100 protein-coding genes and 1 other RNA gene (2 of these 101 cut by a window edge) are annotated in these 114933 nt (G+C 69.2%); 46 read left to right on the forward strand and 55 right to left on the reverse strand.

Annotated elements, in window-relative coordinates; genetic code table 11:
* On the forward strand, positions 1-131 hold the 3' end of the coding sequence (locus tag QTI17_RS14155) for a Cj0069 family protein (protein ID WP_286533884.1). 913 nt of this gene lie to the left of the window's left edge; the window shows 131 of its 1044 coding nt (coding positions 914-1044); the start codon falls outside the window, past its left edge; it ends in the stop codon at positions 129-131.
* A gap of 47 nt (positions 132-178) precedes the next feature.
* Here the strand turns inward: QTI17_RS14155 and QTI17_RS14160 are convergent, their stop codons facing one another.
* Positions 179-490 carry a hypothetical protein gene (locus QTI17_RS14160; protein ID WP_286533885.1) on the reverse strand — a complete coding sequence of 104 codons (312 nt, stop codon included), beginning with the start codon at positions 488-490 and terminating at the stop codon, positions 179-181.
* Positions 491-653: 163 nt separating this feature from the next.
* Between QTI17_RS14160 and QTI17_RS14165 the strand changes: the two genes are divergently transcribed.
* From QTI17_RS14165 to cydB, 5 genes are read left to right on the forward strand one after another with little or no spacing between them, the layout of a single operon-like run.
* Positions 654-2390: a GMC oxidoreductase gene (locus tag QTI17_RS14165; protein WP_286533886.1), complete on the forward strand. Its 1737-nt coding sequence runs from the start codon at positions 654-656 to the stop codon at positions 2388-2390.
* Positions 2391-2418: 28 nt separating this feature from the next.
* A complete protein-coding gene (locus QTI17_RS14170) occupies positions 2419-2745 on the forward strand; it encodes a Rieske (2Fe-2S) protein (RefSeq protein WP_286533887.1) in 327 nt (108 codons plus the stop codon).
* 18 nt (positions 2746-2763) lie between these two features.
* Positions 2764-4149 carry an aldehyde dehydrogenase family protein gene (locus tag QTI17_RS14175; protein WP_286533888.1) on the forward strand — a complete coding sequence of 462 codons (1386 nt, stop codon included), beginning with the start codon at positions 2764-2766 and terminating at the stop codon, positions 4147-4149.
* 13 nt (positions 4150-4162) lie between these two features.
* A complete protein-coding gene (locus tag QTI17_RS14180) occupies positions 4163-5572 on the forward strand; it encodes a cytochrome ubiquinol oxidase subunit I (protein WP_286533889.1) in 1410 nt (469 codons plus the stop codon).
* Positions 5569-6576, forward strand: coding sequence for a cytochrome d ubiquinol oxidase subunit II (gene cydB, locus QTI17_RS14185; protein WP_286533890.1), 1008 nt, complete (start codon positions 5569-5571; stop codon positions 6574-6576). The genes QTI17_RS14180 and cydB overlap by 4 nt, the downstream gene beginning before the upstream one ends.
* A gap of 20 nt (positions 6577-6596) precedes the next feature.
* On the opposite strand, the gene QTI17_RS14190 is transcribed toward cydB, so the two are convergent.
* The 4 genes from QTI17_RS14190 to QTI17_RS14205 form a co-directional block, all read right to left on the reverse strand.
* Complete coding sequence (locus QTI17_RS14190) at positions 6597-7523, reverse strand: ROK family protein (RefSeq protein ID WP_286533891.1); 927 nt, start codon at positions 7521-7523, stop codon at positions 6597-6599.
* 174 nt (positions 7524-7697) lie between these two features.
* Positions 7698-7892 carry a DUF2905 domain-containing protein gene (locus QTI17_RS14195; RefSeq protein ID WP_286504649.1) on the reverse strand — a complete coding sequence of 65 codons (195 nt, stop codon included), beginning with the start codon at positions 7890-7892 and terminating at the stop codon, positions 7698-7700.
* 9 nt (positions 7893-7901) lie between these two features.
* Positions 7902-8684: a histidinol-phosphatase gene (gene hisN, locus QTI17_RS14200; RefSeq protein ID WP_286533892.1), complete on the reverse strand. Its 783-nt coding sequence runs from the start codon at positions 8682-8684 to the stop codon at positions 7902-7904.
* A 40-nt stretch (positions 8685-8724) separates the two neighbouring features.
* Entirely contained in the window at positions 8725-9822 is a 1098-nt protein-coding gene (locus tag QTI17_RS14205; RefSeq protein WP_286533893.1) for a class I SAM-dependent methyltransferase, read from the reverse strand.
* 21 nt (positions 9823-9843) lie between these two features.
* Between QTI17_RS14205 and QTI17_RS14210 the strand changes: the two genes are divergently transcribed.
* The 10 genes from QTI17_RS14210 to QTI17_RS14255 all read left to right on the forward strand — a co-directional run bounded on the left by QTI17_RS14210 (position 9844) and on the right by QTI17_RS14255 (position 27765).
* Complete coding sequence (locus QTI17_RS14210) at positions 9844-10638, forward strand: SDR family oxidoreductase (RefSeq protein ID WP_286533894.1); 795 nt, start codon at positions 9844-9846, stop codon at positions 10636-10638.
* On the forward strand, positions 10635-11024 hold the full coding sequence (locus QTI17_RS14215) for a dihydroneopterin aldolase (RefSeq protein WP_286504645.1): 390 nt from the start codon (positions 10635-10637) through the stop codon (positions 11022-11024). Before QTI17_RS14210 ends, QTI17_RS14215 begins: the two co-directional genes overlap by 4 nt.
* 1 nt (position 11025) lies before the next feature.
* Entirely contained in the window at positions 11026-11934 is a 909-nt protein-coding gene (ttcA, locus tag QTI17_RS14220; RefSeq protein ID WP_286533895.1) for a tRNA 2-thiocytidine(32) synthetase TtcA, read from the forward strand.
* 2 nt (positions 11935-11936) lie between these two features.
* Entirely contained in the window at positions 11937-12584 is a 648-nt protein-coding gene (locus QTI17_RS14225) for a DUF4136 domain-containing protein (RefSeq protein ID WP_286533896.1), read from the forward strand.
* Between the two features lie 5 nt (positions 12585-12589).
* Complete coding sequence (locus QTI17_RS14230) at positions 12590-13228, forward strand: histidine phosphatase family protein (protein WP_286533897.1); 639 nt, start codon at positions 12590-12592, stop codon at positions 13226-13228.
* Positions 13229-13578: 350 nt separating this feature from the next.
* A complete protein-coding gene (locus tag QTI17_RS14235) occupies positions 13579-20265 on the forward strand; it encodes a polyketide synthase (RefSeq protein WP_286533899.1) in 6687 nt (2228 codons plus the stop codon).
* Between the two features lie 11 nt (positions 20266-20276).
* A complete protein-coding gene (locus QTI17_RS14240) occupies positions 20277-25283 on the forward strand; it encodes a non-ribosomal peptide synthetase (RefSeq protein WP_286533901.1) in 5007 nt (1668 codons plus the stop codon).
* A 10-nt stretch (positions 25284-25293) separates the two neighbouring features.
* The gene (locus tag QTI17_RS14245; protein WP_286533902.1) at positions 25294-26019 is read left to right on the forward strand and encodes a 4'-phosphopantetheinyl transferase family protein; all 726 of its coding nucleotides are present in this window, start codon (positions 25294-25296) and stop codon (positions 26017-26019) included.
* Entirely contained in the window at positions 26016-26822 is an 807-nt protein-coding gene (locus tag QTI17_RS14250; protein ID WP_286533903.1) for an alpha/beta fold hydrolase, read from the forward strand. Before QTI17_RS14245 ends, QTI17_RS14250 begins: the two co-directional genes overlap by 4 nt.
* Complete coding sequence (locus QTI17_RS14255) at positions 26815-27765, forward strand: alpha/beta fold hydrolase (protein ID WP_286533904.1); 951 nt, start codon at positions 26815-26817, stop codon at positions 27763-27765. The genes QTI17_RS14250 and QTI17_RS14255 overlap by 8 nt, the downstream gene beginning before the upstream one ends.
* A gap of 16 nt (positions 27766-27781) precedes the next feature.
* On the opposite strand, the gene QTI17_RS14260 is transcribed toward QTI17_RS14255, so the two are convergent.
* Both QTI17_RS14260 and QTI17_RS14265 read right to left on the reverse strand, forming a co-directional pair.
* Positions 27782-30916, reverse strand: coding sequence for an efflux RND transporter permease subunit (locus QTI17_RS14260; protein ID WP_286523799.1), 3135 nt, complete (start codon positions 30914-30916; stop codon positions 27782-27784).
* Positions 30913-32154, reverse strand: coding sequence for an efflux RND transporter periplasmic adaptor subunit (locus QTI17_RS14265; protein WP_286533905.1), 1242 nt, complete (start codon positions 32152-32154; stop codon positions 30913-30915). Before QTI17_RS14265 ends, QTI17_RS14260 begins: the two co-directional genes overlap by 4 nt.
* A gap of 205 nt (positions 32155-32359) precedes the next feature.
* Here QTI17_RS14265 and QTI17_RS14270 point away from each other — a divergent pair, with 205 nt between their 5' ends.
* The 8 genes from QTI17_RS14270 (at position 32360) to QTI17_RS14305 (ending at position 40770) form a co-directional block, all read left to right on the forward strand.
* The gene (locus QTI17_RS14270; RefSeq protein ID WP_286533906.1) at positions 32360-32857 is read left to right on the forward strand and encodes a hypothetical protein; all 498 of its coding nucleotides are present in this window, start codon (positions 32360-32362) and stop codon (positions 32855-32857) included.
* Positions 32858-32958: 101 nt separating this feature from the next.
* Positions 32959-34326, forward strand: a complete 1368-nt coding sequence (miaB, locus tag QTI17_RS14275; RefSeq protein ID WP_286533907.1) for a tRNA (N6-isopentenyl adenosine(37)-C2)-methylthiotransferase MiaB — start codon at positions 32959-32961, stop codon at positions 34324-34326.
* The gene (locus QTI17_RS14280; RefSeq protein ID WP_286523804.1) at positions 34326-35753 is read left to right on the forward strand and encodes a sensor histidine kinase; all 1428 of its coding nucleotides are present in this window, start codon (positions 34326-34328) and stop codon (positions 35751-35753) included. Before miaB ends, QTI17_RS14280 begins: the two co-directional genes overlap by 1 nt.
* A 32-nt stretch (positions 35754-35785) precedes the next feature.
* Entirely contained in the window at positions 35786-36418 is a 633-nt protein-coding gene (locus QTI17_RS14285) for a hypothetical protein (protein WP_286533908.1), read from the forward strand.
* 28 nt (positions 36419-36446) lie between these two features.
* Positions 36447-37883, forward strand: a complete 1437-nt coding sequence (locus QTI17_RS14290; protein WP_478140065.1) for a sigma 54-interacting transcriptional regulator — start codon at positions 36447-36449, stop codon at positions 37881-37883.
* A 195-nt stretch (positions 37884-38078) separates the two neighbouring features.
* Positions 38079-38282, forward strand: coding sequence for a hypothetical protein (locus tag QTI17_RS14295; protein ID WP_286533911.1), 204 nt, complete (start codon positions 38079-38081; stop codon positions 38280-38282).
* Positions 38283-38287: 5 nt separating this feature from the next.
* Positions 38288-40285, forward strand: a complete 1998-nt coding sequence (gene mdoH / locus QTI17_RS14300) for a glucans biosynthesis glucosyltransferase MdoH (RefSeq protein ID WP_286533912.1) — start codon at positions 38288-38290, stop codon at positions 40283-40285.
* Positions 40286-40431: 146 nt separating this feature from the next.
* Positions 40432-40770: a DMT family transporter gene (locus QTI17_RS14305; protein ID WP_286533914.1), complete on the forward strand. Its 339-nt coding sequence runs from the start codon at positions 40432-40434 to the stop codon at positions 40768-40770.
* Between the two features lie 338 nt (positions 40771-41108).
* Here QTI17_RS14305 and ffh read toward each other — a convergent pair whose 3' ends face one another.
* Positions 41109-42494, reverse strand: a complete 1386-nt coding sequence (gene ffh / locus QTI17_RS14310; protein WP_286533916.1) for a signal recognition particle protein — start codon at positions 42492-42494, stop codon at positions 41109-41111.
* 80 nt (positions 42495-42574) lie between these two features.
* On the opposite strand from ffh, the gene QTI17_RS14315 reads away from it, so the two are divergent.
* The 8 genes from QTI17_RS14315 to QTI17_RS14350 all read left to right on the forward strand — a co-directional run bounded on the left by QTI17_RS14315 (position 42575) and on the right by QTI17_RS14350 (position 52906).
* The gene (locus QTI17_RS14315; protein WP_286533917.1) at positions 42575-43384 is read left to right on the forward strand and encodes a cytochrome C assembly family protein; all 810 of its coding nucleotides are present in this window, start codon (positions 42575-42577) and stop codon (positions 43382-43384) included.
* Positions 43381-43617 carry a PP0621 family protein gene (locus QTI17_RS14320; RefSeq protein WP_286523811.1) on the forward strand — a complete coding sequence of 79 codons (237 nt, stop codon included), beginning with the start codon at positions 43381-43383 and terminating at the stop codon, positions 43615-43617. Before QTI17_RS14315 ends, QTI17_RS14320 begins: the two co-directional genes overlap by 4 nt.
* A 22-nt stretch (positions 43618-43639) precedes the next feature.
* Positions 43640-45328 (forward strand): two-component system sensor histidine kinase NtrB, encoded by a 1689-nt coding sequence (locus QTI17_RS14325; RefSeq protein ID WP_286533918.1) that lies wholly within the window; start codon positions 43640-43642, stop codon positions 45326-45328.
* A 4-nt stretch (positions 45329-45332) separates the two neighbouring features.
* On the forward strand, positions 45333-46832 hold the full coding sequence (locus QTI17_RS14330; RefSeq protein ID WP_286533920.1) for a sigma-54-dependent transcriptional regulator: 1500 nt from the start codon (positions 45333-45335) through the stop codon (positions 46830-46832).
* 118 nt (positions 46833-46950) lie between these two features.
* Positions 46951-47595, forward strand: a complete 645-nt coding sequence (ampD, locus tag QTI17_RS14335) for a 1,6-anhydro-N-acetylmuramyl-L-alanine amidase AmpD (protein ID WP_503011059.1) — start codon at positions 46951-46953, stop codon at positions 47593-47595.
* Positions 47596-47934: 339 nt separating this feature from the next.
* Positions 47935-50850 carry a ribonucleoside-diphosphate reductase subunit alpha gene (locus QTI17_RS14340; RefSeq protein ID WP_286533921.1) on the forward strand — a complete coding sequence of 972 codons (2916 nt, stop codon included), beginning with the start codon at positions 47935-47937 and terminating at the stop codon, positions 50848-50850.
* A gap of 149 nt (positions 50851-50999) precedes the next feature.
* Complete coding sequence (locus QTI17_RS14345; RefSeq protein WP_286533923.1) at positions 51000-52229, forward strand: ribonucleotide-diphosphate reductase subunit beta; 1230 nt, start codon at positions 51000-51002, stop codon at positions 52227-52229.
* Positions 52230-52426: 197 nt separating this feature from the next.
* On the forward strand, positions 52427-52906 hold the full coding sequence (locus QTI17_RS14350) for a histone H1-like DNA-binding protein (RefSeq protein WP_286523818.1): 480 nt from the start codon (positions 52427-52429) through the stop codon (positions 52904-52906).
* A gap of 63 nt (positions 52907-52969) precedes the next feature.
* Here the strand turns inward: QTI17_RS14350 and QTI17_RS14355 are convergent, their stop codons facing one another.
* The 7 genes from QTI17_RS14355 to QTI17_RS14385 all read right to left on the reverse strand — a co-directional run bounded on the left by QTI17_RS14355 (position 52970) and on the right by QTI17_RS14385 (position 59156).
* Positions 52970-53872 (reverse strand): carbohydrate kinase family protein, encoded by a 903-nt coding sequence (locus QTI17_RS14355; RefSeq protein WP_286533924.1) that lies wholly within the window; start codon positions 53870-53872, stop codon positions 52970-52972.
* Positions 53873-53917: 45 nt separating this feature from the next.
* The gene (locus QTI17_RS14360) at positions 53918-55150 is read right to left on the reverse strand and encodes a zinc-ribbon and DUF3426 domain-containing protein (protein WP_286533926.1); all 1233 of its coding nucleotides are present in this window, start codon (positions 55148-55150) and stop codon (positions 53918-53920) included.
* Between the two features lie 44 nt (positions 55151-55194).
* Positions 55195-56079, reverse strand: a complete 885-nt coding sequence (gene prmA, locus QTI17_RS14365) for a 50S ribosomal protein L11 methyltransferase (protein WP_286533928.1) — start codon at positions 56077-56079, stop codon at positions 55195-55197.
* A 15-nt stretch (positions 56080-56094) separates the two neighbouring features.
* Positions 56095-57444 (reverse strand): acetyl-CoA carboxylase biotin carboxylase subunit, encoded by a 1350-nt coding sequence (gene accC / locus QTI17_RS14370; RefSeq protein WP_286523824.1) that lies wholly within the window; start codon positions 57442-57444, stop codon positions 56095-56097.
* A gap of 2 nt (positions 57445-57446) precedes the next feature.
* The gene (gene accB, locus QTI17_RS14375; protein ID WP_286533930.1) at positions 57447-57911 is read right to left on the reverse strand and encodes an acetyl-CoA carboxylase biotin carboxyl carrier protein; all 465 of its coding nucleotides are present in this window, start codon (positions 57909-57911) and stop codon (positions 57447-57449) included.
* A 115-nt stretch (positions 57912-58026) separates the two neighbouring features.
* The gene (locus QTI17_RS14380) at positions 58027-58560 is read right to left on the reverse strand and encodes a TlpA family protein disulfide reductase (protein WP_286533932.1); all 534 of its coding nucleotides are present in this window, start codon (positions 58558-58560) and stop codon (positions 58027-58029) included.
* Entirely contained in the window at positions 58557-59156 is a 600-nt protein-coding gene (locus tag QTI17_RS14385) for a hypothetical protein (RefSeq protein WP_286533933.1), read from the reverse strand. The genes QTI17_RS14380 and QTI17_RS14385 overlap by 4 nt, the downstream gene beginning before the upstream one ends.
* Positions 59157-59308: 152 nt before the next feature.
* On the opposite strand from QTI17_RS14385, the gene mpl reads away from it, so the two are divergent.
* Together mpl and QTI17_RS14395 are read left to right on the forward strand one after the other, a co-directional pair.
* A complete protein-coding gene (mpl, locus tag QTI17_RS14390) occupies positions 59309-60796 on the forward strand; it encodes a UDP-N-acetylmuramate:L-alanyl-gamma-D-glutamyl-meso-diaminopimelate ligase (protein ID WP_286533934.1) in 1488 nt (495 codons plus the stop codon).
* Positions 60797-60803: 7 nt separating this feature from the next.
* Positions 60804-61304, forward strand: coding sequence for a cupin domain-containing protein (locus tag QTI17_RS14395; RefSeq protein ID WP_286533935.1), 501 nt, complete (start codon positions 60804-60806; stop codon positions 61302-61304).
* A 24-nt stretch (positions 61305-61328) separates the two neighbouring features.
* On the opposite strand, the gene QTI17_RS14400 is transcribed toward QTI17_RS14395, so the two are convergent.
* The 3 genes from QTI17_RS14400 to rodA form a co-directional block, all read right to left on the reverse strand.
* The gene (locus QTI17_RS14400) at positions 61329-62447 is read right to left on the reverse strand and encodes a 3-deoxy-7-phosphoheptulonate synthase (RefSeq protein ID WP_286533936.1); all 1119 of its coding nucleotides are present in this window, start codon (positions 62445-62447) and stop codon (positions 61329-61331) included.
* Positions 62448-62744: 297 nt separating this feature from the next.
* The gene (gene tldD / locus QTI17_RS14405) at positions 62745-64205 is read right to left on the reverse strand and encodes a metalloprotease TldD (protein WP_286533938.1); all 1461 of its coding nucleotides are present in this window, start codon (positions 64203-64205) and stop codon (positions 62745-62747) included.
* Positions 64206-64239: 34 nt separating this feature from the next.
* A complete protein-coding gene (rodA, locus tag QTI17_RS14410) occupies positions 64240-65394 on the reverse strand; it encodes a rod shape-determining protein RodA (RefSeq protein ID WP_286533939.1) in 1155 nt (384 codons plus the stop codon).
* 80 nt (positions 65395-65474) lie between these two features.
* Here rodA and QTI17_RS14415 point away from each other — a divergent pair, with 80 nt between their 5' ends.
* Genes QTI17_RS14415 through ruvC form a run of 8 tightly spaced genes read left to right on the forward strand, consistent with a single transcriptional unit; the run spans position 65475 to position 73053 of the window.
* Entirely contained in the window at positions 65475-66065 is a 591-nt protein-coding gene (locus QTI17_RS14415; RefSeq protein WP_286533941.1) for a YqiA/YcfP family alpha/beta fold hydrolase, read from the forward strand.
* Positions 66066-66101: 36 nt separating this feature from the next.
* On the forward strand, positions 66102-68159 hold the full coding sequence (locus QTI17_RS14420) for a ribonuclease catalytic domain-containing protein (RefSeq protein ID WP_286533942.1): 2058 nt from the start codon (positions 66102-66104) through the stop codon (positions 68157-68159).
* On the forward strand, positions 68156-69013 hold the full coding sequence (locus QTI17_RS14425; RefSeq protein ID WP_286533943.1) for an energy transducer TonB: 858 nt from the start codon (positions 68156-68158) through the stop codon (positions 69011-69013). The genes QTI17_RS14420 and QTI17_RS14425 overlap by 4 nt, the downstream gene beginning before the upstream one ends.
* Before the next feature lie 10 nt (positions 69014-69023).
* Positions 69024-69869 (forward strand): shikimate dehydrogenase, encoded by an 846-nt coding sequence (gene aroE, locus QTI17_RS14430; protein ID WP_286533944.1) that lies wholly within the window; start codon positions 69024-69026, stop codon positions 69867-69869.
* Positions 69866-70615 (forward strand): transglycosylase domain-containing protein, encoded by a 750-nt coding sequence (locus QTI17_RS14435; protein ID WP_286533946.1) that lies wholly within the window; start codon positions 69866-69868, stop codon positions 70613-70615. Before aroE ends, QTI17_RS14435 begins: the two co-directional genes overlap by 4 nt.
* Positions 70616-70642: 27 nt before the next feature.
* Complete coding sequence (locus QTI17_RS14440) at positions 70643-71434, forward strand: lysophospholipid acyltransferase family protein (protein ID WP_286534397.1); 792 nt, start codon at positions 70643-70645, stop codon at positions 71432-71434.
* Positions 71435-72499, forward strand: coding sequence for a phosphatidate cytidylyltransferase (locus tag QTI17_RS14445; RefSeq protein ID WP_286533948.1), 1065 nt, complete (start codon positions 71435-71437; stop codon positions 72497-72499).
* A 5-nt stretch (positions 72500-72504) separates the two neighbouring features.
* Positions 72505-73053, forward strand: a complete 549-nt coding sequence (ruvC, locus tag QTI17_RS14450) for a crossover junction endodeoxyribonuclease RuvC (protein WP_286533949.1) — start codon at positions 72505-72507, stop codon at positions 73051-73053.
* A 125-nt stretch (positions 73054-73178) separates the two neighbouring features.
* Here the strand turns inward: ruvC and QTI17_RS14455 are convergent, their stop codons facing one another.
* The 33 genes from QTI17_RS14455 to QTI17_RS14615 all read right to left on the reverse strand — a co-directional run bounded on the left by QTI17_RS14455 (position 73179) and on the right by QTI17_RS14615 (position 107921).
* Positions 73179-73355, reverse strand: coding sequence for a hypothetical protein (locus QTI17_RS14455; RefSeq protein ID WP_286504600.1), 177 nt, complete (start codon positions 73353-73355; stop codon positions 73179-73181).
* Positions 73356-73368: 13 nt separating this feature from the next.
* Entirely contained in the window at positions 73369-74292 is a 924-nt protein-coding gene (gene lpxC / locus QTI17_RS14460) for a UDP-3-O-acyl-N-acetylglucosamine deacetylase (protein WP_286533950.1), read from the reverse strand.
* 205 nt (positions 74293-74497) lie between these two features.
* Positions 74498-75703, reverse strand: coding sequence for a cell division protein FtsZ (gene ftsZ, locus QTI17_RS14465; protein WP_286523849.1), 1206 nt, complete (start codon positions 75701-75703; stop codon positions 74498-74500).
* 163 nt (positions 75704-75866) lie between these two features.
* On the reverse strand, positions 75867-77096 hold the full coding sequence (gene ftsA / locus QTI17_RS14470; RefSeq protein ID WP_286368870.1) for a cell division protein FtsA: 1230 nt from the start codon (positions 77094-77096) through the stop codon (positions 75867-75869).
* A gap of 22 nt (positions 77097-77118) precedes the next feature.
* Positions 77119-77901 carry a cell division protein FtsQ/DivIB gene (locus QTI17_RS14475; protein ID WP_286533951.1) on the reverse strand — a complete coding sequence of 261 codons (783 nt, stop codon included), beginning with the start codon at positions 77899-77901 and terminating at the stop codon, positions 77119-77121.
* The gene (locus QTI17_RS14480) at positions 77901-78875 is read right to left on the reverse strand and encodes a D-alanine--D-alanine ligase (RefSeq protein ID WP_503011060.1); all 975 of its coding nucleotides are present in this window, start codon (positions 78873-78875) and stop codon (positions 77901-77903) included. Before QTI17_RS14480 ends, QTI17_RS14475 begins: the two co-directional genes overlap by 1 nt.
* 5 nt (positions 78876-78880) lie before the next feature.
* The gene (gene murC / locus QTI17_RS14485) at positions 78881-80332 is read right to left on the reverse strand and encodes a UDP-N-acetylmuramate--L-alanine ligase (protein ID WP_286523855.1); all 1452 of its coding nucleotides are present in this window, start codon (positions 80330-80332) and stop codon (positions 78881-78883) included.
* The gene (gene murG / locus QTI17_RS14490) at positions 80329-81390 is read right to left on the reverse strand and encodes an undecaprenyldiphospho-muramoylpentapeptide beta-N-acetylglucosaminyltransferase (RefSeq protein WP_286533954.1); all 1062 of its coding nucleotides are present in this window, start codon (positions 81388-81390) and stop codon (positions 80329-80331) included. The genes murC and murG overlap by 4 nt, the downstream gene beginning before the upstream one ends.
* On the reverse strand, positions 81387-82679 hold the full coding sequence (gene ftsW, locus QTI17_RS14495) for a putative lipid II flippase FtsW (protein ID WP_286533955.1): 1293 nt from the start codon (positions 82677-82679) through the stop codon (positions 81387-81389). Before ftsW ends, murG begins: the two co-directional genes overlap by 4 nt.
* The gene (murD, locus tag QTI17_RS14500; protein WP_286533956.1) at positions 82676-84397 is read right to left on the reverse strand and encodes a UDP-N-acetylmuramoyl-L-alanine--D-glutamate ligase; all 1722 of its coding nucleotides are present in this window, start codon (positions 84395-84397) and stop codon (positions 82676-82678) included. The genes ftsW and murD overlap by 4 nt, the downstream gene beginning before the upstream one ends.
* 4 nt (positions 84398-84401) lie before the next feature.
* Entirely contained in the window at positions 84402-85580 is a 1179-nt protein-coding gene (gene mraY, locus QTI17_RS14505) for a phospho-N-acetylmuramoyl-pentapeptide-transferase (RefSeq protein WP_286523864.1), read from the reverse strand.
* Between the two features lie 54 nt (positions 85581-85634).
* Positions 85635-87086 carry a UDP-N-acetylmuramoyl-tripeptide--D-alanyl-D-alanine ligase gene (locus tag QTI17_RS14510; protein ID WP_286533957.1) on the reverse strand — a complete coding sequence of 484 codons (1452 nt, stop codon included), beginning with the start codon at positions 87084-87086 and terminating at the stop codon, positions 85635-85637.
* Positions 87083-88591, reverse strand: a complete 1509-nt coding sequence (locus QTI17_RS14515; RefSeq protein ID WP_503011052.1) for a UDP-N-acetylmuramoyl-L-alanyl-D-glutamate--2,6-diaminopimelate ligase — start codon at positions 88589-88591, stop codon at positions 87083-87085. Before QTI17_RS14515 ends, QTI17_RS14510 begins: the two co-directional genes overlap by 4 nt.
* Positions 88591-90339 carry a peptidoglycan D,D-transpeptidase FtsI family protein gene (locus tag QTI17_RS14520; RefSeq protein ID WP_286533958.1) on the reverse strand — a complete coding sequence of 583 codons (1749 nt, stop codon included), beginning with the start codon at positions 90337-90339 and terminating at the stop codon, positions 88591-88593. Before QTI17_RS14520 ends, QTI17_RS14515 begins: the two co-directional genes overlap by 1 nt.
* The gene (gene ftsL / locus QTI17_RS14525) at positions 90339-90680 is read right to left on the reverse strand and encodes a cell division protein FtsL (protein WP_286533960.1); all 342 of its coding nucleotides are present in this window, start codon (positions 90678-90680) and stop codon (positions 90339-90341) included. Before ftsL ends, QTI17_RS14520 begins: the two co-directional genes overlap by 1 nt.
* 1 nt (position 90681) lies before the next feature.
* The gene (gene rsmH / locus QTI17_RS14530; protein WP_286533961.1) at positions 90682-91608 is read right to left on the reverse strand and encodes a 16S rRNA (cytosine(1402)-N(4))-methyltransferase RsmH; all 927 of its coding nucleotides are present in this window, start codon (positions 91606-91608) and stop codon (positions 90682-90684) included.
* A gap of 8 nt (positions 91609-91616) precedes the next feature.
* Positions 91617-92045: a division/cell wall cluster transcriptional repressor MraZ gene (gene mraZ / locus QTI17_RS14535; RefSeq protein WP_286523971.1), complete on the reverse strand. Its 429-nt coding sequence runs from the start codon at positions 92043-92045 to the stop codon at positions 91617-91619.
* A gap of 260 nt (positions 92046-92305) precedes the next feature.
* On the reverse strand, positions 92306-93628 hold the full coding sequence (gene hslU / locus QTI17_RS14540; RefSeq protein ID WP_286533962.1) for an ATP-dependent protease ATPase subunit HslU: 1323 nt from the start codon (positions 93626-93628) through the stop codon (positions 92306-92308).
* Positions 93629-93645: 17 nt separating this feature from the next.
* Complete coding sequence (hslV, locus tag QTI17_RS14545; RefSeq protein WP_286533963.1) at positions 93646-94194, reverse strand: ATP-dependent protease subunit HslV; 549 nt, start codon at positions 94192-94194, stop codon at positions 93646-93648.
* 53 nt (positions 94195-94247) lie between these two features.
* Positions 94248-95816 (reverse strand): Rossmann-fold NAD(P)-binding domain-containing protein, encoded by a 1569-nt coding sequence (locus QTI17_RS14550; protein WP_286533964.1) that lies wholly within the window; start codon positions 95814-95816, stop codon positions 94248-94250.
* Between the two features lie 31 nt (positions 95817-95847).
* Complete coding sequence (gene dksA / locus QTI17_RS14555; protein ID WP_286533966.1) at positions 95848-96735, reverse strand: RNA polymerase-binding protein DksA; 888 nt, start codon at positions 96733-96735, stop codon at positions 95848-95850.
* A 205-nt stretch (positions 96736-96940) separates the two neighbouring features.
* The gene (locus QTI17_RS14560; RefSeq protein WP_286533968.1) at positions 96941-97999 is read right to left on the reverse strand and encodes a CobW family GTP-binding protein; all 1059 of its coding nucleotides are present in this window, start codon (positions 97997-97999) and stop codon (positions 96941-96943) included.
* Between the two features lie 88 nt (positions 98000-98087).
* Complete coding sequence (locus QTI17_RS14565) at positions 98088-99290, reverse strand: class I SAM-dependent rRNA methyltransferase (RefSeq protein WP_286533969.1); 1203 nt, start codon at positions 99288-99290, stop codon at positions 98088-98090.
* Positions 99287-100318, reverse strand: a complete 1032-nt coding sequence (locus QTI17_RS14570) for a tyrosine recombinase XerC (RefSeq protein ID WP_286533970.1) — start codon at positions 100316-100318, stop codon at positions 99287-99289. The genes QTI17_RS14565 and QTI17_RS14570 overlap by 4 nt, the downstream gene beginning before the upstream one ends.
* Positions 100302-100919: a YdcF family protein gene (locus QTI17_RS14575; protein ID WP_286533971.1), complete on the reverse strand. Its 618-nt coding sequence runs from the start codon at positions 100917-100919 to the stop codon at positions 100302-100304. Before QTI17_RS14575 ends, QTI17_RS14570 begins: the two co-directional genes overlap by 17 nt.
* Complete coding sequence (locus QTI17_RS14580) at positions 100916-101605, reverse strand: DUF484 family protein (protein WP_286533972.1); 690 nt, start codon at positions 101603-101605, stop codon at positions 100916-100918. Before QTI17_RS14580 ends, QTI17_RS14575 begins: the two co-directional genes overlap by 4 nt.
* Positions 101602-102477: a diaminopimelate epimerase gene (dapF, locus tag QTI17_RS14585; RefSeq protein WP_286533973.1), complete on the reverse strand. Its 876-nt coding sequence runs from the start codon at positions 102475-102477 to the stop codon at positions 101602-101604. Before dapF ends, QTI17_RS14580 begins: the two co-directional genes overlap by 4 nt.
* Positions 102478-102521: 44 nt before the next feature.
* Positions 102522-103025, reverse strand: coding sequence for an ABC transporter ATP-binding protein (locus QTI17_RS14590; RefSeq protein WP_286533974.1), 504 nt, complete (start codon positions 103023-103025; stop codon positions 102522-102524).
* A gap of 24 nt (positions 103026-103049) precedes the next feature.
* The gene (locus tag QTI17_RS14595; protein WP_286533975.1) at positions 103050-103550 is read right to left on the reverse strand and encodes a nucleoside deaminase; all 501 of its coding nucleotides are present in this window, start codon (positions 103548-103550) and stop codon (positions 103050-103052) included.
* A 21-nt stretch (positions 103551-103571) separates the two neighbouring features.
* Positions 103572-104768 carry an amidohydrolase family protein gene (locus QTI17_RS14600; protein ID WP_286533976.1) on the reverse strand — a complete coding sequence of 399 codons (1197 nt, stop codon included), beginning with the start codon at positions 104766-104768 and terminating at the stop codon, positions 103572-103574.
* A 5-nt stretch (positions 104769-104773) separates the two neighbouring features.
* On the reverse strand, positions 104774-105748 hold the full coding sequence (locus QTI17_RS14605) for a magnesium and cobalt transport protein CorA (protein WP_286533977.1): 975 nt from the start codon (positions 105746-105748) through the stop codon (positions 104774-104776).
* Positions 105749-105812: 64 nt separating this feature from the next.
* Positions 105813-106592, reverse strand: a complete 780-nt coding sequence (locus tag QTI17_RS14610) for a slipin family protein (RefSeq protein WP_286533978.1) — start codon at positions 106590-106592, stop codon at positions 105813-105815.
* A 6-nt stretch (positions 106593-106598) separates the two neighbouring features.
* Positions 106599-107921: an NfeD family protein gene (locus QTI17_RS14615; protein ID WP_286533979.1), complete on the reverse strand. Its 1323-nt coding sequence runs from the start codon at positions 107919-107921 to the stop codon at positions 106599-106601.
* Between the two features lie 106 nt (positions 107922-108027).
* Between QTI17_RS14615 and QTI17_RS14620 the strand changes: the two genes are divergently transcribed.
* Positions 108028-109713, forward strand: coding sequence for an MBL fold metallo-hydrolase (locus tag QTI17_RS14620; RefSeq protein ID WP_286533981.1), 1686 nt, complete (start codon positions 108028-108030; stop codon positions 109711-109713).
* Positions 109710-110420, forward strand: coding sequence for an RNA pseudouridine synthase (locus QTI17_RS14625; protein WP_286533982.1), 711 nt, complete (start codon positions 109710-109712; stop codon positions 110418-110420). Before QTI17_RS14620 ends, QTI17_RS14625 begins: the two co-directional genes overlap by 4 nt.
* Before the next feature lie 66 nt (positions 110421-110486).
* On the opposite strand, the gene rnpB is transcribed toward QTI17_RS14625, so the two are convergent.
* Positions 110487-110823: RNase P RNA component class A (rnpB, locus tag QTI17_RS14630), an RNA gene on the reverse strand.
* Positions 110824-110895: 72 nt separating this feature from the next.
* Here rnpB and cysK point away from each other — a divergent pair.
* Complete coding sequence (gene cysK / locus QTI17_RS14635) at positions 110896-111816, forward strand: cysteine synthase A (protein ID WP_286533983.1); 921 nt, start codon at positions 110896-110898, stop codon at positions 111814-111816.
* A gap of 108 nt (positions 111817-111924) precedes the next feature.
* Here cysK and QTI17_RS14640 read toward each other — a convergent pair whose 3' ends face one another.
* Together QTI17_RS14640 and QTI17_RS14645 are read right to left on the reverse strand one after the other, a co-directional pair.
* Positions 111925-112347 (reverse strand): type II toxin-antitoxin system VapC family toxin, encoded by a 423-nt coding sequence (locus QTI17_RS14640; protein ID WP_286533984.1) that lies wholly within the window; start codon positions 112345-112347, stop codon positions 111925-111927.
* The gene (locus QTI17_RS14645) at positions 112322-112588 is read right to left on the reverse strand and encodes a ribbon-helix-helix protein, CopG family (RefSeq protein WP_286368833.1); all 267 of its coding nucleotides are present in this window, start codon (positions 112586-112588) and stop codon (positions 112322-112324) included. The genes QTI17_RS14640 and QTI17_RS14645 overlap by 26 nt, the downstream gene beginning before the upstream one ends.
* Positions 112589-112665: 77 nt before the next feature.
* Here QTI17_RS14645 and QTI17_RS14650 point away from each other — a divergent pair, with 77 nt between their 5' ends.
* Positions 112666-114330 carry an NAD(P)/FAD-dependent oxidoreductase gene (locus QTI17_RS14650; RefSeq protein ID WP_286533986.1) on the forward strand — a complete coding sequence of 555 codons (1665 nt, stop codon included), beginning with the start codon at positions 112666-112668 and terminating at the stop codon, positions 114328-114330.
* Here QTI17_RS14650 and htpX read toward each other — a convergent pair whose 3' ends face one another.
* On the reverse strand, positions 114331-114933 hold the 3' portion of the coding sequence (gene htpX / locus QTI17_RS14655; protein WP_286533987.1) for a protease HtpX. 273 nt of this gene lie beyond the right edge of the window; only the last 603 of its 876 coding nucleotides appear in the window; its start codon lies off the right edge, out of view — the gene reads right to left on this strand; the stop codon is at positions 114331-114333.

The raw sequence follows: 114933 nt of genomic DNA on the forward strand, positions 1-114933 counted from the left end.
CGACCGACGACCAACCCGAGCGCTTCGTGCTCTGCGAGATCAACGTCAGCAGCGTCTCGCCTTTCCCGCCCTCGTCGATCGAGCCGCTGGTGGAGGCCGTGAAGGCACGCATCATGTTGCGGACCGGCTGAGCAGATCGCGCGGTCCACATCGGGCCTGGAGCCGTCCTCGGGCTGCGTCAGTCCCACGCCTTGAGCTGCTTCGCCGCCGTGCCGAACTGACCCAGGTGGTAGATCGCAGCGCCCTTGAACGAGAAGCCGAAGGGCTCGAACGGTTCGGCAAGCATCGTGTCGAGGTACTTGCGCGCCGCCACCCCGGTCGTGACGTGCGGATTGAAGTGATCCCCGGAGGCCTTCGGCACGAACATCGAAACGTACTGGATGAGCGCCGGGTCGCGCAATCGAGCGTTGTTGGCCTCGGCATGCTCCTGCATCGTCGAGTCCGGCTCGAGCAGGATGTCGATGGCCACGGTGTCTGAGGGATGCTTCATCTCCGAACCCCCTGTGCTCATGATTGAGACACCGTCGAGCTTAAACGCCGCCATGGCGCGCGTCGCTGTCAGATGCCACGTACGTGGTCTAGGTGGCCACCGGGATGTTCAAGTTCCGTGCCCGAGTACAGACTGCCCCATTCGAAAAATACGCGAGGTCATGATGGCCGATTTCGACTATGACGTGATCGTGATCGGCTCCGGATTCGGCGGCAGCGTCGCGGCGCTGCGCGCGACCGAGAAGGGCTACCGGGTGGGCGTCATGGAAGCCGGACGCCGCTGGCCCGACAGCGCGATCCCCAAGACCAACTGGGACATCCGGAAATACCTGTGGCAGCCCGAGGCCGAGATGTACGGCCTGCAGCGCCTCAGCTTCCTCGACGACGTGCTGGTGCTGCATGGCGCCGGCGTGGGCGGCGGCTCGCATGTCTACGGCAGCACGCTCTATGTTCCGCCGAAGAAGTTCTTCGCCGCCCCCGAGTGGTCCTATATCACCGACTGGTACGACGAGATGCCCGCGTACTTCGACCAGGCCCAACGCATGATGGGCGTCAACCGCGTGCCCTACATGGACAGCGACAAGGACCGGCTGATGCGCGAGATCGCCGTCGAGATGGGGCATGGCGACACGTACAACAAGGCGCCCGTGGCCACCTTCTTCGGGTCCCCGGGCGTCGAGGTCGACGATCCGTTCTTCGGCGGCGCAGGCCCGCGCCGAACCGGCTGCGTGAATTGCGGCAACTGCATGATCGGCTGCGGCCGCGGAGCCAAGAACAAGCTGACGGAGAACTATCTCTATCTGGCCGAAAAGAACGGCTGCGTGATCCACGACCTGCACGAGGTCATCGAACTCGCACCACTCGACGGCGGCGGCTATGAGGTGATCGCCAGCCACCCCGGCTGGGTGCAGCGCGCGGCCCATGTCGATCGCCATCGCTACACGGCCAGGCAGGTCGTCGTCTCCGCGCACGCCTACGGGTCGGCGCGGCTGCTGCACCACATGCGGCATGTCGACAAGCTCACCGGGCTGTCCGATCAGCTGGGCAAGCTGGCCCGCACCAATTCCGAGGCGCTGATCCTGGTCACGCGACCCTATGCAGCCTGGAAGAAGGACCCGGACCGATTCATCATCACGCCCGGCAGCGTCGCCATCACTTCGGGTGTCTGGCCTGACCCGGACACCAGCATCGAGCCGGTGTCCTATGGCGTGGGCAGCGACTTCTTCGCGCTGGCCACGACCTACTACGCGTCCGGCCCGCAGAAGCACCCCACGGAGACCTGGCTCAAGCACCTGATGGAGCATCCGGTCCAGACCCTCGGCCAGACCTTCGACGCACGGCACTGGTCGGAGCGCGCGATCACCCTGTTGTGCATGCAGACCACCGACACCTCGATCGACCTCTACTTCAAGGACGGCATCCTGCGCAGCCGGCATGGCTCCGGCGATCCGCCGCCCACCCACATCCCCGCCGCCGACGAGTTCGCGAAGCGGCTCGCGGCCAGGATGGGCGGGCTCGAAGCGGCCCTGGATTTCGAAGTCGTCAATCGCACGGCGTCGGCGCACTTCATCGGCGGCATTCCGATCGGCGACTCGCATGAAAAGGGCGTGGTCGATCCCTACCAGCGCGTCTTCGGCCATGCGGGCCTGCATGTCATGGACGGCAGCGTGATGCCCGCGAACCCGGGGGTCAACCCCTCGCTCACTATCCTGGCGCTGGCCGAGCGGGCAATGTCGTTCTGGCCGAACAAGGGCGACGCCGATCCGCGGCCTTCGCTGGGTGCCGGCTACCAGCGCCTGGCGCCCATCATGCCGCGCGCGCCCGCGGTGCCGGCGCAGGCGCCCGGCGCCTTGCGCTTCGACAAGCCGCAGCGCGAAGTGATTCCCGAGTATCCGTACTGAGTCGAAGGCCGACGCACAGGAGACGAGCATGGCGAACCCGACAGTCGAGTACCGAGACCTGGGCCCATCGGACCGATTGCCAGACCGGTCCGTCAATCCCTATTACCTGGCCGACCGCAAGCTGCGCGTGTCCGTCGCTCGCGTCGGCAAGAGCCTGTTCGCCTTCGACGACCTCTGCCCGCACGACGGCTGTCAACTCTCGGCGGGCATCCTGACCGGCACGACGCTGATGTGCCCCTGCGACGGCTCCCGCTTCGACCTCTCCACGGGCAGCGTGGCGGGTGGCCCGTCGAAGCAGCCGCTCCCCACCTACGAAGTGCGCGAGCAGAACGGAGAAATCTGGGTTCGCGCCTGACACCAGGAGTTCATTGCCATGTCCGTCCCCGACTACGCTTCGCTCGTCGCCCGCCAGCGCGCCTTCTTCCTCGAGGGGCATACGCGCCCGGTGGCGTGGCGCAAGACCCAGCTCGAAGCGGTCAAGGCCCTGTTCACCGATCACCACGACGAACTGTGCGACGCACTCTGGAAAGACCTGCGCCGCAACGTGAACGATGCCGACCTGATGGACGTCGACTACTGCGCCAAGGAGGCCGCCTACGCGCTCAAGCACATCGACACCTGGACCAAGCCGCTCCACGAGCCGATGCCGCTGGTGTTCGAGCCCGGCTACATCCGGGTGAACCGGGATCCGCTCGGCGTGTCGCTGATCATCGGCGCGTGGAACGAACCTTTCATGCTGGTCTTCGGTCCGCTGGTGGCGGCGCTGGCCGCCGGCAACACAGCCGTGCTGAAGCCTTCGGAGATTGCCGCCCACTGCGCTGCCGCCGCGGCGCGCCTCGTGCCCGAGTACTTCGATCCGCGCACGGTCGCGGTCGTCGAGGGCGCCGTCCCCGAGACCACCGCGCTGCTGGCGCAGCAGTGGGACATGATCTTCTTCACCGGCAGTCCGCCCGTCGGCAAGATCGTGCACCAGGCCGCCGCGAAGAACCTGACGCCCTGCGTGCTCGAACTCGGCGGCAAGAACCCGACCATCGTGCATTCGTCGGCCAACCTCAAGGCGGCCGCGCGGCGCATCGCCTACGGGCGCTACCTGAACTCCGGCCACATCTGCACCGCGCCCGACCATGTGCTGGCGTGGCCGGAAGTGAAGGACGAGTTCCTGCAGCACATGAAGGACACGATCCGCGAGTTCTACGGCGACGACCCCAAGCAGAGTCCGGACTACGGACGCGTGATCAACCGGCGCAACTTCGATCGCCTGGCCGCGCTGCTCGGAAGCGGCAAGGCGATTGCCGGCGGCCAGACAGATGCCGACGAGCTCTACATCGCGCCGACGGTGCTGGTGGACGTCGCGGTCGACTCGCCGATCATGAAGGAAGAGATCTTCGGGCCGATCCTGCCGGTGCTCGAGATCGATTCGGTCGACTCCGTCATCCGGTGGGTCAACAGCAGGCCGAGCCCGCTCGGCCTCTACATCTTTGCCGAGGACAAGGAGGTGATCGACACGATCCTGTCGGCCACGCGCTCGGGCGATGCGGAGGTCAACGACTGCGCCATCCACCCGCTCTTTCCCGAGCTTCCGTTCGGCGGCGTGGGCAACTCCGGCATGGGCAAGTACCACGGGCGCTGGGGCTTCGAAGCCTTCACCAATGCGCGCGGGGTGCTGCACCACAGCAGCACCGTCGACCCCGGTGTGCGCTATCCGCCTTACGCGAAGCACGGCCTCGAGCGCGTCGCCGTCAACAAGCTGATGCCATAGAGGCGGCATCGAAGTGAACCTCGACCCCGTCCTCCTGTCGCGGATCCAGTTCGGGTTCCTGATCAGCTTCCACATCATCTTCCCCGCCTTCACGATCGGGCTGGCGGCATGGCTGGCAACGATCGAGGGGGCGCGGCTGGCGACCGGCAACGCGCTCTATCGCCGGGTGTTCGACTTCTGGCTGCCGATCTTCGCGGTCTCCTTCGGCATGGGCGTGGTCACGGGCATCGTCATGGCCTTCCAGTTCGGCACCAACTGGGGCGTGCTCGCCGTGAAAACCGGCTCGATCCAGGGCCCGCTGCTCGGCTACGAGGGCTTCACGGCCTTCATGCTCGAGGCGACCTTCTTCGGCGTGATGCTGCTCGGACGCGACCGGGTATCGCCGCGCTTCTACTTCTTCTCGTGCTGCATGGTGTCGCTGGGCACGATGTTCTCGTCCTTCTGGATCCTCGCCAACAACAGCTGGATGCAGGTGCCGCTCGGCCACACGGTGGTGGACGGCAAGATCATTCCGACCGACTGGATGCAGATCGTGCTCGGGCCGGTGCAGATGGTCCGCTGGCCGCACATGCTGCTGGCCGCCTTGTTGACGACCTCGATGTGCGTGTCGGCGACCGGTGCCTGGTACCTGCTGCGCCGGGTCCACTTCGACGAAGGCCGGATGATGCTGCACTGGGGCCTCGGCCTGGCCGCGGTGCTGATCCCGGTCCAGCTCTTCTTCGGCCACCTGACCGGCGAATACGTGCTCAAGCACCAGCCCGCCAAGTTCGCCGCGATCGAAGCGCGCTGGAAGAACGAGCAGCCCGCCAGCGAGGTGCTGATCGCCATTCCCGACGAGGCCAACGAGCGCAATCTCTACGCCATCTCGGTCCCGAAGCTGGGCAGCTTCATCGCCTCGGGCAATTTCACCTCCGCTGAAAGAGGGCTCGAATCCTTCCCGCGCGAAGACCGGCCGCCGGTGCTGATCCCCTTCTTCGCCTTCCGGCTGATGGTCGGCATGGGTCTGGTCATGCTGGCGGTCTCGTGGCTCGGCAACTTCCTGCGCTGGCGCGGCAGGCTGGAGTCGTCGCGCTGGTTCCTGTGGGGCGCGTTCATGTCGTTCCCGACCGGCTTCGTCGCCATCCTGACCGGCTGGTACACGGCCGAGATCGGCCGCCAGCCCTGGGTGGTCTACGGCCTGCTGCGAACCCGGGACGCCGTCACGCCCTCCCTGACGACCAGCGACGTGCTGGCCTCGCTGCTCATCTACGTGGCGGTGTATTGGCTCTTCGTCTGCTTCGGCATCTACTACATCTACAAGCTCCTGCGCGAAGGGCCGCGCGCGAAAACCGAGGCCACGGCCAACGTCACCGGCAGCCGGCCCCTGGCCGTTGCCGCGCGCACGGACACCCCGGTCAACGACAGAGCCGGAGGCACGGCGTGAGCCCGGCGGCCGCCAGCGACCTGGCGCTTTTCTGGGCGGCGGTCATTGCCGTCTCGATCCTGGTCTACGTGATCCTGGACGGCTTCGATCTCGGCGTCGGCATCCTCTTCGGCACCACCCGCGAAGAGAGCCACCGCCTGCACATGATGGACACCATCGCGCCGTTCTGGGACGGCAACGAGACCTGGCTGGTGGTCATCGGCGCCGGCCTGTTCGCAACCTTTCCGGTGGTGTATGCCGTGTTCCTGGGTGCGTTCTACCTGCCTGTCCTGCTGCTGCTCGTCGGCCTCATCTTCCGCGGCATTGCCTTCGAATTCCGCTACCGCAGCGTCAAGACGCGCTGGCTGTGGGACCTGGGGTTCTTCCTCGGATCGACGGTGGTCGCCTTCGTGCAAGGGGCCGCCGTGGGCGCATTGATGCGCGGCCTTCCGGTGGCGCAGGGCCAGTTCGCCGGCACATCCTTCGAATGGCTGCATCCGTTTTCGGTGCTGACCGGCGTCGGCCTGGTCTTCGGCTATGCGTTGCTCGGCGCAGGGTGGATCGTGCTCAAGAGCGAAGGCGAGCTGCGCGACTGGGCCTATCGCCGTATTCCGTGGCTGGCCGCGGCTGTCTTCGGCGTGCTCGGCCTGGCGTTCGCCGTGTCGTTGAGCGTCGATGCGGGCGCGATCGCGCAAAGCCATCTGAAGGACCGGCCCTGGGGCTGGGCCCTGGTCGCGCTGGCGATCGCCGCGCTGGCCGGCGTGGTGGCGGCCGCCCGGGCGCGCCGCGACGGCTTCGCGTACACGTTGACCGTGCTGTTCATCGGCGCCTCGTACCTGACGCTCGGCACGATGTTCTGGCCCTACATGGTCCCGTATGCGGTCACGGTGGCCAGCGCAGCGGCGCCGGAGGAGTCCCTCCGGTTCCTGTTCTATGGCGGCGTGGTGGTCTTGCCGGTGATCGCCGCCTACACCATCGGCGTCTACTGGGTGTTCCGCGGCAAGGTCCGCAGCGGCTACCGCTAGCGACTGCCTGGATTGCAGGCTCAGTCGAGCAGCGCCATCGCCCCGTAGTCGCCGACCCGGTCGCCCAGGCCGGCCGCCACCAGCACCGCGCCCCGGGTCAGGGCCGCGAGCTTGCCGTCGATCTGGGCCTGCAGCCGCGGCAGCAGGAAGTCGCGGTTGTTCCAGAACACGCTGCCGCCGAGGCTGATGCGCTGCAGGTCGAGGGTGGCGACCAGGTTGAAGAGCATCCGGCCCATCACGCGGCACAGCGCGTCGGTGGTGGCCAGGGCCTTGGCTTCGCCGCGGGCCGCGGCGGCGAACAGGTCGACCGCCGGCTCGCCGAAGCGGCGTGCGATCGCATTGCCGGCCACCAGCCCCTCGACGTCGCCGAAATTGCCGCAGCCGCACAGCGCCTGGTTGTCGTCGTCGGACACGAAGCTGTGGCCGGCATGGCCGGCGTTGCCGTTCTTGCCGCGCAGCACGTGGCCGTCGACGCACAGCCCGACGCCTACGCCGGTGCTCCAGGTGACGAAGGCGCAATGGTCGACGCCCTGCAGCGCGCCCCAGCGGCGCTCGGCCTCGAGGGCAGCGACCGCGTCGTTTTCGACCCGCACATGGGCGAAGCGCCGCTTGAGCGGGGCCTCGATCAGCGCCGTCATCCACTCGTTGGGGAGCCCGCGCGCCGGGCCGGCGATGCCGCCGCAGATGTTCGGCGACGCCAGCTCGACCATGCCGTCGCGGATCTCGAAGGGGCCGGCAGAAGAGACGCCGACGCGGTCGATCGAGGCGCTGGCGATGTTCTGCTCGGCGCAGGCCTCGTCGATCAGCCGCAGGATCTGCAGTGCCACCGCGTCGTTGCCGCCGGTCTTGGCGGTCGGTTCGCTGCGCCGGCCGACCAGCGGCGTGTGGCTGTCGGCGGAAAGGCTCACGGCGATCTTGGTGCCGCCGATGTCCACGCAGGCTCTCATGCGTGCCCCCACGCTCGGCACTTCGTGTCCTCGCTGCCCCCCGAGGGGGCGCGAGCTTGCTTGGGGCGGCCCGGCGCTGCGCTCATGTGCCCCCACGCTCGGCACTTCGTGTCCTCGCTGCCCCCCGAGGGGGCGCGAGCTTGCTTGGGGCGGCCCGGCGCTGCGCTCATGTGTTCATATCCATCGCGCGACCAGGGCCGCGATCATGCTCAAAACGACCGTGCTGGCGATCGGCAATTGCCATTCGCGTCCGAACGCACGGAACTCGAAATCGCCGGGCAGCCGCCCGAAACCGAAGCGCCGCAGCCAGGCCGTCAGCCCGCTCATGAGCACCAGGGCCAGGACGACGACGATCAGCCAGCGAATCATGGATGCAGTTTAGGCCGCGAGCAGGTCCAGCGCCTGTCGGTGGAGTTCGCGTGTGGCCGCGGCGACCACCCGGCCGTCGGACTGCAGGCCCAGCGGCCGGCCCTGCCAGTCGGTGACGATGCCGCCGGCGGCTTCGATGAGGCCGGTCGGACCGAGGTAGTCGTAGGGCTGCAGGCCGGTCTCGACCACCAGGTCGATGGTGCCGCCGGCGAGCTGGGCGTAGCCGTAGCAGTCGCCGCCGAAGCGGCGCATCGCGCAGCGCCGGCTCAGCCGGTCGAAGGCGGCCCAGTCGGCGGCGTCGAAGATGTCGGGCGAGGTGGTCACGATGCGGGCCTCGGCCACGGCGGCGCAGCCGCTGACGCGCACCGCCTGCCCATTGCGCTGGGCGCCGGCGCCGGCCTGGCCGATCCAGCGCTCGCCGAGCACCGGCATGTCGACCATGCCGAGCTCGACGCGGCCGTGGCGCAAAAGGCCGATCAAGGTGCCCCAGAGCGGCGAGCCGGTGATGAAGCTGCGGGTGCCGTCGATCGGGTCGAGCACCCAGACGCGCTCGGCGTCGACCCGCTCCAGCCCGTGCTCCTCGCCGTAGATGCCGTCGGCCGGGCATTCGGCGCCGAGGATCTCGCGCATGGCGGCCTCGGCGGCGCGGTCGGCCTGGGTCACGGGGCTTTCGTCGGCCTTCGAGATGACGTCGAGCGGGGTGCGGAACAGGCGCATCGAGTGCGAGGCCGCCGCATCGGCCAGTGCGTGGGCGACGCGCAGGTCGTCGGCCGGTGTGAAGGTGGAACTCATGGGAGGATTAGAACCCAGCCTCCGCCCGCGGCAGCGGCCATCACAGCGTGTGGCTGCGGTCGCCTTCGGCAAAGCCGATCGCGTCCCAGGGCTCGCCCACCGCGAAGCCGATCACCTTGAACAGCTCGCCCATCTCGTGTTCATGGATCAGCCGCGCGGCCATCGCGCGTTCGGCCAGCGGGGCCGCTTCCATCATCGGCAGGATGCCGGCGTTGAGCAGGAATCGCGCCTGGCTGCAGTAGCCGAGCACCTGGAGGCCGGCGTCCTGTCCCGCCAGCGCCACCCCGGTGAAGTTGACGTGGGCCGTGATGTCCTTGGTGCCGACATCGGCCAGCGGATCGCCGTCGGCCTGGTGGCCGCGGTGGCACATCACGGTGCCCATGTGGCGCTGCGGATGGTAGTACTCGGCCTCCGGAAAACCGTAGTCGATGAAGAAGGCCGCGCCCTGCTTCAACCGGTCGGCCAGGGTGGCGACGAAGGCCTCGGCCTGGGGGTGGATTTCGGTCAGGTAGTCGTGAGGGCCGGCCACTTCGACCGGTGGGCGCAGTTCGGTCGGCCGGTCGGCCCAGGCGAAGCCGTCGCCCTGGCGGACCACGCCGCGTTCGTGCCATTGGCCGGCGGTGCGCACCAGCAGCTGCACCGGCATCGCATCGAGCACCTCGTTGCCGACCACCACGCCGCGCATCTCCGGCGGCAGTTCGGCCAGCCATTCGACTTTGCCGGCATGCCCGGCGAGCGTCTGCTGCTGGCGTTCGCGCAGCGTGCCGGAGAGATCGACGATGCGCAAGCGCTCGACTTTGTCGCCGAGGGCGTCGAGCAGCTGCAGGGCCAGCGCGCCGGTGCCGGCGCCGAACTCCCAGAGCTCCCGGGTGCCGGTCTTTTCGAGCGCCTCGGCCACCTGCACCGCCAGGGTGCGGCCGAACAGCGGCGTCATTTCGGGTGCGGTCACGAAATCACTGCCCGAGGCCGGCATCCGGCCGAACTTGCGGCTCGCGCTGGCGTAGTAGCCCAGCCCCGGGGCGTACAAGGCCAGGGCCATGAAGCGGTCGAACGGCAGCCAGCCGCCGGCCCGCTGCAGCGAGGCATCGATAATCTTGGTCAACGGGGTGGCGCGTTCGGCGCCCTGCTCCAGGTTCATAAGTAACGGAAATCTATCAGGATGGCTGAATCGACCCCACGCCGAGGCGTGCTCGTGACCGGCGGCGGCCAGCGACTGGGCGCCGCGGTCTGCGAGGCTTTCGCGCGCGCGGGCTGGCGGGTGTGGTGCCAGTTCCGTGCCTCGCGGGTGCAGGCGCTGGCATTGTGCGCGCGCCTCGCCGACGAGGGCCACGAGGCCACGGCAATCGAGGCCGACATCGGCAGCGAGCCGGGCCGCGTCGCGCTGGTCGACCAGGTTTCGGCCGCGGAGCCGCTGGCCTGCATCGTCAACAACGCCTCGGCCTTCGAGCCCGACACCGGGCTCGACTTCGACGCCGACGCCGCGCTGCGCCAGCTGGGCGTGAACCTGATCGCGCCGCTGTCCTTCGCCCGGCTGCTGGCGCAGCGCGCCAGTCCCGACGACGGCATCGACCGCTCGGCGATCCACGTGCTGGACCAGAAAGTCTACAACCTGAACCCCGACTATTTCTCCTACACCGTGTCCAAGCTGGCGCTGGAGCGCGCCGTGGCGCTGCAGGCGCAGTCGCTGGCGCCGGCGCTGCGCGTCTGCGGCGTGGCGCCGGGCATCCTCTACCGCAGCGGCCCGCAGACCGAGGATAATTTCGCCCGGGCGCGCCAGGCCAACCTGCTGCGCCGTCCGATCGATGCGGCCGACGTCGCCCGCGCCTGCGTCTTCCTGGCCGCCACGCCCAGCGTGACCGGCACCACCCTTTGCGTCGACAACGGCCAGCACCTGGTGCCGCTGGCGCGCGACATCATGTTCGTCGTCGACGAACTGCTGAAAGCTTCACCATGACCACAGCCGCCCTCGACCCCCTCCTGCTGACGTGCCGGCGCGTCTTCCTGCGCGACTACGAGGTCTGGATCAACATCGGCGTGCACGAATTCGAGAAGCGCGCCGAGCAGCGCGTGATCATCAATGTCGACCTCTACGTGCCGCTCGACGTCTCGACGCCGAAGGCGGACGAACTCGACGAGGTGGTCGACTACGACTTCATCCGCCGCACCGTCGCCACCCGCCTGAGCAAGGGCCACATCCACTTGCAGGAAACGCTGTGCGACGACATCCTCACGCAGGTGCTGGCGCATCCGAAGGTGCAGGCTGCGCGGGTATCGACCGCCAAGCCCGACGTCTACCCCGACTGTGACGCCGTCGGCGTCGAAGTATTCCGGAGCAAGTGACATGAGTGCCGTATGGATCGACGAAACGCCCTCGTCCACCAATGACCTGAAGATCGAGCGCGAAACCCACAAGCTCGAGAAGCGGCTGTGCCGCGAGGTCGGGCGCGCCATCGTCGACTACAACATGATCGAGGATGGCGACAAGGTCATGGTCTGCGTGTCGGGCGGCAAGGACAGCTACGCCCTGCTCGACATCCTGCTCAAGCTGCGGGCCAGGGCGCCGATCCATTTCGACATCGTGGCCGTCAACCTCGACCAGAAGCAGCCGGGCTTTCCGGAAGACGTGCTGCCGGGCTACCTGAAGGCCCTCGGCGTCCCCTTCCACATCGAGGAGCAGGACACCTACTCGATCGTCAAGCGCGTGATCCCCGAAGGCAAGACCACCTGCGGCCTCTGCAGCCGGCTGCGCCGCGGCATTCTCTACCGTGTGGCCGACGAACTGGGCGCCACCAAGGTCGCGCTGGGCCACCACCGCGACGACATGCTGCAGACCTTCTTCCTCAACATGTTCTTCGCCGCCAAGCTGAAGTCGATGCCGCCCAAGCTGGTGAGCGACGACGGCAAGCACATCGTGATCCGGCCGCTGGCCTATGTGGCCGAGAAGGACCTGGTGCGCTGGGCCCGGCACCGCGAGTTCCCGATCATTCCCTGCACCTTGTGCGGCAGCCAGGAGAACCTGCAGCGCAAGCAGGTCGGCGAGATGCTGCGCGAATGGGAGCGCAAGTTCCCGGGCCGGATCGAGAACATGTTCAGCGCCATGCAGAACATCGTGCCCTCGCACCTGCTCGACACCCAGGCCTTCGACTTCAAGGGGCTGAAGGCCACCGGCGTGGCCGACGAGGAAGGCGACAAGGCCTTCGATCCGCCGGAACTCCCGGCGCCATCGCCGCTGCGCATCGTGCAGCTCTGACCATGAAGGCCGTGCTCGGCGCCCTGCTGCTGGTACTCGGCCTGAGCGGCTGCGCCACGCGCTGGGTGGTCGACAGCGAGGTGCGCAGTTTCTCGGGCATGGACAGCCTGCCGTCCGGCGCCAGCTACCGCTTCGAGCGGCTGCCGTCGCAGCAGATCGACGAAGCCGCGCAGCAGCAGCTGGAGGCGTGGGCCGGCGCCGCCCTCGACGGCGTCGGCCTGCGGCACGACGACGGCACCCCGCAATTGAGTGCCCTGATCGGCGCCCGCGTGACCTCCGAACTCTCGCCGTGGGCCGACCCCTGGATGTTCGGCAACCCCTGGCCGGGCTGGGGCGGGCCGGGCTGGTGGGGCCCCCGGGCACCGGGCTGGGGTCCGCGCGGCTGGTACGGCGGTGGCTGGTATGGCGGCGGCTGGGGGCCGGCGTTCGGGCCGCCACCGACGCCCTGGTTCGGGCGCGAGGTCAGCATCGTGCTGCGCGAGCTGCCGTCGAACCGCGTGGTCTACGAGACGCACGCCCGCAACGACGGCCCCTACAGCAACAGCGCCGCCATCCTGCCGGTGATGTTCCAGGCCGCGCTGCAGGGCTTCCCGAATCCGCCGCCCGGCGAGCGGCGGGTCGACATCGAGCTGCCGCGCAAGACGCCCTGACCACCATGGAAGCCACCCGCGTCATCGCCGTACGCCATGGCGAAACCGCCTGGAACGTCGACACCCGCATCCAGGGCCAGCTCGACATCGGGCTCAACGACACCGGCCTCTGGCAGGCCCGGCGGGTCGCGCGGGCGCTCGAGGAGGAGCCGATCGCGGCGATCTATGCCAGCGACCTGTCACGCGCCTGGCAGACCGCGCAGGCGATCGCCCAGCCGCGCGGCATGGCGGTGGCCGCCGACCCCGGCCTGCGCGAGCGTGCCTTCGGCCTGTTCGAAGGCCGCACCTTCGCCGACATCGACGCCAGCCTGCCGGCCCAGGCCCGGCTCTGGCGCACTCGGGATCCCGAATTCGCGCCAGAAGGCGGTGAGTCATTGCTCACTTTCAAGGCACGCGTCACAGGCACGGCCGCGCGGCTCGCGGCCCGGCACCCCGGGGAGCTGATCGTCCTGGTGGCCCACGGCGGCGTGATGGACGTGCTCTATCGGAGCGCCACCGGCCAGGAACTGCAGGCACCACGGACCTGGGCCCTCGGCAACGCGGCCATCAACCGCCTGCTCTGGACGCCGCAGGGTTTCACGCTGGTCGGCTGGGCCGACGTCGGTCACCTGGACGACGACACGCTCGACGAAGCCTCCGCCTGAGCGCGCACCGCTGGCACACGCCTTGCACATCTCAAATAGAACTTTCCTATCGATTTAGTCGCAAGAACTGGCACCACACGTCAGCTTTTTGTACTCATTTTTGAGAAAGAGGGGCACAATGCCCCGGCGCTCTTTTCGTTTGTCAAGAAGGCAATCGCAACCAAGTGCGTCCGATGTAGCGGCCGCGGCGAGGGATGTATGCCTTTCAGCATGACTTTCGACAGGTAGCGAACGATGCGTCCCGAGTGCAAGATGCGAAAAACGGCAAAGTGACTGCTTTGTTATTAGTCTCTGTACATCGACACATCGTGTTGCGTTGATTTCGAGCTGATGGAGAGAGGGATTCCAAGGTGACCACATTCGTACCCCTACACCAACGCGTTGCGGCACTCGCGGCCACGCAGCCCGGTGCCGTGGCGGTCAGCGACGCTAGCGAATCCATCTCTTACGAGCAACTGAACCGACGCGCCAACCAGCTGGCGCGCCGACTGCAGCGCGCCGGCGCGGGGCGCGACCAGCTGATCGCCATCGGCATGGAGCGCTCGGTCGACATGGTGGTCGGCCTTCTTGCGATCCTGAAATCGGGCGCTGCCTACCTGCCCATCGATCTCGACTACCCGATGGACCGGATCGAGTTCACGCTCGGCGATGCCCGGCCGGTGGCCTTGCTGACCTCGTCCGCCAGCGCCGCCGCCTGGCCGAAGACCGACGTGCCGGTGGTGCTGATCGACGACCAAAGCCTGGCCGACGAGCAGGCCGGCGACATCGGCGACGCCGACCCCGAGGCCCTGGCCTACGTGATCTACACCTCCGGGTCCACCGGCCGGCCCAAGGGCTGCCTGGTGACCCATGCCAACGTGGCGCGCCTGTTCGACGCCACCGACGCCTGGTACGGCTTCGGTGCCGACGATGTGTGGACCTTCTTCCACTCCCATGCCTTCGACTTCTCGGTCTGGGAGATCTGGGGCGCGCTGGTCTACGGCGGCCGGGTGGTGGTGGTGCCCTACACGATCACGCGTTCGCCGGCCGAGCTGCTCGACCTGCTGGTGCGCGAGCGGGTCACGGTGCTCAACCAGACGCCGTCGGCCTTCCGTTCGCTGATCGAGGCCGACCGCCGCGCGGCCCTGCCGCCCGAGGCGCTGGCGCTGCGCTACGTGATCTTCGGCGGCGAAGCGCTGTCCTTCGAGACCCTGCGTCCCTGGTTCGACCGCCACGGCGATGCCCGGCCGCAGCTGGTCAACATGTACGGCATCACCGAGACCACGGTCCATGTCAGCTGGCGGCCGATCGCCCGTGAAGACCTCGAGGCGCGGCGCGGCAGCATGATCGGCCGCGCGATCCCCGACCTGCGCATCGACATCCTCGACGCCGAGCTGCGGCCGGTGGCGGCCGGGGAAACCGGCGAGATCGTGGTCAGCGGCGCCGGTGTGAGCAACGGCTACTTGCGCCGTCCCGAGTTGACGGCGGAGCGCTTCATCGACTGGACCGATCCGGCCAGCGGCCAGACGCTGCGGGCCTACCGCTCGGGCGACCTCGGCCGGCGCGGCGAGGACGGCGACATCGAGTGCCTGGGGCGGATCGACCACCAGGTCAAGATCCGCGGCTTCCGCATCGAGACCGACGAGATCGAGACCCTGCTGCTGCGCCATGCCGAGGTGCGCGAATGCGCGGTCATCGCCCGCACCGACACGCCCGATGGCGAAGCCCGGCTGGTGGCCTACGTGGTGCCGAAGGCACGGCCCTTGCCGATGGCCGAGCTGCGGGCCCTGCTGGCGAAGGACCTGCCCCAATTCATGCTGCCGTCGGCCTTCGTCGAACTGGCGGCCCTGCCGATCACCGAGAACGGCAAGCTCGACCGCCGGGCGCTGCCGGCACCGCCGCGCCAGCGCCCTGAACTGGCCTCGGTCTATCGCGAACCGGCGGGCCGGCTCGAGACCCGGGTCTGCCAGGTGTTCGCCGAAGTGCTCGATCTCGACCGCGCCGGCGCGCTCGACAATTTCTTCGAGCTGGGCGGCACCTCGCTGGCCGTGCTGCGCGTGATGCGCGAGCTCGAAGGCGCGGGCTCGCGCCGGCTGGTCGCCAACGACTTCTTCCAGGACCCGACGCCGCGCGCGCTGGCGCTGGCCCTGGGCGAGCCGCAGCCGGAGGCTGGCGCGGCGGCTGCCGCGCCCCTCGTGGCCCCGCCGGCCGCGGCGCTCGAACCCGTGGCCATCATCGCGATGGCGGGCCGCTTCCCCGGTGCCGCGGACATCGAACAGTTCTGGGACAACCTGCGCGCCGGCCGCGACACGATCCGCTTCTTCGACGATGCGACGCTCGACCCGTCGGTCGGCGCCGCACTTCGCAGCGACCCGGCCTACGTGCGGGCCCGCGGCGTGGTCGACGGCATCGAGATGTTCGATGCCGCGCACTTCGGCATCAGCCCGAAGGAAGCCGAGGTGATGGACCCGCAGCAGCGCCTGTTCCTCGAGCTCTGCTGGGAATGCCTGGAGCGCGGCGGCTACGCGCCCGACAGCACGCCCGGGCCGGTCGGCGTGTTCGCCGGCATGTACGGCAACAGCTACTTCCAGCATCACCTGCTGAGCCGGCCCGACCTGATCGAACAGCTCGGCGAGCTGCCGGTCGCGCTGGCCAACGACAAGGACTTCATCGCGACCCGCGTGGCCCACCGGCTCAACCTGACCGGCCCGGCGATCAGCGTCCACACGGCCTGCTCGACCTCGCTGGTGGCGATCGCCCAGGCCTTCTCGGCGCTGCGCAACGGCGATTGCGACATGGCACTGGCGGGCGGCGCGGCGGTGACCTGCCCGCCGAACAGCGGCTACCTCTACCAGGAGGGCGCGATGCTCTCCCCCGACGGCCACACCCGCAGCTTCGACGCCAAGGCCCAGGGCACGGTGTTCAGCGACGGCGCCGCGGTGGTGCTGCTCAAGCGCCTGTCGGCCGCGCTGGCCGACGGCGACCCGATCCATGCGGTGCTGCGCGGCGCAGCCGTCAACAACGACGGCGGCGTCAAGGCCAGCTTCACCGCGCCCAGCATCGACGGCCAGGCCCGGGTGGTGACGGCGGCGCTGGCCTCGGCCGGCGTCGATGCCCGCAGCATCTCCTATGTCGAGACCCACGGCACCGCGACGCCGATGGGTGACCCGATCGAAATCGCCGCGCTGGCCAAGGCCTACGGCGCCCACACCGCCGACACCGGCTTCTGCGGCGTCGGCTCGGTCAAGAGCAACATCGGCCACCTGGTGGCGGCCGCCGGCGCCACCGGGCTGATCAAGACCACCCTGGCGCTGCGCGAGCAGGTGATCCCGGCGTCGCTGCACTTCGAGTCGCCCAATCCGGCCATCGCCTTCGAGGCCACGCCCTTCCGCGTCGTCGACCGGCTGCAATCCTGGCCGCGCGGCGCGACGCCGCGGCGCGCCGGCGTGAGCTCCTTCGGCGTCGGCGGCACCAACGCCCACGTGGTGGTCGAGGAAGCGCCGCCGGCCGCGGCCGCCGAGGCCGGCAGCGGGCCCCAATTGCTGCAGCTGTCGGCGCGCACGCCGACCGCGCTGGCGGCCGCCACGGCGCGCCTGGCCGACCACCTCGCCGCCCACCCGGACGCCTCGCTGGCCGATGTCGCCCACACGCTGCGGGTCGGCCGCAAGGCATTTGCGCACCGCGCCTGCGTGGTCGCCGAATCGGCCGCCCAGGCCGTCGAGGCGCTGCGCACCGACGATCCATCGAGCCGCGCCACGGGCGAGATCGCGGCCTGGGTGCCGCAGGCCGTGTTCCTGTTCCCGGGCCAGGGCGCGCAGTATGCGGGCATGGGCCGGGCACTGCATGCCGGCGAGCCGGTGTTCCGCGCCGCCTTCGACGAATGCCTGCAGGCCTTCCAAGGCGTGCTGTCCTTCGACCTGCGCGAGCGCATGTTCTCGGACGACGACGCGGCGCTCAAGCCGACCTCGGTGACCCAGCCCGCCACCTTCGCGCTCGAATACGCGCTGGCACGCCAGCTGCAGTCGCTCGGTGTCCGGCCGGCGGCCCTGATCGGCCACAGCGTCGGCGAATTCGCCGCCGCCGTGCTGGCCGGCGTCATGCAGCTGGGCGACGCGGCGCGGCTGGTGGCCCGCCGTGGCGCGCTGATGCAGTCGATGCCCGAGGGCGACATGCTGTCGGTGCGGATGCCCGCGGACGAGCTTGCGGCGCAACTGCCCGAGGGCATCTCGCTGGCGGCCGAGAACGGTCCGAACGCCTGCGTTGCCGCCGGCCCGGCGGCGCTGATCGAAGCGTTCCGCCAACGGCTTGAAGCCGGCGGCGTGGCGGCCAAGCTGCTGCAGACCTCGCATGCCTTCCACTCGCAGATGATGGAAGGCGCGGTCGCACCGTTCGAGGCGCTGGTGCGCGAAGTCCGGCTGGCGGCACCGACGACGCCGATCTACTCGACCTTGACCGGACGCCTGCTCAGCGATGCCGAGGCGATCGACCCGGCCTACTGGGCCCGCCACCTGCGCGAGACGGTCCGCTTCGCCCCGGCCGCCCTGGCGGCGCTGGCGCAGACCGAGCACCCGCTGTTCATCGAACTGGGGCCGCGCAACACCTTGACGACGCTGGTCCGCCAGCATGCGTCGCGGCAGCGCCCGGTGACCGCCGTGGCCCTGCTGGCCGACGCGCCCGCGCGCGAATGCGCGAGCTGGCGCCTGGCCGCCGGCCGGCTCTGGACGCTCGGCCTCGACATCGACCCGGGCCGGCTCGACGGCCGCATCCGCAAGCTGCGCCTGGAGCTGCCCACCTATCCGTTCGAGCGCAAGCGCTTCTGGGTCGACATCGCGACTTCTGCAGCCGCTGTCGCGCCCGTGCCCGCTCTCTCCCTGCCACCCTCTTCACCGATCCCGGAGTTGACAATGACTGTCGCCGTTCCTGCCGCCAGCGCCGCCCCTGCGCGACGCGCTTCCCTCGCCATCCGACTGCGCGACTTGTTCGAGGAACTCTCGGGCATCGCCATGGCCGACGTGGCCGGCGCCTCGCCGTTCGTCGAAATCGGCCTCGACTCGCTGACCCTGACGCAGGCGGCGATCCAGGTGAAGAAGCAGTTCAAGGTCAACCTGAGCTTCCGCCAGCTGATGGAAAGCTACCGCAGCTTCGACGCCCTGGCCGAGTTCCTCGATGCCAACCTGCCGCCCGACCCGGTGGCCGCTGCGGCCACGGTGGCACCCACGTCGGCGGCGGCCATCGCCGTACCGCAACCGGCCGCCGTCGCTTGGGCGGCAACGGCGCCGGCGGCGCTGCCCGTGGCCGGCCCGGGCGCCGGTACGCTGGTGCAGCAGGTGATCGCGCAGCAGATGCAACTGATGCAACAGCAACTCGCATTGCTGTCGGCGGCGCCGCCGATGCCGACCAGCCCTGGGCTGCCGGCAGCGGCGGTGGAGCAACCTACGCCCATGGCCACCGCCGCGGCCACGGCGTCCACATCGCCCGCAGCCGCCGACGCCGAAGAGCCGGCGCCGCTGCAGAAATACGACGTCAAGAAGGCGTTCGGCGCGATCGCCCGCATCCATACGCAAAGCAAGGAACCGACCGAACGCCAGAAGGCGCGGCTGGCCGCCTTCATGCGCCGCTACACCGAGCGCACGGCCAAGAGCAAGGCCTTCACCGAACGGCATCGCCCGCAGATGGCCGATCCCCGCGTCGTCAACGGCTTCCGGCCGGCGACCAAGGAGATCACCTACCAGATCGTGGTCGAGCGCTCCAAGGGCTCGCGGCTCTGGGACCTCGACGGCAACGAATACGTCGACGTGCTCAACGGCTTCGGCATGAACCTGTTCGGCTGGCAGCCCGACTTCATCAACGATGCGGTGCGCGCCCAGCTCGATCGCGGCTACGAGATCGGGCCGCAGCATCCGTTGGCCGCCGAGGTCTCGGAACTGGTCTGCGAGCTGACCGGCTTCGACCGTGCCGGCCTGTGCAATACCGGCTCTGAATCGGTGATGGCCGCGATGCGGATCGCGCGCACCGTCACCGGCCGCAGCACGGTCGTGATGTTCACCGGCTCCTACCACGGCACTTTCGACGAAGTGCTGGTTCGCGCCGGCCGCAATGCCAAGGGCATGTCGGCGGCGCCCGGCGTGCTGCAGGGGATGTTCGGAGAGATCCGGGTGCTGGACTACGGCACGCCCGAATCGCTCGAGTTCATCCGCGCCCACGGCGACGAACTCGCTGCCGTGCTGGTCGAGCCGGTGCAGAGCCGCCGGCCCGACTTCCAGCCGCGCGAGTTCCTGCGCGAACTGCGCGCCATCACCGAGAAGTCCGAGACCTGCCTGATCTTCGACGAGGTCATCACCGGCTTCCGCTGCGACCTGCACGGCGCCCAGGCCCTGTTCGGCGTGCGTGCCGACCTCGCCTGCTACGGCAAGGTGATCGGCGGCGGCTTCCCGGTCGGGGTGATCGCCGGCAAGCGGCACTACATGGACGCGCTCGACGGCGGCGCCTGGCAGTACGGCGACGACTCGGTGCCGACCGTCGGCGTGACCTATTTCGCCGGCACCTTCGTGCGGCACCCGCTCGCGCTGTCGGCCGCCAAGGCCGCGCTGGAGCACCTGAAGCGCGACAACGGCGCGCTGCAGCAGACGCTGAACCTGCACACCGCGGCCATGGCCGACGAGTTGACGGCCTTCTGCCGCGAGGTCGGGGCGCCGATCGAGATCCGCTACTTCTCCTCGCTCTGGCGCGTGACCTGGCTGGAAGACCATCCGCTGCAGGACCTGCTGTTCGCGATGATGCGCAGCCGCGGCGTCCACATCCTCGACAACTTCCCCTGCTTCATGACGACCGCCCACAGCCAGCAGGACATCGCGACCATCAAGTCCGCCTTCAAGGAATCGGTGGCGGAGTTGCAGGATGCCGAACTGCTGCCGCGTCGCGCCGCGACCAAGCCCGATGTCGATCCGTCGCAGCCGCCGGTGCCCAATGCCCGCCTCGGCCGCGACCGGGACGGGCAGCCGGCCTGGTTCGTTCCCGATCCCGCCGCACAGGGCAAGTACGTGAGGTTCCAGGCATGATGGCCGCAGTCATGGACACACCGGAAGACGACGCCGCCGAGTTCGACCCCTTTGCGGGCGGCTCGATCGAGCAGGTCGTCGCGACCACCGAGGCCCAGCGCGAGGTCTGGCTTGGCGACCGGCTGGGCCAGGAAGCCTCGCTGGCCTACAACGAGGCGACGGCGCTGCGGCTGCGCGGCGCACTGGACGAACAGGCCCTTGCCAAGGCGCTCGATCGCCTGGTCGAGCGCCACGACGCCCTGCGAGCGACGATCTCCCCCGACGGCACCCAGTTGCTGATCGGCGGTGCGACGCCCGTGGCACTGGCCCGGCACGACCTCGGCGCACTCGATGCCGCGGCCCAGCGCCAGGCCATCGACGCCCAGGGCGCCGCCGCCGTGCGCGAGCCGTTCTCGCTCGAGCATGGCCCTCTGTTTCGCGCTGCCCTCTCGCGGCTCTCCGCCGACGAGCACGTGCTGCTGCTGTCGGCGCACCACGCCGTGTGCGACGGCTGGTCCTGGGGCGTGATCACCGAAGACCTGGGCCGGCTCTACGCCGAGGAGCTCGGCGCCGGCCCGACACCGGATGCGCCGGCCCGCTACGTCGACTACGCCGCCTGGGAGACCGACGAAGCCGCCGGCCCGGCAATGCAGGCGCACGTCGACTACTGGCTCGCGCGCTTCTCGGGTGGCACGCTGCCGGTGCTCGAGCTGCCGCTCGACCACGCGCGCCCCGCGGTGCGCACCTTCCGTTCGAAGCGCATCGACCACCTGCTCGAGCGCGATCTGGTCGACGCCCTGCGCAAGCTCGGCGCAGGTTCGGGCACCAGCCTGTTCGCCGCGATGCTGGGCGGCTTCGCCGCGCTGCTGCACCGCCTGACCGAGCAGGACGACCTGGTGGTCGGCATCCCGGCCGCCGGGCAGATGGCCAGCGACATGCCCACGCTGGTGGGCCACTGCGTCAACCTGCTGCCCTTGCGCCTCGCGGTCGACGCCCAGCTGCCGTTCCAGACGCTGGTGCGCCAATCCGGCACCCTGCTGCTGGACGCCTTCGAGCACCAGACGCTGACCTATGGCGCGCTGCTGCGCAAGCTGCCCGTGCCGCGCGATCCGAGCCGGCTGCCGCTGGTCAACGTGATGTTCAACGTCGACCGCGACGCGGTCGCGGGCCAGGGCACCTTCCCGGACCTGGACGTGGCGCTGAGTTCGGTCCCGCGGGCCTACGAGAATTTCGAGCTGTTCCTCAACGTCACGCCGGTGGCGGGCGGGATGCAGGTCGAGACCCAATACAACGCCGACCTGTTCGACGACCAGACCGTGCGCCGCTGGCTGGCGATGTTCGAATGCCTGCTGCGCTCCGCGGTGCGCGACGCGGGCCAGGGGATCGCGGCCCTCGACATGCTGCCGGCCGCCGAAGAAGCCGCCGTGCGGGCCCTGCAGCCGGCGGCGACGCCGCTCGCCGGACTGCCGCTGATGCATGCGGGTTTCGTGGCCCAGGCGGCCGCAGCGCCGGAGCGCGCCGCGCTGCGCGATGGCGCCGCGCGGTGCAGTTACGCCGAACTCGACCAGCAGTCCAGCCGCCTGGCGCGCGCCCTGCGCGAGCGCGGCGTGCAGCGCGGCCAGCGCGTGGGCCTGTGCCTGAACCGCGGCACCGACATGGTGGTCGCCCTGCTGGCGGTGCTGAAGTCCGGCGCCGCCTACGTGCCGCTCGACCCCGAGTTTCCGAAGGCCCGCCTCGACTACTACGCCGAGGACGCCGGCCTCTCGCTGCTGCTCACGCAATCGTCGATCGCCAGCGCGCCGCGCGCGTGGCGCGGCGATGCCGCCGGGCGGCTGTTCGAGATCGACACCGACGCCGCCTGGCGCAACCTGTCCGGCGCGCCGCTGGCGGCCGGCCCGATGGACGCCCAGGCCGACGATGCGGCCTACGTGATCTACACCTCGGGCTCCACCGGCAAGCCCAAGGGCGTCTGCGTTCCGCACGGCGCGGTCGCGAACTTCCTGCAGAGCATGCGCGGCGAGCCCTCGATCGCCGCCGACGACCGGCTGGCGGCGGTGACCACGCTGTCCTTCGACATCGCCGTGCTCGAACTGCTGCTGCCGCTGCAGGTCGGGGCCGAGATCGTCATGGTGCCGCGCGAGGCCGCCATGGACGGGCAGGCGCTGGCCACCCTGCTGGACGACAGCGGCGCCACGATGATGCAAGCCACGCCGGGCATGTGGCGCCTGCTGGTCGACGCCCAGTGGCCGGGACGGCCGGGCTTCCGGGCGCTGGTCGGCGGCGAGAGCCTGCCGGCGGACCTGGCCCATGAGCTGCTGCGGCGCTGCGGCGAGGTCTGGAACATGTACGGGCCGACCGAGACCACGGTCTGGTCGACCCTCTGGCGCGTCAGCGCGGCCGGCCTGGCCGAGCGCAGCGTGTCGATCGGCCGCCCGATCGCCAACACCACAGTCTGGATCGTCGACGGCCAGGGCAAGCCCTGCGCGATCGGCGTCCCCGGCGAGATCTGGATCGGCGGCGCCGGCGTCACGCTCGGCTATCTCGACCGGCCCGAGCTGACCGCCGAGCGCTTCGTCCAGGCCCGCCTGGACGGCAGCCCGGCCCGGATGTACCGCACCGGCGACCGCGGCCGCTGGCGCAACGACGGCCTGCTGGAGCACATGGGCCGCTTCGACTTCCAGGTCAAGGTGCGCGGCTACCGCATCGAACTCGGCGAGATCGAGGCACGCTGCGACGAAGCCCCCGGCGTGGCGCGCAGCGTGGTGATGGCGCGCGAGGACCAGCCCGGCGACGTCCGCCTGGTCGCCTACCTCGCCATGGCGCCCGGCGCGGTTCTCGACGAAGCCGCCCTGCGCGAACAACTGCGCGCACGCCTGCCGCAGTACATGCTGCCGCAGCACGTGATGGTGCTGCCGGCGCTGCCGCTGCTGCCCAATGGCAAGGTCGACCGCAAGGCGCTGCCGCGCCCGACCGACCTGCGCCCGCAGGCAGCTGAACGGCTGGCACCGCGCAACGAGCGCGAGAAAGTCGTGCTGGCGACCATGGAAAAAGTGCTGAACCTGCCCGGCCTCGGTATCCGCGACGACTTCTTCGCGCTCGGCGGCCATTCGCTGCTGGCGGCCCGGCTGGCGACGCTGCTCGGACGCGAATTCGAACTGAAGGTGCCGCTGCGCACCCTGTTCGAGGCGCCCACGGCCGAGCGCCTGGCCGCCGCCATCGACGCCCTGAGCGCGCACGGCGCGCCGCGCGCCGAGCCGATCCCGCGCCAGCCAGGCCGCCGCAGCGCGCCCCTGACGCCGATGCAGGATCGCGTGCGCTTCGTCGAGGAGATGCATCCGGGCCGCTCGACCTACAACGCGCCCTCGGCGCACCGCTTCGGCGGTCCGCTGGATGTCGCGAAGTTCGAGGCGGCCGTGCGCGCCATCATCCGGCGCCAGCCCACCCTGCGCACCGCCATCGGTCCCGATCCGCAAACCGGCGCGCCCGCCGCCCTGATCGCCCAGCAACTCGACTACACGCTGCCGGTGGTCGACCTGAGCGGGCTTGGCACGGACGAGCGCGAGGCCGCCCTGGCAGCCCGCATGCGCGAGCTGGCGGACCGCGCGATCGACATCCGCCGGGCGCCGCTGTTCCATGCGACGCTGTTCCGGATGGCGGCCGACGACCATGTCTTCGTCTTCGTGCCGCACCATCTGATCTGGGACGGCTGGTCCTTCGACATCCTGCAGAACGAGCTGTCGGCCGTCTATGGCGCGCTGGTCAGGGGCGAACCCGACGCGCTGCCGGCCCTCGAAGTGACACACGGCGACTACGCCGAGTGGTTCTCGCGCTGGCTCGAGACGCCCGAATGCGAGGCCCAGCTGAAGTTCTGGAAGGACCGCTTCGCGAACTCGCCTGCGCCGAAGGCACCGCGCACCGACATGCCGCGCCGCGCCGGCATGAGCGGCCAGGGCAGCTCGCACTGGATCCGTGTCGACCTCGAACTCACCGAGCGCCTGCGCGAACTGAGCCGCCGCCACGACGTGACGCTCAACATGCTGACGCTGGGCGTGTTCATCCTGATGATGGGCAACATCGTGCGCAGCAATTCGATCGTGATCGCGACCCCGGTGCGCGTGCGCGAGGCGCCCGAGCTCGAATCGGTGATGGGCTTCTTCAACAACCTGCTGCCGCTGTCCTTCCAGATCGATCCGTCGCTGGGTTTCGGCGACTTCATGCGCTACGTGAAGACGGAGCTGCTGGCAGTCATGGGCGCCCAGCAGATCCCGTTCGAGCGCCTGGTCACCGAGCCCGAATTCGTCGAGCGGGCCCAGGGCGTGGGCCTCTACCAGGCGCTGTTCTCGTTCCAGGATGCGCGCGAGCGATCGCTGACCATGGGCGGCCTGGCCGATCGCCAGCTGCACCTGACGCAGAGCGGTGCCACCGACGATCTCGGCCTCTGGCTGATGGAAAAGCCCGGCGGCCTCGAGGGCGCGGTGATCTACAACACCGACATCTACCTGAGCGAGACCGGCGCCGCCTTCAAGGAGCGCTACGTCGAGTTGCTCGGCAAGCTTGCCGACCAGCCCGCACTGACGCTCGCAGCCCTGACCGACGCCGGCGACTCGGCCAGCGCGCGCTACCTGGAGCGATTGGCCGCCAGCGACGAGCCGATCGCCCCGGCACCCACAGCCACGACCGAGCCGGTGTTCGCCGCAGCGGCGCCGCAGCAGACACTGCTGCTGCCCGAGCAGGCCCGACTGGCCCAGATCTGGGCCAGCGCGCTGAGCATCGACGTCAACGAGATCAGTCCGCACGAGACCTTCTTCGACCTCGGGGGCGACTCGCTGCTCGCGATGCGCGTGATCCAGCAGGCCGAGCAGGTCATGGGCTTCCGGGTCGAGCCGCGCCGCTACGTGTTCGAGACGCTGGGGCAGCTGGCCTCGGCCGCCGCGGGCACGCCGCTCGACGTGGGACCGGTCGAGGCCGTAGCGCCGCAGGGCGAGGCGCGGCGAGGACTGCTGGGACGCGTGTTCTCGGGTTGGGGCCGCAAGGGCTGAGGGGCGCGCCATGACCCTCGTGCAGCTTCCCGCCAGTTCGCACTGCCAGCTGTGGCGGGCCGACCTCGACAGCGCGCCGACCCCGGCCGCCGTCGCCTGCCTGTCCGACGACGAATGGGAGCGCGCCCGGCGCTTCGTCTTCGCCCGCGACCGGCATCGCTTCGTCGCCGCCCATGCCGCGTTGCGCAGCACGCTGGCCCAGCAGACCGGCATCCCCGGCGCCCTGTTGGACTTCACGCTCGGCGCGTTCGGAAAACCCCTCCTGATCGAGCCGGTCGGGCTGCACTTCAACCTCAGCCACAGCCAATCGGTCGCCCTGATCGCGATCAGCAACGGCGCCGAGATCGGCGTCGACGTCGAGTTGCTGCGCCCGATGCCGGACGCTGCCGCGCTGGCCGCCGACTATTTCACCGCCGCCGAACAGCGGGCACTGGCGTCGTTGCCGTCCGAGCAGCGCGACCGGGCCTTCCTGGTCGGCTGGACCCGCAAGGAGGCGTGCCTCAAGGCCGTCGGAACGGGGCTCGGCATCGATACGCGCAGCTTCGAGGCGGGCCTGGAAGAAGACGCACGCGAAGTCCGGCTGCCCCTCGATGGCAGAATGGCGCGGCTCGCCCTGCACTCCTTCGATGGTGGCGAGGGCGTGGTGTGCGCCATCGCCCGGGTGCTCGAAACCGACGCGGGGGCGCCCGCGGTCGCGCCACGCCCTGTCCTCCAAGACAACGAGACTTACGCATGACCCCGATGCTCTTCGGCCCGCCCCAGCGCCGCCTGTTCGGGCTTTTCCATCCGCCCGAACGCGAGCGTGACATCGCGGTCCTCGTCTGTGCGCCGTTCGGGCAGGAAATGGTCCGCACCCATCGGCTGTTCCGGGTGCTGTCCGACCGGCTCGCCCGCGCCGGCGTGGCGGTGCTGCGCTTCGACTGCCACGGCACCGGCGATTCGTCCGGCGACGACACCGACGGCGACCTCGAAGGCTGGCGGCGCGACGTCTGCACCGCGCACGAAGAGTTGCACCGGCTGACCGCCCCGCGCCGCATCGTGTGGCTGGGGTCGCGCCTGGGCGCCACCTTGGCGGTGCTGGCGGCCCGCAGCGGCCGCAGCGACCCGTCGCGCGTCATCCTCTGGGACCCGATCGTGGACGGCGCGGGTTACCTCGACACGATGCGGGAGAAGCACGTCTCGGCGCTCGAGGCCTCCTACTGGGTTCCCGACCGTGCCTGGCGCCGGCGTCTGACGGCCGACAAGGACGCCTTCACCGACGAACTGCTCGGCTTCGCCGTCTCGCCCACGCTGCGCAACCAATTGCGCGCGCTCACTCCGCAGTCGCTCCAGCTGACGGCATCGCATGAGACTATCGTGCTGGCCGACCCCGAGGACGAAGCCGCCAACCGGTGGGCGAAGATGCAGGCCGAGCGCCAGACCCCGGTCCGGTTGTCGCCGTTCCAGCACTCGCTGGTCTGGACTTCCGACCCGTTCCCCAACAGTGCCATGGTCCCGGCCGAGGCTTTGCAACGCTTGGTGGCAGAAATCAATGGATGACTACAACGAAACCCCTGTGCAGTTCGGGCCCGACGGCTCGCTGATCGGCATCATCACGACGCCTGGCGACGGTCCGATGGTACCGGTCGGCTGCATCCTGATGAACATGGGTGCGATCCACCGCATCGGCCCCCGGCGCACCAATGTGAAGCTGGCACGGCAGATGGCTGCCTGCGGCATCAGCAGCATCCGCATGGACCTGGCCGGACTCGGCGACAGCCGGCCGGCCGGCGAGACGGCGGACTTCAGGACCCAGGCAGTGCTCGACGTGCAGGCCGCCATGAATCTGGTGGGCACGATGCTCGGCGTCCATCGCTTCGTGCTGATCGGCCTGTGTTCCGGTGCCCACAACGGCCTTTCCATCGCCGTCGCGGACCCCCGCCTGATCGGCCTCCTGATGTTCGATGGGCCCAACTTCCCCGGCCGGCGCGCACGCTGGGAACGCAGCCTGCGCCGGGCGCTCGCGGATCCCAAGCCGGGTGCGTTCTTCGGCCGGGTCGTGGGCGTGATCCGGCGCACGCTGCTGCCGCGGCAACAGCAGGCGCCCGGCGACCAGAACATCTTCGACTCGACGGGGCCGCGCGACTCGGCCGACTACTTCTGCCGCTCGATGAACCAACTGGCCGAGCGCGGTGTCGCGACCATGATGTTCTTCACCGGCAGCGTCCAGACCAAGGACCGCCGGCGCGACCTGCTCGGGCCCTTCGGCAAGGAGCCCTTCGCGCGCCGGCTCGACTACCGCTTCGTCCCCGAGATCGATCACGGCCTGATCTCGCAGGCGTCCCAGCAGGCCTTCATGAAGCTGACGTGCGACTGGGTTCTGCGCGTGATTCACGGCGATGGCAGCCCGGCCTCGCCAGCGCTGTCGGCCGCCGGGCAATCTGCCCGAGGCCCGCGGGCCGCCAGCTCTCTGGCGACCAAGCTCGAGCACGCGGGCTCCTGAGTTCGAGCGGCGCCCCTCAGGCCGCGGCGACGTGCTCGCCCGGCAGTTCCTGCAGCGGCCCGCTGCCGCTGTAGCGGTCGAGCGCCAGGTAGATCGCCGGCGTGATGTAGAGCGTGATCACCTGCGAGAAGATCAGCCCGCCGACCACCGCGACGCCCAGCGGCTGGCGCAGCTCGGCACCGGCGCCGAGGCCGAGCGCCAGCGGCAGCGCACCCATCATGGCGGCCAGCGTGGTCATCAGGATCGGCCGGAAGCGCAGCCGGCAGGCTTCCCGGATCGCGTCCTGCGGCCGCATGCCCTCGCTGCGCTGGGCCTCGAGCGCGAAGTCGATCAGCATGATCGCGTTCTTCTTGACGATGCCGATCAGGAGCAGGATGCCGATGGTCGCGATCAGGGTCAGGTCGAAACCGAACAGCTTGAGCGACAGCAGCGCGCCCACCGCCGCCGACGGCAGGCCGGCGAGGATGGTCAACGGGTGGATGTAGCTTTCATAGAGCACGCCGAGCAGCACGTAGATCACAAGCACGGCCAGGATCAGCAGCGCGGCCTGGCTGCCCTGCGAACTCTGGAACACCGCCGCGTCGCCGCCGTAGCTGGTGATGATCGATTCCGGCATCTTCAGATCGGCCTTGAACTGGTCGATCTTGGCGGTGGCATTGCCCAGCGGCACGTCCGGCGCGAGATTGAAAGACACCGTCACCGCCTGCAGCTGGCCCTGGTGATTGACCGAGGTCGGGCCCACCGTGCGCTTGACGGTCGAGAAGGCCGACAGCGGCACCAGCTGCCCGGCCTTGTTGCGCACCGACAGGCGCGACATGTCCTCCTCGAAGCGGCGGTCGTCGTCGGCCGCCGAGAGGATCACCTGGTAGGTGTTGCTGGCGCCGTAGATGCTGCCGATCTGGCGATCGCCGTAGGCGTTGTAGAGCGCGGTGCGCAGGTCGCCGACCGCGACGCCGAGCACGCCCGCCTTGTCGCGGTCGATGTCCAGCGTGGCCTGCAGGCCGCGGTTCTGCGAGTCGCTGGTGACGTCGCGGAAGGCCGGGTCGGCGCGCATCTTCTCCATCAGACGGTCGGCCCAGACCCCCATGGTGCCGGCGTTCACGCTTTGCAGCGTGTACTGGAAGCGGGCCTTGCTCTGGCGGCCGCCGAGGCGCAGGTTCTGCACCGGCTGCATGTAGACGGCGATGCCCGGGATCTCGCGGAAACGCTTGCGCAGCGACTCCAGCACCTGGGCCATCGGCGGACGCTGGCTGCGCGGCTTCAGCACCGCGAACAGGCGGCCGGAGTTCTGCGTCGCGGTCGGGCCGCCGACGCCGATGAAGGAATTCACGTAGTCGACGCTCGGGTCGTCCTGCAGCGCCTGGGCCACGCGGTCCTGCAGCGCCTTCATGGCCGGGAACGAGATGTCCTCGGCGGCCTCGGTCGTGATCTGGATCTGGCCGATGTCCTCCTCGGGGAAGAAGCCCTTCGGGATCGTGATAAACATCCAGGCCGTGAGCGCGAAGGTCGAGGCCGCGAGGATCAGCATCAGCGGGCGGTGGCCGAGCGTCCAGTCGAGCGAGCGCATGTAGCTGCCGTGCACCCAGCGGTAGCCGCGTTCGAAGGCGCGGCCGATGGCGGTGCCCGGCTCGGGATGCTGCTCCTCGTGGTCGAGCGTGCCGTGCGCGCGCGGCGTGTGCTTGAGCAGCCGGCTCGCCAGCATCGGCACCAGGGTCAGCGAGACGATCGCCGAGACCATCACCGCCAGCCCGACCACCACCGCGAACTCGTGGAACAGCAGGCCGATCACGCCCGGCATGAAGAAGATCGGGATGAACACCGCGACCAGCGAGATCGAGATCGAGATGATCGTGAAGCCGACCTCGCGGGCACCGCGCAGGGCCGCCGCGAACGGCTCCATGCCCTTCTCGACGTAGCGCATGATGTTCTCGAGCACCACGATGGCGTCGTCCACCACCAGCCCGACGGCCAGCGTGATGCCCAGCAGCGACACGTTGTCCAGGCTGTAGCCGAAGGCATAGAGAAGCGCCACCGCGCCGATCAGCGAGATCGGGATCGTCAGTGCCGGGATCAGCGTCGCCACCAGCCGGTGCAGGAACAGGAAGATCACCAGCACCACCAGCAGGATGGTGCCGAGCAGCGTCAGCTGGACGTCGTGCACTGCCTCGCGGATCGACAGCGAGCGGTCGTTGACCAGGTTGATCTCGACCGATTGCGGCAGCTCGGCCTTGAAGCGCGGCATCAGCGCGCGCACCGCGTCCACCACCTGCACCGTGTTGGCGTTGGGCTGGCGCTGGACCGCCAGCGAGATCGAGCTTTCGCCGTTGAAGCTGCTGGCGGTCTTGACCGACTCGAAGCTGTCCTCGATGGTCGCCACCTCGTCCAGCCGCACCGGCGCGCCGTTGCGCTGGCCGACGATGACCTTGGCGAAATCAGCCGCCTTCAGCATCTGCTCGTTGGCCTGGATCGTCAGCGTCTGGCGCGGACCGTCGAGCACGCCGACCGGCGTGTTGGCGTTGGCCAGCCGCACCGCGTTGGCGAGTTCGTCGAGCGTGATGTTGCGGGCATTGAGCAGGTTGGCGTCGGCCTTGATGCGCACCGCGAAGCGCTTCTGGCCATAGACCGCCACCTGCGCCACGCCGTCGATGGTCGACAGGGTCGGCGAGATCAGGTTCTCGGCATAGTCGTTGAGCTCGGCCGGCGTCATCGAGTTCGACACCATCGCGATGAACAGCACCGGCGCGTCGGCCGGATTGACCTTGCGGTAGGACGGCAGCTGCGTGAGCTCGGCCGGCAGCTGCCGCTGGGCCCGCAGCAGCGCCGCCTGGACGTCGACCGCGGCGGCGTCGATGTCGCGCGTGCTGACGAATTCGAGCGTGACCGAGGTCACGCCCTGGGTGTTCACCGAGCTGATCGTCTGCAGCCCCGGGATGGTCGAGAACTGCTTCTCGAGCGGCAGCGCGACCGACGAGGCCATGGTCTCGGGGCTGGCGCCCGGCAGCTGCGCCGAGACGTTGATGACCGGCGTGTTGTAGCTCGGCAGCGCCGCCACCGGAATCTGGAAGTAGGCAAAGATGCCGATCACCACCACGGCGGCGGAGAGCAGCACCGTCATCGCAGGACGACGGATGCACAGCTCGGAGATGTTCATGTGCGCTCCCGGTCCGCGACGACGCTGGCGCTGGACGGCGCGACCGAGGCCGCGCTGCCCGGCGAGGGCCCGGGTGCCGCGTTGCCGGGCTGCTGCGGCTGCTTGTCGGGTTGCGCCTGGGGCGCGTCGATGCGCACCTTGCCGCCGGGGCGCACGTTCTGCTTGCCTTCGGTGACCACCTGCTCGCCGGGCTCGACGCCGTTCACCACCACCTGGGTGCCGAAGTTGTAGATCGCCTGCACCTTGCGCCGGGCGGCCTTGCGCTCGGCGTCGACCACGTAGACCGAGTTGCCGTCGGCCAGCATCATCAGGGCCGAGGCCGGCAGCACAGTGGCGCCGTCGATCGTGCGCACCGTGACCCGGGTCTCGACGAACTGGCCGGGCCAGAGTGCCTGGTCGGCGTTGTCGAACACCGCCTTGGCGCGCACCGTGCCGATCAGCGGGTCGACCGTGTTGTCGACGAAGCTCAGGGTGCCCTTGAGCGGCGCCTTGCGCCCGGTCACCAGGGCCTCGACCGGCGTGTGCTCGCGGGCCGCCTGCAGCAGGTCCTGCAGCTTGCCTTCAGGCACCGGGAAGCTCACGGCGATCGGATCGAGCTGGGTGATCGTGACCAGCGACAGGCTGGGCTGCACCAAGGTGCCCGGGTAGATGTTGACCGCGCCGATGCGCCCGGCGATCGGCGCCTTGAGCGTGGCATAGCCCAGCGCCACCTGCGCCGACTGCACGGCCGCCCGATCGGCCGCCACCGCGGCGCGCTGCGCCTCCAGCTGCGACAAGGTCGCATCGGCGGCGCTCTTGGCGATGAAGTTCTGCGCCACCAGGTCCTGGCTGCGCTTGTACTGGCGCTCCAGGTCGGCCAGCATGGCCTCGTCGCGCTGCTGCTGGGCCCGCGCCTTGGCCAGGTTGGCCTGGTCCGGGCGGTCGTCGAGCGTGAAGAGCAGCTGGCCGGCCTTGACGAACTCGCCTTCCTTGACATGCACCTCGCGCACCGTGTTCGTCACCTGCGGCCGCAGGTCCACGCTGTTCAGCGACACCACGCTGCCGTTGACCTGGACCGTGACCGGAACGTTCTGCCGCTGGGCCGACGCCAGCGTGACCAGCGCCGGGGCACCGGCGCCGGGGGCGGCGGCCTGGGTGGCCGCGGCGCTGCGGGTCTTGGCGCCCGACCACCACCAGGTGCCGCCCGCGACGGCCACGACCAGCACGCCGGAAAGGGCGAGAACGAGATTCTTCTTCATGGGGTTCCAGATGGATCGGGATGGATCGAGGGGGCGCGGTCACACTAAATATCGCGGCGGCAACTATTGGAGCAGCGAGCCGGGAAAAGAGCCCGCGCTTGCCGTAAAGAAATGTAAAGCGTCTGGGCAGAATGGCACGTTGAGCGAATCATTCTGCGCCCCCAGGCCGCTAGAATCCGCGCTCCACAGCCTCTGGATATACCCCATGAACCGCTGCAAGAAGCCTTTTCCCAGCCTCCTGTCGATCGCCCTCGCGGTGCTGATCGTCCCCGCCGGCGCGCTCGTTGCCGGCCCTGCCGCGGCCCAGGAGCTCGACCCTTCGGCGACCCAGAACGAAGCCGCCAACGGCGGTCGCAACTTTCCGCCGGGCACCCTGCGCGGCAGCTTCTTGGTCGTGAACCCGCCCGAGATCCAGCTCGACGGCAACGCCGAGCGGCTCGCCCCTGGCGCCCGCATCCGCAGCGCCGACCGCATGCTGGTGATGCCGGCCTCGATCACCGGCCAGAACCTGCTGGTGAACTACACCCGCGACGCCGCCGGCATGGTGCGCGACGTCTGGATCCTGACCCCGGACGAAGCCCGTGCCAAGCGGGCCTCGGCCGAAAAGCCGCTGCTCAATTTCTGGCCTTTCGTTTCGGCCGACAGCGGCCCGCGCGACGACGGCAAGACGCCCTTCAACCAGTTGCCGATCTTCGGCCAGTAGACCGGCTTCGCCGGTCTCTGGCCTGCGGCCGTACTGACTAGGGCCGCATTGCGGCGCATGGCTTCCTGCGTCGGTATCCAACCTGCTCCCGGGAGAGCCTTATGACCCCCAAAGTTTTCATCAAGACCTTCGGCTGCCAGATGAACGAGTACGACTCGGACAAGATGGCCGACGTGCTGCGCGCCGCCGAAGGCTACGAGCCGACCACCAACGTGGACGAGGCCGACCTGATCCTCTTCAACACCTGCTCGGTGCGGGAGAAGGCCCAGGAGAAAGTGTTCTCCGACCTCGGCCGGGTCAAGCACCTGAAGGCCAAGGGCGTGAAGATCGGCGTCGGCGGCTGCGTCGCCAGCCAGGAAGGCGCGGCAATCATCGCCCGCGCGCCCTACGTCGACGTGGTGTTCGGGCCGCAGACGCTGCACCGGCTGCCCGAGATGCTGAGCCAGGGCGCCCGCGAAGGCCGCCCGCAGGTCGACATCAGCTTCCCCGAGATCGAGAAGTTCGACCACCTGCCGCCGGCCCGGGTCGAGGGCGCCACCGCCTTCGTCTCGATCATGGAAGGCTGCTCCAAGTACTGCAGCTACTGCGTGGTGCCCTACACCCGCGGCGAGGAGATCAACCGGCCGCTGGACGACGTGCTGGTCGAGATCGCCGGGCTGGCGGACCAGGGCGTGCGCGAGGTCACGCTGCTGGGCCAGAACGTCAACGCCTACCGCGGCCGCATGGGCGACACCGCCGAGATCGCCGATTTCGCCACCCTGATCGAGTACGTCGCCGAACTGCCGGGCATCGAGCGCATCCGCTACACCACCAGCCACCCGAACGAGTTCACCCAGCGCCTGATCGACACCTATGCCCGGGTGCCCCAGCTGGTGAGCCACCTCCACCTGCCGGTGCAGCACGGCAGCGACCGCATCCTGATGGCGATGAAGCGCGGCTACACGGCGATGGAATACAAGAGCACGGTGCGCAAGCTGCGCGCGATCCGCCCGCAGCTGGCGCTCAGCAGCGACTTCATCGTCGGCTTCCCGGGCGAGACCGAAGAGGACTTCGGCAAGATGATGCGGCTGATCGACCAGCTCGAGTTCGACGCCAGCTTCAGCTTCATCTTCAGCCCGCGGCCGGGCACGCCGGCGGCGGCGCTGCACGACGACACGCCCCACGCGGTCAAGCTGGCGCGGCTGCAGCAGCTGCAGGCCGTGATCGACGGCAACGTGCGGCGCTTCGGCGAAAGCCGCGTCGGCACGGTCCAGCGGGTGCTGGTCGAGGGCGCCTCGCGCAAGGACGCGGGCGAGCTCATGGGCCGCACCGAGTGCAACCGGGTGGTCAACTTCGAGGGCGACGCCCGCCTGGTCGGCCAGATGGTCGACCTGCGCATCACGCGCTCGCTCGCCTACACGCTGCGCGGCGAGGTCGTCACCTCCGAATCCACCGCCGCCGGCCGCTCGGCCGCGCTGCCGGTCGCCTGATGGCGAAGCTGAGCGCAGCCCGCGGCTCGTTCCAGCAACTGCTGCTGTTCGCGTTCCTCCTGATCACCGCGCTGCTGGTGGGCGTGGCGCTGCGGGCGGTGTTCCAGTACGACATCCTGATGACCCAGAGCCGCGACGCGGCGGCGCGCGCGCTCACGCTGTCGGGCGCCGCGCAGTCCCTGGCCGAGCGCAGCGCCGCGATGGAGCGCGCCGGGCGCCAGTCGCTGGTGCTCAACGACGGCGTGCTGCGGCGCCGCTTCGAAGACGCCGCGCGCGACGCCCGCCAGGTGCTCGGCCGGCTCTCCGCCAACGGCCTGGGTCCCGACGGGCCCGACAAATGGCGCGAGCAGCTGGACGTGATCCAGGGCCTGATGAGCGGCGCCCCCGAGACCTCGCTGGCGCGCGAGAGCTCGATGGCGGTGCAGTTCCGCGAACTCGATGCGCTCAACACCCAGATCGCGCAGCAGGCGCAGTTCCTGATCGAGACCCAGAACAACGAGCTGGCCCAGCGCATCGAGACCGCGCGCAAGCGGCTGATGCGGCTGGTGATCGCCGCCAGCGCGCTGGCGGCGGCGCTGGCGCTGGCCTTCGGCGTCTGGCTGGCGCGGCCCTTCAAGCGCCTGGAGCGCGCGATCGTCGGCCTCGGCGAGAACCGGCTCGACGTGCCGATCGACATCCACGGGCCGTCCGACGTGCGCCGGGTGTCGCAGCAGCTCGAGTGGCTGCGGCTGCGGCTGACCGAACTCGATGCCGACAAGGCACGTTTCCTGCGACACGTCTCGCATGAACTCAAGACTCCGCTGGCCGCCCTGCGCGAAGGCGTCTCGCTGCTGGAAGACGGCGTGACCGGCGCGCTCAATCCGGCCCAGCACGAAGTCACGCAGATCCTGCAGCAGAACACGGTCGCGCTGCAGGGCCAGATCGAGGCCCTGCTGCGTTTCAACGCCGCCGCCTTCGAGGCCCGCGAACTGCGCCGCGAACGCACGCCGCTGCTGCCGCTGATCGAAGAGCAGATCGAGGCCCAGCGGCTGCAGTGGCAGGCCAACGGCCTCACGGTGCGCGCCGAGGGCGAGCCGATCTCGGTGGTGGTCGACCCGGTCAAGCTGGGCACCGCGGTGGCCAACCTGCTGTCGAACGCGATCCGTTTCTCGGCCCGCGGCGGCACCATCACGCTGACGGTGTCGAGCACCGCCGACACGGCGCAGATCGACATCGCCGACGCCGGCCCCGGCATCGCCGACGGCGACCGCGACCGCGTCTTCGAGCCTTTCTACCGCGGCGAGCGGCAGCCCCAGCATTCGGTCAAGGGCACCGGCATCGGGCTGTCGATCGTGCAGGAGTACATTGCAGCCCATGGCGGCCGCGTCACGCTGCTGCCCGAGGGACCGGGGGCGCGATTCCGCATCGCGCTGCCACGCTCCGCCTGACCTTCATCGCCCACGCGCCCATTCCTGAGTCCATGTTTTCTTCGATCGTTCGCGGACCCGCCATCGCCTTGAGCTGCGCCCTGCTGCTGGCCGGCTGCGCCGCGCCCCGCAAGCCGCCTCCCGCGCCGGTCGCGGTCGCGGTCGCCCCGACACCAGCGCCGCCGGCGATCACCCCGGTCGAGGCCGAGCCCCTGGCCCCCGCGACCCAGCCCGGCAGCCTCTTCACGCAATGGACCCAGGGCCCGGTGGGCGCCATGCTGGCCTATGCCGACAAGGTGCGGCCGCTGGGCGCACCCGAGCTGGCGGCCGAGCTCAACCGCCTGGGCGACCTGGTCGAGACGCCCGCGGTGCAGATGCAGATGGCGATCGTGCTGGCCCAGACCCGGGTCCCCGCCGACCTCGGGCGCGCCAGCGGCCTGCTGCAGCGCGTGATCTCCAATCCTTCCGCCGACGCCCTGCCGCTGCAGCCGCTGGCCCGCACGCTGGCGGCGCGCTACGCCGAGCAGCGCAAGGTCGAGGACGACCGCGACAAGCTGGCGCAGCAGCTGCGCGACAGTCAGCGCCGCATCGACCAGCTCAACGACCGCATCGAAGCCCTGCGCGCCATCGAGCGCAGCTTCTCGCGGCCCAATCCGGCGCCGGCGGCGCCGAAGCCGGCGCCATGAGCGCAATGCGAAGCACGAAGGTCCCTTCATGAGCAGCGCGCCGCCCCCGGCACCGAAGCCGCCCGATACAGCCGCGGTCCCGACGGCCCGCGGCGCCCGCCTGCTGGTGGTCGACGACGACGCCGACATGCTGCGCCTGCTGTCGATGCGGCTGATGTCGGCCGGCTACCAGGTCACGGCCGTGACCTCGGCCGAGTCGGCGCTGACCCAGCTCGAGATCGAACATCCCCAGCTGGTGCTCTCCGATGTCCGCCTGCCGGGCCGCGACGGCCTGGCACTGTTCGACGAGATCCGCAAGCGCCATCCGACCCTGCCGGTGATCCTGCTGACCGCGCACGGCACCATTCCCGACGCGGTCGAGGCCACGGCGCGCGGCGTCTTCACCTACCTCACCAAGCCCTACGACGCCCGCGAGCTGCTCGAGAAGATCGCCCAGGCGCTGGCCCTGGGCGCGCCGGCGGCGGCGCCCGGCAAGGGCGGCGACGAAAGCTGGCGGGCCGAGATCGTGAGCCGCAGCAACCGCATGGCCGAGTTGCTGGCCGAGGCCCGGATGGTTGCCAAGTCCGACGCCAGCGTGCTGCTGCGCGGCGACAGCGGCGCCGGCAAGGAAGTGCTGGCGCGCGCCATCCACCGCGCCAGCGCGCGCGCCGACAAGCCCTTCGTGGCGGTCAATTGCGGCGCCATTCCCGAGGCGCTGCTCGAATCCGAGCTGTTCGGCCACATGAAGGGCGCCTTCACCGACGCGGTCGCGAACCACAAGGGCCTGTTCCAGCAGGCCGACGGCGGCACCCTGCTGCTCGACGAAATCGGGGACATGCCGCCAGCGCTGCAGGTCAAGCTGCTGCGTGTGCTGCAGGAGCGCGCGGTGCGCCCGCTCGGCGGCAGCCAGTCGATCGCGGTCGACGTCCGGATCATCTCGGCCACCCACCGCGACCTCGACGCCGCGATGGAGGCCGGCCAGTTCCGCGAAGACCTGTACTACCGCCTCAACGTCGTGACACTCAGCCTGCCGCCGCTGTCGGCGCGGCGCGAGGACATCCCGCTCTTGGCCAATCACTTCCTGCAGCGGCTGTCGACCAAGTACGGCAAGCGGCTGTCGGGCTTCGCGCCCGAGGCGCTGAAGGCGCTGACCACCGCCTCCTGGCCCGGCAACGTGCGGCAGCTGTTCAACGTGGTCGAACAGGTCTGCGCGCTGTCGAGCTCGCCGCTGATCCCGCTGGCGCTGGTGCAGCGCGCGCTGCGCGTGCCGAGCGTCGAAGTCCAGACCTACGCCGAGGCCAAGCAGCGTTTCGAGCGCGACTACCTGGTGGGCCTGCTCAAGCTGACCGACGGCAACGTGGCCGATGCGGCCCGCCTGGCCGACCGCAACCGCACCGAGTTCTACCGCCTGCTGCAGAAGCACGAACTCACGCCCGGCCACTTCAAGGCCGAGACCCCGTCGCCGGGGGGCGAAAACGGTCGCTGACCAGCGACACGCCAAGTCGTTGATTTGATTGGGTTTTGTCGGTCAGGCTCGCAGGCTGTCGGGCCTAGGCGACAAATTCGGGGGTCTGGCGGCCTTTCTGGGGTCCGAGCTCCCCCGAAAAACCGGAAATTCAGTCCAAGCGATTGATTTCAAAGGGTTTTTCAGCCCTGGCACAGGGTTTGCCCCTGTACAGGCATGACAGCACTCACCAGCCCCACTTTCGCACTGCGTCCGCAGCGCGACGGCCTGCGTCAAAAGCAGTTTTCCCTCTCGCGGCCCCGTGCCGCGGGTCAGTTGCTGGCATCCCAGGCGGGCGCCGGCCATTTCGCGCCCGAGAGCGTGTTCAAGCGCTTTCCGGCAATCGGCGACACGCCCTCCTTCGACAAGCAACGCGGCTGAAGCACATGAAGCCCACCCACTACGCCCAACCGAAGCTGCTGGCCGAGAGCGATTTCTCGCACCGCAGCCCGCTGCGCGAGGAACGCCACCCGAATTCGGTGACGGCGCCCCCGATCAACCGCGGCTCCATGGCGCCTCGCCCATGGCGTGGATTCTGGAACAGCATCGGCACCGCCCTGCTGGTCAAGCTCGGCGCCGGCCGCAATGCCGCCGCCCAGGCCGCGCCCTCGGCAAGGCAACCTTGGCAGCGCGCCGCGTCCCAGCGCCGCCTCGCCTTCCTGGCGCTGACGGTGCTCAGCACGGTGGCAGCCGCGACGCTGTTCGCCCGGGTCCAGCCCGACTACGACAACCTGTGGCTCGAATACAGCCAGATCGCGCTCTACGCCGTGCTGTCCGGTTGGGTCGTGACCGGTTTCGTGACCGCGCTGATGGGCTTCTATGTCTCGGTGCGCGGTGACAAGCACGCGCTGTCGGGCAAGCAGGTCGCCGACCATCCGATGAACCCCGAGGCACGGACGGCGATCATCATGCCGATCTGCAACGAGGACGTGGCGACCGTGTTCGCCGGCCTGCGCGCCACCTGCGAATCTGTGGCCGCCACCGGCCACGCGAAACAGTTCGACGTCTTCGTGCTGTCCGACAGCTACACGCCCGAGATCGCGGCCGCCGAGCGCGCCGCCTGGGAAGACCTGCGCGCCGCGCTGGCCGACAGCCCGAACCAGCCGCAGGTCGAGGTCTACTACCGCCTGCGCACCCGCCGCACGCACCGCAAGGCCGGCAACGTGGCCGACTTCTGCCGCCGCTGGGGCAAGGACTACCGCTACATGGTCGTGCTCGACGCCGACAGCGTCATGAGCGGCGACTGCCTGACCTCGATGGTCAAGCTGATGGAAGCCAACCCGACCGCCGGCATCATCCAGACCGCGACCCAGGCCATCGGCCACGTCACGCTGCACGCCCGCGCCCAGCAGTTCGCCTCGCGCATGACGGGCCGCCTGTTCACGCTCGGCATGCAGTTCTGGCAGCTCGGCGAATCGCACTACTGGGGCCACAACGCGATCATCCGCGTCCAGCCCTTTATGGACCACTGCGCGCTGGCGCCCATCAAGGGCAAGGGCGGCATGGCGGGCGGCATCATGTCGCATGACTTCGTCGAAGCCGCGCTGATGCGCCGCGCCGGCTTCCACGTCTGGCTGGTCGCCGACCTGGTCGGCAGCTACGAGCAGCAGCCGCCGGACCTGCTGTCCGAGCTGCAGCGCGACCGCCGCTGGTGCCAGGGCAACCTGCAGAACGCCCGCCTGATGGCCGAGCCCGGCCTGCACCCGGTGCACCGCGCCATGTTCGTCACCGGCACCATGGCCTACCTCTCGGCGCCGCTGTGGCTGGCCTTCCTGACCCTGGGCACCGCGCTGTGGCTGACCGGTTCGAGCGTGGTCGAGCACTGGCTCGCGATGCCGATGGAACTCGTCGGCCTCTGGCTGTGGACCCTCTGCCTGCTGTTCCTGCCGCGCATCCTGGGCCTGGTCGCGGTCGTGATCCGCGGCGAGCAGCGCCAGTTCGGCGGCATCGGCGGCCTGCTCAAGAGCGCCACGCTCGAAAGCGCGATGGCGATCGTCCAGGCACCGGTGCGCATGCTGGCCCACTCGCTGTTCGTGGTGGTGGCCCTCACCGGCCTCAAGCTCGACTGGAAGTCGCCCCCGCGCGAAGCCGCCGCCGTGTCCTGGCGCATCGCGATCTCGCAGCTGGCTCCGATGTCCTTCGTGATCGCCGCGCTGGCCGTCGGCATCGCGCTGATCGATGCCAGCGCCCTCACCTGGCTGATGCCGGTGGGCCTGCCGCTGCTGCTGGCGATCCCGCTGACGGTGCTGACCAGCCAGATCGGCTTCGGCATCGCGCTGCGCGAACGCGGCTTCCTGCTGATCCCCGAGGAATCGCGCTCGCCTGCGGTGCTGCGCAGGGCCTGGATGCATGCGCTTCGGCTGTCGCGGCCGGTTGCGGCCTGAGCAGGTTCTAGCCTTTGAGAAAAAGCCCCGCGATGCGGGGCTTTTTCGTTGGTGGCCGCGGCCGATGCCCAGCTACCATGGCGAACCCGGGTACCGCCATCCACCCGTCTTCGCGCCCGGTATCGGCGCCGGACGCGGAGGTGTCCGTGCGTCAACAAACCATTGCCTGGCTGATCCTCGCGGCCAGCGTAGCCGCGGAAGTGCTCGGCACGCTGGCGCTTCGCCATGCCGCGGGCTTCACGCTGCTTCTTCCCTCGCTGGCAGCCGCCGCGTGCTATGCGGCCGCCATCTGGTGGATGGCGCTCGCGGTCAGGCATCTGGAGATCGGCCTGACCTATGCGGTCTGGGCCGGGAGCGCCACGGCGCTCACGGCCATCGCCGGAATCATCTGGTTCGGCGAGGCGGCTACCGCGCTTCGCATCACGGGGCTGCTCATGGTCGTCGGCGGCGTGGTCGCGCTGAACCTGAGCGCTCACTCAGGATGAATCCGAGCGCCTGGATTCGATACGACGCTATTGGTTCGGGGCGGGCTCACGTCGACGGCGTACTCTGCTCCGCGAATGTCCCCCGCCCTTCGGGCTCCTCCTTTATTTCGCTGCGCAGAGCACACCATCGGCGTGAGCCGTCAAGCCGGTGGTTCATCCTCAGCCAGCACTCCACGGCGCTACCCGTGCCGAGGGCACCGGGCGGCCCCCGCAGCGAAGTAAAGGAGGAGGCCGCAGGCCGGGGGACATGAGCGGAGGGGGCCACCCGGTGCCCTCGGCACGCACCCCTGCAGACCAGCGCCAGAAAGGGAAAGGGCGCCTTGCGCGAACCCCAGGACTCAGAAGCGCGGCATCCCGCCCCCGCCGCCCATCGGCGGCATGCCCTTCATGCCACCCATGCGCTTCATCATCTTCATGAGGCCGCCGCCTTTCATCTTCTTCATCATGGTCTGCATCTGCTCGAACTCGTTGAGCAGCCGGTTCACTTCCTGCACCTGAACCCCGGCGCCGGCGGCGATGCGGCGCTTGCGGGTGGCCTTGAGCAGCTCGGGCTTGCGCCGCTCCTGCGGCGTCATGCTGTTGATGATCCCTTCCTTGCGCCGGATGTCGCGCTCGGCCCGGGTCATGTCGGCCTCGGTGGCCTTGGCCGCCATCTGGGCGGGCAGCTTGTCCATGATGCTCGACAACCCGCCCATCTGCTTCATCTGCTGCAGCTGGCCGAGGAAGTCGTTGAGGTCGAAACCGACGCCGCTCTTGACCTTGGCCGCCAGCTTCTGCGCCGCCGCCACGTCGACCCCGGCCGTGACCTGCTCGACCAGCGCGACGATGTCGCCCATGCCCAGGATGCGGCCGGCATGGCGCTCGGCATCGAAGACCTCGAGGCCATCGATCTTCTCGCTCACGCCGGCGAACTTGATCGGCACGCCCGTGACCTGCCGCACCGACAGCGCGGCCCCGCCGCGCGAGTCGCCGTCGGTCTTGGTCAGGATGATGCCGGTCAGCGGCAGCGCTTCCTTGAAGGCCTTGGCGGTGTTGATCGCGTCCTGGCCCTGCATCGCGTCGACCACGAACAGCGTCTCGACCGGGTCCAGCGCCGCGTGCAGCTGCTGGATTTCCTGCATCAGCACCTCGTCGATGGCGAGGCGGCCGGCCGTGTCGACCAGCAGCACGTCGAAGAAGTGCCGCTTGGCGTGGTCGAGCGCGGCCCGCGCGATGTCGAGCGGCTTCTGGTCGGGCGTGCTCGGGAACCATTCGGCGCCGGCCTGCTTCGTCACCGTCTTGAGCTGCTCGATGGCGGCCGGCCGGTAGACGTCGCCGGACACGGTCAGCACCTTCTTCTTGCGCTTCTCGATGAGGTGCTTGGCCAGCTTGGCGGTGGTGGTGGTCTTGCCGGCGCCCTGCAGGCCGGCCATCAGGATGACGGCCGGCGGCTGGGCGGCGAGGTTGATGTCGGCCACGCCCTCGCCCATGGTGGCGGCGAGCTCGCGGTTCACGATGCCGACCAGCGCCTGGCCGGGCTTCAGCGAGCCCAGCACCTCCTGGCCGAGCGCCTTTTCCTTGACGCGGGCGACGAAGTCGCGCACCACCGGCAGCGCGACGTCGGCCTCGAGCAGGGCCATGCGCACCTCGCGCAGCATGTCCTGGACGTTGCTTTCGGTGATGCGGGCCTGGCCGCTGACCTGTTTGACGAGGCGGGAGAATTTTTCTGTGAGGGCGCTGGCCATGATGCTTCCCGCTGGACGGGACCGGTATGAAGACGGGAGCGGCGGCATTCCGCAGAAGGCGAGAAGCTAAACTCCAGCCGATGATTTTAGCGATCCCCTCCCCGCTCGGCGTGGCACTGGGCATCGCCACCGCCGCCGCCTATGGCGTCACCGCCGCCGCCGCCTCCCGCCTCAGCCGCTCCTCGACCCAGTGGCTGCTGGCGCTGGCCTGGCTGCTGCACGGCCTGACGCTGGCCACCGGGCTGGCCGGCGGCACGCCGCGCTTCGGCTTCGCGCCGGCGATTTCGGTGACGGCCTGGCTGGTGTTGACGGTCTACGCCATCGAAAGCAGCCTCTATCCCCAGCTCAAGGTGCGCCGCGCGCTGGCGGTGCTGGGCGCGGTCGCGGTGATGCTGGCCGTGCTGTTGCCCGGCACGCCGCTGCATGTCTCGGCCTCGCCGTGGCTGCCGCTGCACCTGGCGCTGGGCATCGCTTCCTACGGCCTGTTCGGCGCCGCCGTGGTCCACGCCTGGCTCATGACGCGGGCCGAAAAGCAGATCCGGCTGGCGGCCGAACCGCAGGGCGGCGTCCCGCTGCTGACGATGGAACGGCTCACCTTCCGCTTCGTGACCGCGGGCTTCGTGCTGCTGTCGGCCACGCTGCTGGCCGGCCTGCTGTTCAGCGAGACGCTGTACGGCGGCGCGGTGCGCGGCTGGAAGTGGGACCACAAGACCGTCTTCTCGGTGCTGGCCTGGCTCACGTTCGCGATCCTCCTGACCGGCCGCGCCCGCTTCGGCTGGCGCGGACGCACCGCGCGGCGGGTCCTCTACGCGGGCTCGGCGCTGCTGCTGCTGGCCTACGTGGGCTCGCGCTTCGTGCTCGAAGTCGTTCTTTCTCGCGCCATCTCATGAAATACCTGCTCGTCTTCGCGGTGGTCTTCATCGCGGTCTGGCTCTGGCGCAAGAATCGGCGCGAAGAGATGCAATCGCGCCCGCCGCCGCAAAAACCCCCCGCCGTCGGCGCGCCGCAGGCCATGGTCCGCTGCGCCCACTGCGGCCTCCACCTGCCCGCCGCCGACGCGATCGCCGGCCCCGACGGCGCCGTGTTCTGCAGCGTCGCCCACCGCCAGGCCGCGAGCCGATGAAACAGCCCGCGCCGCGCCTGCCATGACCGCGCTCCTGCGTGCCCGGGGCGAGCCGGCGACCGACTGGAGTTCGCTCGAACACTTCGACGGCCAGAGCACCGCGCTGAAGCGCCTGTGGCGTGGCTTCGTGGCCGCGCGCTGCTTCGTGGCGATGGTGCTGCTGCTGCTCCAGGCGCTGGCCTTCGTGCTCGGACAGGCGACCCAATCGGCCACCGTCGCCCTGTGCGCCGGCTATCTGGTCGCCACCCTGCTGGCCGCGCGCTATGCGCCGGTGCAGCAGATCCGCAGCCTGGGCCAGACCTGGATCGCGACCATCGGCATCGACCTCGTGGTCTTCGCCGCGCTGCAGGTGCTGCAGGTCGGGGGCATCAATTACTCGCCGCTGTTCGCGCTGCCCGTGCTGATGGGGGCCGTGCTGGGCAGCGGCGCCGTCGGTCTCGGCACCACCGCGGCCGCCACCCTGCTGCTGCTGGGCCACGCGACCTGGTACTGGCTCGAACAGCCGGGCGACACCTCGCCGCGCTTCGTGCAGGCGGCGCTGACCGGCACCGGCCTGTTCGTGGTCGCGCTGATCGCCCACGAGATGGCCCGCCGGCTCACGCGCGAGGAAGCGCTGGCCCAGCGCAACCGCAGCGCGGCGCAGATGCACGCGCTGGTCAACGACCTGGTGATCGAGACCCTCAGCGAGGGCGTGCTGGTGCTCGATTCGGAGGGTCAGGTCCATGCCGCCAACCCCGCCGCGGATGCGATCCTGGGCCAGGGCCTGGCCCAGATGGAGCTGCCGTTCAAGCTCGACGCCCACCCGGCCTGGGTCGCGCTGGCCGCGCTGGCGCGCCAGACCTTTGCCCGGCGCAGCCCGCAGTCGAAAGAGATCCCGGTCGCCCAGGCCCAGGGCGCGGCGCGCGAGGTGCGGGTGCGCACCCGGCTGACCCGCTCGCCGGACCCGAACTCGGAGAGCCTGTGCGTGATGTTCCTGCAGGACCTGCGCGAGCTCGAGGCCCGCATCCGGACCGAGAAGCTGGCCGCCATGGGCCGCATGTCGGCCGCCGTGGCGCACGAGATCCGCAATCCGCTGGCCGCGATCACCCAGGCCAGCGCCCTGCTGGCCGAGGACCTGGTCGACCCGGCGCACCGCCAGCTGACCACCATGGTGCAGCAGAACGCCCAGCGCCTGTCGCGCATCGTCGACGACGTGCTCGACGTCGCCCGGGCCCGGCAGCAGCGCGTGCTGCCGCTGGGCGAGCAGGTGGCGCTCGACGCCACCGTGCGCACGCTGGCCGAGGAGTGGGTGCTGCATTCGCAGCGCCAGGGCGTGCTGCTGGTGCTCGACGCGCCGGGCCGCGACGTCCGCTTCGACATCGAGCACCTGCGCCGCATCCTCGTGAACCTGCTCGACAACGCGGCGCGCTACGCCGGCGACCGCGACGGCTCGATCCAGGTGGCGACCCGGCTCAACCCCGCCGGCCGGGCCACGCTGCAGATCTGGAGCGACGGCGCGCCGCTCGAGCCGGCGGTGCAGCGGCATCTGTTCGAGCCCTTCTTCTCGTCCGAGAGCCGCTCGAGCGGCCTGGGCCTGTTCCTCTGCCGCGAGCTGTGCGAGCGGCACGGCGCCACCATCGGCTACGAACGCCGCGCACTGTCCGCGGCCGGGCCCGAAGGCAACGAGTTCTTCGTTTCGTTTGCCGACGCCGAGACCCGGCTGACACAATAGCCGCGTGAGCACCCCCCATCCGTCCACGCCGCGCCCCGCCCAGATCCTGGTCGTCGACGACGAACCCGACCTGCGCACGCTCTATGAACTCACGCTGCTGCGCGAGGGCTACCGGGTCGAAGCCGCCGGCAGCGTGGCCGAGGCTTCCCAGCACCTCGACGCCGGCCGCTTCGACGCCGTGATCACCGACATGCGGCTGCCCGACGGGCTCGGCATGGAGATCCTGCAGCGCATCCAGCAAGACCAGCGCGGCGAGCGCTGCGTCGTCATGACCGCCTACGGCTCGGCCGAGAACGCGGTCGAGGCCCTCAAGGCCGGCGCCTTCGACTACCTCACCAAGCCGGTCGACCTGAAGCAGTTCCGGGCCGTGGTGGCTTCCGCGGTGCAGGCCACCGCGCAGCTGGCCGGTGCGCGGGCGGCCCGGCCAGTCGACGACGGCGCCAAGATCGCCAGCGCGGTCGGCAGCGGCGGCGCCGCCGCACTCGAGCGGCTGGTCGGCGACTCCGAGCCGATGCGCATCGTCAAGGCCCGCATCGCCAAGGTGGCGCGCGGCATGGCGCCGGTACTCGTGCGCGGCGAATCCGGCACCGGCAAGGAACTGGTCGCCCGCGCCGTCCATGCCTGCAGCCAGCGCAGCGACGGTCCCTTCGTCGCGGTCAACTGCGGCGCCATTCCCGAGAACCTGCTCGAAGCCGAGTTCTTCGGCGCCCGCAAGGGCTCCTACACGGGCTCCGCACAAGACCGCGATGGCTATTTCCAGGCTGCGCGCGGCGGCACGCTGTTCCTCGACGAGATCGGCGACCTGCCGCTGGCCATGCAGTCCAAGCTGCTGCGCGCGATCCAGGAACGCAGCGTGCGGCCGATCGGCTCGACCCAGGAGGACGCGGTCGACGTCCGCATCGTGAGCGCCACCCACAAGGACCTTCAGGCCGAGGTCCAGGCCAGCCGGTTCCGGCAAGACCTGTTCTATCGCCTCAACGTGATCGAGATCGCGGTGCCCGCGCTGCGCGAGCGCCGCGGCGACCTGCCGGCGCTGTGCAAGGCCCTGCTGGCGCGGATCGCGCGCGATGCCGGCATGCCGGTGCCGACCTTGTCGGCCGAGGTGCTGCAGCTGCTCGCCGAGCATCCGCTGCACGGCAACGTGCGCGAACTCGAAAACCTGCTGCACCGGGCCGTGGCCTTGAGCGACGGCGACATGCTGCACCTCGACTTCGTCGACAGCACCTTGCAGCCGAGCGAGCTGCCGCTGCGCGAGCCGGCCGCGCCGATCTACGCCGCGGCCGCCATCGCGTCGCCCCCGAAGGGCGGCGCCGCCGAGGTGCCGAACGACCTGCAGGGCTACCTCGACCAGCAGGAGCGCGAGATCCTGATCCGCGCGCTGCAAGAAACCGGCTTCAACCGCACCGCCGCGGCGGCCCGGCTGGGCCTGAGCCTGCGGCAGATCCGCTACCGGATCGCGCGCCTCGGCATCGCGACGCCAAACGGCGACGGCGCCGATGAATGAGCCCCCACGCTCCCCCACTGCGTGTGGGTCGCTGCCCCCCGAGGGGGCCGCAGGCCGCCTTGGGGCGGCCCGGCGCCGGCCTGAATCGCCCCCACGCTCCCCCACTGCGTGTGGGTCGCTGCCCCCCGAGGGGGCCGCAGGCCGCCTTGGGGCGGCCCGGCGCCAGCCTGAGCCCCCGCTCTGCGCCACGGGTCTCTGGCACGACGGCTGGTATCGCTTCGCGCGTCCGCTGCGCTCGCCCAACTTCGGGCCGCGGCCGGCCGGCGCCGACATCGACCTGATCGTGCTGCATTCGATCAGCCTGCCGCCGGGGCAGTACGGCGGCGACCAGGTCCAGCAGCTGTTCACCAATCGCCTCGACTGGGATGCGCATCCCTACTTCGGCAGCATCCGCGGCCTCGAGGTCTCGGCGCACTTCTATGTGCGGCGCAATGGCGAGCTCTGGCAGTTCGTGAGCTGCGACGACCGCGCCTGGCATGCCGGTGCGTCGTCCTGGCGCGGCCGCGCGAACTGCAACGACGATTCGATCGGCATCGAGCTCGAAGGCATCGAGGGCGGGCCCTTCGAAAGTGCCCAGTACGAGACCCTGGCCAGCCTCTGCCCGGCGATTGCGCAGCGCCATGCGATCCGCTTCATCGCCGGCCACCAGCACATCGCACCCGGCCGCAAGGAAGACCCGGGCGCCGGCTTCGACTGGCGCCTGCTGCGCGAGCAGCTCGGCTGGGACGGCGCGATGTTCCCCCCGGACACCATCGGCCGCTAGTTTTTTTCAATCGCCGGACGGCTCGCGATGCGTCCGCACGACGGCTTGCCCAGAGCGGCCCAAGTGCAGCAACCATGCGGTTTCCAAGCCCAAAAACGGCCGCAACGCCCGTCGGGCGTGGGCTGCGCTACCGTCGATCAACGGACACGGGGCACAAGCGCATTCCGGCCCCGCCATGCACCTAAAAACATTTTTTAACATTTATGGAAAACACTACATCTAGTGGGTTGTAGACCCACCAGACCCTAGATATAGTGTGTCCTGCCCGGCGCCCGACGCCCACACCCATGGCCGCCCTGGCACCGCCGCCCCAACAAGAATTGCCAACCGAGGTTTCGCATGCAAACTGCCCTGAGCACCCCCTCCGCCCCCCATTCCTCCTCGACGCCGCTCCAGCAGCGCGATGTCGCCGGCTCACCCGCCAGCAACGCGCTGGCCCACTACCAGATCATCCGCCGCAACGGCGCGGTGGTGCCCTTCGAGCCCAACAAGATCGCGATCGCGATGATGAAGGCCTTCCTCGCCGTGCACGGCACCCAGGGCGCGGCATCGGCCAGCGTGCGCGAGACGGTCGACACCCTGACCCAGGCCGTGGTGCGCGCAATGGTGCGCTCGCGTCCCGGCGGCGGCACCTTCCACATCGAAGACGTGCAGGACCAGGTCGAACTCGGCCTGATGCGCGGCGGCCACCACGAAATCGCCCGCGCCTACGTGCTGTACCGCGAGCGCCGCTCCCAGGAGCGCAGCAAGCAGGGCGAGCAGGAAGCCCCGATCGCGGTCTCCACGCTGCACGTGCTGGACCGCGGCGAACGCGTCGCGCTCGACCTCAACGAGCTCAAGGGCCTGATCGAATCCGCCTGCACCGACCTCGGCGACAGCATCACGGCCGGCCCGATCGTGGCCGAGACCATGCGCAACCTGTATGACGGCGTGCCGCTCGACGAGGTCTACAAGGCCTCGATCCTGGCCGCCCGCACGCTGATCGAGAAAGACCCCGACTACACCTTCGCCACCGCCCGCCTGCTGCTGCACACGATCTTCAAGGAAGTGATCGGCCGCGAAGTGCCGCTGGCCGAACGGGCCCAGGCCTACGCCGACTACTTCCCGCACTTCATCAAGAAGGGCGTCGACAACGAGCTGCTCGACGAGAAGCTGCTGCAGTTCGACCTGGCCCGCCTGGGCGCGGCGCTCAAGCCCGAGCGCGACCTGCAGTTCGACTACCTCGGCCTGCAGACCCTGTACGACCGCTACTTCCTGCACGTGCGCAAGTCGCGCATCGAGCTGCCGCAAGCCTTCTTCATGCGCGTCGCGATGGGCCTGTCGCTCAACGAGATCGACCGCGAAGCCCGCGCCATCGAGTTCTATGAGGTGATGTCGTCCTTCGACTTCATGTCGAGCACCCCGACCCTGTTCAACAGCGGCACCCTGCGCTCGCAGCTGTCGAGCTGCTACCTGACCACCGTGCCCGACGACCTCGACGGTATCTACGAATCCATCAAGGAAAACGCGCTGCTGTCGAAGTTCGCCGGCGGCCTCGGCAACGACTGGACCCGCGTGCGCGCCCTCGGCAGCCACATCAAGGGCACCAACGGCGAATCGCAGGGCGTCGTGCCCTTCCTCAAGGTGGTCAACGACACCGCGGTGGCGGTCAACCAGGGCGGCAAGCGCAAGGGCGCCGTCTGCACCTACCTGGAGACCTGGCACCTCGACATCGAGGAATTCCTCGAGCTGCGCAAGAACACCGGCGACGACCGCCGCCGCACGCACGACATGAACACGGCCAACTGGATCCCCGACCTGTTCATGCGCCGCGTCATGGAAAAGGGCAGCTGGACCCTGTTCTCGCCGTCGAACGTGCCCGACCTGCACGACAAGTTCGGCCTCGACTTCGAGACCGCCTACGTCGCCTACGAAGAAAAGGCTGCCCGCGGCGAGATCACGCCGAGCCGCACGCTGCAGGCCTCGGACCTGTGGCGCAAGATGCTCACGATGCTGTTCGAGACCGGCCATCCCTGGATCACCTTCAAGGACGCCTGCAACGTGCGCTCGCCGCAGCAGCACGCCGGCGTGGTCCATTCGTCGAACCTCTGCACCGAGATCACGCTCAACACCAGCGACACCGAAACCGCGGTCTGCAACCTCGGCTCGGTCAACCTGCTGCAGCACCTGAAGGACGGCAAGGTCGACCAGGCCAAGCTCCAGCGCACCATCTCCACCGCGATGCGGATGCTCGACAACGTGATCGACATCAACTACTACGCGGTCAAGAAGGCGCGCGACTCCAACCTGCGCCACCGCCCGGTCGGCCTCGGCCTGATGGGCTTCCAGGACGCGCTCTATGAGCTGCGCATCCCCTACGCCTCGCAGGACGCCGTGCAGTTCGCCGACGAATCCATGGAAGCGATCTGCTACCACGCCTACTGGGCCTCGACCGAGCTGGCGCGCGAACGCGGCAAGTACTCGAGCTACAAGGGCTCGCTGTGGGACAAGGGCGTGCTGCCGCCCGACACCCTCGACCTGCTCGAGAAGGCCCGCGGCGGCTACGTCGAGGTCGACCGCTCGTCGACGCTCGACTGGGACGCGCTGCGCCAGAAGATCAAGACCGACGGCATGCGCAACTCCAACTGCGTCGCCATCGCGCCGACCGCCACCATCTCCAACATCATCGGCGTCGACGCCTCGATCGAACCCTGCTTCGGCAACCTGTCGGTCAAGTCGAACCTGTCGGGCGAGTTCACGGTCATCAACCACTACCTGGTGCGCGACCTCAAGCGCCTGGGCCTGTGGGACGACGTGATGGTGATGGACCTGAAGCACTTCGACGGCTCGCTGCGCCCGATCGACCGCGTGCCGCAAGACGTCAAGGCGCTCTACGCCACCGCCTTCGAGGTCGAGACCACCTGGCTCGTCGAGGCCGCGGCACGGCGCCAGAAGTGGATCGACCAGGCACAGTCGCTCAACATCTACATGGCCGGCGCATCGGGCAAGAAGCTCGACGACACCTACAAGCTGGCCTGGCTGCGCGGTCTCAAGACCACCTACTACCTGCGCACGCAGAGCGCGACGCACGCCGAGAAATCGACCGTGCAATCGGGTCGCCTCAACGCCGTGTCGTCGGGCAGCGGCGATGCTTCATCGGGCATGAGCGCACTCGAAGCGGCAGCGCGCGCAGCGCAAGCGCAACTCAGCGCGATGCCCGCCACCGACATCGCGTTCTGCGGCGTCGACGATCCGACCTGCGAAGCCTGCCAGTGATGTCGGCCTGAAGTTGTCGTGGTTCGCGGCATCGACTGACAAATTGCGATGCATGCGAACAACATAACGACCACATAATTGAAGCGCGATGTGAGGAGCACTTTGCAACTCACATCGTTGCTCACATAATTTGAGCATTGGATTTTTCTATGTTGACCTGGGACGAAGAAGTCAAGCCCTCCTTGCCAAAGGATCTGCCTCAAGGATTGCGGCACCCATCGAACAGCGGCGCGCCAGTCGCCCGCTCGTCGGAGTTCCCGACTTCGCAAATTGCTCCCCAAGTTTCTTCCGCTGCGCGCACGCTCGATGACGGCGCAGCGCTGCGCCCCGCGCAGGCCGCAGTGCCCGTCGCGCCGGCCGCGCACCGCGTCAAGGCCGCCGACAAGCGCATCATCAACGGCCAGACCGACGTCAACCAGCTGGTGCCGTTCAAGTACAAGTGGGCCTGGGAAAAGTACCTCGCCACCTGCGCCAACCACTGGATGCCGCAGGAAGTGAACATGACGCGCGACATCGCGCTCTGGAAAGACCCCAACGGCCTGACCGAGGACGAGCGCCGCATCGTCAAGCGCAACCTCGGCTTCTTCGTGACCGCCGACTCGCTGGCCGCCAACAACATCGTGCTGGGCACCTACCGCCACATCACGGCGCCCGAATGCCGCCAGTTCCTGCTGCGTCAGGCCTTCGAGGAAGCGATCCACACGCACGCCTACCAGTACATCGTCGAATCGCTGGGCCTGGACGAGAGCGAGATCTTCAACGCCTACAACGAAGTGCCGTCGATCCGCGAAAAGGACCAGTTCCTGATCCCGTTCATCGACGCCATCAGCGACCCGAACTTCAAGACCGGCACCCACGAGACCGACCAGACCCTGCTGAAGTCGCTGATCGTCTTCGCCTGCCTCATGGAAGGCCTCTTCTTCTACGTCGGCTTCACGCAGATCCTCGCGCTGGGCCGCCAGAACAAGATGACCGGCGCCGCCGAGCAGTATCAGTACATCCTGCGCGACGAGTCGATGCACTGCAATTTCGGCATCGACCTGATCAACCAGCTCAAGCTCGAGAACCCGCAGCTCTGGACGGCCGAGTTCAAGGCCGAGATCAAGGCCCTCTTCATGAAGGCCGTCGAGCTCGAGTACAAGTACGCCGAAGACACCATGCCGCGTGGCGTGCTCGGCATGAACGCCTCCATGTTCAAGGGCTACCTGCGCTACATCGCCAACCGGCGCGCGCAGCAGATCGGCCTCGAAACGCTCTTCCCGAACGAAGAAAACCCCTTCCCCTGGATGAGCGAAATGATTGACCTCAAGAAGGAGCGCAACTTCTTCGAAACCCGCGTGATCGAGTATCAATCGGGCGGTGCGCTCTCCTGGGACTGAGACTTTCCGACAAGAACAAAGTGCATTCAGAAAAAGCCTTCAGCAACACACTGCACCGGAGAGTGCGGCATTGCTGAGGGCGACGGTGTTCATGGTGCTGGAATCCGTTCCAACGCCATGAATCGCTTCACGCTGACCAACATGCGTGGAGTGCTTCAAAAGGTTGATTTTTTCAACTTGATCAAGGAGAAATAGAAATGGCAACTGCAAAGAAAGCGCCGGCTAAGAAAGCCGCTGCAAAGAAGGCTCCGGCAAAGAAGGCTCCCGCCAAGAAGGTCGTAGCCAAGAAGGCGCCGGCAAAGAAGGTCGCGGCCAAGAAGGCTCCGGCGAAGAAGGTAGCGGCCAAGAAGGTCGCCGCCAAGAAGGCGCCTGCCAAGAAGGCCCCCGCCAAGAAGGTAGCAGCCAAGAAGGCCCCGGCGAAGAAGGCCCCTGCCAAGAAGGCAGCAGCCAAGAAGGCCCCGGCGAAGAAGGCCGCTGCGAAAAAGGCGCCTGCCAAGAAGGCCCCGGCGAAGAAGGCTGCGGCGAAAAAGCCCGCTGCCAAGAAAGCCGCGAAGAAGCCCGCTGCCAAGAAGGCTGCGAAGGCTCCCGCCAAGGCTGCCGTAGCGCCTGCTCCTGCTGCCCAGACCACGCTGAACCCGCAGGCTGCCTGGCCGTTCCCGACGGCCAGCAAGCCCTGAGTCTTCCAGCGGCCTTGAAGGCACAAGCCCGGCACCGAAAGGTGCCGGGCTTTTTTCATGGGGTCAGAGGCCCAGAGCGTTGCGGTCGACCTGGTAGTTCTGCGGGCCGCGCTGGGCGATCTTGAGCGCCCCCAGGTGGTTGCCCAAGGCAGCGCAACGCGCCAGCGCCCAGCCCTGCTCGAGTCCGAACAGCAAGGCGCCGCGCCAGGCGTCGCCGCAGCCGGTCGGCTCGACCACCGCCGCGGGAGTGACCGCCGGCACATGTTCGCGCTCGCCGTTCGTCCACACCTCGCAGCCCTCGGCCGCCAGCGTCACGACCAGGCCTTCGACCCGCTTCGAGATCTCCGCCAGGCTCCATCCGGTCCGCTGCGACAGCATCTTGCCCTCGTAGTCGTTGACCACCACCCAGCTCGCCAGGTCGACGAAATGCGCCAGTTCCTTGCCGTCGAACATCGGCAGGCCCTGGCCCGGATCGAAGACGAACGGGATGCCGGCCGCCTTGAACTGCTCGGCATGCTGAAGCATGGCGTCGCGGCCGTCGGGCGCGACGATGCCGAGCTTGATGTCGTCGCGCGCGGCCACCTTCGTGATGTGCGCCTGCTGCATCGCGCCCGGATGGAAGGCCGTGATCTGGTTGTTGTCACGGTCGTTCATGATCATGGCCTGGGCCGTGAAGGTATCGCCGACCTGGCGCACGAACTCGGTGCTGATGCCCAGCGTGCGCAGGCGCTCGATGTAGTCGGCGCCGTCGCTGCCGACCGTCGCCATCGGCAGCGCGGTGCCGCCGAGGGCGTTCAGGCTGTAGGCGATGTTGCCGGCGCAGCCGCCAAAGTCCCGCCGCAAGCCCGGCACCAGGAAGGACACGTTGAGGATGTGCAACTGGTCCGGCAGGATCTGGTCCGCGAACCGCCCTTCGAAAGTCATGATGGTGTCGAACGCGAGGGAACCGCAAATCACTGCTGCCATGGATGAGCCACTGGTTGGATTGAAAAAGCTGAAAGGCCGTGGCGCTCAGGGATAGAGCGCCTCGAGACGAAAGCCGGCGACCGGCGGCATCGAAGCCGCCTCGTCGCCGCTGAGGCGAAGAGCCAGCGAGGCCGAGCGCTCGGCGTGCGCCGGCAGCACCGCCGGCGCACCGAAATCGGAAGGCATGAGCACGCGCCGCACCACGGCCCGCTCCTGGGTATCGAGCAGCGACAACTCCACTGCGGGCATCGCCAGCGGCAGGGTCGCGCTGTTGCGCACCGTGAAGCCGAGGTGGAAACCGTCGCCCTCCTTGTCGCGCGCGAACGAGGCGCCGTCGATCTTGATGTCGTTGATCTGCCGCAGGGCGGTCAGCGTGCAGCCGGTGACGCGGCACAGGCCGTCGAGCAGCGGCCGCAAGGCGGGCTGGCGGGCCGCGATCAGGTCGCGCTCCTGATGCAGGACCTGCGCCAGCAGCAGCAGTGCGGCCAGCACGGCGGCAACGACCAGCGAGCGTCGCACCGCGGGTCGCCGCCAGCCGATCGGGGCTTCGTCGATGCCCAGGAAGGCCGGCAACGGCTCGGCGTCCAGCGCGGTCGCGGATGCCGCATCGGCTCTGCCCGCTGCCGGCTCGGGCTCGCTCGCGGCCTGCACCACCGGCGCGACCTCGGCCACGGCAGCGGCAGCGGCCTGCTCCTTGGCTTTCGCGCGGGCGATCTTGGCCGACTTGATGCGGGCGCGGCGCAGCGCCTTCTCGAGTTGCATGTGGCCGCTGTCGTCGGCCTCCGGCGGCGTGACCGCGCTCGCCAAAGTGGCAGGACGCGACGGCAGCGTGAGGTCGATGTCCGGGAAGGCCAGCGGCGGCGGCACGGGAGGCCGCACGGCCGTGCGCCCCTGGTCGCCGAGCAGCAGCGAATCCGCATCGGGCCACGACATGGGTCTCGGAGCAAGGAAGCCGTCAGAGGGGGCCAGCGGTGCCGGGCCCGACGCCTGTTCGTCGTCGAAGAAGTCGGTCTCGGCGATCGCTTCCGCAGGAGCGTCGGCCGTTTCGGCTGCGGTGGCCGCCGGCGGCTCCGGATCGGTGTGCGGCGGCGGCTCGCCCGGCTCCGGCGCCGCGACCGCAGGACTGGAGGAGGCCGGCGGTGTTTCCTGCAGGTCGATGGTGGCGTCGAACACCTGGCTGCAGCGTCCGCAGCGAACCCACCCGTCCGAGATGCGAAGCTGGTCCCGCACCACCTTGAAAGTGGTGTCGCACGCGGGGCAGCGGGTGACCAGGCTCATGTGGCGCCGATTGTATTGTTGCCGGAGGCAACAGCCTCGGCGTTCTACAGCCTTGCGGTCATCAGGATCCAGCCGTCCTCGCTGTCGCTGACCTCCAGCGCCGCGTAGGGCGCATAGGCGGCCTTCAGCTCGTCGGCCTGGCGCTCGAGGATGCCGGCCAGCACCAGCGCGCCGCCCGGCGCGACATGTGCGCAGAGCAGCGGAGCCAGCACCTTGAGCGGTGTCGCGAGGATGTTCGCCAGCACGACGTCGTAGCGGCCGGCCGATGCATCCGGCAGGCCGGCCATGAGCCGGACGCCGTTGGCGTCGGCATTGAGGCCGGTCGACTCGACCGCGGCCGGATCGATGTCCACCGCGTCGATGTCGGTGGCGCCGTGTTTCGCCGCGCCGATCGCGAGAATGCCCGAGCCGCAGCCGTAGTCGAGCACACGCTGGCCGGCCAGGCCGCCGCGCGTGGCGATCCAGCGCAGGCACATGCGCGTGGTCGGATGCGTCCCGGTGCCGAAGGCCAGCCCGGGATCGAGCCGGATCACCTGGCGCGCCTGCGCCGGCGGCTCGTGCCAGGTCGGCACGATCCAGAACTCGGGGGTGATCTCGACCGGCGCGAACTGCGACTGCGTCAACCGCACCCAATCCTGCTCCGGCACCTCGGCCAGGCCCAGCAGGCGGCACTCGGCGAAGAAGTCCTGCGCCTCGAGCAGCGCCGCTGCTTCGCGCGCCAGGGCCTCGGTCGCGAACAGCGCGATCACGCGCGACCGCTGCCAGCCATCCTTCGGCGGCGGCATGCCGGGCTCGCCGAACAGGGCCTGCTCGGCGTCGGTCTGGGCGTCGGCGTCCTCGACCGACACGCTGAGCGCATCGAGCGCGTCGAGCGCGTCGCTGACGGTCTCGACCAGGTCTTCAGGCGCCAGCAGGCGGAGTTCGAACATGGTTGATTCGCCCGCTCAGCGCTTGTGCGCAGCGAGCCACTCTTCCAGATAGTGGATGTTGGTGCCGCCACCCATGAACTTGGCGTCGACCATCAGCTCGCGGTGCAGCGCGATGTTGGTCTGGATGCCCTCGATCACGGTCTCGTTGAGCGCCGTGCGCATGCGCGCCATGGCCTGCTCGCGGGTATCGCCGTAGACGATGATCTTGCCGATCATCGAGTCGTAGTTCGGCGGCACGAAGTAGTTGGTGTAGACGTGGGAATCCACGCGAACGCCCGGCCCGCCCGGCGGGTGCCACATCGTGATGCGCCCCGGCGAGGGCGTGAACTTGTAGGGGTCCTCGGCGTTGATGCGGCACTCGATCGCATGGCCGCGGACCTCGATCTGGCGCTGGGTGAACGGCAGCTTCTCGCCCGCCGCCACCATGATCTGCGTCTTCACGATGTCGATGCCGGTGGTGAACTCGGTCACCGGATGCTCCACCTGCACGCGGGTGTTCATCTCGATGAAGTAGAACTCGCCGTTCTCGTAGAGGAACTCGAAGGTGCCGGCACCGCGGTAGCCGATCTTCTTGCAGGCCGCCGCGCAGCGCTCACCGATCTTCTCGATCAGCTTGCGCGGGATGCCCGGCGCCGGCGATTCCTCGATCACCTTCTGGTGGCGACGCTGCATCGAGCAGTCGCGTTCGCCGAGGTACACCGCGTTCTTGTGCTTGTCGGCGAGGATCTGGATCTCGATGTGGCGCGGGTCCTGGAGGAACTTCTCCATGTAGACCGCCGGATTGTTGAAGGCCGCGCCGGCCTCCGCCTTGGTCATCTGGATCGCGTTGACCAGCGCCGCCTCGGTGTGCACCACCCGCATGCCGCGCCCGCCGCCGCCGCCCGCGGCCTTGATGATGACCGGGTAGCCGATCGCCCGGGCGATGCGCTTGTTGGTGGCGGCGTCGTCGGAGAGCTCGCCCTCGGAGCCCGGCACGCAGGGCACGCCGGCCTTGATCATGGCCTGCTTGGCCGACACCTTGTCGCCCATGATGCGGATCGATTCGGGCGACGGGCCGATGAACTGGAAGCCGCTCTGCTCCACCCGCTCGGCGAAGTTGGCGTTCTCGCTCAGGAAGCCGTAGCCCGGATGGATCGCCTCCGAGTCGGTCACTTCGGCCGCCGAGATGATGGCGGGCATGTTCAGGTAGCTCTGCGACGACGGCGCGGGGCCGATGCATACCGCTTCCTCGGCCAGCTTGACGTACTTGGCATCGCGATCGGCTTCGGAATAAACCATCACCGCCTTGATGCCGAGTTCGCTGCAGGCGCGCTGGATTCGCAGCGCAATCTCGCCGCGGTTGGCGACCAATATCTTCTTGAACATGCTCACTCGATGATGAACAGCGGCTGGCCGTATTCGACGGCTTGGCCGTTCTCGCCGAGGATCTGGGTCACGGTGCCGGACTTGTCGGCTTCGATTTCGTTCAGGATCTTCATCGCCTCGATGATGCAGACCGTGTCGCCTTCCTTGACCTGGCTGCCGATCTCGACGAAGGCAGGAGCGCCCGGGCTGGAGGAGCGGTAGAAGGTGCCGACCATCGGCGATTTGATCGCGTGGCCGGTGGCGGCGGCCGCGGCCGGCGCGGCGGCGGGCGCAGCAGCCGCCGGTGCGCCAGCGGCCGGCTGGGCGCCGGCTGCGGCCGGCGCGGACAGCGTCTGGACATATTGGACCGGCGCGGCGACACCACCCTTGACGATGCGGACCTTGCCTTCGGCTTCGGTGATTTCCAGTTCGGAAATGTTGGATTCGGACACCAGGTCGATCAGTGTCTTGAGCTTGCGTAGATCCATGGGACTCCAGCGCCGGCTTTGCCGGTCATTTGAATGTAACTCGCCTGAAGATCCGGTTATTTCGGCGTTTCAACGCCAACTACCGGATTTGTAGGGGCTGGATTCTAGCCGCGAACTAGGCCCGTCGCCACGCTTGAAGATCGCCGGCGTCGAGCTTTCCCATTTTACGCGCCGCGATCGAGCCGCCGGCATCGATCACGAGGGTGAACGGCAGGCCGCCCGCCGTGTTGCCCATCTGCTTGACCAGATCGGTGCCCTGTAGCCCGGCCAGCCCGATCGGGTAGCTGACCGGCGTCTTGGCTAGGAACTTGCGCACCGCACTGGGCTGATCGATGGCCAATCCGACAACTTGCCAGCCGTTGGCGGCATTTTCGCGAAAGAAGGCGTCGATCATCGGCATTTCCTCGACGCAGGGCGGGCACCAGGTGGCCCAGAAATTAACCACCAGCGGCTTGCCGCGGAGACTGTCGAACACCACCTCGCCGCCCTCGGGCCGCTCGAAACGCTGGGCCCAGAAAGCCGCGTCGAGCTTCTCGCCGCCGCCCGCGCCGCGGCGCTGGGTCCACCAGGCGCCGCCGACCCCGGCGGCCGCGGCGACCAGCGCCACGCCCCCATAGAGCCAGCCTCGGCGCGTCGAGCTCGAAGTCATCCGTTGTCCTTTTCTTTTTCCATCAGCCGCCGCAGCGCCGCCAGGTTGCCGCGCGGCACCCGGCCCTGGGTGTCGGGCTTCAGCGCCCCGCGCAGGTCGTCCAGGTCGTAGACCAGCAGATGGACGCCGATCTCTTCGCCCAGCGCGCGGCTGGCGGCATGCACGCTGAGCGCCTCGACCTGCTCGCCGTGAAAGCCGGTGACCATCCGGGGCTCGTAATCGACGTGATGATCGATCAACGCGATCTCGGCCGACTTGGAGTCGTCGCAGAACAGCTGAATATAGATGTCCGACAGCCGCGTCGCGGTGCCGTGCCAGACGGCGCCGCCGACGTGGGGACGGAACTGCGCCATGCGCTCCATCCATTCGAGCGCCAGCAGGCGCAGCGCATGCAGTTCCTGCGGCTGGGTGTCGGCGCAGTAGAGCTGGATGTAGTCGCGGACCTCGGCCTCGATTTCGTCGTTGTTGGGCAGCGCGGTGCGCGCGGGCAACCCGAGATCGCGCACCGCCCGGCGCTTGGCGGGTCCGTATTCGAGCCCCTCCTCGACCACGAGGCGGGCCGCGGTGGCGGCAATTTCCTGCTTCGACGTGTCCATTGGTCCATTTTGCCCGGACTGCGCGGCTTGCAGGTGAATGGCCCCTGCGGATCCCTGGACCGCCGCCGGGCCGCTCCCAAGGCGGTCCGCGCCCCCTCGGGGGGCAGCGAGTACACGAAGTGACGGAGCGTGGGGGCTCCTAGAATCCACTGATGCACATTCACATTCTCGGCATCTGCGGCACCTTCATGGGAGGGGTGGCGGCACTTGCTCGCGAAGCCGGCCACCGGGTGACCGGCTGCGACGCCGGCGTCTATCCGCCGATGAGCGACCAATTGCGGTCGCTCGGCATCGAGCTGATCGAGGGTTTCGGCGCCGACCAGCTGGCGCTCAGGCCGGACGTCTTCGTGGTCGGCAACGTGGTCTCCCGGGTCCGGCTGGCGGATGGCAGCCCCAAGTTCCCGCTGATGGAGGCCATCCTCGACGCCGGCGCGCCCTACACCAGCGGTCCGCAATGGCTGGCCGAGCAGGTGCTGCAGGGACGCCACGTGATGGCGGTCGCCGGCACCCACGGCAAGACCACCACCACCTCGATGCTGGCCTGGATCCTCGAGCGCGCCGGCCGGGCGCCGGGCTTCCTGGTCGGCGGCGTGCCGCTCGACTTCGGCGTCTCGGCCCGGCTGGGCGGAGCGAAAGCGGCCCAGGCCGGCGCCGGGCCGCTCCCAAGGCGGCCTGCGGCCCCCTCGGGGGGCAGCGAACCACACGAAGTGGGGAGCGTGGGGGCCACATTCGTCATCGAGGCGGACGAATACGACACAGCCTTTTTCGACAAGCGCAGCAAGTTCGTCCACTACCGCCCCCGCACCGCGATCCTGAACAACCTGGAATTCGACCACGCCGACATCTTCGACGACCTGGCGGCGATCGAGCGGCAGTTCCACCACCTGGTGCGCACGGTCCCGGGCCAGGGGCGGGTGGTGGTCAACGCCACCGAGGACAGCCTGCAGCGCGTGCTGGCCCAGGGCTGCTGGAGCGAGCTCGCGCGCTTCGGCGCCGGCGGCGAATGGCAGGCCGCGGGCCCGCACGACGCCTTCGACGTGCTGCGCGGCGGCGAACGGGTCGGGCGGGTCGAATGGGCGCTGTCGGGTCTGCACAACCAGATGAACGGGCTGGCGGCGATCGTCGCCGCCGAGCATGTCGGCGTCGCGCCGGCCGAGGCCGCCGCCGCGCTGGCGAGCTTCCGGAACGTGCGGCGGCGCATGGAACTGCGCGGCAGCGTGGAGCGCGCCACGGGGACGATCACGGTCTACGACGATTTCGCCCACCATCCGACCGCGATCCGCACCACGCTCGACGGCCTGCGCCAGAAGCTCGATGCCGCCGGGCGCCGCCAGGACCGCATCCTCGCGGTGTTCGAGCCGCGCAGCAACACGATGAAGCTCGGCACCATGGCGGCCCAGCTGCCCTGGAGCCTGGAGGCCGCCGATCTGTCGTTCTGCCACAGCGGCGGCCTCGACTGGGATGCGGGCGCGGCCCTGGCACCGATGGGTGCGCGGGCCCTGGTGGCGAATGCCATCGAGCCGCTGGTCGCGCAGGTCGCGGCGGCGGCGCAACCCGGAGACCACATCGTCTGCATGAGCAACGGCGGCTTCGGCGGCGTGCACGACAAGCTGCTTTCGGCGCTGCGCGCGCCACAATGAGCGACTTATGCGCGCCCGCCAACTGATCGAGACCCTCCAGCTGCAGCCCCACCCCGAGGGCGGCTGGTACCGCGAGATGTTCCGCTCGTCGGCGCAGGTGCTGCCGGCCGACGGCCGGACGGCGCGCGATGCGCTGACCACCATCTACTTCCTGCTCGAAGCCGACCAGCATTCGCGCTGGCACCGGGTGCAGTCCGACGAGGTCTGGATCCATCTCGAAGGCGCGCCGCTGGCACTGTGGACCAGCGACGCGGCGCTGCGCACGCCGCCCGCCCACCTGCGGCTCGGCGCGGTCGACGTCCACGGCACGCGGCCCCAGCACACCGTGCCGGCCGGCCAGTGGCAGGCGGCGCGGCCGATCGTCGGGCCCGTAGGCCCCGACTACACGCTGGTGAGCTGCACCGTCGGACCGGGCTTCGACTTCGACGACTTCGCCTTCATGCAGCCCGACGGCGACGAGGCGGCGCTGCTGCGCCACCACTGGCCGGACCTGGCGGCGCTGATCTGATCGAGGTCGGCGCCGGGCGGCGCTTCACTTCCGGCGCTTCTTGACCGCCTGCGAGAGAATTTCCAGCACCTGGGTCGAATCCTCCCAGCCCAGGCAGGCATCCGTGATGCTCTGGCCGTATTCGAGCGCGTCGATCGGGTCCTTGCCGGGCGTGAACTTCTGCGCCCCGGCTTTCAGGTGGCTCTCGACCATCAGGCCGAACACGCTGTGGCTGCCGCCCGCGACCTGGTCCGCGATATCGCGCGCGACCTCGATCTGCTTCTGGTGCTGCTTGCTGCTGTTCGCGTGGCTGCAGTCGACCATCAGCTTGGGCGGCAGCTTGGCCGCCTCGAGATCCTTGCAGGCCGCCGCGACGCTGGTGGCGTCGTAGTTGGGTGCCTTGCCGCCGCGCAGGATGACGTGGCAATCGCGGTTGCCGTTGGTCTGGACGATCGCCACCTGGCCGTTCTTGTGCACCGACAGGAAGTGGTGGCCGCGCGCCGCCGCCTGGATCGCATCGGTGGCGATGCGGATGTTGCCGTCGGTGCCGTTCTTGAAGCCGATCGGCGCCGACAGGCCCGAGGCCAGTTCGCGGTGCACCTGGCTCTCGGTGGTGCGGGCACCGATCGCGCCCCAGGAGATCAGGTCGCCGATGTACTGGGGCGAGATCACGTCCAGGAACTCGCTGCCGGCCGGCAGGCCCAGGCGGTTGATGTCGATCAGCAGCTGGCGTGCGATCCGCAGGCCCTCGTCGATGCGGAAGCTCTCGTCGAGGTAGGGGTCGTTGATGAGCCCCTTCCAGCCCACCGTGGTGCGCGGCTTCTCGAAGTAGACGCGCATCACGATCTCCAGGGTGCCCGCGTACTTGTCGCGCTCGGCCTTCAGGCGGCGCGCGTAGTCGAGCGCAGCGGCCGGGTCGTGGATCGAGCAGGGACCCATGATCACCAGCAGCCGGTCGTCCTTGCCGGCCATGATCTTGTGGATCGCATGGCGGGTGCCGGTGATCAGTGATTCGACCGGCGTCCCGGCGATCGGGAAGAAGCGAATCAGATGTTCGGGGGGAGGCAACACAGTGATGTCCTTGATGCGTTCGTCGTCGGTCCGGCTGGTTTTCTCGACGTTCGCGTACCAGGTGTCGCTGGGCGGGGCGGCTTTCGTGCTCATGTGTGCTTCCTTCGATGGGTCTGGATGTCGGTGGGGCAAAAAAAAAACCGCCGGTGCTTGGGGCACCGGCGGTTTTGGGAGGTTCTGCTGTCTGCTTGCTTTACGCGCGCGCCTCTCGTCCGCCGGAGACCGGGAACCAAAAGAAGGCAAAGTAATAAGCGCGAGCTGCGGACATGGGGGTGGAATGTAGCACAGGCAGCGCGTTCACGGCTGCATTTACGAATCGGCGAAGGGATTTAGTCAGTTGAGGACAGAGCAAAAATTGCTACGCAATCTCTTGATCTGTCCCGCAAGGTCTCAGGCTGTACCGCCGACCGTCAGGCCGTCGATGCGCAATGTGGGCTGGCCGACGCCCACGGGCACGCTCTGCCCTTCCTTGCCGCAGGTGCCGACCCCCGAATCGAGCGCCATGTCATTGCCGATCATGGTCACGCGCGTGAGCGCATCGGGGCCATTGCCGACGATGGTCGCGCCCTTGACCGGGTACTGGATCTTGCCGTTCTCGACCCAGTAGGCCTCGCTGGCCGAGAACACGAACTTGCCGCTCGTGATGTCGACCTGGCCGCCGCCGAAGTTGGTGGCGTAGAGGCCCTTCTTGATGCTGGCGACAATTTCTTCCGGCACCCGGTTGCCGCCCAGCATGTAGGTGTTGGTCATGCGCGGCATCGGCGCGTGGGCATAGCTCTCGCGGCGGCCGTTGCCGGTGGGTTTGGCCTTCATGAGGCGGGCGTTGAGCGAGTCCTGGATGTAGGCCTTGAGGATGCCGTCCTCGATCAGCACGTTGCGCTGGGTCGCGTTGCCTTCGTCGTCGACATTGAGCGAGCCACGGCGGTCGGCGATGGTGCCGTCGTCGAGCACGGTCACGCCCTTGGCCGCGACGCGCTCGCCGATGCGGCCCGAGAAGGCGCTCGAGCCCTTGCGGTTGAAGTCGCCTTCGAGCCCGTGGCCGATGGCCTCGTGCAGCAGGATGCCGGGCCAGCCCGGGCCGAGCACGACGGTCATCTCGCCGGCCGGTGCCGGGCGCGAATCGAGATTGGTGAGGGCCGACTTGACCGCCTGGTCGACGTACTCGGCGATGTGCTCGTCGTCGAAGTAGGCCAGGCCGAAACGCCCGCCGCCGCCGCCGGAGCCGACTTCGCGGCGGCCGTTCTGCTCGGCGATCACGGTGACCGACAGGCGCACCAGCGGCCGCACGTCGGCCGCCAGGGTGCCGTCGGCGCGCGCCACCAGCACCACGTCGTATTCGCTCGCCAGGCCGGCCATGACCTGGGCCACGCGCGGGTCACGCGAGCGGGCCAGCTGCTCGACCTTCTCGAGCAGCTTGACCTTGGCCGTGCTGTCCAGGGTCGAGATCGGGTCGATGCCGTTGTAGAGCGAGCGGCTGCCGGCGATCTTGCGCGCCGGCGCCTTGACCCGCGCGGTCTTGCCGGCGGAGGAGATGCTGCGCACGGTGCGTGCGGCATCGAGCAGCGAGGCCTCGGAGATGTCGTCCGAATAGGCGAAGGCGGTTTTCTCGCCGCTGACCGCGCGCACCCCGACGCCCTGGTCGATGCTGAAGCTGCCGGTCTTGACGATGCCCTCTTCGAGGCTCCAGCCTTCGCTGCGCGTGTACTGGAAGTAGAGATCGGCGTCGTCCACCTTGTGCGCCTTGATCTCGGCGAGCGCACGCGACAGGTGCGATTCGTCGAGACCGAAGGGCGTGAGCAGGAGGTTCTGCGCCGTGGCGAGGCGCTCGATGGTGGGTTCGCGAGAAATCATCAAGGCATTCTAGGAGCGGAATGCCAGAAGGACGTCAGCTCTGGATCAATCGCTTGGCGCGGGATATGGACATCAGGATGCCCAGCCCCAGCCCCAGGGTGACCATCGCGGTGCCGCCGTAGCTGATGAAGGGCAGCGGCACCCCCACCACCGGCAGGATGCCGCTCACCATGCCCATGTTCACGAAGGCGTAGGTGAAGAAGATCATAGTGACCGCGCCGGCCAGCAGACGGGAGAACAGGGTCGGCGCGTCGAGCGCGATCGCCAGGCCGCGGAAGATCAGGAAGATGAAGGCGGCGATCAGCGCCAGGTTGCCGGCCAGGCCGAATTCCTCGGAGTAGGCGGCGAAGATGAAGTCGGTGGTGCGCTCGGGGATGAACTCGAGGTGGGTCTGGGTGCCCTGCATGAAGCCCTTGCCGCCGACGCCGCCGGAGCCGATGGCGATCATGCCCTGGATGATGTGGAAGCCCTTGCCGAGCGGGTCCTTGGTCGGGTCGAGCAGCGTGCAGACGCGCTGCTTCTGGTAGTCGTGCAGGATCTTCCAGTCGAAACCGTTGGCGCACAGCTGGGACTCGAAGCCGACGATCAGCGCCACCACGACCAGGCCGATCACCACCGGCGGCAAGATCAGCTTCCACGACAGGCCGGCGAAGAAAATCACGGACAGCCCGGTGGCCAGCACCAGCAGCGCGGTGCCAAGGTCGGGCTGCTTCATGATCAGGCCGACCGGCACCGCCAGCAGCAAGGTGGCGACGATGAAGTCGAGCGGCCGCAGCTGCCCCTCACGGCGCTGGAACCACCAGGACAGCATCAGCGGCATCGCGATCTTGAGGATCTCGCTGGGCTGGATCACGACGCCGACATTGATCCAGCGCTGGGCGCCCTTCTTGGTGATGCCGAACAGCGCCACCGCCACCAGCAGCGCCACGCCCAGGGTGTAGATCGGCACCGCGGCCATCATGAGGCGCTGCGGCGGCACCTGGGCCACCACGAACATGATGAAGGCGGCCAGCAGCATGTTGCGGCCGTGGTCGACGAAGCGGGTGCCATGGTCGTAGCCGGACGAATACATGGTCAGCATGCCGGCACAGCCCAGCAGCAGCACGGCGAAGGCGAGGAAGCCGTCGAAGCCCTGGAACACGGGCAACACGCGCCGTGCGAGCGAAGGTTGATTGAAGACGGCCGACATGGGGTGGGGATTATCGCCGCCCGAGGCCCTCCGGATGGGCCCCAGGGCCAATTCCGGCCCCGGTTCCGGATAATCGCCGCATGCCGCCCACCACCCACCTGCTCTATCTCCACGGCTTCCGCTCCTCGCCCCGGTCGACCAAGGCCAGCCAGATGGCGCAGCGCGTGGCCAAACTGCACCCGAACCTGCATTGGTGGTGCCCCCAGCTGCCGCCCTCGCCGCGCGAGGCGGTCGCGCTCGTGATGCGGGGCATCGCCGGCTGGCCGCGCAGTTCGATGGCGGTGGTGGGCTCGTCGCTCGGCGGCTTCTACGCCACATATGTAACAGCCACCACCTATTGCCGGGCGGTGCTGCTGAACCCGGCGGTCGACCCGGCGCGCGACCTGGTGCGTCACATCGGCGACCAGACGCTCTGGCACGACCCGTCCGAGCATTTCCACTTCCGCCCCGAATACATCGCCGAGCTGCGTGCGCTCGAGGTCGGGCCGCTGGACCGGCCGGAGCAGGTCTTCGCGGTCATCGCCAAGGGCGACGAAGTGCTCGACTGGCGCGACATGTCGGACCGCTACCCGGGCAGCCGGATCAAGCTCCTCGAAGGCGGCGACCACGCGCTGTCGGACTTCGAGGCCCAGCACCTGGACGAGGTTCTGGCCTTCATCGACCCTGTCTGAGCGGCCTGCGCCGCTGCGCATGGGAGAATCCGCGCCATGTTTGTATTGTTCGAAGAAGCCGGCAAATACCTGGGCGGCCGCGTCCTGTCGGAGGCCGAAGCCTCGGCCCAGGTCGAGCTCGAGACCGGCAAGCGGGTCAAGGTCAAGAGCGCCAATATCGTGCTGCGCTTCGAGAAGCCGGCGCCGGCCGAGCTGATCGCCGAGGGCCGCGCGCTCGCCGCCACGGTCGACCTCGACCTCGCCTGGGAATTCGCGCCCGAGGGCGAATTCGGCTTCGACGAGCTGGCCACCGAGTATTTCCAGGCCCGTCCGACGCTGGTCCAGCAGGCCGCGGCGCTGCTGGCCCTGTTCGACGCCCCGCACTACTTCCGCCGTGCCGGCAAGGGCCGCTTCAAGAAGGCGCCGGCCGAGATCATCCAGCAGGCGCTGGCCGCGATCGAGAAGAAGAAGCTGGTGCAGGCCCAGATCGCCGAATGGGCGGGCCAGCTGGCCGCGGGCGAATGCCCGGCGCCGGTGCGCGAGCAGCTGTTCAAGATCCTGTTCAAGCCGGACAAGAACGCGCCCGAATACAAGGCGGTCGTCGACGCCGCCCGCGCCACCCAGCGCCCGCCGCTCGAGCTGCTGAAACAGGCCGGCGCAATCGACTCGGCCTACCAGTTCCACTGGCGCCGCTTCCTGTTCGAGAACTTTCCGAAAGGCACCGGCTTCCCGGCGCTGCAGGCGCCGGCGATCGCCGACGAACTGCCGCTGGCGGCCGTGCAGGCCTTCTCGATCGACGATTCGCAGACCACCGAGATCGACGACGCCCTGTCGGTCCAGGGGCTCGGCAGCGGCACCGTGGTGGTCGGCATCCACATCGCGGCGCCCGGGCTGGCCCTGGTGCCGGGCAGCGCCATCGACCAAGTGGCGCGCGCGCGCATGTCGACGGTCTACATGCCGGGCCACAAGATCACGATGCTGCCCGACCACGTGGTCGAGGCCTACACGCTGCAGGAAGGGCGCGACTGCCCGGCCGTCTCGCTCTACGCCACTTTCGACGAAGAGACGCTGGCGCTCAAAGGCACCGAGACCCGGCTCGAACGGGTGCCGATCGTCGCCAACCTGCGCCATGACCAGCTCGACGCGGTGATCAACCAGGAGTGGCTGGAAGACGCCTCCGTCGGCGCCGCGGAAACGCCGGCGGCGCTGGCGCCGCTGCGCGCGCCGCTGTCCTTCCTGTTCCGCCTGGCGAAGCAGCTGAAGGCACAGCGCGAGGTGGCGCGCGGCAAGCCCGAGAACTTCAGCCGGCCCGACTACACCTTCCGCCTGCTCGGCAACGAGGGCGAGCCGACCGGCAGCGAGCAGGTGCAGATCGGCACCCGCCAGCGCGGCGCGCCGCTCGACCTGATCGTCTCCGAGGCGATGATCCTGGCCAACAGCAGCTGGGGCGGATGGCTCGGCGAGCTCGGCGTGCCCGGCCTCTACCGCAGCCAGGCCAGCCTGGCGCCCGGCATCAAGGTGCGGATGGGCACGCGGGCACTGCCGCACGCGGGCCTCGGCGTGAAGAGCTACGCCTGGAGCACCTCGCCGCTGCGCCGCTACACCGACCTCGTGAACCAGTGGCAGATCATCGCGGCGGCGCGCCACGGCAAGACCGCCGCGCTGGCGGCGCCGTTCAAGCCCAAGGACGCCGACCTGTTCTCGATCCTCTCGGGCTTCGATGCCGCCTACAGCACCTACAACGGCCACCAGGGCGGCATGGAACGCTTCTGGACCCTCAAGTACCTGCAGCAGGAAGGCATCACCGAGCTCGAGGCCACCCTCATCAAGGAACTGCCGAACGGCGCCCTGGCCCGGGCCGACCAGCTGCCGCTGGTGTTCGAGGTGACCGGCACGCAAGGCCTGCAGCGCGGCGCGCGGGTGCGGGTGCGGCTCGGCGAGATCGACGAGATCGCGCTCGACGTCCATGGCACGGTCATCGAACGGCTCGATGCCGCACCGGCCGACGCCGCCACGGACGACAGCGGCGAGGACGAGGAAGAAGTCGCCGGGCCGATCGCCATCGCGGTCGACCTCGCCGACAGCGAGGCCGCTCCGGAGAACGCACCGGTATGAACCTGCGCGACCTCAGCACGCTGCAGATCGCGCTCGGCCTGTCGGTCGCCGCGCATGCCGCCTTGCTGGCGGTCCGCTTCGTCGACCCGGAGTCCTTCAACCGGGTCTTCCAGGAGACGCCGCTCGAGGTGATCCTGGTCAACGCCCGGACCAACGAGCGGCCCGACAAGGCCCGCGCGATCGCCCAGGCCTCGCTGGCAGGCGGCGGCGACCTCGACCGCGGACGCGCCACCAGCCCGCTGCCGCCCTCCACCTTCACCGCCATCGGCGATTCGATGGAAGACGCCCAGCGCCAGGTCGAAGCCATGCAGCAGCAGCAGATGCTGCTGCTGGCCCAGATCAAGCAGCAGCTCGCCAGCATGCCGCTGCCCGATCCGCGCGCCAAGGGCAACCCCAGCGAGAGCGCGGCACGCGAAGAAAAACGGCGCCAGCTGGTCGAGCTGCTGGCCGAGATCGAGCGCCGCGTCAACGAAGAGAATGCGCGGCCCAAGAAGCGCTACATCAGCCCGGCCACGCGCGAGGCGGCCTACGCGGCCTATGTCGACGCGCTGCGCCGCAAGATCGAGGTGCGCGGCACCGAGAACTTCCCCGAATCGGCGGGCAAGAAGCTCTACGGCGAGCTGACGATGATGGTGACCGTCAACCACGACGGCACGATCCTCGCGACCGACATCGTCGAGGGCTCGGGCGACCGCACGCTCGACCGCCGCGCCCAGGCGATCGTTCGCAGCATCGGCAGCTTCGGCAAGTTCACCGATGCGATGCGGCGCCAGACCGACCAGATCGTGCTGCCGTCGCGCTTCAAGTTCACCCGCGACGAGACGCTGGAGACCCAGCTGTCGTCCAGACAATGAGCGACTGACGATGACCGACCTGTATTGCGTGATGGGCCACCCGGTCGAACACAGCCGCTCGCCCTGGATCCATGCCCGCTTCGCCGAGCTGACCGGGCAGCAGCTGGAATACGGCCGCCGCCTCGCGCCGCTGGACGACTTCGCCGGCGCGGTGGCGGCGTTCCGCGCCCAGACCACGGGCACGGCGCGCGGCTGCAACGTGACGGTGCCGTTCAAGTTCGAGGCCGCGGCGCTGTCGCAGCACCTGACGCCGCGCGCGGCGCTGGCCCAGGCGGTCAACGTGCTGAGCTTCCGCGACGACGGCGTGCACGGCGACAACAGCGACGGCATCGGGCTGGTCAACGACCTCCGGGTCCACGCGGGCGTCGCGCTGGCGGACAGCGAGCTGCTGCTGCTGGGCGCAGGCGGCGGCAGCGCGGGCGTGCTGGGGCCGCTGCTCGAAGCCGGACCGCGCCGGGTCGTGGTGGCGAACCGCACCCTGTCCAAGGCGATCGCCCTGGTGCAGCGGCATGCGGCGCTGGCCTTGCAGCATGGGGTCACGCTCGAGGCGCAGGCGCTCGACAGCGTGCCGGGCCGCTTCGACGTGCTGGTGAACGCGACCGCGTCGAGCCTGTCCGGCGGCGAGGTGCCGGTGCCGGCCAGCGTGCTGAAGCCCGGAGCGCTCGCGGTCGACATGATGTATGGCGCCGCCGCAGCAGGCTTCATGGACTGGGCCCGCGTCCACGGCGCGGTGCCGCGCGACGGCCTCGGCATGCTGGTGGAGCAGGCCGCCGAGGCCTTCGAGATCTGGCGCGGCGTGCGGCCGCCGACCGCCCCGGTGCTGGCCGAGCTGCGCGCCCTCGTCGAGGCCAAGTGATCGCCGCCCTGCGCTGGCTCGGCTGCGTGCTGATCGCGGCCTTCGCGCTGCAGCTCTTCTTCATCCTCCGGATCGCCGCGATGGCGGTGATCGATCCGCAGTCGACGACCTTCCAGCGCTCCGAGGCCTGGCAGCTCGCCACCCAAGGGCGCAGCAACGGCGAGCGCGAATGGCGGCAGCAGTGGGTGCCCTACAGCCGGATCTCCGACAGCCTCAAGCGCGCCGTGATCGCCAGCGAGGACAGCGAGTTCATCTACCACCAGGGCGTGGAGTGGGAGGCCATCGAGCGGGCCCGGCAACGCAATGCCAAGGCCGAGGAGATCGCCGCCAGGCGCGCCGCCCAGATGCGCGCGCGCGGCAAGGAACCGCGCCCGGCGCCCTTGCGCGGCGGCTCGACCATCACGCAGCAGTTGGCCAAGAACCTGCTGCTGTCGAGCGAGCGCACGATGCTGCGCAAGGGCCAGGAACTGGTGCTGGCCACCGCGCTCGAGACCTTTCTGAGCAAGGAGCGGATCCTCGAGATCTACCTCAACAACGTCGAATGGGGCGAAGGCATCTTCGGTGCCGAGGCGGCGGCGCAGCACTATTTCAAGAAGCCCGCGGCACGCCTCGGCGTCAACGAGGCGGCCCGGCTGGCCGTGATGCTGCCGAGCCCCAAGTTCTTCGAGCGCCGGCAGGGGTCGGGCTATCTCGCGAGCCGCACGGCGACGATCGCCGCGCGCATGCCGGCGGCGGAATTGCCCTGAGGACGGCCCCGTATCATCGGGACCATGTTGCTTGCAAAGTTCACGGGGTGGGGATTGCTGGGCCTGATCCGGCTGCTCACCGGCGCCCAGGCGCGCTGGTGGGGCTGCCCGCCCAAGGCCGAGCAGCGCATCTACTTCGCCAACCACCAGAGCCATCTCGACCTCGTGATGATCTGGGCTGCCCTGCCCGAGGAACTGCGCGGCATCACGCGGCCGATCGCGGCGCGCGACTACTGGGCCAACACGCCCTTCAAGCGCTGGATCACGACCGAGGTGTTCCACGCGATCTATGTCGAGCGCGGCGGCGGCGCGCCGGTGGTGCCGCCGGCACCGCCCGAGCCACCGCCCGCGGTCCGTATCGAACCCTCGCTCGACGAGGCGCCCGCCGCATTCGCCGCGGCCGAGCCCGCCGGCGCGCAGTTCGAGATTCCGCTGTCGCAGCCGGCCCCCGAACCGGAGCCTTCGCCGCTCGCGCCGCCGGGCAGCGCCGAAGCGCTGGCGCCGCTGCAGCCGCTGATCGAAGCCCTGCAGGGCGGCTACTCGATCATCATCTTTCCCGAGGGCACGCGCGGCCACACGGGTGAACCGCAGAAATTCAAGTCGGGGCTGTTCACGCTGGCCCAGATGTTCCCCGAGGTCGTGCTGGTGCCGGCCTGGATCGACAACGTGCAGCGCGTGATGCCCAAGGGCGAGGTGGTGCCGGTGCCGATCCTGTGTTCGGTCACCTTCGGCGCGCCGATCAAGCTCGAAGAGGGCGAGGAACGCCGGCCCTTTCTCGACCGGGCGCGCGAGGCCGTGGTGGCGCTGCGGAACGTCTAGATGAACAACTACCTGCGCAGCCTTTCCCCGACGCACCAGGTCGCGGCCCTGTTCGTCATTGTCTTTGGCCTGCTGTTCATCGTCAGTACCGTCGCCTTCCTGCTGAGCTTCAGGGAGCGCCGCAACCCGGTCCACGACGAGATCTGGCAGCGCGAACTGCGGCATTTCCGCGCGCTGCTGAGCACCACCTGGTTCATGGTGGTGGTGTTCTGGGTCGGCTGGGCCCTGGGCGAACGGGTGGCGACCCTGCTGTTCGCACTGATCGCCTTCCTGGCGCTGCGCGAGTTCATCACGCTCTCGCCGACCCGGCGCGGCGACCATCGCAGCCTGATCCTGGCTTTCTTCGTGGTGCTGCCGATCCAGTTCTGGCTGGTGGCGACCGCCCACTTCGACCTCTTCACGGTGTTCATTCCGGTCTACGTGTTCCTCGCCATTCCGGTCGTGAGCGCGCTGGCCGACGACCCGAGCCACTTCCTCGAGCGCAACGCCAAGCTGCAGTGGGGCATCATGGTCTGCGTCTACGGCATGAGCCACGTGCCGGCCCTGCTGCTTCTGTCCTTTCCGGGCTACGAGGGCAAGAGCGCCTTCCTGGTCTTTTTCCTGGTGATCGTGGTCCAGAGCTGCATGTTGGTGCAGCACCTGGTGTCGCGGCGCAAGGCGATGCCGGACGAGGGCGCGCCGGCACCCGAGCGCCTGCCGGGCCTGCTGGGCGCGATCCGGTACCGGCTGTTCATGCAGCCGCCCTTCGCCCCGAACGTCAGCCGCAGCTTCAACTGGACCAGCTGGGCGCTCGGCATGGCGATCGCGGGCGTGGTCGGCGGCCTGTTCTCGTTCATCACGCCGTTCAAGTTCGGCCAGGCCTTCGCGATGTCGCTGATCGCCTGCGTGGCCGGCTCGATGGGCCATCTCGTGATGAAGGCGCTCAAGCGCGATCGCGGCATTCCGAACTGGGGCCGGCGCGGCGTCGGCGTGACCGGTGCCAACGGCCTGCTCGACCGGGTCGATGCGCTGTGTTTCGCGGCGCCCGTTTTCTTCCACGCCGTGCGCTGGTACTTCCAGGTGTGACGCCCATGCGCATCCTCGGCATCGACCCCGGACTGCAGACCACCGGCTTCGGCGTGGTCGACGTCGACGGCCACGCGCTGCGCTATGTCGCCAGCGGCACCATCAGCACCCGCCACCTCGGCACCGGCGAGCTGCCGGCGCGGCTGAAGGTGCTGTTCGACGGCATCGGCGAACTGGCGGCGCGCTACCAGCCCGACGCGGCCGCGGTCGAGATCGTCTTCGTCAACGTCAATCCGCAGTCCACGCTGCTGCTGGGCCAGGCCCGCGGCGCCTGCCTCACGGCCCTGGTGACCCGCGATCTCGCGGTGTCGGAATACACGGCACTGCAGATGAAGCAGGCCGTGGCGGGCCACGGGCGGGCCGCCAAGGCGCAGGTCCAGGAGATGGTCAAGCGGCTGCTTCATCTGCCGGGGCTGCCGGGCAGCGATGCGGCCGACGCACTCGGCATCGCGATCACGCATGCCCACGTGGGCGCGTCGCTGGCGCGGCTCGGGCAGGCGACCGTGCTGGGGCGCAGCACGAGTGGGCGTTATCGGGACGGCCGGACGCGCTGAGATCTAATCAGTTGAGGACAGAGCAAAAACTGCTGCGCAGTTTCTTGGTCTGTCCCGCAAGGTCTCACGAGGTCGAGGACAGAGCAAAAACTGCTGCGCAGTTTCTTGGTCTGTCCCGCAAGGTCTCAGAAAGCCCGCTCCGCGATCAGCACCGCAAAGAAGCCGAAGGCCGCCAGCAAGGTCCACTTGAGCACGATCCAGCCGAAGCGCCGGTACTTGAGCTGCCCGGTGCCGGCATAGAACGCGAACGAGACACCGGCCGCCAGCAACAGCAGCAGGATGGCCCAGCGGAACAGAAGCATCGGCGCCGCCGCGCTACCAGGCGCGCGCGACTTCGGCGAAGCCGGACGGGGCCCGCTTCTCGTCGTCGAAGGTCACGACCTCGTAGGCATCCGGATGGGCGAGCAGCTCGCGCAGCAGCTTGTTGTTGAGCGCATGGCCGGAGCGAAAGGCGCTGTAGGCGGCCAGCAGGGGCCGCCCGATGACGTACAGGTCGCCCATCGCGTCGAGGATCTTGTGCTTGACGAATTCGTCGTCGTAGCGCAGCCCGCCGGCATTGAGCACCTTGGTGTCGTCCATCACGATCGCGTTGTCGAGCCCGCCGCCGAGCGCCAGGCCCTTGGAGCGCATGTACTCGACTTCCTTGGTGAACCCGAAGGTGCGCGCGCGTGCGATGTCGCGGCTGTAGGAGCCGCTGCCGAGGTCGAACTCGACCCGCTGGCCGGTCGAGTTGACCACCCGGTGGTCGAAGTCGATCTCGAAACTGAGCTTGTAGCCGTGGTAGGGCTCGAGCCGCGCCCACTTGGCATCCGCGCCTTCGCCTTCGCGCACTTCGACCGGCTTGGTGACCCGGATGAAGCGCCGCGGCGCCGCCTGCGGCTGGATGCCCGCGCTCTGCAGCAGGAAGACGAAGGACGATGCCGAACCGTCGAGGATCGGCACCTCGTCGGCCGTGATGTCGATCAGCAGGTTGTCGATGCCCAGGCCGGCGCAGGCCGACATCAGGTGCTCGACGGTCTGGACCTTGGCGCCGCCCGCCGAGACGGTCGACGCCAGCCGGGTGTCGGTCACCGACTCGGCCGTCATCGCGATCTCGACCGGCTCCGGCAGGTCGACCCGGCGGAACACGATGCCGTGGTCGACCGGTGCCGGCCGCAAGGTGAGCTCGACCCGCTGGCCGCTGTGCAGCCCCACGCCAACGGCGCGGGTGATCGACTTGAGGGTTCGTTGGGACAGCACGGAGGGCATTTTAGAGGCGCGCGCCGTCCGCTGCGCCGCACGCCTCGCTATGTCCCCGATAGCCGTCATATGGGCCTATGCGGATTGATTGATGGTTCGAAAAGCGTAGCGAGCGCTCCGAGGTTGCGCCGAGAAGCGGAGCCGTACCTGGGTACGGCGAGCATCGCAGGCGCAAAATCGGGGCGCGCAGTAGCTTTGCGAACCATCAATCGGCCTGGCGGCGCAGGAAGGCCGGGATCTCGAAGTCGTCCATGCCGCCCGACGACAGCGCATCGACCTTGGCCGCGGCCATGGTGCGGTTGGTGCGCCACACGCTGGGCACCGCCATGCCGTCGTAGTTCGGCTGGCTGGCGGCGTGGCCGGTGCCGGTGCCGAGGGTCGGCACGGTGAACGCGATGTTGTCGGTGCCGGTGCGGATCACTTCGAGCGTCGGTGCCTGGCGGCGTGCATCCTGGCGCGACAGGCCGGTGGCCACCACGGTGACGCGCATCTCGTCGCCGAGGGCGTCGTCGTAGGCGGCGCCGTAGATCACGTGCGCGTCCGGCGATGCGTAGGCGCGGATGGTGTTCATCGCGAGCTTCGATTCGCTCAGCTTGAGCGAAGACTTCGAGGCCGTCACCAGCACCAGCACGCCCTTGGCGCCCGACAGGTCGATGCCTTCGAGCAGCGGGCAGGCCACGGCCTGCTCGGCGGCGATGCGGGCGCGGTCCGGGCCGCTGGCCGCAGCCGTGCCCATCATCGCCTTGCCGGGCTCGCCCATCACGGTGCGCACGTCTTCGAAGTCGACGTTGACGCCGCCGTATTCGTTGATGATCTCCGAGATGCCGCCGACCGCGTTCTTCAGCACGTCGTTGGCATGGGCGAAGGCCTCGTCCTGCGTCACGTCCTCGCCGAGCACGTCGAGCAGCTTCTCGTTGAGCACCACGATCAGCGAGTCGACGTTGGCCTCGAGCTCGGCCAGGCCCTGGTCGGCATTGGTCATCCGGCGGCCGCCTTCCCAGTCGAAGGGCTTGGTCACCACGCCCACCGTGAGGATGCCCATCTCCTTGGCGATGCGCGCGATCACGGGCGCCGCACCGGTGCCCGTGCCGCCGCCCATGCCGGCCGTGATGAACAGCATGTGCGCGCCGGCGATCGATTCGCGGATGTCGTCGATCGCGGCCTCGGCGGCGTCGCGGCCCTTCTCGGGCTTGCTGCCGGCGCCCAGGCCGTTGGTACCGAGCTGGATCGTCTTGTGGGCGTTGCTGCGCGACAGCGCCTGGGCGTCGGTGTTGGCGCAGACGAACTGCACCCCTTGCACGCCGCGCTCCATCATGTGGGCGACCGCGTTGCCGCCGCCGCCGCCGACGCCGATCACCTTGATCTGGGTGCCCTGGTTGAACTCTTCGATCTCGATCATTTCGATAGCCATTTTTCTGACTCCTTGAATTTGCAGTTGCCGTTTATTGATGAATGAATTTGTTGTGGGTATGCAGTTGAGCGCGGTCAGGGGCGGAGGTCCGGTTCGCCGCCATCGCTCGTTGAAATGCAGCGGGGGACTGCCCCGCGCCAGCCAGAGACGGTGGGGGGTCATGTCAGAAGTTCCCCACGATGAAGTCCTTGAAGCGCCCGAACGCGGTCTTGACCGAGCCGTTCTTCTGCGCCACCTTGAAGCCGCGCAGGCGCGCATAGCGGGCCTCCTCGAGCAGGCCCATGACGGTGGCGGCGCGCGGCTGCGCGACCATGTCCGACAGCGCGCTCGAATACTTCGGAATGCCGCGCCGCACCGGCTTCAGGAAGATGTCCTCGCCGAGCTCGACCATGCCCGGCATCACGGCGCTGCCGCCGGTCAGCACCACGCCCGAGGACAGCACTTCCTCGTAGCCCGACTCGCGCACCACCTGCTGCACCAGCGAGAAGATCTCCTCGATCCGCGGTTCGATCACGCCGGCCAGCGCCTGCTTGCTCAGCATCCGCGGGCCGCGGTCGCCCAGGCCCGGAACCTCGACCTGGGTGTCGGGGTCGGCCAGCAGCTGCTTGGCGTAGCCATTCTCGACCTTGATGTCCTCGGCGTCCTTGGTGGGCGTGCGCAGCGCCATCGCGATGTCGCTGGTGATCAGGTCGCCGGCGATCGGGATCACCGCCGTGTGGCGGATCGCGCCGTTGGTGAAGATCGCGACGTCGGTGGTGCCGGCGCCGATGTCGACCAGCACCACGCCGAGTTCGCGCTCGTCCTCGGTCAACACCGCCAGGCTGGAGGCCAGCGGGTTCAGCATCAGCTGGTCGACCTCGAGGCCGCAGCGGCGCACGCACTTGATGATGTTCTCGGCCGCGCTCTGGGCACCGGTCACGATGTGCACCTTGGCCTCCAGCCGCATGCCGCTCATGCCGATCGGCTCCTTGACGTCCTGGCCGTCGATCACGAACTCCTGCGGCTCGACCAGCAGCAGGCGCTGGTCGCTCGAGATGTTGATCGCGCGTGCCGTTTCCACCACGCGGGCGACGTCGGCCGGCGTGACTTCCTTGTCCTTCACCGCCACCATGCCGCTCGAATTGATGCCGCGGATGTGGCTGCCGGTGATCCCCGTGTAGACCCGGCTGATCTTGCAGTCGGCCATCAGCTCGGCCTCCTTGAGGGCCTGCTGGATGCTCTGCACGGTGGCGTCGATGTTGACCACCACCCCGCGCTTGAGCCCGTTGCTCGGCGCGATGCCGAGCCCGGCCAGCTTGAGCTCGCCGTTGGGCAGCACCTCGGCGACCACCGCCATCACCTTGGCGGTGCCGATGTCGAGGCCGACAACGAGATCTTTGTACTCTTTGGACATGTGCTTCCTCTGTTCGCTCTCTCTACTTTTTCTTCGGGTCGGCAACGACCGTCGTCACGCCACGCAACCGCAGCGCATAGCCCTCGTTGTGTCGCAGGTCGGCGCCCTCGACCGCCGCCACCGTGCGCCCGTACTGGCTCGCCACCGGCGTCACGGTGCGCAGGAAGCGCTCTGTGCGGGCCACCACCTCATCGCCCTGCCCGCGTCCGAGTTCGAGCACGGCGCCGGTGTCGAGCTGCGCCCGCCAGCTGCCGCGACCGGTCAGCGTGAGCTCGTCGATCGCGAGGTCGTAGGGCTTGAACAGCGGCGCCAGGACCCGGTACATGCCCAGCACCTGGCCGGCCTGCTCGGGCGGGCCGTCCAGCCGCGGCAGGTTGTCGTCGACCTCGGCCACGTTGGCTTCGAACACCTCGCCGAAGCCGTTGATCAGCTTCGAGCCGGCCTCGTCGCCCCAGTGCGCCACCGGCACGTGCTCGGTCAGCGTGGCGCGCAGCTTGTTCGGGAACTCGCGCCGCACCACCGCCTTGCGCACCCACGGCACCGACTCGAAGGCGGCGCGCGCGCGCGCCAGGTCGACCGTGAAGAAGTTGCCCGCCAGCTGCGGCGCCACGTTGGCGCGCAAGGTGACCGCGTTGTTGTGCGTGACCTCGCCATCGACCTTGATGCCGGCCAGCGGGAAGAAGGGTTGGCGCAGCACCCACCAGCCGCCCGCCGCCAGCAGCATGAGCGCGAACAGCGCGAACACGAGGGTCGCGAGCACGTTCATGAGCTTGACGTCGAAGGGGACGGAGATGCTGTCGGCCATCAGTTCGCCTCGCTGCGGTTCGGCGTTCCGGAATCGAGCGTGGCCGTCGCCAGCACGCGCAGGCAGAGGTCCTCGTAGGCGATGCCGGCGGCCCGCGCCGACATCGGCACCAGCGAGTGGCTGGTCATGCCGGGCGAGGTGTTCATCTCGAGCAGGAAGGGCTTGCGGTCGCTGGCCCGGATCATCAGGTCGGCGCGCCCCCAGCCACGGCAGCCGAGCTGGTGGTAGGCGGCCAGCGCGATGCGCCGGATCTCGTGCTCTTCGGCCTCGGGCAGGCCGCTCGGGCAGTGGTACTTGACGTCGTCGGTGAAGTACTTGTTCTGGTAGTCGTAGGCGCCCTCGGGCGCGGCGATGCGCACCACCGGCAGCGCCACGGCGTCGAGGCCGCTGCCCAGCAGGGCGCAGGTGACCTCTTCGCCCTCGATGAACTCCTCGCACAGCACGTCGGCGTCGTAGCGCACCGCCAGCGCCACCGCATCCTGCATCTGCGAATAGCCCTCGACCTTGGTCACGCCGATCGAGGAACCCTCGCGCGGCGGCTTCACGATCAGCGGCAGGCCCAGCACGTCGGGCACGGCGTTGATCTGCTCGCGGCTCTGCTGGTCGAAGGCCAGGCGCACATAGCGCGGCGTCGGCAGGCCGTCTGCCTGCCAGATGCGCTTGGTCATGACCTTGTCCATGGCCACGCTCGACGCCATGACGCCGGAACCGGTATAGGGAATGCCGAGCAATTCGAGCGCGCCCTGCACTGTGCCGTCCTCGCCGTGGCGTCCGTGCAGCGCGACGAAGCAGCGGGCGAAGCCCTCGCGCCTGAGTTCGGCCAGATCGCGATCGGCCGGATCGAAGGGGTGGGCATCGACGCCGCGCGAACGCAGCGCCTCCAGCACGCCGGTGCCCGACATGATGGAGATCTCGCGCTCGGCCGAGCTGCCGCCGAACAGCACCGCCACCTTGCCCAGGGCCTTGGATTCCACGACGCTCACAGCGCCCTCCCTTCGCGCGTGAAGCGCTCCGACTTCTGCGGCGCCAGGGCGCCGATCTCGACCACCTTGGCCGGCACGGCGCCGATCGATCCGGCGCCCATGCAGATCAGGACATCGCCATCGCGCGCGTTGTCCAGGATCGCCTGCGGCATTGCCGCGATCTCGTCGACGAACACCGGTTCGACCTTGCCCGCGACGCGCAGCGCACGCGCCAGCGAGCGGCCGTCGGCGGCCACGATCGGGGCCTCGCCGGCGGCGTAGACCTCGCCCAGCAGCACCGCGTCGGCCTGGCCGATGACCTTGACGAAATCCTCGAAGCAGTCCCGGGTGCGCGTGAAGCGGTGCGGCTGGAAGGCCAGCACCAGCCGCCGGCCCGGAAAGGCGCCGCGCGCCGCGGCGATGGTGGCCGCCATTTCGACCGGGTGGTGGCCGTAGTCGTCAATCAGCGTGAACTGACCCGGACGGCCGCCCGGCAGCGCCACTTCGCCATAGCGCTGGAAGCGCCGGCCCACGCCCTTGAAGTCGGCCAGGCCGCGCTGCACCGCTTCGTCGGGCACGCTGAGCTCGACCGCCACCGCGATCACCGCCAGCGCGTTGCGCACGTTGTGCTCGCCCGGCAGGTTCAGCACGATGTCGAGGTCGGGCAGCGTGACGCCGTTGCGGCGCTGGGCCGTGAAGTGCATCTGCGAACCCACCGCGCGCACGTTGACCGCGCGCACCTGGGCTTCCTCGCCGAAGCCGTAGCTGGTCACCGGGCAGGACACCTGGGTCACGACCTCGCGCACCGCCGGATCGTCGGTGCACAGGATCGCGACGCCATAGAAGGGCATGCGGTGCAGGAAGTCGACGAAGGCCTTCTTGAGCTTCGCGAAGTCGTGCCCGTAGGTCTCCATGTGGTCGGCGTCGATGTTCGTGACCACCGCCATCACCGGCAGCAGGTTCAGGAACGAGGCATCGGATTCATCGGCCTCGACCACGATGTAGTCGCCGCTGCCGAGCTGCGCATTGGCGCCGGCGCTGTTGAGCCGGCCGCCGATCACGAAGGTCGGATCGAAGCCGGCCGCGGCCAGCACGCTCGCCACCAGGCTGGTGGTGGTGGTCTTGCCGTGGGTGCCGGCGATCGCGATCCCCTGCTTGAGCCGCATCAGCTCGGCCAGCATCATGGCGCGCGGCACCACCGGGATGCGCTTCTCGCGCGCCGCCACCACCTCGGGGTTGTCGGCGTTGACCGCGGTCGATGTCACGACCGCGTCGGCGCCCGCGATGTGGGCCGCGTCATGGCCGACGAAGGTCGCGATGCCGAGGCTGGCCAGGCGCTTGAGGGTCGCGCTGTCGGCCAGGTCCGAGCCGGAGATCTTGTAGCCGAGGTTGAGCAGCACTTCGGCGATGCCGCTCATGCCCGAGCCGCCGACGCCGACGAAGTGGATGTGACGAATGGCGTGCTTCATTTGGCAAGCTCCTCGCAAGCGCGGACGACGTGGTCGACCGCTTCGGTTTTCTGCATCGACTTGGCCTTCATGGCGCGTTCGAGGAGCGCAGCGCGCCCGGTGTTCTGTAGCAATTCGGCCAGCAATTCGGGTGTCAGTTCGGTTTGTTGAACGAGCCAGCCACCGCCGGCGTCGACAAGGAAGCGGGCATTGGTGGTCTGGTGGTCGTCCACGGCGGAGGGAAATGGCACGAACAGCGCTGCTGCGCCGACGGCCGCGATTTCGGTGACGGTGCTGGCACCGGCACGGGCGACGACCAGGTCGGCGTCGGCATAGGCCTGCGCCGTGTCGTCGATGAAAGGAGTGAGTTGGCCGTCGACGCCGGCGGCGGCGTAGTTGGCCCGCAGTTCGTCGATCTGCTTGGCACCACTCTGGTGGGTGACCTGCGGCCGCTCGGCCGGGGCGATCAGGGCCAGCGCCTTCGGCACCACGGCGTTGAGCGCGCGGGCGCCGAGGCTGCCGCCGACCACCAGCAGCTTGAGCGGACCAGCGCGGCCTGCGAAGCGCGCAGCCGGCTCGCCCTGCTTCAGGAAGGCGGCGCGCAAGGGGTTGCCCACCCACTGCGCCTTCTTGATGACGTTCGGGAACGCCGTGAAGACGCGGTCGGCCACGCTCGCGAGCACCTTGTTGGCCAGGCCCGCGACCGAGTTCTGCTCGTGCAGCACCAGCGGCTTGCCGAGCAGCACGCTCATCATGCCGCCCGGGAAGGTGATGTAGCCGCCGAGGCCGACCACCACGTCGGGCTTGACGCGGCGCACCACGGCAATGCTCTGCAGGAAGGCGCGCAGCAGGCGCATGGGCAGCAAGGCCAGGGTCAACGGTCCCTTGCCGCGCACGCCGCCGAACTGCACCGGTTCGAAGGCGAAGCCGCGCGGCGGCACCAGCTTTTCTTCCATGCTGCCCGGCGCACCGAGCCAGTGGACACGCCAGCCGCGCTCGCGCAGGGCCTCGGCCACGGCCAGGCCCGGGAAGATGTGTCCTCCGGTCCCGCCCGCCATGACCAATGCCGTTCTGCTCATACGCGGCCTCCGCGCATGAGAACGCGGTTCTCGTAGTCGATCCGCAGCACCACGGCCAGCGCCACCACGTTCAACAGGATGGCCGACCCGCCGAAGCTCATCAGCGGCAGGGTCAGGCCCTTGGTCGGCAGCGCGCCGAGGTTCACCCCCATGTTGATGAAGGTCTGGAAGCCGATCCAGATGCCGATGCCCTGCGCCACCAGGCCCGAGAACACGCGGTCGAGCGCGATCGCCTGGCGGCCGATGTGCATGATCCGGCGCGTGAGCCAGAGGAACAGCGCGATCGCCAGCAGCACGCCGACCAGGCCGAACTCCTCGCCGATCACGGCCATCAGGAAGTCGGTGTGGGCCTCGGGCAGCCAGTGCAGCTTCTCGACGCTGCCGCCGAGGCCGACGCCGAAGACTTCGCCGCGGCCGATCGCGATCAGCGAGTGCGACAGCTGGTAGCCCTTGCCGAGCGCGTGCTCCTCGCTCCAGGGGTCGAGGTAGGCGAAGATCCGCTCGCGCCGCCAGGGGCTGGTCGCCACGATGGTGCTGAAGGCCACCACGACCAGCGCCGCGATGACGAAGAACATCCGCGCATTGACGCCGCCCAGGAACAGGATGCCCATGGCAATCACCGCGATCACCATGAAGGCACCCATGTCGGGCTCGGCCATCACCAGCATGCCGACCACCACCACCGCGATGCCCATCGGCAGCACGGCGCGGAAGAAGCGCTCCTTGATCTCCATCTTGCGCACCATGTAGCTGGCCGCATAGAGCACCATCGCGAGCTTGGCCAGCTCCGAGGGCTGGAAGCGCATGAAGCCCAGCGGCAGCCAGCGGCGGGCGCCGTTGACATTGATGCCGACGTGCGGCACCAGCACCGCCACCAGCAGCAGCAGCGAGGCGACGAAGAGCCAGGGCGCGGCGCGCTCCCAGGTCTTCATCGGCACCTGGAAGGCCAGCAGGCCGGCGATCGCGGCGATCACCAGCGAGGCCGCGTGGCGCGTGAGGAAGAAGGTCGGCGTGTACCCGGCGCGGGTGAAGCGCGGGCTGTCGGACAGCGCGATCGAGGCCGAATAGACCATCACCAAGCCCCAGGCCAGCAGCGCCACGGTGACCCAGACCAGGGCCTGGTCGAAGCCGAGCACGCGCACCGGGGCCGCCTTGGTCTGCGTCATGCCGGCGTTGCCGAGCCGCACCGGCAGGTGCATGGGCAGGGCATCGATGCCGCTCTTGGCACGGCTGAACCAGCCGCTGAAGCGGCCGGTCTTGTTGGACGTGGCGGCGCTCGCGCTGTTCATGACGCCTCCGACACGGGGTTCGACGGCAGATCGGCCAGCGCCTCGACGGCCTCGCAGAAGACCTGCGCACGGTGCGCGTAGTCGCGGAACATGTCGAAGCTGGCGCAGGCCGGCGACAGCAGCACGGCGTCGCCCGGGTGCGCGCGGCCGGCCGCCAGTGTCACGGCCTCGGCCAGCGAGGCGGCGCCCAGCAGCGGGATGCCGGTGGCCGCGAGGGCGGCCTCGATCAACGGCGCGTCGCGGCCGATCAGGATCACGGCGCGGGCGTACTGCGCCACCGGCGCGGCCAGCGGCGTGAAGTCCTGGCCCTTGCCCTCGCCGCCGAGGATCACCACCAGCCGGCGCTCCTCGCCGAGGCCCACCAGCGCGGCGACGGTGGCGCCGACATTGGTGCCCTTGCTGTCGTCGAAGTACTCGACGTCGCCGACGATCGCCACCGGCTCGACCCGGTGCGGCTCGCCGCGGTATTCGCGCAGCCCGTAGAGCATCGGCGCCAGCTGGCAGCCCGCGGCGGTGGCCAGTGCCAGCGCCGCCAGCGCGTTGAGCGCGTTGTGGCGGCCGCGGATGCGCAGCGCATCGGCCGGCATCAGGCGTTGGATGAAGATCTCTTCCTCCTCGACCGCGGCACCCCGCTTGCGTTTCTGGGTCTCGTCGGCTTCGAGCGCACGCACCAGCCAGGCCATGCCGTTGAGGCGCTCGATGCCGTAGTCCCCGGGCCGCAGCGGCATCGCCGCGCCGAAGGTGATGACGCTGCGCGCCACCTGGCCCCGCGCCAGCTTGACCGGCGCCGGCCGCATCGCCATGACGGCGGCATCCTCGCGGTTGAGCACCATCACACCCTTGCGGCCGAAGACGCGCGCCTTGGCCGCGGCGTAGGCGGCCATGTCGCCATGCCAGTCGAGGTGGTCCTGCGACAGGTTCAGCACGGTGGCGGCGGTCGGCTCGAAGTCCTGCACGCCGTCGAGCTGGAAGCTCGACAGCTCGAGCACCCAGACCTCGGGCAGGTCGTCGGCGTCGATCCGGGCCGACAGGGTGTCGAGCAGGGTCGGGCCGATGTTGCCGGCCACGGCGACGCTCTTGCCGGCGCGCTCGACCAATTGGCCGGTGAGCGCGGTCACGGTGGTCTTGCCGTTGGTGCCGGTGATGGCCAGCACCGCGGGCGTGTAGCCCTTGGGCGCCGGCGGCACGACCACCGGCTCGGCCAGCGGGGTGAACGAATCGTCGTCATCGTCGGGCAGCGCGGCGGCGGGTTCAGGTGCTTCGGCCGCCTCGGTCGTATCGGCCGCATCGGGCTCAACGACTTCGGGCGCGGGCTCCGCTTGCGCGGCCGGCTCCGGCGCCACGACCGCTTCGACCGCCTGCGCCTCTTCCACGATCCGCAGGTCCGCCAGCGCGCGCGCGAACAGGTCCAGCTCGCCCCCCACCGGCAGGCCCATCGCCCGGGCCGCATCGATCACCGGCGCCACCGACGCCGGCGACAGCCCCGGCGAGCGGTACACCGCGCGCACCGGCGTGCCTTCGACCAGCGCGGCCGTCAGCGGTCCGCCGACGAACACGGCGCCGGGCAGCTCGGCGCGCAGGGCCGCCAGCTGCGGCGGCGCCTCGCGGGTGTCGGCGACCGTGAGCACGGCGCCGTGGCGCGCGCACCAGCGCGCCATCGCCAGCCCGGACGCACCGAGGCCGAGGACGAGGACGTGGAGGTCTTTCAGATGCCGCATGGTGTCAACGCAGCTTCAGGCTGGACAGGCCGACCAGGCACAGCAGCATCGTGATGATCCAGAAGCGGACCACGACCTGGGTCTCGCGCCAGCCGCTCTTCTCGAAATGGTGGTGCAGCGGCGCCATCTTGAGCACCCGCCGGCCTTCGCCGAAGCGCTTCTTGGTGTACTTGAAGTACGTGACCTGGGCCATCACCGAGATCGCCTCGACCACGAAGATGCCGCCCATCACGAAGAACACGATCTCCTGGCGGACGATCACGGCGATGGTGCCGAGCGCGCCACCGAGCGCGAGCGCGCCGACGTCGCCCATGAAGACCTGCGCCGGATGGGTGTTGAACCACAGGAAGGCCAGGCCGGCGCCGGCCATGGCCGAGCAGAAGACCAGCAGCTCGCCGGAGCCCGGGATGTGCGGGAACAGCAGGTAGCGCGAATAGACCGCGCTGCCCGTGACATAGGCGAACACGCCGAGCGCCGAGCCGACCATGACGACCGGCATGATCGCCAGCCCGTCGAGGCCGTCGGTGAGGTTCACCGCGTTGCTGGCGCCGACGATCACCAGGTAGGTCAGGATCACGAAGCCGATGCCGCCGAGCGGATAGCTGACCTCCTTGAAGAAGGGCACCAGCAGGTTGATCTTGGGCGGAAAGTCGAGGTCGAAACCCGAGCGCACCCAGGCGTAGAACAGTTCGAGCACGCGCCAGTTGGAGCTCTCGGAGATGCTGAACAGCAGGTAGAAGCCGGCCACCAGCCCGACCACCGACTGCCAGAAGTACTTCTCGCGCGAACGCATGCCCTCGGGGTCCTTGCGCACCACCTTGCGCCAGTCGTCGACCCAGCCGATGGCGCCGAAGCCCAGCGTGACCCACAGCACGATCCAGACGAAGCGGTTCGAGAGGTCGAACCACAGCAAGGTCGAGAACGCGATCGAGAACAGCACCAGCACGCCGCCCATGGTCGGCGTGCCGCTCTTGGTCAGGTGCGTCTCCATGCCGTAGCTGCGCACCTGCTGTCCGATCTTGAGCGCCGTCAGGCGCCGGATCACGAAAGGACCGGCGGCCAGGCCGAGCAGCAGCGCGGTGAGCGAGGCCATGAGGGCGCGGAAGGTCAGGTACTGGAAGACCCGCAGGAAACCGAAATCCGGCGACAGGCTTTGCAGCCACAGGGCGAGGCTCAGCAGCATGGGCGGAACCTCGGCGCGAAATGGGGCATGGGTGAACGGGCCTCGATGCGCGACTCATGCGGCATGACCGGCCTCCTTGTCTTGTTGTTGTCGTGATTCGGCCCAGCCCGCGGCGGCGTGGACCACGCGCTCCATCTGCATGAAGCGCGAGCCCTTGACCAGCACGCTGCCGGCCAGCGGCAGCTGCGCCAGCACCGCGGCGTTGAGCGAATCGATGTCGTCGAAATGGCGGCCCGCGGCCGGGTCCTGGAAGGCGGCGATGCTGTGCGCCGATTCGCGGCCGAGCGCGTACACCGCGTCGATGCCGCGCTCGCGCGCCCGCTGGCCGACCTCGGCATGGAACTGCGGCCCCTGGTCGCCGACCTCGCCCATGTCGCCGATCACCAGCAGGCGCGGGCCCGGCAGCGCGGCGAGCACGTCGATCGCGGCCAGCATCGAATCGGGATTGGCGTTGTAGGTGTCGTCGACCAGGGTGATCGTCCGGCCGCCGGCCAGCCGCAGCGCGATCGCCCTGGAACGGCCCTTGACCGGCTCGAAGGCGGACAGCCCTTCGGCGATGCGGTCGAGCGACACGCCGCTGGCAAGCGCGCAGGCGATCGCCGCCAGCGCATTGATGACGTTGTGGCGGCCGGCGATGCCGAGCCTGAAGCGCAGCTCGCCCAGCGGCGTGCGGGCCTCGACCCGCCAGGCGCCGTCGGCCCAGTCGGCGGACCCCAGCGCGATGTCGGCACCGGCCTGGTCGCCGAAGCTCAGGCAGCGCCGGGACGCCGCCCGATGGGCGATCTCGCTCCACAGCGGCGCGAATTCGTCGGCGTGCGGGAAGACGGCCGTGCCTTGCGGCGGCAGGGCCTCGAAGACCGCCCCGTTCTCGCGCGCCACCGCCTCGACCGTGGCCATGAACTCCTGGTGCTCGCGCTGGGCGTTGTTGACCAGGGCGATGGTCGGCCGCGCGATCCGCGCCAGCCGCTCGATCTCGCCCGGGTGGTTCATGCCCAGCTCGACCACCGAGCGCTGGTGGCGGGCGCGCAGGCGCAGCAGGGTCAGCGGCACGCCGATCTCGTTGTTGAAGTTGCCGGCCGTGGCCAGCGCGCCCTCGCCGCAGGCGGCGCGCAGGATCGACGCGATCATCTGCGTCACGGTGGTCTTGCCGTTGCTGCCGGTGACCGCGATCAGCGGCAGGTCGAACTGAGCGCGCCAGCCCGCCGCCAGGGCGCCCAGTGCCACCAGGCTGTCCGCCACTTCGAGACCCGCCAGGCCGGCCGCCTCGAGCCCGCCATGGGCGATCGCGGCCACGGCGCCGCGCGCCCGGGCATCGCCCAGGAACTGGTTGGCGTCGAAGCGTTCGCCCTTCAGCGCGACGAACAGGTCGCCGGCCGCGAGGCTGCGGGTGTCGGTGTGGACGCGCAGGATCGGCGTCGCCGGATCGCCGACCAGCCGGGCGCCCGGGATCCAGGCCAGGGCCTGGCCGAGCGTCATCATGGGGGTCGCTGCCTGCGTGTCGGTCATCCACCGCTCCTTGCCGTGAGCGCATCGAGCGCATGCGCCCGGTCCGAGAACGCAATGCGCTCGTCGGCGATTTCCTGCCAGGCCTCGTGGCCGCGGCCGGCGAGCAGCACCACGTCTTCCGGGCGGGCCTGGGCCAGCGTCTCGGCGATCGCCCGGGCCCGGTCGGGCTCGACCTGCGCCGCTTCGGGGCGCGCCAGCCCGAGCAGGATCTGGCTGATGATGGCCGACGGCTTCTCGCTGCGCGGGTTGTCGCTGGTGACGACCACGCGGTCGGCCTGCGTCTCGGCCACGGCGGCCATCATCGGCCGCTTGGCGCTGTCGCGGTCGCCGCCGCAGCCGAACAGGCACCACAGCGCACCGCCGCGCTGGCGCGCCAGCGGCCGCAGGCCGGCCAGCGCCTTGTCGAGCGCATCGGGCGTGTGGGCATAGTCGACCACCGCCAGCGGCCGGCCGGGCAGGCTCAGGCGCTCCATGCGGCCCGGCACGCTGTCGAGCCCGGTGCAGGCCCGAACCGCCGCGTCGAGCGGCAGGCCGAGCGCCCGCAAGGCGCCGATCACGCCGAGCAGGTTGGCGACGTTGTACTGGCCGATCAGCGAGGTGGCCAGGCGCTGCGCCGGCGCACCGTCCTCGACCACCGTGAAGGTCAGCCCCTGGGCGTCGTAGCCGACGTCCTGCGCCATCAGCCGGGCCGGAGCGCCCGCGGCCGAGACCGTCCAGACATCGAGCGCGCCGACGCCCTGCTCGATCAGGCCGGCCACCAGCGAAGCGCCGTGGAGGTCGTCGATGTTGACCACCGCGGCGCGCAGGCCGGGCCAGCGGAACAGCTCGGCCTTGGCCTGCCAGTAGGCCTCCATGCTGCCGTGGTAGTCCAGGTGGTCCTGGGTGAAATTGGTGAACACCGCCACCGCGATCCGGCTGCCGTCGAGCCGGCGCTCGGCGATGCCGATCGACGAGGCCTCGATCGCGCAGGCGCCGAAGCCGCGCTCGACGAAGCCGCGCAGCTCGCGCTGCAGCATGACGGGGTCGGGCGTCGTGAGCCCGGTGTAGGTCAGATCGGGCGGCACGCCGATGCCCAGCGTGCCGACCACGGCGCAGGGCGAGCCCACCGCATCGGCGGCCTTGGACGACAGCGCCTGCGCCAGCCACCAGGCGGTCGAGGTCTTGCCGTTGGTGCCAGTGACGGCGATCAGGTCCAGGCTGGCCGAGGGGGTGTCGTAGTAGGCGGCCGCGATCGGGCCGGTCGCGGCCTTGAGGCCGGCGTAGGTGGCGATCGCCTCGCCCTCGAAGCCGAAGGCCGCGCTGCCCTCGTGCTCGACCAGGCAGGCCGAGGCGCCCTGGGCCAGCGCAGCGGCGACGAAGCGCCGGCCGTCGGTCGCCGCGCCGGGCCAGGCGATGAAGCCATCGCCGGCGCCGACCGCGCGGCTGTCGGCGTGCAGCGTGCCGCGCACGCGCGAACGCAGCCAGCGGGCGGCTTCGGCGGGGTTGTGCAACGTCGTCACGCCCATCAGAAGCTCTCTTCCACACCCTTGGTCACGACCAGGGGTTTGACTGCGAGATCGGGCGCCACGTTCATCATGCGCAGGGTCTGCTGCACGACTTCGCTGAACACCGGCGCCGCCACCAGGCCGCCGAAGTACTGGCCGGCGCTCGGCTCGTCGATCATCACCGCGACGATGATGCGCGGCTTCTCGATCGGCGCCATGCCGGTGAACCAGGCGCGGTACTTGTTGCTGGCATAGCCCTTGCCGACCTGCTTGTGCGCGGTGCCGGACTTGCCGCCGACCGAGTAGCCGACGGTCTGCGCCAGCGGCCCGGTGCCGCCCGGGCCGGCCGCCATCTGCAGCATCTTGCGCACCGCCAGCGCGTTCTGGGCCGAGAACACCTTGACGCCGACCGCCGGCTCGCTGCTCTTGAGGATGGTCGCCGGAATGATGTCGCCGTCGTGCGCGAACGCGGTGTACGAGTGCGCCATCTGGAACAGCGACGCCGACAGGCCGTAGCCGTAGGCCATGGTGGCCTGCTCGACCGGCTTCCACGACTTCCAGGGCCGCAGGCGGCCGGTGACGGCGCCCGGGAACTGGATCTGCGGCTTCTGGCCGTAGCCGAGCGCGGTATAGGTGTCCCACATCTCACGCGGCGTCATCCGCTGGGCGATCTTCAGCGCCCCGATGTTGCTCGACTTCTGGATCACGCCCTCGACCGTGAGCGCGCCGTAGTTGTGGGTGTCGCTGATCGTGAAGCCGCCGATGCTCATGCGGCCGGGCGCTGTCGGGATCACGGTCTGCGGTGTGACGCGGCCCGCCTCCAGCGCCATGCCGACGGTCACCGGCTTCATGGTCGAGCCGGGCTCGAAGACGTCGGTCAGGGCCCGGTTGCGCAGCTGTTCACCGGTCAGGTTCTGCCGCTTGTCGGGCACATAGCTCGGGTAGTTGGCCAGCGCCAGCACCTCGCCGGTGATGGCATCGAGAACCACCACGCTGCCGGCCTTGGCCTTGTGCATCGTCACGGCGTCGCGCAGCTTCTGATAGGCGAAGAACTGGACCTTGCTGTCGACACTGAGCTGGATGTCCTTGCCGTCCACCGGCGGCACCTGCTCGCCGACCCCCTCGACCACTCGGCCCAGGCGGTCCTTGATGACGCGCCGCGAGCCGGCCTTGCCGCCCAGGTCCTTGTTGAAGGCGAGTTCGATGCCTTCCTGGCCGTTGTCCTCGACATTGGTGAAGCCGACCACGTGCGCCGCCGCCTCACCCTCGGGGTACTGGCGCTTGTATTCCTTGCGCTGGTAGATGCCCTTGATGTTGAGCGCGGCGATCTGCTTGGCGATCGGTTCGTCGACCTGGCGCTTGACCCAGACGAAGGTCTTGTCCTCGTCCTCGAGCTTCTTGTCGAACTCCTTCTGCGGCATCTCGAGCAGCTTGGCCACCTGCCTGAGCTTGGCCTTGACCTCCGGGTCGTCGCGTTCGATGTCCTCGGGGATCGCCCAGATGCTCGGCGCCACCACGCTGGAGGCCAGCAGCAGGCCGTTGCGGTCGAGGATCCGGCCGCGGTTGGCCGGCAGCTCCAGCGTGCGGGTGAAGCGGACTTCGCCCTGGCGCTGGAAGAAGGCGTTGTCGAGCACCTGCACGTAGGCGGCGCGGGCGGCCAGCAGCGCGAAGCCGGCGGCGATCGCGGCGACGATGAACTTGCTGCGCCAGACCGGCGTCTTGCTCGCCAGCAGCGGGCTCGTGGTGTATTGGACGCTCCGGCGCGGCATCAGTGGGCTCCCTTCGACGGCGCGGCACGGCCGGGCGGCGTGGCGGGCGCAGGCGCCACCACGGCCGGGATCACGGTGCCGTCGGCGCGCACGTACTGCGTGATGGCCGGCGAGGTGGTGCGCATCTTGAGCTGCTCCTTGGCCAGTTTCTCGACCCGCAGCGGCGTCGCCTGCGCCCGTTTCTCGACCTGCAGCCGGTCGCGGTCGAGCTCGAGCCTGCGGGCCTCGAGTTCGATCCGGTGCAGCTCGGTGAAGAGCTGGCGCGACAGGTACTGCGTGTGGACGAGGTACATCGCCGAGCCCAGCACGGCGATCAGCAGCAGCAGGTTGAGGCGCGCCATGTCAGAGGCCCTCGCCGGTGCGCTCGGCCACGCGCAGGATCGCGCTGCGCGAGCGCGGGTTGCCCTCGACCTCGGCCTTCGAGGGCTTGACGCGCGCCAGGGCCTTGAGCTTCATCGCCTTCGGCGCCGCGAAGGGCGCGCGGCGGTCGTAGACCTCCTTCGAATGCTGGGCGATGAACTGCTTCACGATCCGGTCTTCCAGCGAATGGAAGCTGATCACGGCCAGGCGCCCCCCGGGCTGCAGCACGGCCAGGCTCGCCTCTAGCGCCTGTTGCAGCTCTTCAAGCTCGGCATTGATGAAAATCCGAAGAGCCTGAAATGTGCGCGTTGCAGGGTTCTGGCCCGGCTCGCGGGTTTTGACCGCGCCAGCCACGAGCTCGGCCAGCTCGGCGGTGGTTGAAACTGGGCCCCGTTCTTGTCGGCGAGCAACAATCGCCTTTGCAATCTGAACAGCAAACCGTTCTTCGCCATAGTCACGAATCACCTCCGCAATCTGTTGCTGCTCGGCTGTCGCCAGCCATTCGGAAACGCTCTCGCCGCGCGTGGTGTCCATGCGCATGTCGAGCGGTCCGTCGAAACGAAAAGAAAAACCCCGTGCGGGGTTGTCGATCTGGGGAGAGCTGACACCGAGGTCCATCAGCAGGCCTGCCACACTGGACCGCGGCAGTTCCCCCAGGTCCCTGAAGCCCTGGTGGCGGATGGAAAAACGCGCATCCTCGATGCGCGCTGCTTCGGCCACCGCTTCCGCGTCCTTGTCGAACGCGATCAGCCGGCCCGCGGGCCCGAGCCTCGCAAGGATCGCGCGGGCATGCCCCCCGCGTCCGAAGGTCGCGTCCACGTAGGTGCCCGCGGCCTCCGAGGCATCGGGGAAAAGTGCATCCACCGCTTCCTTCAACAAGACGGTGGTGTGGGTCCACGGCTGTTCCACTGCGCGCCTCAGAACGAGAAGTCCTGGAATACGTCCGGCATCTGGCCCTGGGTGGCCTCGGCCTCCTTGGCATCGTAGGTCGCCTTGTCCCAGAGTTCGAAGTGGTTGCCCATGCCGAGCAGCAGGGCATCGCGCGTGATGCCGGCGGCGGCGCGCAGTTCGGGCGAGACCAGCACGCGACCGGTGCCGTCCATCTCGACGTCCATCGCGTTGCCGAGGAAGACCCGCTTCCACCACTGCGCCGACATCGGCAGCGCGGCGATGCGCTCGCGGAACTTCTCCCACTCGGGACGCGGGAACAGCATCAGGCAGCCGTGCGGATGCTTGGTGAACGTCAGCTGGCCGCCGGCGGTCGCGCTCAGGACGTCACGATGCCGGGTCGGCACGGAGAGCCGCCCCTTGGCATCCAGACTGAGCGATGAAGCGCCTTGAAACACGACCACGAGACCCCGGTGGTGGGAATTGTCGCGAGGCCCGAATCAGGCCTTGCTCGACACTTTTTCCCACTTAACTGCACTTTTTTCCACTGTAGCAGGAAACGCCTACTCCGCAACCGGGGCTCGGGGGTATTTTTTGTAATGGAATCAACGACTTAGCGGTGTTTTTGCACGCGCAAAAACACCGAATTCCGTTGCAAATGAAGCACTTAGCTCACGCAATGAAAGTAATGCATGAGCCGCGTCCTACGCCAGCCGATTCAGAGGATGAATCGAGAAAGGTCTTCGTCGTGACTTAGTGCCTGGAGACGTTCGTCAACATAGGCGGCGTCGATGCGCACCGCCTGGCCATCGAGCTTGGCGGCATCGAAGCTGACTTCGTCGAGCAGCCGCTCCATGACGGTCGACAGCCGCCGCGCGCCGATGTTCTCGGTCCGCTCGTTGACATCGAAGGCGATGCTCGCGAGCCGCGTGATGCCCTCGGGCGTGAATTCGAGCGTGACGCCCTCGGTCGCCAGCAAGGCCTGGTACTGCTTCACCAGCGAAGCCTGGGTCTGGGTCAGGATACTCTCGAAATCGGCCACCGACAGCGACTGCAGCTCGACCCGGATCGGGAAGCGGCCCTGCAGCTCGGGGATCAGGTCGCTCGGCTTGCTGAGGTGGAAGGCGCCGCTGGCGATGAACAGGATGTGGTCGGTGCGCACCACGCCGTACTTGGTGCTCACCGCCGTGCCCTCGACCAGCGGCAGCAGGTCGCGCTGCACGCCCTGGCGCGAAACGTCGGCACCCTGCGCCTCGCTGCGGGTCGCGACCTTGTCGATCTCGTCGATGAAGACGATGCCGTTCTGCTCGGCGTTGTGGATCGCCTGGCTGCGGATCTCGTCCTCGTTGACCAGCTTGGCGGCCTCTTCGTCGATCAGGAGCCGCATCGCCTCGGCGATCTTGAGCTTGCGGGTCTTGCGCTTGGCCTGCCCCAGCTGGCCGAACATGCCGCGCAGCTGCTCGGTCATTTCCTCCATGCCGGCCGGTCCCATGATCTCGAGCGGCTGGCGGGTCTCGGCCAGGTCGATCTCGATCTCCTTGTCGTCGAGCGCACGCTCGCGCAGCTTCTTGCGAAAGGCCTGGCGGGTCGGGCTGGCGCCATCGCCGGCAGCGCCGTCGGGCAGCCGTGCCGGCGGCAGCAGCACGTCGAGGATGCGCTCCTCGGCCGCATCCTCGGCCCGCATGCGGACCTTGGCGCTCTCGGCTTCGCGGGTCTGCTTGATCGCGATCTCGGCCAGGTCGCGGATGATCGAATCGACGTCCTTGCCGACATAGCCGACCTCGGTGAACTTGGTGGCTTCCACCTTGATGAAGGGCGCGTCGGCCAGCCGCGCCAATCGGCGCGCGATCTCGGTCTTGCCGACCCCGGTCGGGCCGATCATGAGGATGTTCTTGGGCGTGATCTCGGCGCGCAGCTTCTCCTCGACCTGCTGGCGGCGCCAGCGGTTGCGCAGCGCGATCGCGACCGCGCGCTTGGCCTGGGGCTGCCCGACGATGTGGTGGTCGAGCTCGGAGACGATTTCCTGGGGGGTCATGGACATGGAGGGGCTCGCGATTCTCAGAGGGTCTCGACCGTGTGGTGCATGTTCGTGTAAATGCAGAGTTCGCCGGCGATCTCCAGCGATTTCTTCACGATCTGCTCGGCGGGCAGCTCGGAGTTGTCGAGCAGCGCCTTGGCCGCGGCTTGTGCGTAGGCACCGCCGGAACCGATCGCGATGATGCCGTTCTCGGGCTCCAGCACGTCGCCGTTGCCGGTGATGATCAGCGAGCTGGTGGCGTCGGCCACGGCCAGCATGGCCTCCAGACGGCGCAGCACGCGGTCGGTGCGCCAGTCCTTGGTCAGCTCGATGGCCGCGCGCGCCAGGTGGCCCTGGTGCTTCTCGAGCTTGGCCTCGAAGCGCTCGAACAGGGTGAAGGCATCGGCGGTGGCGCCGGCGAACCCGGCCAGCACCTTGCCGTGGTAGAGCCGGCGCACCTTGCGCGCGGTGCCCTTGATGACGATGTTGCCCAGCGTGACCTGGCCGTCGCCGCCGATGGCGACCTGGTCGGCAGCCCCTGCAACCTTGCGGCGGACGCTGACGATGGTGGTTCCGTGAAATTGTTCCATCGAAGCAACTTCAGGGCGAAGGGCCCGATCTCAACCCCCGGCCGGCGCCGACTTCAGTCTTTTCTGAGGGCGACCGAGGCGTGGTCGGCGATGCCGATGACGTCGAAAAAGGCCGCCGCCAGGCGGTGGACGTCGGTGAACTGCACGCTGCGGCCGCTGCCGTGGTGGTCGGTGACCCAGTTGAGCAGGGTCCCGGCGGCGGCGAAATCGATCCGCACCAGGGCCGCACAGGACACCACCGGCGACGCCGCGTCGCCCAGGTCGGCGTCGAGCCGCTGCCAGGTCGAGAGCGACTCCCCGATCAGGTCGCCGACCAGCTGGCTGTGGCCCGGCTCCGGCGCGGCGGGCTTGTGCGGCTCGTCGGCGCCGAAGGAGAAGGCCCTCGCGGGGGCGGCTGCCGCCGGCGCGGCGTCCAGCAACGCGAAGTCGCCCTTGGGATCTTCCCAGGGCGGCGGCGACACCTCGTAGGTGATGCAGTAGTTGAGCGCCAGCAGCTCGAATTCGTCGCCGCGGTGCATCACCCGCAAGGCCGCCATGTGGAGTTGCCACCACACGGCATCGACGCCGCGGTCGTTGGCCGGCGTGGCTTCGGCGAGCACCAGCAGCAGCCGGTCGGCGCCGCGGAAGCGCAGCTGCACGGTCGAGTCGGCCCAATGGGTGAACAAGGCCCGCAGCGGCCCGGCCGCATCGGGCTCGATGGCGTCGAGCGCGCTCCAGTCGAGCCGCCACGACGGGCCGGCGGCGCCCAGGGCACGGGTCAGGCCGATCAGGCCCTCGCGCGCGAGCCGCGGCGGGCTGGCCCAGTCGGCATCGCTCGCCGGCGCCGGCGCCGGCAGCGGCTGGCCCGGTGTCGCGGCGCGGGCCGAGTTGGCCAGGGCACGGAACGAGATCCACTCGGGCGCGGCCTGCTTCATCCGCTGGGCATAGCGGGTGCTGGCGGCCTCGAATTTCTCGGCGTCGCCGGTGGCGCGGTAAAGATCGAGCAGGGTGCGCCAGGTGTCGTCGTGCGAGCCGGTCGGGCTGTCGGGCGCCAGCGCCTGCAACAGGATCGCCTCGGCGCCGGCATCGTCGCCGTGGGCATAGCGGATCGCGGCTTCCTCGATGCTGCCGTCATGGGCGGGCAACTGGACCTGGAGCCCCTGGACCCCGCCCTGCGGCACGCCCGGCACCGTGTCGGCATAGGCGCGCGCATGCTGTTCGGCCATGTGCGGCGCGCCATCGGCCGGCGCACCTTCGGCGGCCGGGGCCGCGGCGCGGGGGTCGCGCCCCTTCCACCACTGCTGGGACATCTGCTCTTCGATCTCGTCGATCTTCTTGAGCGTGAGCGCCCGGCCATCGGATTTGTCGTTGGTGCTGCTGACGTTGAACGACGACGGCGTGGCCGCCGGGTCGCGCCCGCCGGCCGCCTCGCGCTGGCGCAGCTTGCGCAGCATGTCGAACTCGCGGCGGCGCACGAAGTCGTTGCGCTGCCGCCGCTCGATCATTTCCTTGAGCATTTCACGGCTGTAGCCGTTTTCGAGCGTCGACGACTCGTCGGCGTCGAGCTCGGACCAATCCTTGAGGGGATTGCGAACGAACTTCGCCACCTTCGACAGCAAGCGACCGGTTTCTTCCTTGGCCATGCGCAGCGTCTCCGTCCGGCTCCCTGGGTGATCAGTCGCCGAACATCTTCTGCTTCAGTTCGCGACGCTGCTGTGCCTCGAGCGACAGCGTGGCGGTCGGACGGGCCAGCAGGCGGCCGACACCGATCGGCTCGCCGGTCTCGTCGCAGTAGCCGTAGTCGCCGGCGTCGATGCGCTGGATCGACTGCTCGATCTTCTTGAGCAGCTTGCGCTCGCGGTCGCGGGTGCGCAGTTCGAGCGCGTGCTCTTCCTCGATCGTGGCGCGGTCGGCCGGATCGGGCACGACCACCGTGTCCTCGCGCAGGTGCTCGGTCGTCTCGCCGGCGTTCTCGAGGATGCCGCGCTTGAGTTCCTGCAGCTTCAGGCGGAAGAACGCCATCTGCTTCTCGTTCATGTACTCGGTGTCGGGCATCGCGATGACTTCGGCATCGCTGAGCTCCTCGGCCGACTTGGTCTTCCAGTTGTTGACCAGTTTCGGATCTTTCTTGACCGCGATCGGCGGCGGCGGCACCAGCGCGTTCGAGCTGATCTGCACGAAGCTGGACTTGGCCGCGGTGGACGCCACCGATTGCGGCATGGAGGGGACCGTCAGCTGTGACAGCCGCGACACACGGCCGCCGCGTGCGGGAGCGGGGGCGGCAGTCGTTGCGGGTGTCGCCGGGGCGGAAGAGGATGAGGCGGCAGCCGTTTTTTTCATGGGACTCGATGGTGCAGGTGGCACGGCGTGGGCGCCGGCCGGTTTGGATGAGGGGGCGCCCGCGGCGGCCGCCGGCGCCTTGCTCTTGGCGGCGGGCTTGGGCGGCTCGGCAGCGGGCTTGGCGGAAACCTTCTTCGCCGCCGGTACCGCCTGCTTGGCAACCACCGTCTTCTTGACGGCCGGCTTCGACGCGGGCTTGGCTGTTGCGGCGGGTTTCTTCACGGTGACTGGCTCCTTCGATGGACTCGGACGCGCATTCAGATCATGGGGGCTCGCCGATGGCGAACCCCGGGGTTATACCCCCGAATCCAGCCCCGATACGCGCCCGACCCTATGCCGGAAGTCACACTTCGCCCCAGAAGGACGTGTCTGGCTCCCGTAACAGGCGCGCGATTGTATAGAGAGAACCGTCCCCAGGGCGGTCAAATCAGACCAGACACTGGTCGAGGCCCTGTTCGAGGATCTCGCGCGGCAGGTCGATGCCGATGAACACCATGCGGCTGGTGCGCTTTTCGTCGGCGCCCCAGGCCGGCCCGAGGTCGCTGCCCATGAGCTGGTGCACGCCCTGGAAGATCACCTTGCGCTCGGTGCCCTGCATGTGCAGCACGCCCTTGTAGCGCAGCATCCGCGGACCGTAGATGTTGACGATCGCGCCCAGGAAGTCCTCCAGCCGGGCCGGATCGAAGGCCCGGTCGGAGCGGTACACAAAGCTCTTGACATCGTCGTCGTGATGGTGGTGGTGGCCATGGCCTTCGTGCGCATGCGAAGGATGGTCGCAATGCTCGCCGTGAGCGTGGTCATGGTCGTGGTCGTGGTCGTGCGCCTCTTCTTCCTTGAGGAAGTCCGGGTCGATGTCCAGCTTGGCGTTGAGGTTGAAGCCGCGCAGGTCGAACACGTCCTTGATCGGCACCTCGCCGAAATGCACCTTCTGCTGCGGCGCGCGCGGGTTCATGTGCTTGAGGCGGTGGATCAGCGCCTCGGTCTCTTCCTCGGCGACCAGGTCGCTCTTGCTGATGAAGATCTGGTCGGCAAAGCCGACCTGGCGCCGGGCTTCCTGGCGGTCGTTGAGCTGCTGCGGAGCATGCTTGGCATCGACCAGCGTCAGGATCGAGTCGAGCAGGTAGCTCTCGGCGATCTCGTCGTCCATGAAGAAGGTCTGGGCCACCGGTCCGGGATCGGCCAGGCCGGTGGTCTCGATCACCACCCGGTCGAAGTCCAGCAGGCCCTTGCGCTTCTTGGCCGCCAGCAGCTGCAGCGCCTCGCGCAGGTCCTCGCGGATGGTGCAGCAGATGCAGCCGTTGCTCATCTGGACGATCTGCTCCTTCGACTCGGTGACCAGGATGTCGTTGTCGATGTTCTCCTCGCCGAACTCGTTCTCGATCACCGCGATCTTCTGGCCATGGGCCTCGCTCAGGATCCGCTTGAGCAGGGTGGTCTTGCCGGAGCCGAGGAAGCCGGTGAGGATGGTGGCGGGGATGAGGGCCATGGGAATGCTCCGGGGAGAAACGGGGAAACGGGGGGAAGGCGGGAAGTTTAGCGACGCCGGCTCGGCCGCGCCGCGGCAAGGGCAAAGGCTATTTGCGCACCACCACCAGGCCTTTCAAGTACTCGCCTTCGGGGAACTCGATGGTCATCGGGTGGTCGGGCGCCGCGCCGAGGCGCTCGGTGATGTAGCCGTCGACCCCGGCGTCGATGCCGGCCGAGGCCACGATCTTGTGGAACAGGTCGGCGCCGATGCCGCCCGAACACGAGAAGGTCAGCAGGTGGCCGCCCGGCGCCAGCAGCTTGAAGGCCTGCCGGTTGAGGTCCTTGTAGGCGCGCGCGGCGCGTTCGGCGTGCGCCACCGTGGGGGCGAACTTCGGCGGGTCGAGCACGATCGCATCGAACTGCCGCCCCTCCTCGACGAAGCGGCGCAGGCTGGCGTTGACGTCGGCATCGAGGAATTCGCAACGGGCATCGTCGAAGCCATTCAGGGCCACGTGGGCCCGGGCGCGCTCCAGCGCCGGCAGCGAGGAATCGATCGAGATCAGCTCGGCGCCCTCGACCGCGTCCGCCGCCTTCAGGCCGGCCAGGGCGGCGACCGTGAAGCCGCCGGTGTAGCAGAAGCAGTTCAGCACGCGGCGAAAGCGCCGCCGCGCGGCCAGCTCGGCGAAGCGCTGGCGGCTGTCGCGCTGGTCGAGGTAGAAGCCGGTCTTGTGGCCGGTCGCGATGTCCAGGCCCAATTGCCAGTCGTGCTCGCGGATGCGCAATTCGGTCGGGCCGCTGCCGCGCAGCCAGCCGGTCTGCGGCTTCAGGCCCTCGCGCTCGCGGCCGCTGGCATCGGAGCGCTCGTAGAGCTTTTCGAGGCCGGTGGCGGCGAGCAGCGCGTCGGCCAGCGGCGCCTTCCAGCGCTCGACGCCGGCCGACAGGAACTGCGCCACCAGCGTGTCGCCATAGCGGTCGACGATCAGGCCCGGCAGGCCGTCGGCCTCGCCGTGGACCAGCCGCAGGCCGTCGCTCTGGAGGTCGAACAGCAGCCGGGCGCGGACCGCTTGCGCGACCCTCGCCGCCAGGAAGGCGGCATCGATGCGCTGCCCCTCGTCGAAGCTCCAGGCGCGGGCCCGGATCTTCGAATGCGGGCTGTACGCGGCCCAGGCCAGGAAACGGCCGTCCTCGGCCTCGATGCGGACGGTTTCGCCGGCATCGCCGCCGCCCTTGGCGATCGCGGATTCGAACAACCAGGGGTGGCGGCGCAGCAGCGAGCGCTCCTTCCCGGGACGCAGACGCAGAAGCTTCATGAATGACCGTTCTTGTTGCCGCGCCGCGAGCCGACGCCCGCAGGCGGCCCCTCGTCGCGCGCCTGGGCCCGGGGATGGGCGGCGTCGTAGGCCTTGGCCAGGTGCTGAAAATCCAGCCGGGTGTAGACCTGGGTGGTGGAAATGTTGGCGTGCCCCAGCAGTTCCTGCACTGCGCGCAGGTCGCTGCTGGATTGCAGCAGGTGGCTGGCGAAGGAGTGCCGCAGCATGTGCGGATGGACCGGCGCCGACAGGCCGGCCTTGAGGCTGCGCCCGCGCAGCTGCTTCCAGACCGAATGGGCCGAGCAGCGGGTGCCGTTGCGGCCGATGAACAATGCCGCCGCGTTGCCGGGGTCGCGCAGCCGTGCGGCCTCCAGCGCCGCACAGTCGCCGCGCACGGCCAGCCAGGCGGCCAGCGCCTCGAGCGCCTTGCTGCCGACCGGCACCAGGCGGCGCTTGCTGCCCTTGCCGAGCACGTTGGCCTCGGCGGCATCGAGGTCGATCCAGCCCCGCGCCGTGCCGCTCGGCTGCACGTCCAGCCCGATCAGTTCGCCGACCCGCAGGCCGCAGCCATAGAGCAACTCGACGATCGCGCGGTCGCGCGCCTCGTCCCAGGGGTCGGCCTCTGCGTCGTGCAGTTCGGCCAGCCGCACCGCGTCGTCGACCGCCAGCGCCTTGGGCAGCGGACGCGCCGCCTTCGGCGCATGGACGTCCTGGACCGGGTTGGCACCGATCAGCCCCTCGTTGCCCAGCCAGCGGTAGAAGCTGCGCCAGCACGAGAGCACCAGCGCGATGCCGCGCGACTCGCGGCCGGCGCCGTGCAGCTGGGCCATCCAGCGGCGCACGTGGGCGGTCTGGACCTGGTCGAGCGCCAGCCCGGCGGCGGCGGCGTTCTGCGCCAGCGACGCGAGGTGGATGGCATACAGCTCGACCGTGCGCGCCGCCAGCCGGCGCTCGACCCGCACGTGCTCGAGGTACTTCTCGATCGCAGCCGGCATCGCGGCCGGCGCCGCTTCAGTGGAGATAGCCATTCATCGCATTGTTCACGATCGCGAAAGGCTCGCGCAATGCGCCCTTGAAGGCCATGCCCCAGGTCTGCCAGCAGCTGCTCGGCGCGGCGGCGAACTGGACGTCGAACTGGCGGTCGAAGCCGCCGGCGTGCGCCAGCCGCTCCGCCCGCCAGAGGTGATAGGGCTCGGTGACGACGACCACGCTGTGGATGCCGGCGGCCTGCAGAACGGCGCGCGACAGCGCCAGGTTCTCGCGCGTCGACTGCGAGCCGTCCTCCAGCAGCGCGCTTCCGGCATAGCCCACGCTGCGCGCATGCCGCGCCATCACCTCGGCTTCGATGCGGCCGTCCTCGTGATCGACGCCGCCCGAGAACACCAGTTGGCGGACCGCCCCGGCCTTGGCGAGAGCGACGCCGGCGTCGACCCGGCCGGTCATGCAGGGGTTCGGCCGGCCGTCCTTGTAGGCCCGGTTGCCGAGCACCAGCGCCGCATCGGCGGGACGCGGCGGGGGATCGGCGAGGCGGGCGAGCGCGTGGCGCCACACCATCAGGTGGATCGCCGCATAGCCCGCCAGGAGGATCGCCAGCGCGCCCCAGGCGGCGCGCCGCAGGGTCCGGTTCAAGGGCGCAGCCGCGACAGCGCGCCCGAGGCGAGCTCGGCGATGCGCTCCAGGAAATCGGTGCCCATCTCGGCGTTGAAGCGCTGGGCGTCCGGCGAGGCCAGCACCAGCAGGCCGAAGGCCGGGGCCTCGGGCTCGGCCCGCAGCGGGATCAGGGCGATCGACACCGCGGCCTGCGGCTCGGCCAGCCAACCGGCCGCCTCGAAGCCGGAGTTCAAGCCGCAATAGGGGGCCGTCAGCGAGGTGGCGAGCGCCTTGACGTCCTCGCTGACCCACTGGGCGTAGGCCTCGTCCCGGTAGGCGCTGTCGCAATCCCAGACCTTGATGGCCGTCTGCGGCACCAGGAACAGCGACTGCAGCTGGCCGGCGATCTGCCCCGGCAGCCCGCGCGGGTCGCGCGTGGTGAGCAGGCCGCGGGTCCACCGCTGCAGGCGGTCGGCCGTGACCACGTTCTCGGTGCCGTGGCGCACCATGTCCATGACGCGATGCTCAAGCGCCTTGATCTTCTCGCGCAGCATCTCGGCCTGGCGCTCCTGCAGGCTGACGGCACGGTTGCCGTGCGGGCTGGTCAACTGGACCTGGCCGAGCAGCTGGGCATGGCGCTCGAAGAAATCGGGCGTGTTCGCCAGGTAGTTGGCAATGTCGTCTTCGGTGATCGGGTTCATGGCGTTGGCGTTGAAATTGTTCATGACGGGTCCGGCACCTCGATGTCGCCCTCGAAGACGGTGAGCGCGGGGCCGGTCATCAGCACCGGGGCACCCTCGCCGGCCCATTCGATGGTGAGCAGTCCGCCGCGGGTCTGGACATCGACCCTCGCGTCGAGCAGGCCGAGCCGGATGCCCGCGACCACCGCGGCGCAGGCGCCGGTGCCGCAGGCCAGGGTCTCGCCGGCGCCGCGCTCGAAGACCCGCAGCCGCACGTGGGCGCGGTCGACCACCTGCATGAAGCCGGCATTGACGCGTTGCGGGAAGCGCGGGTGGTGCTCGATCAGCGGGCCCTGCACCCCGACCGGTGCGGTGTCGACGTCGGCGACGATCTGCACCGCGTGCGGGTTGCCCATCGACAGCACGGCGACGGCCACGATCGCGCTGCCCGCATGGGTGCCGAGCGCCAGGTGCCAGGTGTGCCATCCGCCTTCGGGCTGCGGGTCGAGCCCTGCGGGATCGAAGGGCACGCGGGCCAGGTCGAAGACCGGGGCGCCCATGTCGACCGTGACCCGGCCGTCGGCCCCCATCCGCGGCTCGATCACGCCCGACAGCGTCTGCACCCGCACCGCGTCCTTGACCGTCAGTTGGCGCTCGCGCACGAAGCGCATGAAGCAGCGCGCGCCGTTGCCGCATTGCTCGACCTCGCCGCCGTCGGCGTTGTGGATCACGTACTGGAAATCGATGCCCGGCGCCGGCGACGGCCGCACCGAGAGGATCTGGTCGGCGCCGACACCGAAATGGCGGTCGGCCAGGAAGCGGTACTGCGCGGCGTCGAGGCCGAGCGTGCCGCGGGTTTCGTCCAGCACGACGAAGTCGTTGCCGGCGCCCTGCATCTTGGTGAAGCGGATTCGCATCCCGGGATTATCGGCTGACCATCCCGCCGGCCCCGGGCCGGACTTCAGAACTTGCGGTTGTAGGTGAAGATCAGGCCGGCGGTGCCGAGGGTCCCGATCTGCACCGCATCCGCCTTCGTGAACTTGTAGCCGATCGCGGGGATGATGCCGAGGCCGAAGCCGTCATGGTTGAAGGGCACCTTGTCCTTGTACTGGCCCACGTAGCCGTAGATGATGCCGCCCGACAGCTTGAAGTACAGCGACGGATTGCCGAACAGGTTATCCCAGCGATAGCCGTAGTAGGCATACGCGGACGCCTGGCCGAAGGAGTTCTGGAACGCCGACAGGCCCCACATCCAGCCGTCGGGCTGGTTGCGCTCGAGGCCCAGCAGGTAAACGTGCGTGTGTTCGTCCTCGTTGCTGAAGTGAACCGCGAAAGGGCCGACGACCAGCTCCCACCATGGTTCTTTACTGAACGAATCCTGAACATCCGACGGCTGGCCGAAGGCCGTGTGCGATGCCAGGGAAATCAATGCGATGCCAAGGAGCGAGCCAGTCCGAAATTTCATGTGGGCCGGATTCTGCCCGGAAGATCATTCGAATTCCACCTTTCGTGCTACAGCCCAATCTGAAAGAACCTGTATCGCATCGTCGGCCATCCGCTGCTGGGCCGGTGGCTGGCGTCGCTCCAGCGGCGCGCCGGCCTCGGCGCGCAGCGCCTCGACGTCGATCGGATGGCGGGCCGCCACCGGCACGCCCTCGAAGGCCGCGCCCGATTGCGCCAGCGAGGCGGCGTAGTAGAGCTGGCCGATGCCGGCGATCCGCATCGCCGCGACGCACAGGGCGCAGGGCTCGCACGAGGTGTAGAGCTCGCAGCCGCCGAGGTCGACGGTCTTCAGGTTGCGGCAGGCGTCGCGGATCGCCTCGATCTCGCCGTGCGAGGTCGGGTCGAAATGCACCACCGAGTGGTTGAAGCCCTCGCCGACGACCACGCCGTCCTTCACCACCAGCGCCGCGAACGGCTCGGTGCCGGGCGTCGTCAAGGCCTGGGCCGACAACGCGATGGCGCGCTTCATGAATTCTTCCTGGTACATCGTGTTTTCTCCGTGGGGATGTCAGATCAACGAGCCGTTGCGCGCGCAGATGCGCCCGCCGGCCACGACCAGCCGGCGCGGCGGCCGCGCCACGATCGCCTCGGCCACGGTCTGCGCATCGACCAGCACCAGGTCGGCCCGGTCGCCCGGTGCCAGGCCATAGGCCTCGAAGCCGCAGCCGCGCGCACCGGCATGGGTGACGCAGTCGAGCGCGACATCGAGTTCGTCGTCGCGGCGCAGGTTGTAGCGCAGGCCGATCAGCATCGCGCGCTCGAGCATGTCGGGGTTGCCGTAGGGCGACCAGGTGTCGCGGATGCCGTCGTTGCCGCCCAGCACCGTGAGGCCGGCCTGGCGGCAGGCCAGCAAGGGCGGCACGCTGCGCGACGGCGGCGCGCTGGTGATCAGCACCATGCCGAGCTGCGCCATGCGCGCGATCAGCGGGTCGCGCTCGGCCGGCGGCAGGTCGCCGAGGCAGAAGCCGTGGCTGATCGCCACCTTGCCCTGCATGCCGAGCGCGGCGATGCGGTCCATGATCAGCCCGAGCGAGAAGGCGCCCATCGCTCCCGGTTCGTGCAAGTGGATGTCGAGGCCGCAGCCGCGGCGTTCGGCGATGCCGAAGAGCGTGTCGAGCGAGCGCACCGGGTCGCCGTCGATCGCGCAGGGATCGAGCCCGCCGAGCAGGTCGGCGCCCGCGCCCATCGCCTGCTCGAGCAGCGCCGCGGTGCCGGGCCGCTGCAGCAGGCCGGACTGCGGGAAGGCCACGATCTGGATCTGCTGCAGGGCCTGCATGGCCTCGCGCGTGCGCACCACGCCCTCGAGATGGCGCAGCCCGGCCTGGGTGTCGATGTCGACATGGGTGCGCAGGCGGGTCGTGCCGCGGACCAGGAAGGCCCGGGCCAGCGCCAGCGACTGGCCCGCCGCATCGTGGCCGCTGGCCTGGCGGAAGGCGCGTTCGTTGTCGATCTTGTCGACCAGCCGGGTGCCGACTTCGTTGCGGTACCAGGCCATGCCCCAGAGGGTCTTGTCGAGATGGGTGTGGCCCTCGACCAGGCCGGGCAGCAGCAATGCACCGCCGCCGTGCTCGATCTCGATCGGCGCCTGCGGCGCCTCCAGGGCGCTGCCGATCGCCGCGATCCGGCCGTCGCGCAGCAGCAGGTCGACCGGCGCCCGGCCCAGCGGGCGCACGTTGCGGATGAGGAGGGCATCGGGCGGGGACATGGCCCTCAAACCCAGCCGGCGCGCCGGAAGCGGTAGTAGAGGTAGCCGGATATCGCCGCGATCAGCAGCAAGGCCAGCGGATAGCCGAAGCGCCATTGCAGCTCGGGCATGTGCTGGAAGTTCATGCCCCAGATGCCCGCGAACGCGGTGCAGACCGCGAAGATCGCCGCCCAGGCGGCCAGCCGCTTGGTGACCTCGCCATCCTCGATCGTGACCATGGACAGGTTGACGCTGATCGCCGTGCCGATGGTGTCGCGGCTGGCATCGACCGAGGCGTTGATGCGGCCCAGGTGGTCGACCACATCGCGGAAATACTCCTGCGAGCCGGCGCAGAGCTGCGGCACCCGGCCGCCGTGCAGCTTGCCGACCCCTTCCAGCAGCGGCGCGACCGCGTGCTTGAGCACCGTCAGCCGCCGCTTCAAGGCGTAGAGCCGCTCGATGCTCTCGCGCGCCGAGCCCTTGGTGAAGATCCGCAGCTCGATCTTCTCGAGCTCGACCTCGAGCGCGTCGATCACCGGGAAGTAGCGGTCGACCACCGCATCCATGAGCGCGTACAGCACGAAGCCCGGCCCCTGCCGCAGCAGCTCGGGCTCGCGCTCGCAGCGCTGGCGGACTTCGACGAAGCCGTGCTCGCTGCGGTTGCGCACCGAGACCACGTAGTTGCGGCCGACGAAGACATCGACCTCGCCAACGCCGAGCTCGCCCTGGTCGAGCCCATCGGGCTCCAGCAGGTGCATCACCGCGAACAGCGAATCGGCGTACTCCTCGACCTTGGGCCGCTGGTGGCCATGCTGGGCATCCTCGACCGCCAGCGGATGGAGGTCGAATTCCTGCTGCAGCTCGGCCAGCTCCCCGGCCGTGGCTTCGTGCAGCGCCACCCACACGAAGCAGCCCGGCCGCGACAGGTAGTCGCTGATCTCGGAAACCGGAATGTCGGCGAGCTTGGAACCGTCCTGGTAGACGACGCAGTTGATGAGCATGGCGGGGGGCCCGGGCGATGGAGACGGATGATCTTGCCACGCGCAGCGCGGCGGCGAGAAAGGCTCAGGCGCGCGGCGGCCGCTCGTCCAGCCGCTGCAGCAAGGTGCCGATGAGGTCGATCGGCAGCGGGAACACGATGGTCGAGTTCTTGTCGGCGCCGATCACCGTGAGCGTCTCCAGGTAGCGCAGCTGCAGGGCCTGCGGATGCCGGCCCAGGATCTCGGCCGCTTCGGCCAGCTTGACCGAGGCCTGCAGTTCGCCCTCGGCGTGGATCACCTTGGCGCGCCGCTCGCGCTCCGCCTCGGCCTGGCGAGCGATCGCGCGCACCATGTTCTCGTTGAGGTCGACATGCTTGATCTCGACATTGGTCACCTTGATGCCCCAGAGGTCGGTCTGAGCCGCGAGGATCTTCTGGATGTCGAGATTGAGCCGCTCGCGCTCGGCCAGCAGGTCGTCGAGCTCGTGCTTGCCGAGCACCGCGCGCAGCGTGGTCTGGGCCAGCTGGCTGGTGGCCTCGAAGTACTTCTCGACCTGGATCACCGCCTTCTCGGGGTCGACGACGCGGAAATAGAGCACCGCGTTGACCTTCACCGACACGTTGTCGCGCGTGATCACGTCCTGGCTCGGCACGTCGAGCACCATCACGCGCAGGCCGACCCGCACCATCTGCTGCAGGCCGGGGATCAGGATCACCAGGCCCGGCCCCTTGACCTTCCAGAAGCGCCCGAGCTGGAACACCACGCCGCGCTCGTACTCGCGCAGGATGCGCAGCGAGGCCGCTGCGAGCATCGCCACCAGCAGGACGAACAGCGCCAGCAGCACCATGTTGAAGTTGAAGAACATGTCTCATCAAGCCCGCCACGGGCCCTCCGTGTTGTCCTCCGCCACCTGCAAGGCCAGCCCCTGCACGCGCATCACGCGGATGCGGCGGCCCGCGCGCAGGCCCTGCGCGCCGCGCACCTTCCAGTAGTCGCCCTGAATCTGCGCCCAGCCCTCGCCGTCGGCGAACTCGACCAGCTCGCCGGTGGCCCCGACCAAGGTCGAGACCCCGAGCACCGGCGGCCGCCGCCGGCTCCTGGCGGCAGCACCCGCGACCACCACGACGAAGCCGGCCGAGACCACCGCCAGCGCGCCGACCAGCCACAGCGGGACACCGAACCCGGGTGCCTCGTTGTCGATCAGCAGCACGGCGCCGATACAGAAGGCGGCGATGCCGCCGACCCCGAGGGCGCCGAAAGTGGGCAGGAAGGCCTCGGCGATCAGGAAGGCCACGCCGAGGAAGATCAGCCCCAGCCCGGCGTAGTTGACCGGCAGCATCTGCAGCCCGAAAAGCGCCAGCAGCAGGCTGATCGCCCCGACCACGCCCGGCAGCACGAAGCCCGGGTTCGAGAACTCGAACAGCAGGCCGTAGATGCCCAGCATCATCAGCACCAGCGCCAGGCTCGGCTCGGTGATCACCGACAGCACCCGGCTGCGCCAGTCGGCTTCGAACACCAGCACCTGGGCCTGCCGCGTCGACAACCGCAGCGTCCCCTGCGCCGTGCGCACCTCGCGGCCGTCGACCTGGCGCAGCAGGTCGGCCACATCCTGCGCGATCAGCGTGATGACGTTCTTCTGCAATGCTTCGGCCGCCGACAGGCTGGCCGACTCGCGCACCGCCAACTCGCCCCAGTCGGCGTTGCGCCCGCGCAGCTGCGCCAGGCTGCGCAGGTAGGCCGAGGCGTCGGCCAGCCGCTTGGCGGCCATCGTGTCCGGCACGGCCGGCGTCGGCGCCCCGATCGCCACCGGCGTCGCGGCGCCGAGGTTGCTGGCCGGCGCCATCGCGGCGATGTGGCTGGCGTAGAGGATGTAGGTGCCGGCGCTGGCGGCGCGGGCGCCGTCCGGCGCCACGAAGGTCGCCACCGGCACCGGGGAGGCCAGGATGTCCTTGACGATGTCGCGCATCGAGGCGTCGAGGCCGCCGGGCGTGTCGAGCTGGATCACGGCCAGCCGGGCCTGTTCGCGGGCCGCCAGCCGGAGGCCGCGGCGCACGTGGTCGACTGCGGCCGGACCGATGGCGCCGTCGAGCTCCATCAGGACGACGGTGCCGGGCGAAGCGGGCGCGGGTGCAGCGGCAGGCACGGCTTGGGCGCCGGCCGCTCCCATCGCATGGGCGAGGAGGACCAGTCCCATCAGCCATGTGGTGGCGGACCGCATCCGATGATTCTAGGCACCGCCGCAAGGTGTGTCACATGACGCTCGTCGCACGCGGCGCCCGATCTCCCGATAATCGCGAGCCATGGTACGCCCCACCCAATATCTCCATCCCCAGCGCGAGCCGGCGCCGGTCCGCGCCGCCGCGACCGTGCTGCTGCTGCGCGACACGGCCGACGGCATCGAAGTGCTGATGACCCGGCGCTCCGCCAACGCCAGCTTCGCGCCCGGCGCCTATGTGTTCCCCGGCGGGCGCATCGACGAGGGCGACACCACCGCGCGCGCGATCGCGACGCGCCGCCGCACCCAGAGCCGGGTGCAGCTCACCCAGGCCATCGCGGCCATCCGCGAGAGCTTCGAGGAACTGGGCGTGCTGCTGGCGCATCACCCCGACGGCCGGCCCGTGAGCGCCGAGGAAGTCGCCGCGATGGACCGCGGCACCGCCAGCACCACGGTGGCTTTCGCCGACCAGTGCGTGACGCGCGGCTTGCTGTTGTCGACCGACAAGGTGTTCACCTTCGCCCACTGGATCACCGACCGCGACCTGCCCAAGCGCTTCGACGTCCCCTTCCTGGTGGCGCGCATGCCCGAGGGCCAGACGCCGACCGCCGACGAGACCGAGCAGTTCGAACCCTGCTGGGTGCGGCCGGCCGACGCGCTGGCGCGCCATGCGGCCGGCGGCTTCTTCATGATCTTTCCGACCGTGCGCACACTTGAGCGCATGGTCGCCTACCCGACGGTCGACGCGGTGCTCGACGCCTGCGCCAACCGCGCCGCCGGCGAAGGCCCGATCTGGACCAGCTGCCCGCGCGCCGGCTGGCTGGCCGGGCAGGAAGCCCGCTACATGGAGACCGAGTCGGCCTTCGGCGAACTGGCGCTGGTCAGCCCCGACGGCCAGATCGTCCACACGCTCGACTGGCAGAGCACGCAGGCGGTGCCGCTCTTGAAGAACGTGCAGCGCCTGACCGCGCCGAACCCGGGCGCCATGACCGGCCCCGGCACCAACAGCTACATCGTCGGCGACGCCGACAGCGGCTACATCGTGATCGATCCGGGTCCGAACGACTTCGACCACATCGGCCGGCTGTGGCGCGCGACCCAGGGCGACATCCGGATGATCGTCTGCACCCATTCGCATGCCGACCATTCGCCCGGGGCCCTGCCGCTGCAGAAGCTGTGCAAGACGAGCCCGCCGATCCTCGGCCTGGCCTCGGCGCCGACGGCCCGCTCCACCGCCCGCTTCACGCCCGACCGGGTGCTGCAGGACGGCGAGCGCCTGGTCCTGACCACGCCGGCCATCAGCGACAGCGGCGAGACGCGGGTGCCGCTGCACACGCTGCGCGTGATCCACACGCCGGGCCATGCGGCCAACCACCTGTGCCTGGTGCTCGAAGAAGACGGACTGCTGTTCTCGGGCGACCACATCCTCAACGGCAGCACCACCGTGGTCGATCCACCGGACGGCAACATGAACGCCTACCTCGACTCGCTCGACAAGCTCGATGCGGCCTGCGCCGACGGCGGGATCGGCTTCATCCTGCCGGCGCACGGCTACGTGCTGGGCGACGCCCGCGCCGCCATCGCCCACCTGAAGGCGCACCGCCTGAAGCGCGAGGCCAAGATCGCCGCGGCGATGCGCGAGTTGCCCGACGGAACGCCCGAGCAGTGGCTGCCGCTGGCCTACGACGACGTGCCCGAGCGCATGTGGCCGGTGGCGGCGCGCTCGCTGGCGGCGCATGTCGAGCGCATCCAGCAGATGGTCAAGCCATGAAGGACGCCGACGACGAAGGAATCCGGCTCGCCAAGCGGGTCGCGGCGCTGGCCGGCTGCTCGCGGCGCGAGGCCGAGCTGCTGATCGAGAACGGCGCGGTGCGGGTCGACGGCCGGCCGGCGCTGGTGCCGCAGGCGCGGGTGCATGCGCACCAGCAGGTCGAGATCGAATCCGGCGCCCGGCCCGAGCCGGTCGTGCCGGTCACGCTGCTGCTGCACAAGCCCGCCGGCATGGCGACCGAGACGGCGCACCGGCTGCTGGTGGCGGCCAACCACCACGAACCCGAACGCGCCGGCCTGCGCTTCCTGCCGCGCCACGTGGCGGCCCAGCGCTGCATGACGCCGCTGGAGACCGGCGCCAGCGGGCTGGTGGTGTTCACGCAGGAGTTCCGGGTCGAGCGCAAGCTGCAGGAAGACGCCGGCATCATCGAGCACGAGGTGATGGTGGACGTCGCCGGCCCGGTCGGTCCCGAGACGCTGGCCCGCCTGGAGCGTTCGCCGGCGCGCGTCAGCATCGGCCAGCAGGCCGAGGGCCACACCGGCCTGCGCTTCGCGCTGAAGGGCGCGCGTCCGGGCCAGATTGCCCACATCTGCGACGACGCCGGGCTGCAGATCCTGGCGATGAAGCGCATCCGCATCGGGCGGGTGCCGTTGTCGGGGCTGTTGCCGGGGCAGTGGCGTTACATGACGCCGAACGAACGCTTCTGAGACCTTGCGGGACGGACCAAGAAACTGCGCAGCAGTTTTTGCTCTGTCCTCAACTGATCAGAAAAAGTGTGGAGCACGCCTGTAAGCCGGATTCTGTGCACTGAGGACTCTTGCGAGCCCCCAGCGTGACCGCCATTACTCTGGGCCGTTTGTCGCCAAACGGCTCGATGCCACCTACCCGCCAGCTCTGCGGAACCACATCGACGCTGGCCTACTTGGTGTTGCTGCGCGCAGAGATTGCCCGTTTCACCCGGCCGGGGTTGCCCCTGGCCGACTCGTCTCTGTTGCTCTGATCCTCACCTCGCGGTGGGGAGCCGTTAGCTCCTGCGCTGTCCTGTGCAGTCCGGACGTTCCTCCAGTGCGCTCTTTCGAGACTTGCACCAGCGGCGGTCCGGCGTGCTCCACCCGCGGATTATCGCCACAATGGCGCTCCTCCCCTTTTTCCGACCCCGGGGCCCGGCCCCAAGGAGACCGAATGAAAGCCGACACCATCCTGCAAACCATCGGCGGCACGCCGCATGTCCGCATCCAGCGCCTCTTCGGCCACGCCACGCAGCAGGTCTGGATCAAGTGCGAGCGCGCCAACCCCGGCGGCTCGATCAAGGACCGCATCGCGCTGTCGATGGTCGAGGACGCCGAGCGCTCGGGCGCGCTGAAGCCCGGCGGCACCATCGTCGAGCCGACCTCCGGCAACACCGGCATCGGCCTCGCGATGGTGGCGGCGGTCAAGGGCTACAAGCTGATCCTCGTGATGCCCGACAGCATGTCGGTCGAGCGGCGGCGGCTGATGCTGGCCTACGGCGCCAGCTTCGACCTGACGCCGCGCGAGAAGGGCATGAAGGGCTCGATCGCGCGCGCCGAGGAAATCGTCGCCGGAACCCCCGGCGCCTGGATGCCGCAGCAGTTCAACAACCCGGCCAACATCGAGGTCCACGAGCGCACCACGGCCGAGGAAATCGCGGCCGACTTCCCCGATGGCATCGACGTGCTGATCACCGGCGTGGGCACCGGCGGCCACATCACGGGCTGCGCCCGCGTGCTCAAGAAGAAGTGGCCGAAGCTGCAAGTCTTCGCGGTCGAGCCGGTGGCCTCGCCGGTGATCTCCGGCGGCCAGCCCTCGCCGCATCCGATCCAGGGCATCGGCGCCGGCTTCATCCCGAAGAACCTCGACACCGCGCTGCTCGACGGCGTGCTGCAGGTCGACGCCGAGCCGGCGCGCGAGATGGCGCGCCGCTGCGCCCGCGAGGAAGGCATGCTGGTCGGCATCTCGTCGGGCGCGACCCTGGCCGCGATCGCCCAGAAACTGCCCTCGCTGCCGGCCGATGCGGTGGTGCTGGGGTTCAACTACGACACCGGTGAGCGCTACCTGTCGGTGGATGGGTTCTTGCCTGGGTGAGACCTTGCGGGACAGAGTGAGACTTTGCGGGACAGACCAAGAAACCGCGCAGCGGTTTTTGCTCTGTCCTCAACTGACTAGATGCGCCGCCCTAGATGCAGCCGCCCGTCAATCCTTGACCCAGATCCGCTTCAGCCGCTGCCCACGCGGACTTCGATAGCGGTCGAAGTCCTTGCGATCCACCGTCAGCACGTTGTAGATGCCCGTCCGATCGGCTGCGAAGACCAGCGCCACGTCCGCCAGGTCGGCGCCGCCGTCGGCGTAGCGCTCGGTGAAGTCGGCGATCTCGGACAGGTCGGCCGGGTCGCTTGCCAGTACGGTCAGCCGACCGGCGGCGGCCCAGCGCAGCAGGTGGAGCCACGCGCGATCGTCGAGCAGGTGGCCGGCCTCGGTCAGCACTTCCCAGACCGTGTAGAGACGCCTGCCGGACAGCTGCTGCAGCATCGCGACGGCGCCCGCATGGTGGGCGTCGCCGTCGTTGAAAAGCGCGACCAGGAAGCCGGTGTCAGCGAGCGTATCCGTGCTTTTCACGCAGCCGCTCCAGGATCGCGCGCTTGGCCGGATTCGCCACCTGCCCGGGCTGCCGCAGGCCGCCGCCCTGGCCGATGTACATCGCGTCGATCTCGCTCGCCGCACGGTCGATCGGCATCACCTTGGCCGCATAGGCGGCGATGCTGCGGCGGATGAATTCCGATTTGCTGATGCGCAGCGCCTCGGCGGCGCGCTCGAGCAGCACCTCGTCTTCCGCCGGCAATCGAATCGACAGGGTCATGGATCGTCTCCGTAATACAAAATTGTAATACACTTGCGGGATCACAGCCCCTGCCCGATCGATACGGGCCTCCAGCCATGATCCGCATCTCCGAAATCAAGCTCCCCCTCGCCCACGACGCGGCGGCACTGCCCCAGGCCATCGCCTCCACCCTCGGCATCGCCGTCGAGGCCATGGCCGGCCACACGGTCTTCAAGCGCAGCTTCGATGCCCGCAAGGCCGAACTGCTGCAGGTCTACATCGTCGACGTGGCGATCGCCGATCCGGCGCTCGAAGCCCGCCTGCTGGCGAAGTTCGCGGAAAACCCGCGCATCGGCGCGACACCCGACATGTCCTGGAAGGCACCGGTCGAGGCGCCCGCCGAGCTGCCGCTGCGTCCGGTGGTGGTCGGCTTCGGCCCCTGCGGCATCTTCGCCGCCCTGATGCTGGCCCAGATGGGCTTCAAGCCGATCGTGCTGGAGCGCGGCAAGACCGTGCGCCAGCGCACCCGGGACACCTGGGGCCTGTGGCGCAAGAGCGTGCTGAACCCGGAGTCGAACGTGCAGTTCGGCGAAGGCGGCGCCGGCACCTTCTCCGACGGCAAGCTCTACAGCCAGATCAAGGACCCGCGCTTCCTCGGCCGCAAGGTGATGGAGGAGTTCGTCAAGGCCGGCGCGCCGCCCGAGATCCTCTACGTGGCCCACCCGCACATCGGCACCTTCAAGCTGGTCAAGGTGGTCGAGAACATGCGCGAGCAGATCGTCCGGCTCGGCGGCGAGATCCGCTTCGAGCAGCGCGTGACCGACGTGCTGCTCGAGGACGGCCCGGACGGCGGCAAGACGCTGCGCGGCCTGGTCGTGCGCGACCAGCAGACCGGCAAGATCGAAGAGCTGCGCGCCGACCACGTGGTGATGGCGCTCGGCCACAGCTCGCGCGACAGCTTCGAGATGCTGCACGCGCGCGGCGTCCACATCGAGGCCAAGCCCTTCTCGATCGGCTTCCGGGTCGAGCATCCGCAGGGCCTGATCGACCGCGCCCGCTGGGGCCGGCATGCCGGCCATCCGCTGCTGGGCGCCGCCGACTACAAGCTGGTGCACCACGCGAGCAACGGCCGCTCGGTCTACAGCTTCTGCATGTGCCCGGGCGGCACCGTCGTGGCCGCCACCAGCGAGCCGGGCCGGGTCGTGACCAACGGCATGAGCCAGTACTCGCGCAACGAGCGCAACGCCAACGCGGGGATCGTGGTGGGGATCGAGCCGCGCGACTTCCCGGGCTGGGAAGACGGCCGCACCGGCCCGGCGCTGGCCGGCATCGAACTGCAGCGCTCGCTGGAATCGAATGCCTTCGTGCTCGGCGGCGGCGACTACCGCGCGCCGGGCCAGCTGGTCGGCGACTTCATCGCCGGCCGGCCCTCGACCGCACTCGGCAGTGTCGAGCCGTCGTACAAGCCGGGCGTCACGCCCGGCGATCTGCACGCCGCGCTGCCGGCCTATGCGATCGAAGCCATGCGGGAGGCCTTCCCGGCCTTCGGCCGCAAGATCAAGGGCTTCGACCTGCACGACGCGGTGCTGACCGGCGTCGAGACCCGCACTTCGTCGCCGATCCGCATAACCCGCGGCGAGGACTTCCAGAGCCTCAACGTGCGCGGCCTGTACCCGGCCGGCGAAGGCGCGAGCTATGCGGGCGGAATTCTCTCGGCGGGGGTCGACGGCATCAAGGTCGCCGAAGCGGTCGCGCGCAGCATGGCCGCGCGCGCCGGCTGATCAACCCTGCGCGCCCTGCAGCGCCGCGATGCGCTGCTCGATCGGCGGGTGGGTGGCGAACAGGCTGCCGAGCTTGCCGGTGATGCCCATGGCCTCGACCGACTTCGGCAGCTCGCCGGGCGGCAGGCCGCCCAGGCGCGCCAGCGCATTGATCATCGGCTGCTTGCGCCCCATGAGCTGCGCCGCGCCGGCGTCGGCACGGTATTCGCGCTGGCGCGAGAACCAGGCCACCACGATGGCGGCGGCAAAGCCCAGCACGATGTCGAGCACGATGGTGGTCACGAAATAGCCGATGCCCGGACCCGACGAGCGTTCGTCGTTGCGGCGCAGGAAGCTGTCGACCGCATAGCCGATCACGCGCGACAGGAACACGACGAAGGTGTTCATCACGCCCTGGATCAGGGTCATCGTGACCATGTCGCCGTTGGCGACGTGCGCCACCTCGTGGCCGATCACGGCCTCGACCTCTTCGCGCGTCATGTTCTGCAGCAAGCCGGTCGACACCGCCACCAGCGCTGAGTTCTTGAAGGCGCCGGTGGCGAAGGCGTTCGGGTCGCCCTCGAAGATGCCGACCTCGGGCATGCCGATGCCGGCCTTGTCGGC

It is taken from the genome of Variovorax sp. J31P179 (genome assembly GCF_030316985.1).
GTDB classification, from domain to species: domain Bacteria; phylum Pseudomonadota; class Gammaproteobacteria; order Burkholderiales; family Burkholderiaceae_C; genus Variovorax; species Variovorax ginsengisoli_B.

Excerpts from the sequence above, each read along its gene's own strand:
- QTI17_RS14455 (WP_286504600.1), bottom strand. The coding sequence starts at position 73,355 with ATGCTTCTGTTCCGCTGGGCCATCCTGCTGCTGTTGCTGGCGGCCGGT.
- QTI17_RS14625 (WP_286533982.1), top strand. The coding sequence starts at position 109,710 with ATGAAGGACGCCGACGACGAAGGAATCCGGCTCGCCAAGCGGGTCGCG.
- QTI17_RS14290 (WP_478140065.1), top strand. The coding sequence starts at position 36,447 with ATGAGCAGCGCGCCGCCCCCGGCACCGAAGCCGCCCGATACAGCCGCG.
- QTI17_RS14445 (WP_286533948.1), top strand. The coding sequence starts at position 71,435 with ATGAACAACTACCTGCGCAGCCTTTCCCCGACGCACCAGGTCGCGGCC.
- miaB (WP_286533907.1), top strand. The coding sequence starts at position 32,959 with ATGACCCCCAAAGTTTTCATCAAGACCTTCGGCTGCCAGATGAACGAG.
- QTI17_RS14590 (WP_286533974.1), bottom strand. The coding sequence starts at position 103,025 with ATGAAATTTCGGACTGGCTCGCTCCTTGGCATCGCATTGATTTCCCTG.
- QTI17_RS14165 (WP_286533886.1), top strand. The coding sequence starts at position 654 with ATGGCCGATTTCGACTATGACGTGATCGTGATCGGCTCCGGATTCGGC.
- murG (WP_286533954.1), bottom strand. The coding sequence starts at position 81,390 with ATGAGCAGAACGGCATTGGTCATGGCGGGCGGGACCGGAGGACACATC.
- QTI17_RS14355 (WP_286533924.1), bottom strand. The coding sequence starts at position 53,872 with ATGGCAGCAGTGATTTGCGGTTCCCTCGCGTTCGACACCATCATGACT.
- QTI17_RS14570 (WP_286533970.1), bottom strand. The coding sequence starts at position 100,318 with ATGGCTATCTCCACTGAAGCGGCGCCGGCCGCGATGCCGGCTGCGATC.
- aroE (WP_286533944.1), top strand. The coding sequence starts at position 69,024 with ATGACCGACCTGTATTGCGTGATGGGCCACCCGGTCGAACACAGCCGC.
- QTI17_RS14265 (WP_286533905.1), bottom strand. The coding sequence starts at position 32,154 with ATGAAGAAGAATCTCGTTCTCGCCCTTTCCGGCGTGCTGGTCGTGGCC.
- QTI17_RS14225 (WP_286533896.1), top strand. The coding sequence starts at position 11,937 with ATGAAGGCCGTGCTCGGCGCCCTGCTGCTGGTACTCGGCCTGAGCGGC.
- prmA (WP_286533928.1), bottom strand. The coding sequence starts at position 56,079 with ATGTTCGAACTCCGCCTGCTGGCGCCTGAAGACCTGGTCGAGACCGTC.
- QTI17_RS14345 (WP_286533923.1), top strand. The coding sequence starts at position 51,000 with ATGTTGACCTGGGACGAAGAAGTCAAGCCCTCCTTGCCAAAGGATCTG.
- murD (WP_286533956.1), bottom strand. The coding sequence starts at position 84,397 with ATGCGGCATCTGAAAGACCTCCACGTCCTCGTCCTCGGCCTCGGTGCG.
- QTI17_RS14615 (WP_286533979.1), bottom strand. The coding sequence starts at position 107,921 with ATGGGACTGGTCCTCCTCGCCCATGCGATGGGAGCGGCCGGCGCCCAA.
- QTI17_RS14420 (WP_286533942.1), top strand. The coding sequence starts at position 66,102 with ATGTTTGTATTGTTCGAAGAAGCCGGCAAATACCTGGGCGGCCGCGTC.
- accC (WP_286523824.1), bottom strand. The coding sequence starts at position 57,444 with ATGTTCAAGAAGATATTGGTCGCCAACCGCGGCGAGATTGCGCTGCGA.
- QTI17_RS14620 (WP_286533981.1), top strand. The coding sequence starts at position 108,028 with ATGGTACGCCCCACCCAATATCTCCATCCCCAGCGCGAGCCGGCGCCG.
- QTI17_RS14320 (WP_286523811.1), top strand. The coding sequence starts at position 43,381 with ATGAAATACCTGCTCGTCTTCGCGGTGGTCTTCATCGCGGTCTGGCTC.
- QTI17_RS14380 (WP_286533932.1), bottom strand. The coding sequence starts at position 58,560 with ATGACTTCGAGCTCGACGCGCCGAGGCTGGCTCTATGGGGGCGTGGCG.
- QTI17_RS14245 (WP_286533902.1), top strand. The coding sequence starts at position 25,294 with ATGACCCTCGTGCAGCTTCCCGCCAGTTCGCACTGCCAGCTGTGGCGG.
- QTI17_RS14160 (WP_286533885.1), bottom strand. The coding sequence starts at position 490 with ATGAAGCATCCCTCAGACACCGTGGCCATCGACATCCTGCTCGAGCCG.
- QTI17_RS14250 (WP_286533903.1), top strand. The coding sequence starts at position 26,016 with ATGACCCCGATGCTCTTCGGCCCGCCCCAGCGCCGCCTGTTCGGGCTT.
- QTI17_RS14280 (WP_286523804.1), top strand. The coding sequence starts at position 34,326 with ATGGCGAAGCTGAGCGCAGCCCGCGGCTCGTTCCAGCAACTGCTGCTG.
- mdoH (WP_286533912.1), top strand. The coding sequence starts at position 38,288 with ATGAAGCCCACCCACTACGCCCAACCGAAGCTGCTGGCCGAGAGCGAT.
- QTI17_RS14360 (WP_286533926.1), bottom strand. The coding sequence starts at position 55,150 with ATGAGCCTGGTCACCCGCTGCCCCGCGTGCGACACCACTTTCAAGGTG.
- QTI17_RS14415 (WP_286533941.1), top strand. The coding sequence starts at position 65,475 with ATGCCGCCCACCACCCACCTGCTCTATCTCCACGGCTTCCGCTCCTCG.
- QTI17_RS14350 (WP_286523818.1), top strand. The coding sequence starts at position 52,427 with ATGGCAACTGCAAAGAAAGCGCCGGCTAAGAAAGCCGCTGCAAAGAAG.
- QTI17_RS14255 (WP_286533904.1), top strand. The coding sequence starts at position 26,815 with ATGGATGACTACAACGAAACCCCTGTGCAGTTCGGGCCCGACGGCTCG.
- hslU (WP_286533962.1), bottom strand. The coding sequence starts at position 93,628 with ATGTCCATGACCCCCCAGGAAATCGTCTCCGAGCTCGACCACCACATC.
- QTI17_RS14595 (WP_286533975.1), bottom strand. The coding sequence starts at position 103,550 with ATGTACCAGGAAGAATTCATGAAGCGCGCCATCGCGTTGTCGGCCCAG.
- tldD (WP_286533938.1), bottom strand. The coding sequence starts at position 64,205 with ATGATTTCTCGCGAACCCACCATCGAGCGCCTCGCCACGGCGCAGAAC.
- hslV (WP_286533963.1), bottom strand. The coding sequence starts at position 94,194 with ATGGAACAATTTCACGGAACCACCATCGTCAGCGTCCGCCGCAAGGTT.
- QTI17_RS14195 (WP_286504649.1), bottom strand. The coding sequence starts at position 7,892 with ATGATTCGCTGGCTGATCGTCGTCGTCCTGGCCCTGGTGCTCATGAGC.
- QTI17_RS14515 (WP_503011052.1), bottom strand. The coding sequence starts at position 88,591 with ATGGGCGTGACGACGTTGCACAACCCCGCCGAAGCCGCCCGCTGGCTG.
- QTI17_RS14645 (WP_286368833.1), bottom strand. The coding sequence starts at position 112,588 with ATGACCCTGTCGATTCGATTGCCGGCGGAAGACGAGGTGCTGCTCGAG.
- QTI17_RS14395 (WP_286533935.1), top strand. The coding sequence starts at position 60,804 with ATGCGCGCCCGCCAACTGATCGAGACCCTCCAGCTGCAGCCCCACCCC.
- QTI17_RS14565 (WP_286533969.1), bottom strand. The coding sequence starts at position 99,290 with ATGAAGCTTCTGCGTCTGCGTCCCGGGAAGGAGCGCTCGCTGCTGCGC.
- ttcA (WP_286533895.1), top strand. The coding sequence starts at position 11,026 with ATGAGTGCCGTATGGATCGACGAAACGCCCTCGTCCACCAATGACCTG.
- QTI17_RS14605 (WP_286533977.1), bottom strand. The coding sequence starts at position 105,748 with ATGCTCATCAACTGCGTCGTCTACCAGGACGGTTCCAAGCTCGCCGAC.
- QTI17_RS14475 (WP_286533951.1), bottom strand. The coding sequence starts at position 77,901 with ATGGCCGACAGCATCTCCGTCCCCTTCGACGTCAAGCTCATGAACGTG.
- QTI17_RS14340 (WP_286533921.1), top strand. The coding sequence starts at position 47,935 with ATGCAAACTGCCCTGAGCACCCCCTCCGCCCCCCATTCCTCCTCGACG.
- QTI17_RS14580 (WP_286533972.1), bottom strand. The coding sequence starts at position 101,605 with ATGAACAATTTCAACGCCAACGCCATGAACCCGATCACCGAAGACGAC.
- QTI17_RS14610 (WP_286533978.1), bottom strand. The coding sequence starts at position 106,592 with ATGTTCTTCAACTTCAACATGGTGCTGCTGGCGCTGTTCGTCCTGCTG.
- murC (WP_286523855.1), bottom strand. The coding sequence starts at position 80,332 with ATGAAGCACGCCATTCGTCACATCCACTTCGTCGGCGTCGGCGGCTCG.
- dapF (WP_286533973.1), bottom strand. The coding sequence starts at position 102,477 with ATGCGAATCCGCTTCACCAAGATGCAGGGCGCCGGCAACGACTTCGTC.
- QTI17_RS14170 (WP_286533887.1), top strand. The coding sequence starts at position 2,419 with ATGGCGAACCCGACAGTCGAGTACCGAGACCTGGGCCCATCGGACCGA.
- QTI17_RS14260 (WP_286523799.1), bottom strand. The coding sequence starts at position 30,916 with ATGAACATCTCCGAGCTGTGCATCCGTCGTCCTGCGATGACGGTGCTG.
- mpl (WP_286533934.1), top strand. The coding sequence starts at position 59,309 with ATGCACATTCACATTCTCGGCATCTGCGGCACCTTCATGGGAGGGGTG.
- cysK (WP_286533983.1), top strand. The coding sequence starts at position 110,896 with ATGAAAGCCGACACCATCCTGCAAACCATCGGCGGCACGCCGCATGTC.
- QTI17_RS14510 (WP_286533957.1), bottom strand. The coding sequence starts at position 87,086 with ATGACCGACACGCAGGCAGCGACCCCCATGATGACGCTCGGCCAGGCC.
- QTI17_RS14325 (WP_286533918.1), top strand. The coding sequence starts at position 43,640 with ATGACCGCGCTCCTGCGTGCCCGGGGCGAGCCGGCGACCGACTGGAGT.
- QTI17_RS14425 (WP_286533943.1), top strand. The coding sequence starts at position 68,156 with ATGAACCTGCGCGACCTCAGCACGCTGCAGATCGCGCTCGGCCTGTCG.
- ftsA (WP_286368870.1), bottom strand. The coding sequence starts at position 77,096 with ATGTCCAAAGAGTACAAAGATCTCGTTGTCGGCCTCGACATCGGCACC.
- mraY (WP_286523864.1), bottom strand. The coding sequence starts at position 85,580 with ATGCTGCTGAGCCTCGCCCTGTGGCTGCAAAGCCTGTCGCCGGATTTC.
- QTI17_RS14650 (WP_286533986.1), top strand. The coding sequence starts at position 112,666 with ATGATCCGCATCTCCGAAATCAAGCTCCCCCTCGCCCACGACGCGGCG.
- accB (WP_286533930.1), bottom strand. The coding sequence starts at position 57,911 with ATGGATCTACGCAAGCTCAAGACACTGATCGACCTGGTGTCCGAATCC.
- QTI17_RS14210 (WP_286533894.1), top strand. The coding sequence starts at position 9,844 with ATGGCTGAATCGACCCCACGCCGAGGCGTGCTCGTGACCGGCGGCGGC.
- QTI17_RS14240 (WP_286533901.1), top strand. The coding sequence starts at position 20,277 with ATGGACACACCGGAAGACGACGCCGCCGAGTTCGACCCCTTTGCGGGC.
- ffh (WP_286533916.1), bottom strand. The coding sequence starts at position 42,494 with ATGGCCAGCGCCCTCACAGAAAAATTCTCCCGCCTCGTCAAACAGGTC.
- QTI17_RS14270 (WP_286533906.1), top strand. The coding sequence starts at position 32,360 with ATGAACCGCTGCAAGAAGCCTTTTCCCAGCCTCCTGTCGATCGCCCTC.
- QTI17_RS14215 (WP_286504645.1), top strand. The coding sequence starts at position 10,635 with ATGACCACAGCCGCCCTCGACCCCCTCCTGCTGACGTGCCGGCGCGTC.
- QTI17_RS14285 (WP_286533908.1), top strand. The coding sequence starts at position 35,786 with ATGTTTTCTTCGATCGTTCGCGGACCCGCCATCGCCTTGAGCTGCGCC.
- ftsL (WP_286533960.1), bottom strand. The coding sequence starts at position 90,680 with ATGGCGCGCCTCAACCTGCTGCTGCTGATCGCCGTGCTGGGCTCGGCG.
- QTI17_RS14230 (WP_286533897.1), top strand. The coding sequence starts at position 12,590 with ATGGAAGCCACCCGCGTCATCGCCGTACGCCATGGCGAAACCGCCTGG.
- ruvC (WP_286533949.1), top strand. The coding sequence starts at position 72,505 with ATGCGCATCCTCGGCATCGACCCCGGACTGCAGACCACCGGCTTCGGC.
- QTI17_RS14205 (WP_286533893.1), bottom strand. The coding sequence starts at position 9,822 with ATGAACCTGGAGCAGGGCGCCGAACGCGCCACCCCGTTGACCAAGATT.
- ftsZ (WP_286523849.1), bottom strand. The coding sequence starts at position 75,703 with ATGGCTATCGAAATGATCGAGATCGAAGAGTTCAACCAGGGCACCCAG.
- QTI17_RS14315 (WP_286533917.1), top strand. The coding sequence starts at position 42,575 with ATGATTTTAGCGATCCCCTCCCCGCTCGGCGTGGCACTGGGCATCGCC.
- rodA (WP_286533939.1), bottom strand. The coding sequence starts at position 65,394 with ATGTCGGCCGTCTTCAATCAACCTTCGCTCGCACGGCGCGTGTTGCCC.
- QTI17_RS14400 (WP_286533936.1), bottom strand. The coding sequence starts at position 62,447 with ATGAGCACGAAAGCCGCCCCGCCCAGCGACACCTGGTACGCGAACGTC.
- QTI17_RS14385 (WP_286533933.1), bottom strand. The coding sequence starts at position 59,156 with ATGGACACGTCGAAGCAGGAAATTGCCGCCACCGCGGCCCGCCTCGTG.
- ftsW (WP_286533955.1), bottom strand. The coding sequence starts at position 82,679 with ATGAACAGCGCGAGCGCCGCCACGTCCAACAAGACCGGCCGCTTCAGC.
- QTI17_RS14520 (WP_286533958.1), bottom strand. The coding sequence starts at position 90,339 with ATGCCGCGCCGGAGCGTCCAATACACCACGAGCCCGCTGCTGGCGAGC.
- hisN (WP_286533892.1), bottom strand. The coding sequence starts at position 8,684 with ATGAGTTCCACCTTCACACCGGCCGACGACCTGCGCGTCGCCCACGCA.
- QTI17_RS14190 (WP_286533891.1), bottom strand. The coding sequence starts at position 7,523 with ATGAGAGCCTGCGTGGACATCGGCGGCACCAAGATCGCCGTGAGCCTT.
- QTI17_RS14550 (WP_286533964.1), bottom strand. The coding sequence starts at position 95,816 with ATGGCCAAGGAAGAAACCGGTCGCTTGCTGTCGAAGGTGGCGAAGTTC.
- QTI17_RS14175 (WP_286533888.1), top strand. The coding sequence starts at position 2,764 with ATGTCCGTCCCCGACTACGCTTCGCTCGTCGCCCGCCAGCGCGCCTTC.
- QTI17_RS14560 (WP_286533968.1), bottom strand. The coding sequence starts at position 97,999 with ATGGCCCTCATCCCCGCCACCATCCTCACCGGCTTCCTCGGCTCCGGC.
- QTI17_RS14600 (WP_286533976.1), bottom strand. The coding sequence starts at position 104,768 with ATGTCCCCGCCCGATGCCCTCCTCATCCGCAACGTGCGCCCGCTGGGC.
- QTI17_RS14295 (WP_286533911.1), top strand. The coding sequence starts at position 38,079 with ATGACAGCACTCACCAGCCCCACTTTCGCACTGCGTCCGCAGCGCGAC.